Annotated in this window: 78 protein-coding genes (1 of these 78 cut by a window edge); 42 read left to right on the top strand and 36 right to left on the bottom strand. The window is 73.3% G+C overall.

Features of this window, described 5'->3' with window-relative positions; genetic code table 11:
* Positions 1-232 precede the first annotated feature (232 nt).
* Together ACZ5XZ_RS13930 and ACZ5XZ_RS13925 are read left to right on the top strand one after the other, a co-directional pair.
* A complete protein-coding gene (locus tag ACZ5XZ_RS13930; RefSeq protein WP_468977464.1) occupies positions 233-2338 on the top strand; it encodes a hypothetical protein in 2106 nt (701 codons plus the stop codon).
* The gene (locus ACZ5XZ_RS13925) at positions 2328-3662 is read left to right on the top strand and encodes a hypothetical protein (protein ID WP_468977462.1); all 1335 of its coding nucleotides are present in this window, start codon (positions 2328-2330) and stop codon (positions 3660-3662) included. Before ACZ5XZ_RS13930 ends, ACZ5XZ_RS13925 begins: the two co-directional genes overlap by 11 nt.
* A 287-nt stretch (positions 3663-3949) precedes the next feature.
* Here the strand turns inward: ACZ5XZ_RS13925 and ACZ5XZ_RS13920 are convergent, their stop codons facing one another.
* Positions 3950-4825 carry an alpha/beta fold hydrolase gene (locus tag ACZ5XZ_RS13920; protein ID WP_468977460.1) on the bottom strand — a complete coding sequence of 292 codons (876 nt, stop codon included), beginning with the start codon at positions 4823-4825 and terminating at the stop codon, positions 3950-3952.
* Between the two features lie 515 nt (positions 4826-5340).
* Entirely contained in the window at positions 5341-6033 is a 693-nt protein-coding gene (locus ACZ5XZ_RS13915; RefSeq protein WP_238574840.1) for a metal-dependent transcriptional regulator, read from the bottom strand.
* Between the two features lie 196 nt (positions 6034-6229).
* On the opposite strand from ACZ5XZ_RS13915, the gene ACZ5XZ_RS13910 reads away from it, so the two are divergent.
* Positions 6230-6997: an SIS domain-containing protein gene (locus ACZ5XZ_RS13910; protein WP_468977458.1), complete on the top strand. Its 768-nt coding sequence runs from the start codon at positions 6230-6232 to the stop codon at positions 6995-6997.
* A 550-nt stretch (positions 6998-7547) separates the two neighbouring features.
* Here the strand turns inward: ACZ5XZ_RS13910 and ACZ5XZ_RS13905 are convergent.
* Positions 7548-8978 carry a PAS domain-containing protein gene (locus ACZ5XZ_RS13905; protein WP_468977503.1) on the bottom strand — a complete coding sequence of 477 codons (1431 nt, stop codon included), beginning with the start codon at positions 8976-8978 and terminating at the stop codon, positions 7548-7550.
* 527 nt (positions 8979-9505) lie between these two features.
* Positions 9506-10183, bottom strand: coding sequence for a pyridoxamine 5'-phosphate oxidase (gene pdxH / locus ACZ5XZ_RS13900; RefSeq protein WP_468977501.1), 678 nt, complete (start codon positions 10181-10183; stop codon positions 9506-9508).
* 510 nt (positions 10184-10693) lie between these two features.
* Between pdxH and ACZ5XZ_RS13895 the strand changes: the two genes are divergently transcribed.
* Positions 10694-11794 (top strand): citrate synthase 2, encoded by a 1101-nt coding sequence (locus ACZ5XZ_RS13895; protein WP_468977456.1) that lies wholly within the window; start codon positions 10694-10696, stop codon positions 11792-11794.
* 542 nt (positions 11795-12336) lie between these two features.
* On the opposite strand, the gene ACZ5XZ_RS13890 is transcribed toward ACZ5XZ_RS13895, so the two are convergent.
* The 8 genes from ACZ5XZ_RS13890 to ACZ5XZ_RS13855 all read right to left on the bottom strand — a co-directional run bounded on the left by ACZ5XZ_RS13890 (position 12337) and on the right by ACZ5XZ_RS13855 (position 22431).
* Entirely contained in the window at positions 12337-12972 is a 636-nt protein-coding gene (locus ACZ5XZ_RS13890) for a TetR/AcrR family transcriptional regulator (RefSeq protein WP_468977454.1), read from the bottom strand.
* Positions 12960-13730 (bottom strand): enoyl-CoA hydratase family protein, encoded by a 771-nt coding sequence (locus tag ACZ5XZ_RS13885; protein ID WP_468977452.1) that lies wholly within the window; start codon positions 13728-13730, stop codon positions 12960-12962. Before ACZ5XZ_RS13885 ends, ACZ5XZ_RS13890 begins: the two co-directional genes overlap by 13 nt.
* A 167-nt stretch (positions 13731-13897) precedes the next feature.
* Positions 13898-15064 (bottom strand): acyl-CoA dehydrogenase family protein, encoded by a 1167-nt coding sequence (locus ACZ5XZ_RS13880; RefSeq protein WP_468977450.1) that lies wholly within the window; start codon positions 15062-15064, stop codon positions 13898-13900.
* A 118-nt stretch (positions 15065-15182) separates the two neighbouring features.
* Entirely contained in the window at positions 15183-17081 is a 1899-nt protein-coding gene (locus tag ACZ5XZ_RS13875) for an acetyl/propionyl/methylcrotonyl-CoA carboxylase subunit alpha (RefSeq protein WP_468977500.1), read from the bottom strand.
* 8 nt (positions 17082-17089) lie between these two features.
* A complete protein-coding gene (locus ACZ5XZ_RS13870) occupies positions 17090-18688 on the bottom strand; it encodes an acyl-CoA carboxylase subunit beta (RefSeq protein ID WP_468977448.1) in 1599 nt (532 codons plus the stop codon).
* Complete coding sequence (locus tag ACZ5XZ_RS13865) at positions 18685-20433, bottom strand: acyclic terpene utilization AtuA family protein (protein ID WP_468977446.1); 1749 nt, start codon at positions 20431-20433, stop codon at positions 18685-18687. Before ACZ5XZ_RS13865 ends, ACZ5XZ_RS13870 begins: the two co-directional genes overlap by 4 nt.
* A complete protein-coding gene (locus ACZ5XZ_RS13860; protein WP_468977443.1) occupies positions 20430-21233 on the bottom strand; it encodes a TIGR03084 family metal-binding protein in 804 nt (267 codons plus the stop codon). Before ACZ5XZ_RS13860 ends, ACZ5XZ_RS13865 begins: the two co-directional genes overlap by 4 nt.
* Positions 21234-21525: 292 nt before the next feature.
* Complete coding sequence (locus tag ACZ5XZ_RS13855; RefSeq protein WP_468977499.1) at positions 21526-22431, bottom strand: EamA family transporter; 906 nt, start codon at positions 22429-22431, stop codon at positions 21526-21528.
* A gap of 159 nt (positions 22432-22590) precedes the next feature.
* Here ACZ5XZ_RS13855 and ACZ5XZ_RS13850 point away from each other — a divergent pair, with 159 nt between their 5' ends.
* The gene (locus ACZ5XZ_RS13850) at positions 22591-23460 is read left to right on the top strand and encodes a LysR family transcriptional regulator (RefSeq protein WP_468977441.1); all 870 of its coding nucleotides are present in this window, start codon (positions 22591-22593) and stop codon (positions 23458-23460) included.
* Between the two features lie 61 nt (positions 23461-23521).
* Here ACZ5XZ_RS13850 and ACZ5XZ_RS13845 read toward each other — a convergent pair whose 3' ends face one another.
* Positions 23522-23938 (bottom strand): hypothetical protein, encoded by a 417-nt coding sequence (locus ACZ5XZ_RS13845; protein WP_468977439.1) that lies wholly within the window; start codon positions 23936-23938, stop codon positions 23522-23524.
* 414 nt (positions 23939-24352) lie between these two features.
* Positions 24353-24520: a hypothetical protein gene (locus tag ACZ5XZ_RS13840; protein ID WP_468977438.1), complete on the bottom strand. Its 168-nt coding sequence runs from the start codon at positions 24518-24520 to the stop codon at positions 24353-24355.
* A gap of 415 nt (positions 24521-24935) precedes the next feature.
* Here ACZ5XZ_RS13840 and ACZ5XZ_RS13835 point away from each other — a divergent pair, with 415 nt between their 5' ends.
* From ACZ5XZ_RS13835 to ACZ5XZ_RS13795, 9 genes are all read left to right on the top strand, one after another.
* Positions 24936-25457, top strand: coding sequence for a DUF6879 family protein (locus ACZ5XZ_RS13835; protein ID WP_468977496.1), 522 nt, complete (start codon positions 24936-24938; stop codon positions 25455-25457).
* Positions 25458-25513: 56 nt separating this feature from the next.
* Entirely contained in the window at positions 25514-25774 is a 261-nt protein-coding gene (locus ACZ5XZ_RS13830) for a hypothetical protein (RefSeq protein ID WP_468977436.1), read from the top strand.
* Positions 25746-26273 (top strand): DUF6879 family protein, encoded by a 528-nt coding sequence (locus ACZ5XZ_RS13825; RefSeq protein WP_468977433.1) that lies wholly within the window; start codon positions 25746-25748, stop codon positions 26271-26273. The genes ACZ5XZ_RS13830 and ACZ5XZ_RS13825 overlap by 29 nt, the downstream gene beginning before the upstream one ends.
* 24 nt (positions 26274-26297) lie before the next feature.
* Entirely contained in the window at positions 26298-27152 is an 855-nt protein-coding gene (locus tag ACZ5XZ_RS13820) for a helix-turn-helix domain-containing protein (protein WP_468977432.1), read from the top strand.
* A gap of 221 nt (positions 27153-27373) precedes the next feature.
* On the top strand, positions 27374-28606 hold the full coding sequence (locus tag ACZ5XZ_RS13815; RefSeq protein ID WP_468977494.1) for a helix-turn-helix domain-containing protein: 1233 nt from the start codon (positions 27374-27376) through the stop codon (positions 28604-28606).
* 304 nt (positions 28607-28910) lie between these two features.
* Positions 28911-29096 carry a hypothetical protein gene (locus ACZ5XZ_RS13810; RefSeq protein WP_468977430.1) on the top strand — a complete coding sequence of 62 codons (186 nt, stop codon included), beginning with the start codon at positions 28911-28913 and terminating at the stop codon, positions 29094-29096.
* Positions 29096-29293 carry a hypothetical protein gene (locus tag ACZ5XZ_RS13805; RefSeq protein WP_468977428.1) on the top strand — a complete coding sequence of 66 codons (198 nt, stop codon included), beginning with the start codon at positions 29096-29098 and terminating at the stop codon, positions 29291-29293. The genes ACZ5XZ_RS13810 and ACZ5XZ_RS13805 overlap by 1 nt, the downstream gene beginning before the upstream one ends.
* Before the next feature lie 71 nt (positions 29294-29364).
* The gene (locus ACZ5XZ_RS13800) at positions 29365-29535 is read left to right on the top strand and encodes a hypothetical protein (protein WP_468977425.1); all 171 of its coding nucleotides are present in this window, start codon (positions 29365-29367) and stop codon (positions 29533-29535) included.
* The gene (locus ACZ5XZ_RS13795) at positions 29532-29774 is read left to right on the top strand and encodes a DUF7848 domain-containing protein (protein ID WP_468977424.1); all 243 of its coding nucleotides are present in this window, start codon (positions 29532-29534) and stop codon (positions 29772-29774) included. Before ACZ5XZ_RS13800 ends, ACZ5XZ_RS13795 begins: the two co-directional genes overlap by 4 nt.
* A 444-nt stretch (positions 29775-30218) precedes the next feature.
* Here ACZ5XZ_RS13795 and ACZ5XZ_RS13790 read toward each other — a convergent pair whose 3' ends face one another.
* Both ACZ5XZ_RS13790 and ACZ5XZ_RS13785 read right to left on the bottom strand, forming a co-directional pair.
* Entirely contained in the window at positions 30219-30830 is a 612-nt protein-coding gene (locus tag ACZ5XZ_RS13790; RefSeq protein ID WP_468977422.1) for a GOLPH3/VPS74 family protein, read from the bottom strand.
* Positions 30831-30992: 162 nt separating this feature from the next.
* On the bottom strand, positions 30993-33920 hold the full coding sequence (locus tag ACZ5XZ_RS13785) for an FAD-binding and (Fe-S)-binding domain-containing protein (RefSeq protein WP_468977420.1): 2928 nt from the start codon (positions 33918-33920) through the stop codon (positions 30993-30995).
* Positions 33921-34240: 320 nt separating this feature from the next.
* Here ACZ5XZ_RS13785 and serC point away from each other — a divergent pair, with 320 nt between their 5' ends.
* Entirely contained in the window at positions 34241-35359 is a 1119-nt protein-coding gene (serC, locus tag ACZ5XZ_RS13780; RefSeq protein ID WP_468977417.1) for a phosphoserine transaminase, read from the top strand.
* A gap of 195 nt (positions 35360-35554) precedes the next feature.
* Positions 35555-36019, top strand: coding sequence for a PPOX class F420-dependent oxidoreductase (locus tag ACZ5XZ_RS13775; protein WP_468977415.1), 465 nt, complete (start codon positions 35555-35557; stop codon positions 36017-36019).
* Here the strand turns inward: ACZ5XZ_RS13775 and ACZ5XZ_RS13770 are convergent.
* Positions 36016-37032: a WD40 repeat domain-containing protein gene (locus ACZ5XZ_RS13770; protein ID WP_468977412.1), complete on the bottom strand. Its 1017-nt coding sequence runs from the start codon at positions 37030-37032 to the stop codon at positions 36016-36018. The two genes, ACZ5XZ_RS13775 and ACZ5XZ_RS13770, sit on opposite strands and share 4 nt — an antisense overlap.
* A gap of 114 nt (positions 37033-37146) precedes the next feature.
* On the opposite strand from ACZ5XZ_RS13770, the gene ACZ5XZ_RS13765 reads away from it, so the two are divergent.
* The gene (locus ACZ5XZ_RS13765) at positions 37147-37857 is read left to right on the top strand and encodes a GDSL-type esterase/lipase family protein (protein WP_468977411.1); all 711 of its coding nucleotides are present in this window, start codon (positions 37147-37149) and stop codon (positions 37855-37857) included.
* 75 nt (positions 37858-37932) lie between these two features.
* On the top strand, positions 37933-38931 hold the full coding sequence (locus ACZ5XZ_RS13760; RefSeq protein WP_468977408.1) for an aldo/keto reductase: 999 nt from the start codon (positions 37933-37935) through the stop codon (positions 38929-38931).
* A 236-nt stretch (positions 38932-39167) separates the two neighbouring features.
* On the opposite strand, the gene thpR is transcribed toward ACZ5XZ_RS13760, so the two are convergent.
* The 4 genes from thpR to ACZ5XZ_RS13740 form a co-directional block, all read right to left on the bottom strand.
* The gene (thpR, locus tag ACZ5XZ_RS13755; protein ID WP_468977406.1) at positions 39168-39737 is read right to left on the bottom strand and encodes an RNA 2',3'-cyclic phosphodiesterase; all 570 of its coding nucleotides are present in this window, start codon (positions 39735-39737) and stop codon (positions 39168-39170) included.
* Between the two features lie 111 nt (positions 39738-39848).
* Positions 39849-40238 (bottom strand): DUF2267 domain-containing protein, encoded by a 390-nt coding sequence (locus ACZ5XZ_RS13750; protein WP_468977404.1) that lies wholly within the window; start codon positions 40236-40238, stop codon positions 39849-39851.
* Between the two features lie 133 nt (positions 40239-40371).
* On the bottom strand, positions 40372-41760 hold the full coding sequence (locus ACZ5XZ_RS13745; RefSeq protein WP_468977402.1) for an MFS transporter: 1389 nt from the start codon (positions 41758-41760) through the stop codon (positions 40372-40374).
* 29 nt (positions 41761-41789) lie between these two features.
* Positions 41790-42254, bottom strand: coding sequence for a MarR family winged helix-turn-helix transcriptional regulator (locus tag ACZ5XZ_RS13740; protein ID WP_384425078.1), 465 nt, complete (start codon positions 42252-42254; stop codon positions 41790-41792).
* 130 nt (positions 42255-42384) lie between these two features.
* Between ACZ5XZ_RS13740 and ACZ5XZ_RS13735 the strand changes: the two genes are divergently transcribed.
* The gene (locus ACZ5XZ_RS13735) at positions 42385-42582 is read left to right on the top strand and encodes a hypothetical protein (protein ID WP_384425076.1); all 198 of its coding nucleotides are present in this window, start codon (positions 42385-42387) and stop codon (positions 42580-42582) included.
* On the opposite strand, the gene ACZ5XZ_RS13730 is transcribed toward ACZ5XZ_RS13735, so the two are convergent.
* On the bottom strand, positions 42575-44047 hold the full coding sequence (locus ACZ5XZ_RS13730) for an NCS2 family permease (protein WP_468977400.1): 1473 nt from the start codon (positions 44045-44047) through the stop codon (positions 42575-42577). The genes ACZ5XZ_RS13735 and ACZ5XZ_RS13730 overlap by 8 nt on opposite strands.
* 284 nt (positions 44048-44331) lie before the next feature.
* Between ACZ5XZ_RS13730 and ACZ5XZ_RS13725 the strand changes: the two genes are divergently transcribed.
* From ACZ5XZ_RS13725 to ACZ5XZ_RS13715, 3 genes are all read left to right on the top strand, one after another.
* A complete protein-coding gene (locus tag ACZ5XZ_RS13725; protein WP_468977398.1) occupies positions 44332-44592 on the top strand; it encodes a DUF2530 domain-containing protein in 261 nt (86 codons plus the stop codon).
* 75 nt (positions 44593-44667) lie between these two features.
* The gene (locus ACZ5XZ_RS13720; RefSeq protein ID WP_468977395.1) at positions 44668-47133 is read left to right on the top strand and encodes an HAD-IC family P-type ATPase; all 2466 of its coding nucleotides are present in this window, start codon (positions 44668-44670) and stop codon (positions 47131-47133) included.
* Between the two features lie 122 nt (positions 47134-47255).
* The gene (locus tag ACZ5XZ_RS13715; RefSeq protein ID WP_468977393.1) at positions 47256-47432 is read left to right on the top strand and encodes a hypothetical protein; all 177 of its coding nucleotides are present in this window, start codon (positions 47256-47258) and stop codon (positions 47430-47432) included.
* A gap of 94 nt (positions 47433-47526) precedes the next feature.
* Here the strand turns inward: ACZ5XZ_RS13715 and ACZ5XZ_RS13710 are convergent, their stop codons facing one another.
* Positions 47527-50751: a sacsin N-terminal ATP-binding-like domain-containing protein gene (locus ACZ5XZ_RS13710; protein WP_468977492.1), complete on the bottom strand. Its 3225-nt coding sequence runs from the start codon at positions 50749-50751 to the stop codon at positions 47527-47529.
* Between the two features lie 309 nt (positions 50752-51060).
* Positions 51061-51966 (bottom strand): DUF3027 domain-containing protein, encoded by a 906-nt coding sequence (locus tag ACZ5XZ_RS13705; RefSeq protein WP_468977391.1) that lies wholly within the window; start codon positions 51964-51966, stop codon positions 51061-51063.
* A 469-nt stretch (positions 51967-52435) separates the two neighbouring features.
* On the opposite strand from ACZ5XZ_RS13705, the gene ACZ5XZ_RS13700 reads away from it, so the two are divergent.
* The 4 genes from ACZ5XZ_RS13700 (at position 52436) to ACZ5XZ_RS13685 (ending at position 56070) form a co-directional block, all read left to right on the top strand.
* A complete protein-coding gene (locus ACZ5XZ_RS13700) occupies positions 52436-53803 on the top strand; it encodes an MFS transporter (protein ID WP_468977389.1) in 1368 nt (455 codons plus the stop codon).
* A gap of 103 nt (positions 53804-53906) precedes the next feature.
* Positions 53907-54410 (top strand): hypothetical protein, encoded by a 504-nt coding sequence (locus tag ACZ5XZ_RS13695; RefSeq protein WP_468977387.1) that lies wholly within the window; start codon positions 53907-53909, stop codon positions 54408-54410.
* Between the two features lie 40 nt (positions 54411-54450).
* Positions 54451-55206 (top strand): futalosine hydrolase, encoded by a 756-nt coding sequence (locus ACZ5XZ_RS13690; protein WP_468977385.1) that lies wholly within the window; start codon positions 54451-54453, stop codon positions 55204-55206.
* A gap of 12 nt (positions 55207-55218) precedes the next feature.
* A complete protein-coding gene (locus ACZ5XZ_RS13685; protein WP_468977489.1) occupies positions 55219-56070 on the top strand; it encodes a 1,4-dihydroxy-6-naphthoate synthase in 852 nt (283 codons plus the stop codon).
* 25 nt (positions 56071-56095) lie between these two features.
* On the opposite strand, the gene ACZ5XZ_RS13680 is transcribed toward ACZ5XZ_RS13685, so the two are convergent.
* Positions 56096-56479 (bottom strand): cold-shock protein, encoded by a 384-nt coding sequence (locus ACZ5XZ_RS13680; protein ID WP_069572471.1) that lies wholly within the window; start codon positions 56477-56479, stop codon positions 56096-56098.
* A 192-nt stretch (positions 56480-56671) separates the two neighbouring features.
* Here ACZ5XZ_RS13680 and ACZ5XZ_RS13675 point away from each other — a divergent pair, with 192 nt between their 5' ends.
* Positions 56672-56941 (top strand): hypothetical protein, encoded by a 270-nt coding sequence (locus ACZ5XZ_RS13675; RefSeq protein ID WP_384425059.1) that lies wholly within the window; start codon positions 56672-56674, stop codon positions 56939-56941.
* On the opposite strand, the gene ACZ5XZ_RS13670 is transcribed toward ACZ5XZ_RS13675, so the two are convergent.
* Positions 56887-57543: an HAD family hydrolase gene (locus ACZ5XZ_RS13670; RefSeq protein WP_468977381.1), complete on the bottom strand. Its 657-nt coding sequence runs from the start codon at positions 57541-57543 to the stop codon at positions 56887-56889. The two genes, ACZ5XZ_RS13675 and ACZ5XZ_RS13670, sit on opposite strands and share 55 nt — an antisense overlap.
* A gap of 103 nt (positions 57544-57646) precedes the next feature.
* Between ACZ5XZ_RS13670 and ACZ5XZ_RS13665 the strand changes: the two genes are divergently transcribed.
* The 5 genes from ACZ5XZ_RS13665 to ACZ5XZ_RS13645 all read left to right on the top strand — a co-directional run bounded on the left by ACZ5XZ_RS13665 (position 57647) and on the right by ACZ5XZ_RS13645 (position 63847).
* Entirely contained in the window at positions 57647-58654 is a 1008-nt protein-coding gene (locus ACZ5XZ_RS13665; protein WP_468977379.1) for a FecCD family ABC transporter permease, read from the top strand.
* Entirely contained in the window at positions 58651-59799 is a 1149-nt protein-coding gene (locus tag ACZ5XZ_RS13660; protein WP_468977378.1) for a FecCD family ABC transporter permease, read from the top strand. Before ACZ5XZ_RS13665 ends, ACZ5XZ_RS13660 begins: the two co-directional genes overlap by 4 nt.
* Before the next feature lie 86 nt (positions 59800-59885).
* Positions 59886-60686 carry an ABC transporter ATP-binding protein gene (locus tag ACZ5XZ_RS13655; protein WP_468977488.1) on the top strand — a complete coding sequence of 267 codons (801 nt, stop codon included), beginning with the start codon at positions 59886-59888 and terminating at the stop codon, positions 60684-60686.
* 99 nt (positions 60687-60785) lie between these two features.
* A complete protein-coding gene (locus tag ACZ5XZ_RS13650) occupies positions 60786-61844 on the top strand; it encodes an ABC transporter substrate-binding protein (RefSeq protein ID WP_468977376.1) in 1059 nt (352 codons plus the stop codon).
* Between the two features lie 308 nt (positions 61845-62152).
* Positions 62153-63847 carry a trypsin-like serine peptidase gene (locus tag ACZ5XZ_RS13645; RefSeq protein ID WP_468977374.1) on the top strand — a complete coding sequence of 565 codons (1695 nt, stop codon included), beginning with the start codon at positions 62153-62155 and terminating at the stop codon, positions 63845-63847.
* Between the two features lie 120 nt (positions 63848-63967).
* Here the strand turns inward: ACZ5XZ_RS13645 and ACZ5XZ_RS13640 are convergent, their stop codons facing one another.
* Positions 63968-65278 carry a hypothetical protein gene (locus ACZ5XZ_RS13640; protein ID WP_468977373.1) on the bottom strand — a complete coding sequence of 437 codons (1311 nt, stop codon included), beginning with the start codon at positions 65276-65278 and terminating at the stop codon, positions 63968-63970.
* 211 nt (positions 65279-65489) lie between these two features.
* Between ACZ5XZ_RS13640 and ACZ5XZ_RS13635 the strand changes: the two genes are divergently transcribed.
* The 3 genes from ACZ5XZ_RS13635 (at position 65490) to ACZ5XZ_RS13625 (ending at position 70688) form a co-directional block, all read left to right on the top strand.
* A complete protein-coding gene (locus tag ACZ5XZ_RS13635; protein WP_468977371.1) occupies positions 65490-68015 on the top strand; it encodes a helicase-associated domain-containing protein in 2526 nt (841 codons plus the stop codon).
* 375 nt (positions 68016-68390) lie between these two features.
* Positions 68391-68747 (top strand): helix-turn-helix domain-containing protein, encoded by a 357-nt coding sequence (locus ACZ5XZ_RS13630; RefSeq protein WP_468977370.1) that lies wholly within the window; start codon positions 68391-68393, stop codon positions 68745-68747.
* A gap of 291 nt (positions 68748-69038) precedes the next feature.
* Entirely contained in the window at positions 69039-70688 is a 1650-nt protein-coding gene (locus tag ACZ5XZ_RS13625) for a DNA repair helicase XPB (protein WP_468977368.1), read from the top strand.
* 198 nt (positions 70689-70886) lie between these two features.
* Here the strand turns inward: ACZ5XZ_RS13625 and ACZ5XZ_RS13620 are convergent, their stop codons facing one another.
* Complete coding sequence (locus ACZ5XZ_RS13620) at positions 70887-72137, bottom strand: glycosyltransferase 87 family protein (protein WP_468977365.1); 1251 nt, start codon at positions 72135-72137, stop codon at positions 70887-70889.
* Positions 72138-72458: 321 nt separating this feature from the next.
* Positions 72459-72668, bottom strand: coding sequence for a hypothetical protein (locus ACZ5XZ_RS13615; protein ID WP_468977363.1), 210 nt, complete (start codon positions 72666-72668; stop codon positions 72459-72461).
* Positions 72669-72961: 293 nt separating this feature from the next.
* Here ACZ5XZ_RS13615 and ACZ5XZ_RS13610 point away from each other — a divergent pair, with 293 nt between their 5' ends.
* Entirely contained in the window at positions 72962-75070 is a 2109-nt protein-coding gene (locus ACZ5XZ_RS13610; RefSeq protein ID WP_468977361.1) for a HelD family protein, read from the top strand.
* A gap of 32 nt (positions 75071-75102) precedes the next feature.
* On the opposite strand, the gene ACZ5XZ_RS13605 is transcribed toward ACZ5XZ_RS13610, so the two are convergent.
* Positions 75103-75474 carry an ArsR/SmtB family transcription factor gene (locus tag ACZ5XZ_RS13605; protein WP_468977360.1) on the bottom strand — a complete coding sequence of 124 codons (372 nt, stop codon included), beginning with the start codon at positions 75472-75474 and terminating at the stop codon, positions 75103-75105.
* A gap of 210 nt (positions 75475-75684) precedes the next feature.
* Between ACZ5XZ_RS13605 and ACZ5XZ_RS13600 the strand changes: the two genes are divergently transcribed.
* Positions 75685-76950: an MFS transporter gene (locus ACZ5XZ_RS13600; RefSeq protein ID WP_468977359.1), complete on the top strand. Its 1266-nt coding sequence runs from the start codon at positions 75685-75687 to the stop codon at positions 76948-76950.
* A gap of 34 nt (positions 76951-76984) precedes the next feature.
* Here the strand turns inward: ACZ5XZ_RS13600 and ACZ5XZ_RS13595 are convergent, their stop codons facing one another.
* Positions 76985-77713: a copper homeostasis protein CutC gene (locus ACZ5XZ_RS13595; RefSeq protein WP_468977356.1), complete on the bottom strand. Its 729-nt coding sequence runs from the start codon at positions 77711-77713 to the stop codon at positions 76985-76987.
* 127 nt (positions 77714-77840) lie between these two features.
* Between ACZ5XZ_RS13595 and ACZ5XZ_RS13590 the strand changes: the two genes are divergently transcribed.
* Both ACZ5XZ_RS13590 and ACZ5XZ_RS13585 read left to right on the top strand, forming a co-directional pair.
* Positions 77841-78542 carry an HD domain-containing protein gene (locus ACZ5XZ_RS13590; RefSeq protein ID WP_468977354.1) on the top strand — a complete coding sequence of 234 codons (702 nt, stop codon included), beginning with the start codon at positions 77841-77843 and terminating at the stop codon, positions 78540-78542.
* A 67-nt stretch (positions 78543-78609) separates the two neighbouring features.
* Positions 78610-79866, top strand: a complete 1257-nt coding sequence (locus ACZ5XZ_RS13585; protein WP_468977353.1) for a Cmx/CmrA family chloramphenicol efflux MFS transporter — start codon at positions 78610-78612, stop codon at positions 79864-79866.
* 136 nt (positions 79867-80002) lie between these two features.
* On the opposite strand, the gene ACZ5XZ_RS13580 is transcribed toward ACZ5XZ_RS13585, so the two are convergent.
* The 3 genes from ACZ5XZ_RS13580 to ACZ5XZ_RS13570 all read right to left on the bottom strand — a co-directional run bounded on the left by ACZ5XZ_RS13580 (position 80003) and on the right by ACZ5XZ_RS13570 (position 81459).
* On the bottom strand, positions 80003-80548 hold the full coding sequence (locus ACZ5XZ_RS13580) for a pyridoxamine 5'-phosphate oxidase family protein (protein WP_468977350.1): 546 nt from the start codon (positions 80546-80548) through the stop codon (positions 80003-80005).
* Between the two features lie 221 nt (positions 80549-80769).
* Positions 80770-81045, bottom strand: a complete 276-nt coding sequence (locus tag ACZ5XZ_RS13575) for a DUF4031 domain-containing protein (protein WP_468977349.1) — start codon at positions 81043-81045, stop codon at positions 80770-80772.
* A 51-nt stretch (positions 81046-81096) separates the two neighbouring features.
* Positions 81097-81459 (bottom strand): hypothetical protein, encoded by a 363-nt coding sequence (locus ACZ5XZ_RS13570; RefSeq protein ID WP_384425021.1) that lies wholly within the window; start codon positions 81457-81459, stop codon positions 81097-81099.
* 142 nt (positions 81460-81601) lie between these two features.
* Between ACZ5XZ_RS13570 and ACZ5XZ_RS13565 the strand changes: the two genes are divergently transcribed.
* From ACZ5XZ_RS13565 to ACZ5XZ_RS13555, 3 genes are all read left to right on the top strand, one after another.
* The gene (locus ACZ5XZ_RS13565) at positions 81602-82552 is read left to right on the top strand and encodes a MurR/RpiR family transcriptional regulator (RefSeq protein ID WP_468977347.1); all 951 of its coding nucleotides are present in this window, start codon (positions 81602-81604) and stop codon (positions 82550-82552) included.
* A gap of 48 nt (positions 82553-82600) precedes the next feature.
* Positions 82601-83542, top strand: coding sequence for an N-acetylmuramic acid 6-phosphate etherase (gene murQ, locus ACZ5XZ_RS13560; protein WP_468977345.1), 942 nt, complete (start codon positions 82601-82603; stop codon positions 83540-83542).
* 176 nt (positions 83543-83718) lie between these two features.
* The gene (locus ACZ5XZ_RS13555) at positions 83719-85491 is read left to right on the top strand and encodes a PTS transporter subunit EIIC (protein WP_468977343.1); all 1773 of its coding nucleotides are present in this window, start codon (positions 83719-83721) and stop codon (positions 85489-85491) included.
* Positions 85492-85832: 341 nt separating this feature from the next.
* Here ACZ5XZ_RS13555 and ACZ5XZ_RS13550 read toward each other — a convergent pair whose 3' ends face one another.
* A complete protein-coding gene (locus tag ACZ5XZ_RS13550; RefSeq protein ID WP_468977342.1) occupies positions 85833-86294 on the bottom strand; it encodes a hypothetical protein in 462 nt (153 codons plus the stop codon).
* Between the two features lie 100 nt (positions 86295-86394).
* A protein-coding gene (locus ACZ5XZ_RS13545) for a DUF998 domain-containing protein (RefSeq protein ID WP_468977339.1) crosses the window boundary here: on the bottom strand, positions 86395-86534 show its 3' portion. Its footprint extends 571 nt past the window's final position; the window shows 140 of its 711 coding nt (coding positions 572-711); the start codon falls outside the window, past its right edge — the gene reads right to left on this strand; it ends in the stop codon at positions 86395-86397.

Raw genomic sequence — 86534 nt, 5'->3', positions numbered from 1 at the left:
TCCTCGTAGTGGGTCTACGTGGACGATCCCGACAACGCAGCGAGCGTGCGTGCCAGGCGTCGCAGGCCAGGCGGGACTTTGCGGACACGACCTAGGCCCAACGGGCCGGTGCGGCCGCGCCGTGAGGTTGTCCACAGGCCGCGCCGGCCGATGCGCGCGGGGGGTAGCGTCGTGGCGACGACAGCGACGAGGTCGTGGCGACGACGGGGGACAAACGGGGGTGGGGGCGGTGATGCGCGCCGGAATCGTGCTGGTGACGGGCTGGCTGGCGGTGCTGCTGTGCGCCGGCGCCGTGCAGGCGGCGCCGGCCGGACCCGACCAGCCCACGCAGACCGCGTACCTCGCCGAACAGCTGCGGAAGAGCCCGGTCTACATCAGCGACCAGATCCCGCTCGCCGTCCCTCGCTCGTCCGCGCCCGAGTTCGCCCGCGAGGCCCGGCGGCTGGGCGTGCCCACGTACGTGATCGTGCTGCCGAGCTCCGCCTACGGCGCGAAGGCCGACGCCCTGCTCGCCGGTGTCCATGACCGGCTGGGGCGCAAGGGCCTGTATGTCGCCCTGACCGACTCCGGTCTGGACGCGGTGCAGACCTACGGTGTGAGCCTGCCGGGTGTCCAGGACGCGGACACCGCGACGCTGTACGAGCTGCCGTACGACGCCACCCCCCGCGAGGTCTTCCGGCACTTCGTCGAGGTGGCCACCTCCGGGCAGGCGCCTCAGCGCGCCGAGAAGGCGCGCGCCAAGTACGGGGACGGGTCGGACGAACCGCCCGCCCTGCACATCAGCCGCACCGACCGCGAGAACCAGAGCTTTGTGACCGGTGCCGCGGTCACCGGCATCCCGCTGACGGCTCTGCTGATCACGTGGTACGCGCTGCGCCGGCGGCGGGTGCGCCGCGCGGCGGCCGGGGGTGCACCGGCGGGGCGCGGCGGGACGAAGGCGGGCGGCGGGGCGAAGCCCGGCGGCGCGAAGGCGCGCCCGGGGAAGAAGGGTGGCGCCGGGAAGCAAGGGAGCCCCGGCAAGGGGTCGGCCGGCGGCCCCGGGCCGGTTCCGCGGGCGCGGTTGCTGTCCCTGCTGGCGGGGGCCGTGGTGCTGGCCGGCCTGATCGCCTTCACCGCGTCGCAGGTCTTCGACGGCACCACCAGCGGCGACGGCTCCCGCCCGACGGCCGCCGACCTGCGCGCGCGTCTCGACCGGGTCGCCGACGGGCTGCGCCGCGACCCGCTCTACCTCGACCCGGAGAGCACGCCCGCGCTGGACACCGCCGAACGCGACCGCCTCCGCAAGCGGCTGCGCGCGCTGGACCTTCCGGTGGTGATCGCCTCCGTGCCCAGCAGCACCGACGACGAGTCCGGTGGCGACAAGGAGCTGCTGGCCAAGTCGCTGCACGACCGGCTGCGCCGCGACCTGCTCATCGTGCTCGCCGAGCCGGTGTCCGGCGGCATCGAGGTCGTCAACTACGGCACCCGCGTGAACGACATGTACCTCCTCGACCGCCCGCGCGACCTGTCGTACCCCGAATCCACCGACCCCGAGCTCGGCCGCCGCCTGGACCGGCTGCTGACGTACCTCGCCAAGTCCCCCAAGGACAGCACGGGCAACGCCCCCTACGTCCCGCCGCCGGCCGCCGACCCCGCCGAGGAGCAGGCGCTGCCCGGCCTGTTCGCCGGGGACTTCGCACCCGGTCTGCTCGTCGGCGCCTTCGCCGCCGGCCTGCTCCTCGCACTGGTGGCCGCGGGGTGCGGCATCGCCCGCGCGACCACCCGCCGGGTGCGGGCGACGGACGGCGACCAGGGCCCGGCCCAGGCACCGCACCAGCCGTCGCTGTCGTGGCTGCGGCGCACCGCCCGGCAGGAACTCGACGCCCTCACCGCCGCCCTGGAGCCGGCCGCCGCCCTGCCCGAGGACGACCGGCGCCGGGCGTGGGAGTGCCTGGACGCCGCCGCCCTGCTGATCGACGGCGACAGCGACAGCCGGATCGACGCCGACGCCACCCCCACCGCGCTCGCCTGCGCCGTCGTGCTGGCCCGCGCCGGCCGCACCGCCATCGAGGAACCGTCCGCCGCACAGCACGCCTGCCATCGCAACCCGCTGCACGGCGCGGCCCGCAAGGGCGCACAGATACGGCCGGACGGCGGCGGCCGGGCCCGGTCGCTACCGGTGTGCGAGGCGTGCCGGGCGACGCCCGGCCCGGTGCTGCGGCTGCGCTCCTCGGGCAGCGCCGGGCGCGGATCGTCCGCCCCGTACCCCACCCTCCCCGGACCGCTGGCCGCGCTCGGCGACGGCGCCGGAATCGATCAACTCACCCGCGATGTACGGGAGTACTTCGGTGTGCACTGACCCCACCCACCGCCTCGGCCCCCGGCGCGCCGCGGCCCGCCGGCTGCGGACCGTCCTCGGCCTCGGCGCCTCGTCCGTGGCGCTGCTGTTCGCCGCGGCGGCGCCCGGTGCGGCCGCCGACGGGAGTCCGGGCGGAAAGAGCCCGGGGCAGAAGATCGCCGATGCGCTGCGCCGCTCGCCGGTCCATGTCGATCCGTCCCTCTCCACGGCCGTCGACGCCGACCAGCAGCGCAAGCTGGTCGACCAGATCGAGCGGACCGGCCTGCCGATCCGGGTCGCGCTGGTGCCGCTGGTCGAGGGCGACAGCTGGGGCGGCAAGCCGGACCGGCTCGCCGAGGTGGTCCACGACCGGATGGGCGGCGGCCCGTCGATCCTGATCACGCTCGGGGACCTCCCCGGCGACATCTCCGCCCGCGAATGGCCCGAGGGCGCCCATCAGGCATCGCACGCCGCCGACGCGGTCTTCTTCCAGGACGACATGAAGGGCGCGGGGCCGGCCCAGCGCATCGCCCGCGCGATCAGCATCATCAAGGCCGGCAACGGCGACGCGGTGTACGAGAAGGCCACCGCCCAGAGCCTGGGCACCCCGGCGCCCACACCGCACAAGACGGCCGGCGCGGACAAGGCGACGGCCCCGTCGGCCGCGCACGGGTCCCCGCTCCTACGGACCCTGTCCCTCGTCGTCGGGCCGGTGCTGCTACTGGCCGCGGCGGGGCTGCTGCTGCGGCGGCGGGCCCGACTGCGCGACCTCTCGACGCCGTTCGCGATGCCGCGTTCGGTCTTCGCCGCCGCGCGGAAGGCCGACGAGGCCGGGCTGCGCGACCGCGCGACGGAGGAAGTCGTCCGGCTGGGCGAGGAGGCGCGGGCCGCGCAGGGCGAACCGGCGGCCCTCGAACGGGCCCTGGACGCCTATGCCGCGGCCGGCACGGTCCTGGACCGGGCGCGCGGAACCGTCGATCTGGCGGGGGTGTTCGCCCTGATCGCCGAGGGCCGCGCGGCGCTTACCAAGGCCCCCGTCACGCTGCCCCTGTGCTTCTTCCACCCGCTGCACGGACCCGCCGTCCGCCGCATACCCTGGCGGCCCCTGGGCCGCCGTGAGCAACTGCGGGTGGCCGCCTGCGAGACCTGCCTGCGCGCCGTACGCACCCGACGCGCCCCGGAGGTGCTCACCGACCGGCGGGACGGCCGGCCCGTCCCGTACTTCGAGGTCCCCACCGAGGACAGCCTCTGGGCCGCCACCGGCTACGGCTCCCTGCTCAGCGGCGCGGACGACTCGCTCGCCGGCCGCGTCCAGCGCGGCGACTTCACCCGCACGCTGGACTGAGGGATTCACCCGGACGCTGGGCCAAGGGAGCTTGAGCCGCACGCTGCCCTCACGGCCAAGGCTCCGGCCGCGGCGGCCGAGTCGGCTCGGGCGCTCAGGCGGCCGAACCACTCGGTCGGCAGAAGCGTTCGGGCGGGCGGCGGAAGCGTTCAGGTGGCGGAGACAACCTCAGCCGACGTGTCGTCATATCGCCGGGCCGCGGCTGCCGAAGAGCCCGCGGCACGCCCGGCATCCGCCGCGCGCCGGCCCCGCCCCGCCCCGACCTGTCCCGCCCCGCTCCGCACCTCTCAGCTCGGCATCGTCGCCGTATGGAGGAACGGTTCGATGGCGTCGCACCAGGCGTCGGGCTGTTCCCAGGGGAGCAGATGGCCCGCCTCGGGGATTTCGGCGTAGGCGCCCCTGGGCAGGACACGGACCATCTCCTGGGCTTCGGCGCGGCCCAGTTCGGCATCGAGGCCGCGGATGACCAGGGCCGGGCACGGCACCTGGGCGAGCTCGTCCCAATGGGCGTCATGGACCCAGGTCTCACGAGCGGTGAGCATCTGCCGGCGGGAGAAGACCGGTCGCCACCCGTCGGCGCGCTCGGCCATCACCTCGGCGAAGAACTCACCACGGGCCGGCCGCGGCCGCTCCAGGGTCGGGTCGTCCTCGCCGAACCACTTGCGGACGTCCGCAAGCGTGGCGAACGGCACCGGCCAGGAACGGAACCACTCGGTCCACTCGCGCTGCGAGGCCGCCCCCAGCGCGGACGCCCGCATATCGCAGATGACCAGCGCACTGACCAGATCCGGGCGCCGGGCCGCTAACTGCCACGCCGTCAGGGCCCCCATGGCATGCCCGACCAGGGCGACCGGAGCGAGGCCCAGCTGCTCGACGGCCGCGATGGCGTCCTCGACATACGCCGCACGGTCGTACGGCCCGTCGGCGGGCTTCTCGCTGCGGCCGTGCCCACGCTGGTCCAGGGCGACCGGGCGGTGACGGGCGCTCAGCCGCCGGGCGGTGTCCGCCCAATGCGCGGCGCGCCCCATCAGGCCATGGAGCAGCAGCACGCCCGGACGGTGCTCGCCGCCTTCCAGCCCGCCACCGGTCTTGGGCGGGTCGGTGAATTCCCAGGCGGCGAGTCGTACGCCGCCGGTCCCCGTCACATCGATGCGCCGCACCATGTGCCCTGGCACCCCCAGTCGTCCCTTGGCCAGCTCCACACTATCGAACCCCTATTCGAACGCACCGCTCCCGCGCAGAACACCCCTCGTTCGAGTGACCTCGCTCAAGGATTGGCCGCGCTCACCACGGGGAGACATCTGCCGGGAGGCGGGCCCTACCGGGAAGGGGGCCCGTGGGGGAAGACCCTGAGAGCTCGGGGCTCCGGGTCTTGGGTGGGGGACATGGGGAGGCAGGGCCCCGGCTGCTCGCAGCGCCGGGGCCCTGACCGTCGCCCGATTCAGTGGATGCATCCGAGCCCCCTCCCTGGCAAGGACAGGCCGACGCATGGCCATGCGTCAGCGTGACACGAGAGCGGCCGTATCGCACGGATTCGCACAAGTCCGTTCAACGCGCAAGGACTTACCGAGCCCGCTCAGCGGCGCGTCGGCGCAGCTCAGCGGGCTCGTGAGGGGCACTCGGAGAGAGTGCGAAAAGAAAGAAAACGCTCGCGGCAAGCCGCGGTCAGCACACGGCTTCAGCGCTTGGCGACGAAGACGTGCGAGGCGATCTCGGAGTCCAGCTCGGCCGCCTCGCCGCTGCTGCCGACCAGCACACCGGCCGGCGACTCCGTCACGCTCACCACCGCGCCCGGCTGCACGCCGGCCCGCCGGAGGGTGTACATCAGCTGGGCGTCCGCCTGGATCGGCTCACCGATGCGGCGCACCACGGCCGTCTTGCCGTCGGCACCGGCGTCCAGATCCATCAGGCTCACCATGCCCGCGTCCAGGAACGGATCGGCCTCGGCCTTCTCACCCAGCTCCTCAAGGCCCGGGATGGGGTTGCCGTAGGGCGACTCCGTCGGATGCCGCAGCAGCTCCACGACGCGGCGCTCGACCGCCTCGCTCATCACATGCTCCCAGCGGCACGCCTCGGCGTGGACCTGCTCCCATTCGAGCCCGATGACGTCGACGAGCAGGCACTCGGCGAGGCGGTGCTTGCGCATCACCCGGGTCGCCAGCCGCCGGCCCTCCTCCGTCAGCTCCAGATGCCGGTCGCCCGCGACCGTCAGCAGCCCGTCTCGCTCCATGCGCGCGACCGTCTGGCTCACCGTCGGGCCGCTCTGTTCGAGCCGCTCCGCGATGCGGGCGCGCATGGGGACCACACCTTCCTCTTCGAGTTCGAGGATGGTGCGGAGATACATCTCCGTGGTGTCGATCAATCCGGACATGCGTGCCCCTTGATGTGTGGTGCGGTGGCCCTGGACTCAATTCTGACGCATCCCGCTGACAACGGTGCCTCGTCGTCCGCGGAGCGGACCCCGCCGGGCCGTATTGACAGGGCACTGGTCCAGACCGCAACGTGATCCGCGCCACTGATCAGATACGACGAGATCCGACGCGATCCGACGAGAGGGGCCCGCGGCAATGGCTGACAGCGACCGGAGCGACCGGCTGGCCGGACAGTACTTCGACGCCGCGATCGACCTGCTGCAACGGGTCCGCGACGAGGAGGGCGAGCGGATCGCCGCCGCCGGGCGGCTGATCGCGGACACCGTCGCGGCGGGCGGCCGCGTCTTCTCCTTCGGTGCCGGCCACTCCTCGCTCCCCGCACAGGACACGGTCTACCGCGCGGGCGGTCTGGCGGTCATGAATCTGCTGTCCGTGCCGGGCGTCGTCGGTGTCGACGTACGGCCCGCGACGCTCGGCAGCGCGCTGGAACGGGTCGACGGGCTGGCCGCGGCCGTCCTGGACACCAGCCCGCTGCGGCCGGGCGACGTACTGGTGATCATCTCGCTGTCCGGGCGCAACGCGCTGCCCGTCGAGATGGCGATGAACGCGCGGGCCCTGGGCATCAAGGTCATCGGCGTGACGTCGGTGGCGTACGCGGAGGCGACCAAGTCGCGGCACACCTCCGGCAGCTTCCTCAAGGACCACTGCGACCTCGTCCTGGACAGCCGGATCCCGGTCGGTGACGCGGAGCTGACGCTGCCCGGCATCGACGCGCCGTTCGCCCCCGCCTCCACGGTGGTCACCAGCGCGATCATGCAGGCCGTGGTGGCGACCGCCGCCGGCACCCTCACCGAGCGGGGCATCGACCCGCCGCTGCTGCGCTCCGGCAACGTCGACGGCGGGCACGACTGGAACGCCCGGGTGATGAGCGAGTACGCGGACCGGATCTTCTACCGGGAGTGAGGGGCGGGGGGCGGGGGGTGCGGCGTGTGGGGGGGGCGGGGACGCCTAGGGGGCGGGCGAACAGATCCCGTAGGGGACGCGAGGGCCCCCTGCGGGGCCACAACGTGGCGGGGCGGGGTGGCATTCCCGCGGAGGCGGGTGAGGGGCCGCAAAGCCAGGTGGTCGTCCCGCTGGCACGCTGCGGGACGAGCGCCACAGCCACCACAGCGGGACCGGCAGACCACAGCCGGACCGGCACCACAGCGGGCACCGGGAGCACAGCGGGACCGGCCCACAGCGGGCACCGGGAGACCACAGCGGGACCGGCGGGACCACTGCGTGACCAGCAGGCCACAGCAGAACCGGCAACCGCAGGGTGACCGGCAGACCACTGCGGGAGCGGCAGACCGTAGGGTGCTTGGCTGATCGCTGCGTGACCGGCAGGCCCCGGCGTGACGGGCAGCCCGCGGCGTCACCGGCAAGGCGACCACTGGCGGCGCGGCGCGGTCTCGCCTCGCCCGCCCCGTCTCGCCCCGTCTCGCCCAGCCTCGCCTCGTCTCATCTCGTCTCGTCAGGTTGACGCCGCGCCCGACAGGTCCAAGGAGGCGGCGATGCGGGCCGCGACCTCCTCCGCGTAGTCCGCGTCCGCGCGGTCGAAGGGGCGGCGGGCGGGCGAGCGCAGGAACGTCACGACGCCGAGTGTGCGACCGCGGCTGCGCAGCACAGCGCACAGGCCGTGCACGGTGCCGTCCGGCCAGTTACGGGCGGCCGCCCAGCCCTCCGCCGGAGCGGAGCCGGCGCTGCTGCGCACCGAGCCGCGGCGCTCGTACGCCTGGAACGCCGGGTGGCCCCGCACATACGGCACGGGGATGCCGGTCGCCGAGGACGCCTCCGAGGGGCCGGGCGAACCGGCCGGGGAGGACAGCGTCCGCACGAGAGCGCAGGCCGCGCCCGCCCCCTCGTAGCTTCCGTCCCCGTCGTCCGCCTCACGGGCCTCGTACGTGTCGTCCCCGGAGACCACCCCGTACGGCGCCGGAGCGGGCTTCGTGGCGAGGTCGACCAGGCCGTGGTCGGCGAAGCCCGCCAGGGCGAAGTCGAGGTGGACCGCGGCGGCCTCGGCCGGGTCCGGGCACTCCGCGGCCGCCCGGCCGGCGCGGTGGAGCTGATGGGCCCGGAAGCGCAGCAGGGAGTTCTCCTGTTCGGTGCGCTTGGCCTCCGTGATGTCCTGGAAGAGCCAGGCGACGCCCAGCGGCACCGGCTCCTCCGCGAGCGGCGAGGCCAGCCGGACGAAGCCGCTGCGCCAGCACCGGCGCGGCAGTTCTGCCTCCTCGGAGCGCAGCGTCACCCACAGCTCGGCGGCGGCCGGCGGCGCGCCCTCGGCGAGGACGTGCTGCAGGGCGCACTCCAGCTCCTCGACGCCCTGCGCCAGCAGCTCGGCCAGCGGGCGCCCCAGCAGGGCTGTTCGCCCCACGCCCAGGATGCGGGCGGCGTGCGCGTTGACGACGGCGGGCCGCAGATCGGCGTCGACCAGCACCACACCCCACGACGCGTCCTCGAAGAGCGCCTCGCTGAGCGCGATGGACCGCTCCAGGTCGATCTGCGTGTGCACCTCGCTGAAGGCGCAGTACGCGCCGGAGACCCGGCCGCCGGGGTCGCGGACGGCGGAGGACTGGGTGCGGACGAGAACGCGGTGGCCGTCCTTGGCCAGCAGGGCGAACTCATGGACCTGCCGGCCCGGGGAGCGCATCGCGGCCGTGAGCGCGGCGTCGACGCCGTCGGCGTCCTCCTTGCGGACGGCCCAGCCGGTCAGGCCCGTACGGCCGACGGCCTCCGCGGCGGTCCAGCCCAGGATGTGCTCGGCCTCGTGGTTCCAGTGGGTGACCGTGCCGTCCGCCGAGAAGGCGACCAGGGCGGCGTCCATGCCGTCCAGGAGCGCGGCGAGCAGGCCGGAGTCCTCGGTCTCGTCGGCGGCGCAGCGCGCCGAGGCCGAGGAGCCGGACAGACCGGAAGAAGCCGACGATGCAGACACTGGCACCCCTCACGAACGCGGCCGCACGTGCTCCACCTGGGAACATTCAACTGGAACGTGACACACCCCACAGCCGATTCGCGGAAATCGTTGCTCCCGGAAAAATTTGGTTGTGCCGTGCCGGAGCGCTTCCTAATGTGTGGAGCACACGAGAAGGGAGGTGGTTCGGCCAATGATTTCGCACCGGACGCGTGAGGTGGCTGCGGGCTAGCGGCCCGTCGCTTCACCGAAGTGCAGCGCCGGACCAGCGCATACTGCAGATGCGCAGCCGGCCAATTCCCAGCAGTCACCCGACCCGCGGGCTGTCGGTTCGTCCGACCGGCCCTTCGCGCCACCGAGCGCGGAGGAGCAGCCCGCGGGTCGCCTGCGTTTTTGCGCGGGTCACCCGCGTTTGTACCGGCGGGTGAGGGTGTGGCTGTACGGCCGGGTTCGGGTTCGGCTGTACGGCCGGGTTCGGTTCGGCTCAAGGGCCGGGGGCCCGCAAGGGTCCGAGCCCCGCCTTACGGCGCCAGGCGCTCCACCCTCCAGGTCACGCCGCCGGCCTCGGTTCCGGCCTCCGTCCCGGCCTCGGTCTCGGTCTCGATCTCGGCCTCGCGAACGTATCGGAGCCGGTCGTGGAGCCGGTTCAGCCGGCCCTGCCAGAATTCGATCGTTTCGGCCGCGATCCGGTAGCCGCCCCAATGCGGCGGCGCGGGCACCTGCTCGCCCTCGGGGTAGCGGGCCGCCAATTCCTCGTAGGCGCGCTCCAGTTCCTCGCGCGAGGCGACCGGGGCCGACTGGTCGCTGGCCCAGGCGCCCAGCTGGGAGCCGTGCGGGCGGGTGCGGAAGTAGGCGGCGGTCTCGTCCCGGCCGATGCGCTCCGCGGTGCCGGTCACCACGACCTGGCGGGAGAGCGGATGCCAGGGAAACACCAGGGAGATATGAGGGTTTTCGGCCAGCTCACGGCCTTTTCGGCTGTGATAGTTGGTGAAGAACACAAAGCCGCGGTCGTCGAACGCCTTGAGCAGCACGGTCCGCGAGCTCGGCCGGCCGGCGGCGTCCGCCGTCGAGACGACCATGGCGTTCGGCTCGTGCAGACCGGCCACCGTCGCGTCCTTGAACCAGCGCGCGAACTGGTCGTAAGGGCTGGCGGCGAGATCGGACTCGGCGAGTCCCTCGGCGCGGTAGTGCGCACGCATGGTGGAGGGATCGGGGGTGTCGGCGTGAGGCGCGTCGGCTGGGTGCACGGCCTCATCTTGCAGCATCGCCGCGGGCGCGGTCAGGTGGGAGGGGCGGAAGTCTGCCCCTCGTCGACCAGCCGTAACCCTCCCGTCGGCCAATCGACCGATGTGCCGGATCTCACGCTTCCCCGCAGGTGAGGGACCCGACAAAATCATGGCTCGGCGCACTGTGGCCCCCGGACAGGGGGAGCTATCGTGTTCCGTCCGGCCCGAGGGGACGCACCACACGCCCTGACCACACGGCCTGACCGCAAGAGCACCGCACCGACCCCGCCCGCCCGCGGCCCCGACCCACCGCGGGCAGGACCCTCGCGTGGCCCACGCCCTGGCGGGGCATCACCGGGGTGACCGGTACGGACCGCGAGCTGCCCGCGCAGCCGCGTAACCGCGCCGGCGCCGCACACCAGACTCGACCGCACGGCAGCCGGTCACAGGCCGTATGCCGTCCCCAGCTTGAGGAGCCGCCTGATGTCCGACTTCGTACCCGGACTCGAGGGAATCGTCGCGTTCGAGACGGAGATCGCCGAACCGGATAAGGAGGGCGGCGCGCTCCGCTACCGCGGGGTCGACATCGAAGACCTCGTCGGGCACGTGTCGTTCGGGAACGTCTGGGGACTGCTGGTCGACGGGGCGTTCAACCCCGGTCTGCCGCCCGCCGAGCCGTTTCCGATCCCGGTGCACTCCGGAGACATCCGGGTCGACGTGCAGTCGGCGCTCGCCATGCTCGCGCCCGTATGGGGCCTGAAACCGCTGCTGGACATCGACGAGGCGACCGCCCGCGACAACCTCGCCCGCGCGGCGGTCATGGCGCTGTCCTACGTCGCCCAGTCGGCGCGCGGGCAGGGCCTGCCGATGGTGCCGCAGAGGGAGATCGACAAGGCGGAGACCGTCGTGGAGCGCTTCATGAAGCGCTGGCGCGGTGAGCCCGACCCCAAGCACGTCAAGGCCGTCGACGCCTACTGGACCTCGGCCGCCGAACACGGCATGAACGCCTCCACCTTCACCGCCCGGGTCATCGCCTCCACCGGAGCGGATGTGGCGGCGGCGCTCTCCGGCGCGGTCGGCGCGATGTCCGGTCCGCTGCACGGCGGCGCGCCCTCCCGGGTCCTGGGCATGATCGAGGAGATCGAGCGGACCGGCGACGCCGGTGCCTACGTCCGCAAGGCGCTGGACAAGGGCGAGCGGCTGATGGGCTTCGGCCACCGCGTCTACCGCGCGGAGGACCCGCGTGCGCGGGTGCTGCGGCGCACCGCCAGGGAGCTGGCCGCGCCCCGCTTCGAGGTCGCCGAGGCGCTGGAGAAGGCCGCCCTGGAGGAGCTGCACAACCGCCGCCCGGATCGGGTGCTGGCCACCAACGTCGAGTTCTGGGCGGCCATCGTCCTGGACTTCGCCGAGGTCCCGGCGCACATGTTCACCTCCATGTTCACCTGCGCGCGGACGGCCGGCTGGAGCGCGCACATCCTGGAGCAGAAGCGGACCGGCCGGCTCGTCCGCCCCTCGGCCCGCTACGTCGGCCCCGGGGCGCGCGGGCCGCAGGAGATCTCGGGCTACGGCGACATCGCGCGCTGAAGTCCACTGCGTTTGGGCTGGCTTCCCACGTTGTCGGCTGTCCCGCCGTGGTGGTTTTTCGCCGTTGCGCCTGCGGCGGGCCCCTCCGCTGCGCTTTGCTGCCGCCGACTCGTCTGCTTTCGCGCCGTTGCGCCTGCGGCGGGCGTTTGCTTGTCGGCTGCGGTGACAGCCCTACGGACTCCGTCCTACGGTCTGTCCCCTCCCGTGGGTGGGTGGGAAGGCAGGCCGGTGGGGGCGGGCCCCGGCCGTCAACTACCGGCACACGAGGGCTGACGTTCACCCCCTCCGGTCTCCTTCCCCCCTCCCACGGGAGGGGGCGGACCGCAGGACGGAGTCCGGAGGGCCGCACCCGCTGCCGAAAACGCCCCGCGCAGCGGCAACCAGCCCGCCGCAGGCGCAACGGCGAGAAAGCCAGACAAGTCGGCCACAGCAAAGCGCAGCGGAGGGGCCCGCCGCAGGCGAAAAAAGCGAAACCCCCACGGCGGGACAGCCGACAACATGGGCCGCAGCAAGGCGCAGCCGACAACGTGGGAAGCAGCAAATCAAGTCGAGCGCAGCGGATTCAGGGCGGCGTCGATGATCTTCGCCCACTGCTCGACAACCCGGTCGCGCCGGGCCGAGTCGTCCGTCAGGAGGTTGGCCAGGCCCAGGCCCCGGGCCATGTCGAGCAGGCCCTGGACGGTCTCGCGTACGCCGGGCACGGCCTCGTCGGCGTCCAGCAGCGCCACCGCCGTGCGGTGCGCCTCGCGGCCGACCCGCGCCTCCAGGGCGGTGACCCGTTCGCGCAGCTGCTCCTCGTCGGAGGCGGCCACCCACAGATGCAGCGCGGCCTTGAACAGCGGCCCCGTGTACAGGCCGACCAGCTCCTCGACGATGATCCAGGTGCGGGCGATGGACCCGGCGGGCGGCAGGTTGTGGGCGACCGCCTTCAGGGCGCCCTGCCGCTTGTCCGCGACATGCTCGACGGCCGCCGTGAACAGGTCCTCGCGGGTACGGAAGTGGTGCTGGGCGGCGCCCCGGGAGACGCCCGCCCGCTCGGCGACCACCGAGACCGTACTGCCGCTCCAGCCGCGCTCGGCGAGGCACGAGACGGCCGCCTCCAGCAGCTTCTGGCGGGTCGCCCGGCTGCGTTCCTGCTGGGGCGGGCGGGCGCCGCGGGCCGGGGTCAGCGCGCCCATGCCGGGGCCCGTCGCTCCAGGAAGGCGGTCATGCCCTCGCGGGCCTCGGCGGAGCCGAAGAGGCGCGCGGACTGCTCGGCGAGCGCGTCGGTGTCGCGGTCGAAGGCGCCGAGCACCTCGGCGGTGACCAGCTTCTTCGACTCGGCCAGGCCCTGGGGCGAGCCCTTGCGCAGGCCCTCCAGTACGGGGGCGAGCCCGGCGTCTACGTCCTCGGCGGCGAGGGTGACCAGCCCGATCCTGGCCGCCTCCGCCGGGCCGAACTTCTCGCCGGTCAGGTAGTAGCGGCTCGCGGCGCGCGCGTCGAGCCGCGGCAGCAGCGGCAGGGAGATCACGGCGGGGGCGAGGCCGAGGCGGGCCTCGGTGAAGGCGAAGGTGGCGTCCTCGCCCGCCGCGGCGATGTCGCAGGCGCCGAGCAGTCCGAGGCCGCCGGCCCGTACGTGCCCGGTGACCCGGGCGACGACGGGCCGGGGCAGTTCCACGATGGCGCGCAGCAGCCCGGCCAGGCCCAGCGGGCCCGCCGTGGCCGCGCCCGAGGTGGCCTCGGACAGGTCGGCTCCGGCGCAGAACGTGCCGCCGGTGTGGGTCAGTACGACGGCGCGGGTGGCGTCGTCGGCCGCGGCGTCCGCCAGCGCCGTGTGCAGCTCGGCCATCAGCCGGGCGGAGAGCGCGTTGCGGTTGTGCGGGGAGTCCAGGGCGAGGGTGGTGATGCCGCGCTCGTGGGAGCGTGCCACCAGGGGTGTCGCGGGTGCGTCGGTCATCGGTGGGTCGGGCTCCTTTCCCTGGCGCGCGGTGCACGCCGCAGGATCGTGCACGGGCGGCCTGCCCGGCAACTCGCCGTCCGTGAAGGGGGCGCTGCTCAGGGGTGGGCGGGCGCCGGGCAGGCGGCTTGTCGGCCTCGGTTGGCCTCGGTTGGCCTCGATTGGCCTCAGTACGACTTGGGCAGGCCCAGGGTCTGGTGCGAGACGAAGTTGAGGATCATCTCGCGGCTGACCGGTGCGATCCGGGCGACCCGGGCGGCGGTGATCATCGAGGCGAGGCCGTACTCCTGGGTGAGGCCGTTGCCGCCGAGGGTGTGGACGGCCTGGTCGACGGCGTGCACCGCGGCCTCGGCCGCCGCGTACTTGGCCATGTTGGCCGCCTCCCCCGCGGCCATGTCGTCGCCCGCGTCGTAGAGGTGCGCCGCCTTCCGCGTCATCAGCCCGGCCAGTTCCAGTTCGATATGGGCCTGGGCGAGCGGGTGGGCGATGGCCTGGTGGGCGCCGATGGGCTCCTTCCACACCTGGCGGGTGCGGGCGTAGTCCACGGCCCGGTCCAGCGCGTAGCGGCCCATGCCGAGGGCGAACGCGGCGGTCATGATGCGCTCGGGGTTGAGCCCGGCGAAGAGCTGGAGGAGTCCGGCGTCCTCGTCGCCGACGAGGGCGTCGGCGGGCAGCCGCACCTCGTCCAGGGTCAGCTCGAACTGCTTCTCCGGGGCGGCCAGTTCCATCGGTATGGCGCTGCGGCCGAAGCCGGGGGCGTCGCGCGGGACGATGAACAGGCAGGGCTTGAGGCGGCCGGTCCGGGCGTCCTCCGTCCGACCGACGATCAGTGTCGCGTCGGCGATGTCCACGCCCGAGACGAACACCTTGCGGCCGCTGAGGATCCAGTCTCCCCCGCCGTCCCGGCGGGCGGTGGTGGTGATGCGGTGCGAGTTGGAGCCGGCGTCCGGCTCGGTGATGCCGAAGGCCATCGTGCGCGAGCCGTCGGCCAGGCCGGGCAGCCAGGCCCGCTTCTGCCGCTCGGTGCCGAAGCGGGCGATGACGGCGCCGCAGATGGCGGGGGAGACGATCATCATCAGCAGCGGGCAGCCGGCCGCCCCCAGCTCCTCCAGTACGAGGGAGAGTTCGGTGATGCCGCCGCCTCCGCCGCCGTACTCCTCGGGGAGGTTGACGCCCAGGTAGCCGAGCTTGGCGGCCTCCCGCCACAGGTCGTCGGTGTGCCGGCCCTCTGCGACGGCGGCGGCGAAGTACTCCCGGCCGTAGCGGCGGCCCAGCGCGGCCACGGCCTCGCGCAGGGCGCGGTGTTCCTCGGTCTCGATCACAGGGTTGCTCATGACGGCTCCTTGTGTGCGTGGGTGAGGTGTGTGCGGTCCGGGCGTGGCCCCGCTGGTCGATCCGTTGCGGTCCGGCGTGGCCCGCGGTTCGGTCCGTGCGGTTTCCATCCATGCGGTGTCAGTCCGCGACCACGGCGAGCAGCGCGCCCACCTCGACCTGCTGGCCGGTGCGGGCGGGCAGGGCGGTGAGCGTGCCGGCGGCCGGCGCGGTGATCCTGTGTTCCATCTTCATCGCCTCCAGCCACATCAGGGTCTGCCCCGGCTCGACCCGGGCTCCCTCGGCCAGCCCGTCGGCGATGCGGACGACCGTGCCGGGCATGGGGGCCAGCAGCGAGCCCGGCTCGGTACGGGCCGCGGGGTCGGGGAAGCGGGGCAGTGCGGTCAGGGCCCAGGAGCCCTGCGGGGCGTCGACGTGGACCCGCTCGCCGTAGCGGGTGACGGTGAACTCCCTGCGCAGGCCGTCCACTTCGAGCACCACCGCGGTGGCACTGGAGGACAGCAGCCGCACACCGGGGAGGTCCTCGGCGTGCAGCCGGCCGCGGGTGAGGCGGTAGCGGATCTCGTGCGTCGTGCCGTCGCAGTCGTAGGTCTTGGTCTGCGGTGCGGAGGGGACGTTGCGAAAGCCGCCGAAGCGGGACCGGCCGTGGGCGTCGGCGAGGGCCGCGGCCAGGGCCGCCACCCGTGCCGCCGCGGGGTCGCCGGGCCCGGTCAGCTCCGCCAGGTTGCGGTCGTAGAAGCCGGTGTCCAGGCCCGCCGGGTCGGTGAACTCCGGGTGGCGCAGGGAGCGGACGAGCAGTGCGCGGTTGGTGGCGGGGCCATGGATACGGGCGCGTTCCAGGGCGCCCGCCAGCTTGCGCACGGCCTCCTCGCGGGTCGGCGCCCAGGCGATGGCCTTGGCCAGCAGGGCGTCGTAGTGGACGGTGACGCGGTCGCCGCCGGTGACGCCGGAGTCCAGGCGGATGCCGTCGGGCAGGGTCAGGCGGTGCACGGTGCCGGTCTGCGGCTGCCAGCCGGCCGTCGGGTCCTCGGCGTACAGGCGGGCCTCCACGGCGTGCCCGGAGGGCTCGGGCGGGCGGGCGTCGAGCGGCCGGCCCTCGGCCACCCGGATCTGCAGGGCGACCAGGTCGAGGCGGTAGATCTCCTCGGTGACCGGGTGCTCGACCTGGAGGCGGGTGTTCGTCTCCAGGAAGTACGCCCGCCCGTCGGCCGACACCAGGAACTCCACGGTGCCCGCGCCGCGGTAGCCGATGGCGCGGGCGGCCCGCTCCGCGGCCCGGTGCAGGGTCTCGCGCAGCTCCTCGGGCAGCCCGGGGGCGGGCGCCTCCTCGATGACCTTCTGGTGGCGGCGCTGCAGGGAGCAGTCGCGGGTGCCGAGCGTCCATACGGTGCCGTGCGCGTCGGCGAGGATCTGCACCTCGACGTGGCGGCCGCCGACGACATACGGCTCGACGAAGACCTCGCCGTCCCCGAAGGCGGCGGCCGCCTCGGCTTCGGCGGCCTTCAACTCGCCCGGCAGGTCGGCAAGTTCGCGCACCACGCGCATACCGCGTCCGCCGCCGCCCGCGGCCGCCTTCACCAGCAGGGGCAGCTCGGCCGCAGTGGCGGCGGCCGGGTCCACGGGGGACAGCAGCGGCACCCCGGCCGCCGCCATCAGCTCCTTGGCGCGGGTCTTGGAGGCCATCGCCTCGAGGGCGGCGGGCGGCGGGCCGATCCAGGTCAGGCCCGCGTCGGCCACCGCCGCCGCGAAGGCGGCGTTCTCGGAGAGGAAGCCGTAGCCGGGGTGGATCGCGTCGGCGCCGGCGGCCAGCGCCGCCCGCACGATCAGCTCGCCGCGCAGGTAGGTGTCGGCCGGGGCGTCGCCGGGGAGCCGGACGGCGGTGTCGGCCTCCCGGACGTGGGGGGCGCCGGCGTCGGCGTCGGAGTGCACGGCGACGGTGGCGATGCCCAGCTCGCGGCAGGTGCGAAAGACCCGGCGGGCGATTTCGCCGCGGTTGGCTACGAGGACGGAACGGATCACTGTCTGCCTCACATCCGGAAGACGCCGAAGCCGCCCCGCGCGCCCTCGACGGGGGCGGTGTGCAGGGCGGACAGGCACAGGCCGAGGACGGTGCGGGTGTCGCGCGGGTCGATGACGCCGTCGTCGTAGAGCCGCCCGGACAGGAACATGGGCAGCGACTCCGACTCGATCTGCTGCTCGACCATGGCGCGCAGCCCGGCGTCGGCCTCCTCGTCGTACGGCTGCCCCTTCGCGGCGGCCGAGGCGCGGGCGACGATCGACAGCACGCCGGCCAGCTGCTGCGGGCCCATGACGGCGGACTTGGCGCTCGGCCAGGCGAACAGGAAACGGGGGTCGAAGGCGCGGCCGCACATGCCGTAGTGCCCCGCGCCGTAGGAGGCCCCCATCAGGACGGACAGGTGCGGGACCTTCGAGTTGGACACCGCGTTGATCATCATCGCGCCGTGCTTGATGATGCCGCCCTGCTCGTACTCCTTGCCGACCATGTAGCCGGTGGTGTTGTGGAGGAAGAGCAGGGGGATGTCGCGCTGGTTGGCCAGCTGGATGAACTGGGCGGCCTTCTGGGACTCCGCGCTGAACAGGACGCCCTGGGCGTTGGCGAGGATGCCGACGGGGTAGCCGTGCAGCTCGGCCCAGCCGGTGACCAGGCTCGGCCCGTACAGCGGTTTGAACTCGTCGAAGTCGGAGCCGTCCACGATCCGGGCGATGACCTCGCGCGGGTCGAAGGGCGCCTTGAGGTCGCCGGGGACGATGCCGAGCAGCTCCTCCTCGTCGTACTTCGGCGGTGCCGCGGGGCCCGGATCGGGGTGCGCCTTGCGCCAGTTCAGGCGGGCGACGACCCGCCGGGCCCGGCGCAGCGCATCCGGCTCGTCCAGCGCGAAGTGGTCGGCGAGGCCCGAGGTGCGGGCGTGCATCTCGGCGCCGCCCAGCGACTCGTCGTCGCTCTCCTCGCCGGTGGCCATCTTCACCAGCGGCGGCCCGCCCAGGAAGACCTTGGCGCGCTCCTTGACCATGATGACGTGGTCGGACATGCCGGGTACGTAGGCGCCCCCGGCGGTGGAGTTGCCGAAGACCACCGCCACGGTCGGGATGCCGGCCGCCGACAACCGGGTGAGGTCCTTGAACAGCGCCCCGCCCGGGATGAAGATCTCCTTCTGGCTGGGCAGGTCGGCGCCGCCGGACTCGACGAGGGAGACCACCGGCAGGCGGTTGGCGAAGGCGATCTCGTTCGCGCGCAGGGCCTTCTTCAGCGTCCAGGGGTTGGAGGCGCCGCCGCGCACGGTCGGGTCGTTGGCGGTGATCAGGCACTCCACGCCCTCGACGACGCCGATGCCGGTGACCAGCGAGGCGCCCACCTGGTAGTCGCTCCCCCAGGCGGCGAGCGGCGACAGTTCCAAAAACGGGGTGTCGGGGTCGACAAGCAGCTCGATCCGCTCCCGGGCGAGCAGCTTGCCGCGCCCCCGGTGCCGGGCGACGTACTTCTCGCCGCCGCCCGCGATCGCCTTGGCGTGCTCGGCCTCGACGTCCGCGAGCTTGGCGAGCATGGCAGTGCGCCGCTCGGTGTACTCGGCGCTCGTCGGGTCGAGCCCGGTTGCCGGCACGGTCAACACAACACCTCCGGTATGTCCATGTGCCGCGCGCGCAGCCACTCCCCCACGGCCTTGGCCTGCGGGTCGAAGCGGGCCTGCGCCGCGACGCCCTCGCCGAGCAGTCCCTCGACGACGAAGTTGAGCGCGCGCAGATTCGGCAGTACGTGCCGGTCGACCGGCAACTCGGCGGTCTCCGGGAGGAGTTGCCGCAGCCGCTCGACGGTCAGCGTGTGGGCCAGCCAGCGCCAGGCCTGGTCGCTGCGGGCCCAGACCCCGATGTTCGCGGAGCCGCCCTTGTCCCCGCTGCGGGCGCCGGCGACCAGGCCGAGCGGCGCCCGACGGGTGGCCCCGGCCGGCAGCGGCTCGGGCAGCGGCGGGTCCGGCAGCCGCACCAGTCGCCGTGTCCGCCCCGGAGGGCGGATGGGCGTACGGGTGCCGTCCGGCAGTACGGCGGTGTGCGCCACCTCCGCCGCGGGCACCGCCACCGCTTCGAAGACCCCGTAGGGGGAGCCCCTGCCGGGTGGGGCGGTGACGTGGAAGCCGGGGTAGCTGGCGAGCGCCAGCTCGATCGCGGCGCCGCTGACCGTCCGCCCCACCGCGTCCTGGTCGCCGTCGCGCACCACCAGCCGCAGCAGCGCGGCGGCCTCCTCCTGGACGTCGGCGTCGGCGTGGTCGGTGCGCGCCAGCGTCCAGCGCACCTCGGCCGGGCGGCGGCCGGCGGCCTCGAACGCCGCGTCCATCTGCGCTTTGACCAGCTCCGCCTTGTCCTCGACGGCCAGCCCGGTCAGGACGAAGGTGACCTCGTTGCGCCAGCCGCCGAGGCGGGTGAGCCCGGCCTTGAGGTCCGGCGGCGGCGCCTCGCCGCGCACCCCCTCGATCCGGACCCGGTCCGGGGCCTGCGCCACCACGCGCGCGGTGTCCAGCCGCGCGGTGACCTCCGGGCCGGCGTAGCGCGCACCGGAGGTCTCGTAGAGCAGTTGGGCGGTGACCGTGCCGACGTCGACCACCCCGCCCGTCCCCGGGTGCTTGGTGATCACCGACGAGCCGTCCCGGGCGATCTCGGCGAGCGGGAAGCCGGGCCGCAGCACGTCGTGGTCGCCGAAGAACGCGTAGTTCCCTCCGGTCGCCTGGGTTCCGCACTCCAGCACATGCCCGGCGACCACCGCGCCGGCCAGCTGGTCCAGGTCGTCGGGCCGCCAGCCGAAGTGGGCCTGGGCGGCGCCGCTGACCAGCGCGGCATCGGTGACCCGCCCGGTCACCACCACATCGGCGCCGGCCCGCAGGCACGCGGCGATCCCGCCGCCGCCCAGATAGGCGTTGGCGCTCAGCACGCCCTCACCCCAGCCCCCGCGGGCCAGCAGATCGTCGCCCTCGACGTGCGCCACCCGCACCGACACCCCGGCCTTGTCCGCCAACTCCCGTACGGCGTCGGCGAGTCCGGCCGGATTGAGCCCGCCCGCGTTGGCGACGATCCGCACCCCGCGCTCGACGGCCAGCCCGAGGCCCTCCTCCAACTGGCGCAGGAAGGTCCGGGCGTAGCCGCGGGCGGGGTCCTTCAGACGGTCGCGGCCGAGGATCAGCATGGTCAGCTCGGCGAGGTAGTCGCCGGTCAGCACGTCCAGGGGGCCGCCGGTGAGCATCTCGCGCAGCGCGTCGAAGCGGTCGCCGTAGAAGCCGGAGGCATTGCCGACGCGCAGAATGTCGGGGTCGGCCCCCAGGGGGTGTGCGGGGGCGGCAGCGGCCGGGGCGCCGTCGCCGCTCATGCGGCGCCGCCCTCCCCGGAGGGCCCGCGGCCCTTGCCCGGCGGCCCCGCGAAGGCCTGCGCGATCCCCAGCCACCGCTGCGCCTCGGCCCCCTCGGCCCGCAGGGAGGGCAGATCGTCGCGGTGCGCCCGCTGGGTCACCAGCAGGCAGAACTCCAGCGCGCCTCCGGTCACCCGCTGCCGGGCGTCGGCCGGGCCGTACGCCCACACACTTCCGTCCGGCGCCCGCAGCTCCACCCTGAACTCCTCCTCGGGCGGGGCGAGGTGATGCGTCGCGAAGGAGAAGTCGCGGGTGCGCACCCCGATCCGGGCGATATGCCGCAACCGGGCGGTGGGCAGGCGGGTGACGCCCAGCGTGTCGGCGACGTCCTGCCCGTGCGCCCAGGTCTCCATCAGCCGGGCGGTGGCCATCGACGCGACGCTCATCGGCGGGCCGTACCACGGCAGCTTCTCCCCCGCCGGGTGTGCGGCCAGCGCCCGGGACAGCTCGTGGCGGCCGGCGCGCCAGCCGGCGAGCAGCTCCGCGGGCGGCGTCTTCGCACCGGCCTCGGCGGCCTCGTCGACGAAGGTGAGCGGCGAGGCGAGCGCCTCCTGGGCGGCCCGGGCGAACGCCTCGGGGTCGGTGGCCGAGAGCAGCGCCTGGCGGTCGGTCCACGCCAGATGCGCGATCTGGTGGGCGAGGGTCCACCCCTCGGCGGGCGTGGGCAGCCGCCACCGCGCGGCCGGCAGCCCGGCGACCAGCGCGTCCAACTCCTCGCTCTCCGCCCTGAGATCCGCCAGTACGGGACCGGCATCCAACACGCGGCACTCCCCTCATCGGCCCATGTGCCGGGCGGCCAGGGCGGGTTGACAGGCGTCGTGGTGCGTTACGGGTTCCGCACCGAGGGTGGCAGCGCGCGGAGAAACAATCAAGCATGCATGCATGATTTTCGGGCCCGGGGCGGCGTCACGGGGCCGGCCGTGCGGGGTTACCGGGAAGCGCGCGTCACCCGGCCGGGGCGGGCGCTCACCTGGCCGGGGCGGGCGCCCACCAGGCCATGAGCGTCACCAGGCCCGCCCGCCATCAGGCCCGCCCGTGATCACGCCACAGGCGTCAGCGGCCGGCCGCCGCGGACCGCACCGCGCCCACACTCGCGACGACGACCAGCCCGATCGCGACGATCTCCGCCCAGCCCAGGGCCTGGCCCAGCACCAGGAAGCCGGCGGTGGCCGCCGCGGCCGGCTCCAGGCTCATCATCACCGCGAAACCGGAGGCCGGGAGCTTGCGCAGGGCGAGCAGCTCCAGGGTGTAGGGCAGCACGGACGACATCATGGCGACCGCGGCGCCCAGGCCCAGGGTGACCGGGTCGAGCAGTGCGGTCCCCGCGCTGAAAGCGCCGAGCGGCAGGCTGAGCAGCGCGGCGACGGTCATCGCCAGCGCCAGCCCATCGGCCTGCGGGAAGCGCGCTCCCGTACGGGCGGAGAGCAGGATGTAGGCGGCCCACAGGCCGCCGGCGGCCAGCGCGCACCCCGCGCCGACGAGGTTGAGCCCGTCGAACCCCTCGCGCCCCAGCAGCACCACTCCGCCCAGTGCCAGCGCCGCCCACACCAGGCTGAGCAGCCGGCGCGAGGTGGCCACCGACAGGATCAGCGGCCCGAGGAACTCCAGGGTGACCGCGGCGCCCAGCGGGATCCGGTCGATCGCCTGGTAGAAGAGCGAGTTCATCCCGACCAGGGCGACGCCGAAGGCCAGGACCGTGGCCCAGTCGCCGCGCGTGTAGCCGCGCACCCGGGGACGGCAGAAGAGCAGCAGGACCAGGGCGGCGACGACCAGCCGCAGGGTGACCACGCCCAGCGCACCGGCCCGCGGGAAGAGCAGCACCGCAACCGAGGAGCCGAACTGCAGCCCGACGATCCCGCCGATCACCAGCGCCACCGACCCCAGCCGCCCGCGCGCCCCCGGCGCCCCGGCCCGGGCGGCCCCGGCCTGTGCCGCGCACACCTCGGGCGAGGGCGGCACCGGGTGCGGGACCTCCCCGTCACCGGGGGCCCTGGTGGTGAGTTCTGTGGCGAGTATGCGTCCCTCGGGACCGGCAGGCGAAGCGTTCACCCCACCACGCTAAGGCCCGCCGTTCTCGTCCGTGAAATGCCTTTTCCCCTGTTGTTATGCTCCGCGCGCATGAGCATCGAGCTGCGTCACCTCCGCTGCTTTCTCGCCATCGCCGACACCCGCAGCGTGACCCGTGCCGCCGAGCGCCTGCACCTGACCCAGCCCGCCGTCTCCCGCACCCTGCGCCGGCTGGAGCAGGAGCTGGGCGTCCGCCTCGTCGACCGCTCCACCCACCACCTCGCGCTCACGCCCGACGGCGCGGCCTTCCGCGACCGGGCCGCGGTCGCCGTGGCCGCCTTCGACCGGGCCCTGGGCTTCGCCCACCACCCCGGCTGGCCGCTGCGCCTGGGGCACGCCTGGTCGGCCGCCGGTACGGACACCACCGCGCTGCTGCGCCGCTGGCACAAGGAGCACCCCGGCACACCGCTCGAACTCCTGCGCATCGACGACCGCACGGCCGGTCTGGCCCGCGGCGAGGTGGACGCCGCCCTGCTGCGCGGCGACGTCCACGCCCCGGGCCTGGTCACCGAGCAGCTCACCACCGAACCCCGGGTCGCCGGCCTGCCCGCCGACGACCCGCTGGCCCACCGCGCCACCCTCTGTCTGACCGAGCTGGCCGACCGCACCATCGCCCTCAACACGGTCTCCGGCACCACCACCCTCGACCTGTGGCCGGCCTCGGCCCGCCCCTCCTCGACGATCACCATCGGCAACACCGACGACTGGCTCGCCGCCGTCACCGGCGGCCGCGCGGTGGGCGTCACCACCTCCGCCACCGCCGAGATGCACCCACACCCGTCGATGGCGTACGTCCCCCTCACCGACGCCCCACCCGTCCCGGTGGTCATCGCCTGGCGCGACGGGCCGGGGCATCCACGCATCCCGGACCTGGTCCGCCTGGCCCATGAGGTCATGGGTCACCGCCGCAACGAGCCCTGATCGTCCGGCCGCCCCACACAGCCGCTACAGCTGCCCTTCACGGGTAGCCATAGCGGGTGATCTAGCGCAGCGGACACCGGTACTCCGGACGCACCCGGTGCGGGCTACAGGCGATCAGATTGAGAGAGAGAAACCGGTCGCCGACCACCCACCAACCGCCGACACGGTCCTCCCCCGCAGCCAGGATCCGTATGGTCTCCTCATACCGCTCACGCGAAAACTCCCCCGCACACGAGCCGGCGAAGAGCTCGGCGTACAGGTCCAGTTGCCCGGCAAACCAGTCGGCCCCCTCCCGCGGCTCGTGGAACGTCCCCTCGACCCGGGAGGCCGGTTTCAGCAGCCAGTCCGCACACTCCAGCGGCATCACCTGGGCGGACCGGAACTCCGCGTGCCCCGGCCGCCGGTGAGCGTCCCCCGGCTTCACGAGGACGTCACCGTGCCCGAGCCAGACATAGGCGTGGTGGTGGGGCGTGGTCATCTCTCTCCCTGCTCGACGGCTGCGAGCACTCGTTCGCGCCGTCGCCTTCTTCTCCGGCCCCGGTGCTTGTCACTTGTCACTCATCGCGGGAGAGCAGGCAGCCCACGCCCAGCGAAGGCACACGGGCCGCCCGCCTCCTTCATGGGCTACTGACGACCGCAGCCCTGCCCGTCGCCGCACCCTCCGCTGGGGTTGCCGTCCTGGCCGTCGTCCTCGTCGCCGTACTTGACCGGGTCGAGGCGGTATCGCATGGTGATCTCCTCGGTGCTCTGTCGGCGCACGGTCGGTCCGCGCGTCGTCGTGCACTAGCGAGGGCCCTTGGCGGGCCCCACCCGCTCCGGCCGTGTCCTGCCAGGGAATGCCGGCCGGGGCGGGAGTCTTCGCGGCTACACCGCGCTTGCCCTTGGACCGGCTCTACGGCCCCTTCGCGTGCACCATCCGATGCCGCACGATCAGCACGTTGAAGTCGCTCACCCGGCTGAAATCCCGCTCCGCCTCGGCCTGCTTCCTGCCTCGCTCCAGGGCTTTGCATTCGCTGCACTTCTGCATCGCGGACGCGGTTGGAGAGCCATAGGCGGACATGCGGATGCCTCCATCGGGCGCGGTTGAGACCAGGCGCGGCCGCCACATCCGGACGTGCGGCAGAGCTGCTCGGATGACGACGCTATGGACCTCGCGCACCCGCGCACCATCAATGTGCAGAGATGTGCATACAGCCACTCCTACAGGTGAGTTGGCTGCCTTACGGTCTTGCCCCGACCTCACATGCCCGCCATCGTGATGCACATCAACGCACAGCCACAGGACGGAAACCGGAGGACCGCTATGGCCTTACCACCCTTCACCCCTGACCCCGGCACGCGCCGGAAGGACGCATCGGCGTCTGCACTAGCCGCACCGCCCGCATACCGTCCGCGCTGAAGGAGATCAACCGATGCCGCAGAGCGTGCGACCCACGGGCTCGCAGAACACTGCGCAACCGTCGTGGAAGGCTGACATGGATCTAACGGAATTTGGCGAACTCATGGAGTCTGCTCAGCGCTCCGCCGTGTTCCTGCAAATGCGGGATGTATACAACGTGAGCGAAGAAGCCGAGGACTTCGCCATTTGGCAACGCACAGGCCAGCAAGACCTCGATCCCGATTCGAAATACTGGGCACCGTGGGTCAAAGTGATTTCCCGTGCCGTCGCGCGTGGCGTTGAGATCCGGAGAGCACGCATCGTATCCGAACCGGTGTCCGACTCCATTCGATACCTGCATCAGGCCGTCGTCGTCAACACCCATGCGGGCGAACAGGTTCGCTGGCTTCCACGCCGCCACGCCTCCGATATCGCCCTGCCAGGCAACGACTTCTGGCTCTTCGACGATCGCCTGATCCGGTGGAACCACTTCGATGGGAACGGCGCCGTGACCCTCCACGACGACTCCGACGATCCGGCTACCGCCAAACTCTGCGCCGCCGCCTTCGAAGCGGTCTGGGCAAGATCCATTCCGCACGCCCAGTACGAGCTCCGCTAACGGCACGGGCCAGAAGAAGAGCTACTCATCACGGCAACAATCACAGGGAGACCGACATGGCATTACAGTTCATCGGGATCGACCCCAACTCCGAGGAGGAAGAAAGTCCCACAGTGTGGGTCGACCAAGAAAAGCTGGAAATCGTCCTCCAAGGCTGGAAGCCGGACCACGAACTCGAAGCGGAATGCGCTGCGTTCGAGCTCCCTGGTCACGCGAAGGGGATCCCGGACCATGAAGCCGTGATCCGCATCCCCGCCAGGATGACGCAGATGATCCGAGAGGCGTGCGATGCCGTCGAGCGTCCCGAAGTTCCATGAGCTAATCTCCAAGTGCACGTGCTCAGCCGTGCACTTGGAGATGCGCGACTCCTACGCTGTCGACTACGAAAAGGGGCCATTCGCCGACTGGAAGAATGGATTCCGACGCGATCCCGCAGACCGGGCATCATGGTGGCGTCCATGGCACGACCTCATCCAAGAGACCGTGTCCAGCGGCGTCGTCGTGCGGCGGGCCCGTATCGTGTCGGAGCCGGTCAGCGAATACACCCGGTTCCTCTACGACGGCACCTTCACCAACGTCGCCGCCGGCGAACAGGTCCGCTGGCTCCCTCGCCGCCGGGCCTCCGACATTGCCCTCCCCGGGAACGACTTCTGGTTGTTCGACGAGCAACTGGTCCGCTGGAATCACTTCACCGGTGAGGGCACCTCAGGCGGCCCAGAGGTCACCGACGATCCTGCCGCGGCCAAACTGTGCGCAGACGCGTTCGAGGCCGTATGGTCGCGAGCGATTCCACACGACCAATACGAGATCCGCTAGCAAAGGCATCGGCTCAGCCAGCTCATGTCCGTCTCACCGTCCTCGTCTGCGCAAGCAGGTCGCGAAGCCGTTGCGCGTCGGCTACGCGACCTGCGCAAGGGCGCTGGCCTGACGGTCATCGAGCTGGCTGACCGGTGTGGCTGGCACCACGCCAAAACGTCCCGCGTCGAGAACGCCCGGACCGCACCCTCGACCAAGGACATCCGCCTATGGTGCCGAGCCTGCCAGGCGGATGACGAGGCAGAAGGCATCATCGCGCAATCCCTGCACGCTGAGTCGCTGTACACCGAGTGGCGCCACCAGGTGCGCAACGGCCTCAAGCAGTTGCAGAACCGTTCAGCCCAGTTCTTCCGCCAGACCACGTTGTTCCGGGTGTATTCATCAACCCTGATTCCGGGCCTTCTGCAAACCGAGGGCTATGCGGCTGCCGTGCTGCGGAGGGTCGCCGCATTCCGGGGGCTCCCCTTCGACGACAGCGCCGAGGCGGCGCAGGCTCGGATTGAGCGCTCCCACGTCATCCATGAGCCGGGACGCCGGTTTGTACTCCTCATCGAAGAAGCAGTGCTGCACTACCGCACCGGGGATGCCGACACGATGGCCGGGCAGCTGGGCTACCTGCTTACAGCTGGTGCCCTGCCGACCGTGTCGCTCGGCATCATCCCGATGGCAGCCCACAACCGAGTGCAGTCGCCGCGTGAGACTTTCCACGTATACGACGACAGCCTTGTATCGGTCGAGCTGGTGTCAGCACGCGTAAGGGTCACTCAGCCCTCCGAAATCTCCCTGTACCTCAAGGCATTCGAGCAACTACGCAGCATGGCCGTGTACGGCACGGAGGCGCGAACGCTGATCGTGAAGGCGCTTGAGGCGTTGCGCTGAGGAGGCGGTGTACGGCGGAGAACCCCGACCACCAGTTGGTGGCACAGCAGTTAGGCGCCCCATACGACCGAGTGGTACGGGGTCATGGCCGGGGGGCGGCCGGTCGCCGGCGGAGTGGTGCCGACACAGCATCGCCCCCGCCGGGCACGGGGGCCGATCACCGTTCCCCTGTGACTGCCCAGGAGTACCGTTCTGAGTGTCTGTTCAGAACGGAGTTCAGCATGCCACGAGGTAATGACACCCAGGCAGACCGCCTCCGGGACTTCCGCCGCAGCCGGGGCCTGACTCAGGAAAGTCTTGCTCAGCGCGCTGGGCTGAGCCTAGGCGTGATCAAGAAGATCGAGCGCGGCGGCACTGCTCGCATCGAGACCTATCATGCCCTTGCCCGCGCCTTGAAGGTTCGTACCTCCGCACTCTTCGAGCCGGGCAGCCCGCACTCCACGCCCCGGGATGACGGGGACAAGATGACCTTGATGCTGATGCGTCAGGCCGTCGCTCCACCCATAACTGTCTCTGGACGGCCCGGATTGGGCGACAGCATCGCGGTTGACCCGGACCTCCGTCACCTGCGCCGCACGGCCGATGCGCTGGCCAAGTCCTATTACCGCGATGACTACGGACAGGTCGCGGAGCTGCTGCCCGCCTTGGTGCGCTCGGCGCGTGTAGCACTCGACTATTTCGACGGCGGCCCGGAACACACCGAGGCGCTGAAGCTGCGAGCCGACGTGCTCCAGATGGCCGGGCGTTACCTGACTCAAGTGCGAGCATACGATTTGGCCCAACTCGCACTGCGGGATGCTGTGCAGGATGCAGCTGCGGCAGCCGACCGCACGGGGGCCGCGTCGGCTATCTACTTGCAGGGGTGGACGCTGGTGCGTCAGGGGCGGCTGGATGAAGCCGAACAGCTCGCGGTAGTCACCGCGGACGAGATCGAGCCACGCATCTCCCGCGCGTCGCAAAAGGAACTGGGAGTGTGGGGGCGGCTGCTGATTCGGGCAAGTAGCGCGGCGGCGCGGAACAACCGAGCCAGGGAAGCCCGGGAGGTGCTACGGCTGGCACGTACAGCTGGCGCCGCATTGGGAGGCAGCACCGCGACAGAGCTATGCAGTTGGGGCCGCTTCAACTGGTCTGCCGTGGCCTTCCAAGCGGTTGAGAACCAGCTGGTGGCGGAAAAGCCCGATCGGGTCCTTGGGCTTGCAGCGCGAATCCCGAAGTCGGCCACGGCTACCTCGAACACCTGGAACCGACACATGTTGGATGTGGCGCAGGCGCACGCGATGCTAAGGCACAGCGACGAGGCGACGGGCCTGCTTGCCGGACTTCATGAACAGGCACCGGAGTGGCTGCGGCACCAACGTCTGGCAACGGAGACCTTCCAGACTGTATTGCGCTCGAATAAGCGGCGATTGACGCGGCAGCAGCGAGACTTGGCGCGGTTCTTCGCGATCACATAAAGGGACACGAAGCGTGGCCCTTCCTGGTGAGGCATCCGGGAAGGGCCACTTTTCGTGTCTGTATACGCACAACTGGTGCCCATACCGTCGATCCCTGCCAAGCCACAGAAGACCCCCGCAACCGTGCGACCGGTCCGGGGGCGTGGCCACCAACCGCTAGGAGGTTGACGACATGGCGAAGACTATCGCCACGATCTTCGAAACGCTGCTGTGCTTGTTACTGCCCGCGCGAGGGCGCCACCGGTCCGCCGACGCACTGCCCGCCGCGAGGGGCTCGGACGCTGCGAGGCATGTGCTTCCCCGCGTGCCCGCTCGTGAGCAGGGGCTGTTGCGTGGTGAGGACGTTGCCCTGATCCGCCCGTACGTCCTCACCCCCGAGGAACGGCAGGAACGACGGCTGCAGCGCGGGCGGCGGCGCTCACTATGGCTGGCGGTGCACGGGTACGACTCGGGGCCGCGCTGGATCCACGGTGTGGAGGTGGTGGGCTGATGCCCAGTATGAACCGCCCTGTTCACCTGGGGAACCCGTTTCCGGTGGCGGAGATCGAGCCGGTTGCCGGGTGCGATGTGTGCATGGCCCTGGCCGCGCAGCGCGCGGCGGCGCGCGCCGTTGGGGACTCGTCGAAGGCGATCGATTGCCACATTGAAATCGGCCGCCACCCCCACGCGAAGGCGGCGCGGTCGTGAGCGCGGGCGCATGGTCGCGACTGTGCTGGTCGGTTGAGGAATCGTGGCACCGGCACATCAGGTACCGGGAGTTGTACCGGCAGCTTGACCGGATGCGGGCGGAGGTCAGGGCCCGTACCGCGTGGATGGATGAGCTGACCGAGGAGGAGACGGCGGCGATGCTGCGCGGTCTCGCCGAGTGCATCGACGCCATGGAGTCGGCAGGCGGAGATGCTCCGGAGCGTCCGGAGTGGCTGGTATGAGGGCGCGTTACCGGTTCGCCGAGTGGACGCTGGCGGCCGATTCGGAAGTGCGGTTCATCGGCGAGTGCCTGGACTGCGGGGAACGCTGCGTCGATACCGAGTCCGCCGATGAAGCCCAGGGGTGGTGCCTCCAGCACGCCGGGCTCACCGGGGACAGGCGCTTTGAGATGAAGGGGTTCCAGCTGTTCGCCGCCTACATGACCAATGCGGCGGCGGACGGTACTCCTCCCGCGACGTAGGCCGGGAAAGGGGGCCGAGTGGCACGTCCTCCAGCCGCCCTGCTCGACGACTGGCGGCGGGACCGCCAACCACCAGGGCCCGGGTTCCCCTCCCTGAGAGAGCCGGGCCGCACCACCGAAATGAAGTGATGAGGGAGGTGACCGTCCATGTGCCCCGTTGAAGGTTGTGGAGGCAGGCTGGTCCACGGCGGCAAGTCCGCCACGTGCGACACGTGCCACAACACGTTTGACACCTGACATCGCACCGGCCTGCGGCCCTGGCTCTCGCCCCCGAGAGAGCCGGGGCCGTTTCGGCCGTCTGCTCACCGAAGTCGGGTGGCGGGGGTGGGTGGCGGGCTGCGCTCCCCCGCAGCCCGCCACCTGCCGAGCGGGGCGCGCGCCTGCTGGCCGTATGTCTGCCGGCACCCGCCGTGCGCGGCCGGACGCCGGTCGTGCCCGCCCTCGTCAGCCGCCGTCGCCCCGCCAGACGTTGTCGAAGGCCGCCTCGTCGATGGCGCGCCGTTGCCGTTCGAACTGCAGGTGTCGGACCGCGTCGTCGACGGCGGCGAGCACGGTGGCCACCGCGTCGTCGGCCACGCCCGGGGAGTCCTCGGGGTGCTCCTCGCGGATGCCGACGGCCGCCGCGAGGGCGGCGAGGACGGGCTCCTGCTCGGTCCAGCGGCTCACCGCCCGGCGGCGGTCGGCGGAGTCGGCCAGCCCGACCCGGCCCGCGTCGAAGGGCTTCCAGCGGCGGCGCTCCCGGGTGAGCTGCCCCTCGGTCTCCAGTGCGGCCAGATAGGCCCCGTGCAGGCCGCGGCCCCTGCGCCACAGCCAGTCGTCGACCGTTTCGTACGGCGCCTGGCCGACGAGCGAGGACGCGGCCTGCTCCAGGAGGTCGTCGGCCAGTGCCGGCCGGTAGCCCGGGACGATGCGCTCGCCGTCCAGGGTGACGGCTCCGGCGCCGAGGAGGTCGATCACCTCGGCTCCCGCGAGCGCGAGCGACAGATCGCCGCGTTCCAGGGGGCGGGTGGACTCCACGTCCATCGACACGATCAGCAGGTCCCGCGGTGTGGTCATGAGCGGCTCCACGTCAGGGCCGGTGCCCCGCGCCGCGAAGGCGTGCGGTGCCGTGCGCCGGTGGGCCCCGGCCCGCCGGCGGGCACTCCCGTATCGGGCACTCCCGTATCGGGCACTCCCGTATATCGAGCTTACGGAGCGCCGAGGGCCGCTGCATCCCGGTCAGCCGCCGTCCACCTCCCCCAGCGCCTCGGCCAGCACCTCCGCCAGGTGGCGGCCCCGCCGGCCCGCCAGCTGGTCGAGCTGGGTGCGGCAGGAGAAGCCGTCCGCGAGGAGCTCCGCCTCGGGCGGCGACTGCCGCACCGCGGGCAGGAGTTGGTCCTCGGCGCAGGCCACGGACACCTCGTAGTGGCCCTTTTCGAAGCCGAAGTTGCCGGCCAGGCCACAGCAGCCGCCGCTCAACTCCCCGGTGAGTCCGGCGCGTTCACGCAGCCGGCGGTCGGCCGCGTCGCCGAGGACGGCGTGCTGGTGGCAGTGGGTCTGGCCGGCGACGGGGCGGTCCAGGCGCGGGGGTCGCCAGTCGGGGGCCAGTTCCTCCAGGGCCTCGGCGAAGGTGCGCACCTGGGAGGCGAGGTGGGCGGCGCGGGGGTCGTCGGCGAGCAGCTCGGGCAGGTCGGTGCGCAGGGCGGCGGCGCAGCTCGGTTCGAGGACGACCAGCGGCCGGCCGGGCCGGAGCAGGGGATGAAGGACGTCGACGGTGCGGCGCATCACCGCGCGGGCGTGGTCGAGCTGTCCGGTGGAGACATAGGTCAGGCCGCAGCACAGGGGGCGGTGGCGGCGCGGGAGGCGGACGGGCCCCGGCCCGTCGGACGCGGAGCGCGGCGGCGCGGTCGGCGGGAGGAGGGGGCGCAGGCCGGCCGCCTCCAGGACGCGTACCGCGGAGCGGCCTACCTGGGGGGAGAGGTGGTTGGTGAAGGTGTCGGGCCACAGCACGACCGTGCGGGCGGCGCCGGCGCCCGGCTCGCCGGTGGAGCGGTGGCGGCGCCACCACCAGCGGGTGAAGGTCTCGGCGGCCAGTTCCGGGACGGGCCGCTCGGGGGCGATGCCGGCGAGGCGCTTGCCGAGGGCGGCCAGGGGCGTGCGGGCGAGGGCGTTGAGGACGGGGGCCGCCGGTGCCGCGGCGTGCAGCCACTGGGGCAGCCGGCCCATGGAGTAGTGGGCGGCGGGGCGCAGCCGGCCCTCGTAGTGGTGGTGGAGGAACTCCGCCTTGTAGGTGGCCATGTCGACGCCGACCGGGCAGTCGCTGCGGCAGCCCTTGCAGGACAGGCACAGGTCGAGGGCGTCGCGCACCTCCGGCGACCGCCAGCCGTCGGTGATCACTTCGCCGGCGAGCATCTCGTGCAGCAGCCGGGCCCGGCCGCGGGTGGAGTGCTGCTCGGCGCCGGTGGCGCGGAAGGACGGGCACATCACGTCCGTCGAACCCGGCGCCGCGTGGGCGCCCCGGCATTTGGCGACGCCCACGCAGCGGCGTACGGCGGCCGAGAAGTCCCCGCCGTCGTGCGGGTAGCCGAAGGCGACCGGGACCGGTTCCTTGGGCAGGGACGCAAAGCGCAGGTTGTCGTCGAGGCGGGCGGGGCGCACGAGCATGCCGGGGTTGAGGCCGGCGGCCGGGTCCCACAGGTCCTTGAAGCGCTCGAAGAGGCCGACCAGCTCCGGGCCGTACATCTTCGGCAGCAGCTCGGCGCGGGCCTGACCGTCGCCGTGCTCCCCCGACAGCGACCCACCGTAGGAGACGACCAACTCGCCCAGGTCGTAGGAGAATTCCCGGAAGCGGCGGATGCCGGGGGCGCTTTGCAGGTCGAAGTCGATACGGACGTGGATGCAGCCGTCGCCGAAGTGGCCGTAGGGCGTGCCGCGCAGGCCGTACTGGGCGAGCAGGGCGCGGAAGTCCCGCAGGTAGGGGCCGAGCCGGGCGGGCGGTACGGCGCAGTCCTCCCAGCCGGGCCAGGCCTCCGTGCCGTCGGGCAGCCGGGTCGCGGTGCCGGAGGCGTCCTCGCGGATCCGCCACAGCGCCCGCTGGCCGGCCGGATCGGTGACCAGGGTGTGGTCGGTGGCGCCGTCCGCGGCCGCCGCCCGGCAGAGCGCTTCGGCGCGGGCGGCCGCCTCGGCGGGGCTCTCGCCGCCCATCTCGACGAACAGCCAGGCGCCGCCCTTGGGCAGCCCGGCCGCACTGCCCACCAGGTCGGCGGCCATCCCCTCGACGGTCATGGGCTTGTGCGGCAGGAGGGTGTGGGCGGCCTCGGCGGCCGCGCTCTCGTCGGGGTAGCCGAGGACGGCCAGCGCGCGGGCCGCGGGGGTCCTCACCAGCCCCACGGTCGCCTCGGTCAGCACGCCGAGGGTGCCCTCGCTGCCGGTGAGGGCGCGCGCCAGGTCGGTGCCCGCCTCCGGCAGCAGCGCGTCCAGGGCGTAGCCGGAGATACGGCGCGGGAGGTCGGGATAGCCGGTGCGCAGCAGCGCCAACTCCCCGTCGACCAGGGCCTTGACGCCGTCCCGCAGGCGCGGCGGCAGTCCGGTGGGGGCGCCGGTGGGGTCCGTGCCGCGGCCGGCGCGCACCCGCTCGCCGCCGTAGGTCAGCAGCCGCAGTTCGCGGACGCTGTCGGCGGTGGTGCCCCAGGCCACCGAGTGCGACCCGCAGGAGTTGTTGCCGATCATGCCGCCGAGGGTGCAGCGGCTGTGGGTGGAGGGGTCGGGCCCGAAGGTCAGCCGGTGGGGGGCCGCGGCCGCCCGCAGGTCGTCCAGCACCACGCCGGGCTGCACCACGGCCGTCCGGCTCTCGGCGTCCAGCGACACGATCCGCCGCATGTGGCGGGTGAAGTCCAGCACGACGCCGACGCCGGTCGCCTGGCCGGCGATGCTGGTCCCGCCGCCGCGCGGCACCACCGGCACGCCGTGCTCCCGGCACACCCGCAGCGCCGCCGCGACATCGTCGGCGTCCCGGGGCGCGACCACCGCCCGGGGCACCCGCCGGTAGTTGGACGCGTCCATCGTCACCAGCGCCCGGTCGGCCGCGGCGGACGAGACCTCCCCTCGTACCGCGGCCGCCAACTCCTTCACCAGGTTCCGCTGCTCCGTCACGTTGCGATCAGCCATGTCCCCAGCCTGCCCACTGAAACCGGTCCATGAGGCCTTCGGCGGGGCCGTTCCTTGCGGCGGGGCCGTAAGACGGCGCGGGATGCCGCCGCGGCCGCCGGTTCGCCCTGCTCCGCCGCGGCCGCGTTCGGGTGGAAGCGGAAGACGTCGTGCGGGTCGCTGACCGGGCCGCCCCGTACGGGTGACACCGAAGCCGGGGTGTACGACGCGGACGAGGCGCCGCCGTGAGCGCCGCCCGCCTGTCCACCGTACGATCGACGTTCATCTCACCCGCTGGACGTGCCGCCGGACCCCGCAGCGCGACGGATTAGGCTTCGCCCGTGGCTGATATCCAGATCCCCGCTGACATCAAGCCCGCCGACGGACGCTTCGGCGCGGGCCCCTCCAAGGTGCGTACGGAGGCGCTCGGCGCCCTGGCCGCCACCGGTAGCTCCCTTCTCGGCACGTCCCACCGCCAGGCCCCGGTCAAGAACCTGGTCGGCAAGGTGCGCGACGGCGTACGCGACCTCTTCCAGCTCCCCGAGGGCTACGAGGTCGTTCTCGGCAACGGCGGCTCCACCGCCTTCTGGGACATCGCGACGCACGGCCTGATCGAGCGCAAGTCCCAGCACCTGTCCTTCGGCGAGTTCTCCTCGAAGTTCGCCAAGGCCGCCAAGCTGGCGCCGTGGCTGGCGGAGCCCACCGTCATCTCCGCCGACCCGGGCAGCCACCCGGACCCGGAGGCCGAAGCGGGCGTGGACGTCTACGCGTTCACCCACAACGAGACCTCGACCGGCGTCGCCGCGCCCATCCGGCGCGTCGCGGGCGCCGACTCCGGCTCCCTGGTCCTGGTCGACGCCACGTCCGGCGCCGGCGGCCTGCCCGTCGACATCGCCGAGACCGACGTCTACTACTTCGCCCCGCAGAAGTCCTTCGCCGCCGACGGCGGTCTGTGGCTGGCGGTCTTCTCGCCCGCCGCCCTGGAGCGCGCCCGCGCCGTCCACGCGTCCGGCCGCCACATCCCGGAGTTCTTCTCGCTCCCCACGGCGATCGACAACTCCCTGAAGAACCAGACGTACAACACCCCGGCCCTGTCCACCCTCTTCCTGCTCAACGAGCAGCTGGAGTGGATCAACGGCCAGGGCGGCCTGGACTGGGCGGTCCGCCGCACCGCCACCTCCGCCCGCACCCTGTACGGCTGGGCCGAGGAGTCCAAGTACGCCACGCCGTTCGTCGTCGACCCGGCCAAGCGCTCGCAGGTCATCGGCACGATCGACTTCAACGACGACATCGACGCGGCGGCCGTCGCCAAGGCCCTGCGCGCCAACGGCATCGTCGACACCGAGCCCTACCGCAAGCTGGGCCGCAACCAGCTGCGCATCGCGATGTTCCCGGCGATCGACCCGTCGGACGTCGAGGCCCTGACGGCCTGCGTCGACTACGTGATCGGCCAGCTGTAACGGCCGGCCCGGCACCACAGCGCACCGCGGGCCCCGGCGACCTCCGCCGGGGCCCGCGGTGCGTCCGCGCCCCGGCCGGCGGCGTGCGGACCCGCCCGAGCACCGCCCGGAACCGGCCGAACGACAGCCCGAAGCGCCCCCCGAACGGACGCACCGCGAAGTGACGAAACGGGCCGGATATGCCTGTATGGGGGCATGACCACTCCCCCCAGCCCCGGCCTGACCCCCTTCGAGCGGCAAGGGGCGATTCTGCTGACCACGTACAAGCGGGACGGGACCGGTGTCGGCACACCGGTCAACATCGCCGTCGACGGCGACCACGCCTACATCCGCACGTACGGCAGCGCCTGGAAGGCCAAGCGGATGCGGAACTTCCCCGAGGTGGAGATCTGCGCGTCCACCTGGCGCGGCAAGCCCACCGGACCCGCCGTCAAGGCACGGGTGCGGCTGCTGGATCCGCAGACCCGGGAGTACCGGCGGGCCGAGCGGTCGCTGACCCGGAAGTACCCGCTGATCCACGGGCTGCTGGTGCCGATGGCGCACCGGCTGAAGAAGGAGCGGACGCTGCACTACGAGCTGCGGCTGACGGCCGAGGCGAACGCCCGGCCGCCGGAGCCCCCCGAGGGCCGGTCCGGTGACGCGGCGTCGGACGTCCCCTAGGACCGCCGCCGCAGCAGCCGCCGTACGGCCACGACCAGCGCCGTCGCCGCCGCGAGGACCAGCGCGCCCTTGACGACACCGGGCTTGAGCTCCGTGCCGGAACCCCCCTCCCCGCCAGGGCCGTCTGCCGACCCGCCACCGTTCGCCGGGTCGTCCGGGCCTCCGGTCTCCTGCGCCGACGCCGGCAGCTGCTCGCCGCTCAGCCCGACCGGCCGGACCTCGCTGCTTCGGCCCTCGGACCCGTACATCAGGGTGCGGCCGTCGGGGGTGAAGGTCACCGACTCGCCCTGCTGCTGGATCGGTACGCCCACACTGCCGATGTCCCGCGGCCGCCCGTCCTGCCACCGGTAGATCCGGGCCCCGAAGTAGCTGCGCATCACCAGCCGCGTACCGTCCGGCGAGAACGCGCCGTCGGTCACCCACAGATCGATCGGCGCGACCTTGCGGAAGGTGTTGGGGCCGGCGGTGGTGAGCCGCCGCGGGCCCTCGTAGAGCGCACCGCCGCCGCCCTGCTTCTTGCTGGCGATATAGACCCGACCGGTCCTGGGGTGCACCATCAGCGCCTCGGCGTCCCGCGGCCCGTCCGCGTACACCACGTCGAACTGGGTGGCGGTGACGGTGGCGTCGCGCAGCTTCGCCGGCTCCGGGAAGCGGTAGATCCACACGTGGTTCCACGTGCCGCCGAGGTTGTCGCCGATGTCGCCGACGTAGACGGCGCCGTCCGGGCCGACCGAGACCGCCTCGACGTCCCGCGGCGTTCCGATGCCGCGCAGCGTGATCCTGGCGACCGTACGGCCGGAGGCGCCGTCGACGGCGTAGACGTACGGGCCGTCGTCGCTGTCGTTGTGGGTCCAGTACACGCCGGGGTGCGCGCGGCTGGCGGCCAGCCCGCTGGACTCGGTGATCCGGGGATCGCCGATGGTGAAGCCGTCGGGCTCGTCGGCGGCGGCCGGCCCGGCCGCCGCCACCCACAAGACCCCCGCGGCACCGGCCGCGCACAGAAGCGAACGCATGGGCACAGACTGCCATCTCGGGCGGCGGCGCGCGGAGCGGGCGGTGGACCGCGGCCGGCGGGCGTGGTCAGCGTCACGTACCAGGTCGCAGGGGTTCTCGGCCATCATGGCCCGATGAGGATCATGTTCGTCGGTGACTCGATGACGATAGGGAGCACCGGCGATTTCACGTGGCGCCACCGGATGTGGCAGCACCTGAATGCGACCCACGACGGCCCCTACCGCATCGTCGGACCGCGCCACACCCTCCACGACCCCGCCGCCGACGCCGCCACCTCCCACGCGTACGGCGACCCCGGCTTCCCCCGGGAGGCCCGGCGCCATCTCGCCGGGTGGGGCGAGGGCTGGCTGCACATGGCGCCGCTGATCGGCGCGGCGATCGGCCGCCATGAGGCCGACACCCTGCTGGTCTCGCTCGGCCTGATAGACCTCGGTTTCTACACCAACGCCGAGCAGACCGCCGAGAACGTACGGGAGTTCGTGGCCCAGGCACGGGCGGCGGCGCCGCACGTCCGGGCCGTGCTGATGCCCGTCATCCCCAATGTGCGGGCGGCGGCGGACACCGCGTTCGCCGCCCAGTGCGAGCGCTTCAACGAGCTGCTGGCCAAGGCCGTCGGCGATCTGTCCACGCCCGCCTCGCCGTTGCTGCTGGCCTCCGAGCCGCCCGGCTGGGACATCGAGCACGCCACCTACGACGGCACCCACCCCTCCGCGTGGGGCGAGCACCTGCTGGCGGGGGCGTTCGCGGACGCGATGCACCAGGCGTGGGGGGTCGGCGGCCCGTACCGGCCGGACGAGCCGCACGGGGCCACCGCACCGCGGTGAGCCACGGCCGCCACGCCGCGGCCACTTTGTGACGTCCTTGCTTCGAGCGCACATCAAGGCGTTGGCTGATCCACCATGGAGTACACGCAGCTCGGACGCACCGGACTCAAGGTCAGCCGACTCGTCCTCGGGACGATGAACTTCGGCCCCCAGACGGACGAGACCGACAGCCACACCATCATGGACGCGGCGCTCGGCGCCGGCGTCAACTTCCTCGACACCGCCAACGTCTACGGCTGGGGCGCCAACAAGGGCCGCACGGAAGAGATCGTCGGCTCGTGGTTCGCCAAGGGCGGCGGCCGCCGCGACAAGACCGTGCTGGCCACCAAGGTCTACGCGAACATGGCGCCCGACGGCGACACGGTCTGGCCCAACCACGACAAGCTCTCCGCCCTCAACATCCGACGGGCGGTGGACGCCAGCCTCAAGCGGCTGGGCACCGACTACATCGACCTCTACCAGTTCCACCACGTCGACCGGGACACCCCCTGGGAAGAGATCTGGCAGGCCATCGACGTCCTCGTCCAGCAGGGCAAGATCCTCTACGCGGGCTCGTCCAACCACGCCGGCTGGCACATCGCCCGCGCCAACGAGACCGCCGCCCGGCGCGGCTCGTACGGCCTGGTCAGCGAGCAGTGCCTGTACAACCTGGCGGAGCGGCGCGCCGAGATGGAGGTCATCCCGGCCGCCGAGAGCTACGGCCTGGGCGTCATTCCCTGGTCCCCGCTGCACGGCGGGCTGCTGGGCGGCGCGATCCGCAAGGAGCGCGAGGGCGGCGCGGCCCGCTCGGTCTCCGGCCGCTCGGCCGACTCCCTGGCCAACTCCGCCATCCGCGCCCAGATCCAGTCCTACGAGGACCTGCTCGCCAAGCACGGCCTGGAGCCCGGCGAAGTGGCGCTGGCCTGGCTGCTGACCCGCCCGGGGGTCACCGGCCCCATCGTCGGCCCGCGCACCGCGGACCAGCTCGCCTCCGCGCTGCGCGCCGTCGAGCTGAAGCTGCCGGCCGAGCTGCTGGCGTCGCTGGACGAGATCTTCCCCGGGCCGGGGCCGTCACCGGAGGCGTTCGCCTGGTGACGAAGGCGGCGTGCTGACGGCCCCGGGCCCGGGCCGGGCGGCCGTCAGCGCAACGCCGCCGCCACGATCACGACGACGAGCAGCACGGCGAGCAGGCCGGACATGATCCGGTTACGGGTTTTCGGGTCCACCCTCTGAGCGTAACCGGGCTGGATCCGAACATTTCCACGACCCGGGTGCGCGGGCGCTCCACGCCCGCCCCCGCGCCCCTCGGCGGCCGGGGCTCCCCCGGCCGCTCAGCGGCCCAGCGGCCAGGAGGCGATCTCCTCATAGCGGGGCTGCGCGCCGGCCGGCCCCGGGACGGGCGGGTGGCTGCGGATCAGCGACAGCGCCCCGACGGTCCAGGCGGAGCCGTGGAAGTCCTTCAGGGCGGCCGCGTACGGGGCGAGGTTCAGGTTGGCGGTGCGGTTCCTGGCGAGGGTGAGGTGCGGGGTGTAGGGGCGGTGCTCGTCGGCCATGGCCACGCCGGCCCGGCGAGCCGCTGCCGCCGCCGAGTCGGCGAGCCGGCCCATGGCGGGGCGGTCGCCGTCGGCCCCGGCCCACACCACGCGGTCCGAGAAGCGGCCGCCGCCGGCGATCCGCAGTGCGTACGGGTCGCGGCGGTGGGCCGCGCGGGCCAGCCGCTCGTGCAGCTCGGGCAGGAGCTCGTCGGGCACCTCGCCGTAGAAGGCGAGGGTGAAGTGCCAGCCGTCCCGGCCGGTCCAGCGCAGCCGGTCGGCGGCCGGGAGTTTCTTCAACTGCGCCACCTCGACGGCCAGTTCCTCAAGGGCGGGGGCGGGCGGCAGGACCGCGGCGAAGAGTCTCATGCGGCCAGTCTGGCCCACGCCGTGCGGCGGACCGGGCGTACGCGGGCCCCTGCCGGACCGGTGCGGCGCGCCCCGACGGCCGCCCATGGCCCCGGGGTGGTGCGGCGGGGATCAGATCCGCCGGGGACGGCCGAAGAGGAGGTCGTAGCCCGGGGGCAGCTGGAGCAGGACGCGGCGCATCAGGTCGTCGCCGGCGGCGTCGGCGACCACGCTGAGCACGGCGCCGACGTCCCATGTGGCGGTCTCCTCGGTGGCCCCCTCGATCCAGGCCGCGGTGGCGCGGACGAACCGTTCGGGATCCAGCGGCTCGACGGCCGGCAGCGGGTTGAGCAGGATCAGCTCGAAGGTCTCCGGCAGGCAGCCGGCCAGCTCGGCCCGCTCCGCACCCACCAGATGCGCGCCCAGCAGCGCGAGCACGACCCGTGCCGCCCGCTCCGCCTCCTGCGCCGAGGCGTACTCACCGCGCTCCTGGACCTGCGCCAGGAACACCTCCCATCGCATGGGCACCACGGTTGTCCCCTTTCCGCGGTCCCCGCGGTACCGAGGTATCCGCGCACACCGCTCCGTGCCGTTGGGCCCATGGTGGCCCGGCGCGGCGCGCGCGGCGACCTCGCGCACGGCGGGTGCGGCGGTGCTACGCGGCCGGTGACAGCGCCTTCTCGCCCGGCGGGGCGGGGTGCGCGGCCCGCGGCACGAAGGCGACGTGCTGGTGGCCGCGGCGCAGGTCGATCTTGAGGCGGAGGCCGCCGGTCCGGGCGAGGACCAGGCCGATCAGGGTCGCGGCGGCCAGCGAGACCACGCCGCCGGCCAGGAATCCGACGCGGGCGCCGAAGGCGTCGGTGACCCAGCCGACGATGGGGGCGCCGAGCGGGGTGCCGCCCATGAAGACCATCATGAACAGGCTCATCACCCGGCCGCGCATCAGCGGGTCGGTGGCCAGCTGGACACTCGAATTGGCGGTGACGTTGACGGTCAGGCCGACCATGCCGATGGGCGCGAGCAGGGCCGCGAAGATCCAGAAGGAGGGCGCCAGCGCGGCGGTGATCTCCAGGACGCCGAAGAGCGCGGCGGCGCCGACCAGCAGGCGCAGCCGGGAGCCGGCGCGGCGCGCGGCGAGCAGCGCGCCGATCAGCGAGCCGGCCGCCATCAGGCCGTTGAACAGGGCGTAGGTGCCCGCGCCCTGGTGGAAGACGTGGTAGACGAACGCGGTCAGCCAGATCGGGAAGTTGAAGCCGAACGTGCCGATGAAGCCGACCAGGACGATCGGCCAGACCAGGTCGGGGCGGCCGGAGACATAGCGCAGGCCCTCGCGCAGCTGCCCCTTGCTGCGGGGCACCCGCTCGACCTTGTGGAGTTCGGCCGTCCGCATCATCAGCAGGCCGACGACCGGCGCCACGAAGGACAGGCCGTTGAGCAGGAAGGCCCAGCCGCTGCCGAACGCGGTGATCAGTACGCCGGCCACCGCGGGGCCGATCAGGCGCGCGGACTGGAAGTTGGCGGAGTTGAGGCTGACGGCGTTGCGGAGCTCGTCCTGACCGACCATCTCGGAGACGAACGCCTGCCGGGCGGGATTGTCGACGACGGTGGCCAGCCCGAGCACGAAGGCGACCAGGTAGACGTGCCAGACCTGCACCTGGCCGCTGAGCGTGAGCGCGGCGAGGGCGAGGCCGGTCAGGCCCATGGCGGACTGGGTGAGCAGCAGCAGCCTGCGCTTGGCGAAGCGGTCGGCGATGACGCCGCCGTAGAGGCCGAACAGCAGCATCGGCAGGAACTGCAGCGCGGTGGTGATGCCGACCGCGGCGGACGAGCCGGTGAGGCTGAGCACCAGCCAGTCCTGGGCGATGCGCTGCATCCAGGTGCCGGTGTTGGACACCATCTGGCCGGTGGCGAAGAGGCGGTAGTTGCGTATGCGCAGGGAGCTGAACGTGCCCTTGCGCGGGGCGGTCACGGTCGGGGCGCGGGGGACCGTGCCGTCTTGGGGGTTCGGTGCGGGGGCGGAGTCTGCTCCGGATCCCGTACTCAAATCGGGTTCGCCTCCTTGGCGTCGGGGTTCTACAGCTGTGCCAGCTTCTCCAGCACGGGCGCGGCGGCCCGGACCTTCGCCCACTCGTCCTCGTCCAGCCCGGAGGCCAGCTCGGCGAGCCAGGCGTTGCGCTTGCGGCGGCTCTCCTCGAGCATCGCCTCGGCCTCTTCGGTCTGGGTGACGACCTTCTGGCGGCGGTCGTCGGGGTGCGGTTCGAGCCGGACCAGCCCCTTGGCCTCGAGCATGGCCACGATGCGGGTCATCGACGGCGGCTGCACATGCTCCTTGCGGGCCAGCTCGCCGGGCGTGGCCCGGCCGCAGCGGGCCAGGGTGCCGAGCACCGACATCTCGGTGGGGCTGAGCGACTCGTCCACCCGCTGGTGCTTGAGCCGGCGGGACAGGCGCATCACGGCGGACCGCAGCGCGTTCACCGCGGCCGCGTCATCAGGGTGCACCGCCCGGCCGTCAGGCTGGGGGTGGGGCAGTTCCGGCATGGTCTTTAGCATAACTCATTACCCTCTCTAAGTAAAGCCGTGGGCGGGTGTCCGTCATGGATCACCCATATGAGTGAGGACGCGGCGGAAAGTGACACGCCTGACCGGGAGAGGACGGGACCGTGTCCGTATGGGATCGCGAGTGCTCAGCCTGCGCGTGGACGGGGAGCTGCTGGAGCGCATTCGGCAGCACGCCGCAAAACGCGGAATGAGCGTCCAGGACTATGTCGTCCGGACGCTCATCCGCGAGGACTTCGACGAACGGTTCCAATCGTCCGTCGACGAGACCGAGAAGCTCGGCGTGCGGTGGTCGGCTCCTTCTACTTGACCCCGAGGATCTGCTCGATCGGGTGGAGCAGGAAGTAGACCAGGAAGCACAGGCCGACGGCGTTCAGCAGCCAGGGGACCTGCCGGAAGCGGCCGGTGGCCGTGCGCAGCAGGATGAACGCCAGGACCCCGATGCCGATGCCGTTGGTGATGCTGTAGGTGAACGGCATCGAGACGATCGTCAGGAAGGCGGGGATGCCGACGGTGAAGTCGCCCCAGTCGATGCCCTTGACGTTCGAGGCCATGATCAGGAAGCCGACGACCACCAGCGCCGGCGTCGCCGCCTGGGAGGGGACCACGGTCGCCAGCGGCGTGAAGACCAGCGCGAGCAGGAACAGCCCGCCGGTCATCAGGTTCGCCAGGCCCGTGCGGGCGCCCTCGCCGACGCCGGCCGTGGACTCCACGAAGCAGGTGTTGGCGGAGGCGGAGCCGAAGCCGCCGCCCGCGACCGCGATGCCGTCCACCATCAGGATCCGACCCATGTTCGGCAGGTTGCCGGTCTCGTTGTCCAGCAGCCCGGCCTCCTCGCCGACGCCGATGATGGTGCCCATCGCGTCGAAGAAGCCGGAGAGCAGCACGGTGAAGACGAACAGACAGCCGGTCAGCAGGCCGACTTCCTTGAAGCCGCCGAAGAGGCTGATGTCGCCGATCAGACCGAAGTCCGGCGCGCCGACGATCTTCTCCGGGACGTTGGGGACCGCCAGGCCCCAGGCCGCGTCCGGGATGTCGGCGACGGCGTTGACGACGATCGCGACGACGGCCATGGCGACCATGCCGATCAGGATCGCGCCCCTGGTCTTCCGCACGATCAGCACGAACATCAGCATCAGGCCGAGGACGAACACCAGCACCGGCCAGCCCTTGAGCTGACCGCCCTGGCCCAGGCCCATCGGGACGGTGGTGTGCGCGGCGTCGGGGTTGCGGGACACGAAGCCGGCGTCGACCAGGCCGATCAGCGTGATGAACATGCCGATACCGATGGCGATGGCGCGCCGCAGGCCGCCCGGGATCGCGTCCATCACCCGCTGCCGCAGGCCCGAGGCGACCAGGATCATCAGCACCAGACCGGCGAGCACGACCATGCCCATCGCGTCCGGCCAGCTCATCTTGGGGGCGAGCTGGAGCGAGACCACGGCGTTGATGCCCAGGCCCGCGGCGACGGCGATCGGGACGTTGCCCATGACGCCCATCAGGACGGTGCACAGCCCGGCCATCAGCGCGGTCGCGGTGACCAGCTGGCCGTTATCGAGATGGTGGCCGAACTTGTCGACTCCGGAGCCGAGAATGATCGGGTTCAGCACGATGATGTAGGCCATCGCGAAGAACGTCGCCAGACCGCCGCGCAGTTCGCGGCTGACCGTCGACCCCCGCTCGGAGATCTTGAAGAAGCGGTCGAAACCGTTCTTGGGAGGCGTCGGCGCCGGGTTCTCAAGAGGGTCGACCGGCGTGGTGGCCGAGGGGGACATGCGGGGACCTCAGTCGGACGGGCCTGGGGAAGGCGCGGGGGCCCGTGGGCCCGGAACACGTACAGAGCATCAATAACCGGATCACGTTGGATGAATCGACGATCCGATCCGGTCAGATCCAGAAAGGTTCAGTATGAATAAACAATGCACTGATCGCTATCTCCGCGCGTAGACCCCTGTTGCGCTGGGCCGGAGGCACGCACTCCCGCCGCGGGACCACTCGGCCGCCACTCCCCGCCCGGCCCCCGTCCGGCGCCGTGTCCGGCCCCCGTAAGCTGAACACCATGTGGAAGAAGTCCGAACTGCGCCCGGCCCCGGCGCCCCTGGAGGGCCCCGTCGTCGGCACGATCACCGGCGGCACGATCATCTGGTTCGTGCTCTTCCTCGGCCAGCTGCCCTTCTACGGCTGGTACGCCGACAACGACCACGCCTGGTGGGTGTGGACCTGCCTGGCCGGCGGCGCCCTGGGCCTGCTGGGCATCTGGTACGTCCGCAGGCGCGACGCCGCGATCAAGCGCGCCGCGGCCGCCGCCGGCGACGCCTGACCGCGGCCCCTCCCCCGCCGCACCTCCCGCCCGGCCGGCGGGTGAAGTACGCGCCGCGCCCGTAACGTCGAGGGCATGACGGATCGGGCGAGGACCGAAGCCGGGCACCCCGAAGCGGGCGGCGAGCCGGCCGGAGCGACCGTCCACGCCCCGGCCCACCCCGGCCTGACCGCCGCCGAGGTCGCCCAGCGGGTGGCCAGGGGCGAGGTCAACGACGTCCCCGTACGGTCCTCCCGCTCCACCGCCGAGATCATCCGCGCCAACGTCTTCACCCGTTTCAACGCGATCATCGGCGTACTGTTCGTGATCATCCTGATCGTGGGGCCGATCCAGGACGGCCTCTTCGGGTTCGTCATCGTCGCCAACACCGGCATCGGCATCGTCCAGGAGCTGCGCGCCAAGAAGACCCTGGACAACCTGGCGGTCATCGGCGAGGCCCGGCCGACCGTCCGGCGCGACGGCGTCCCCGCCCCGATCCCCACCGCCGGCGTCGTCCTCGACGACGTCATCGAACTCGGTCCGGGCGACAAGGTCATCGTCGACGGCGAGGTCCTGGAGACCGACGGCCTGGAGATCGACGAATCGCTGCTGACCGGCGAGGCCGACCCGGTCGTCAAGAAGCCCGGGGAGCCGGTGATGTCCGGCAGCTTCGTCGTCGCGGGCGGCGGCTCCTTCACCGCGACCAAGGTCGGCCGCCAGGCGTACGCGGCCCAGCTCGCCGAGGAGGCCAGCCGCTTCACGCTGGTCCACTCCGAGCTGCGCTCCGGCATCAGCCAGATCCTCAAGTACGTGACCTGGATGATGATCCCCACCGCGCTCGGCCTGATCCTCAGCCATCTGCTCACCCTCGGCCTGCCGGGCGACGAGGCGATCCGCCGGATGGTCGCCGGCATCGTCCCGATGATCCCCGAGGGTCTGGTCCTGCTCACCTCCGTGGCCTTCGCCATCGGCGTCGTCCGGCTCGGCCGCCAGCAGTGCCTGGTCCAGGAACTGCCCGCCATCGAGGGCCTGGCCCGGGTCGACGTCGTCTGCCTGGACAAGACCGGCACGCTCACCGAGGGCGGTATGGACGTCAGCGCGCTGCGGGTCATCGGCTCCGCCTCTGACGGCCTTGAAGAGGGCGGAGACGAAGCGGAGCGTAGTGCGCGCGACCACACCTACCTGGAGCAGGTCCTGGGCGCGCTCGGCGCCTCCGACCCCCGCCCCAACGCCTCCCTCCAAGCCATCATCGACGCCTACCCCGCCGACGACGGCTGGCGCTGCACCCAGTCGCTGCCGTTCTCCTCCGCCCGCAAATACAGCGGGGCGTCCTTCAACGACGCCCACGGCGAGAGCACGACCTGGCTCCTGGGCGCCCCCGACGTCCTGCTGCCGGCCGGCGACCACCGCCTGAGGGACATCGACGACCTCAACGCCCGGGGCCTGCGGGTGCTCCTGCTGGCCCGCGCCGAACGGGAGCTGGACGACCCCGAGGTCGCCCGGGGCGTGCACCCCACCGCGCTGGTCGTCCTGGAGCAGCGGCTGCGCACCGAGGCCCCCGACACCCTGCGCTACTTCGCGGAGCAGGGCGTCCACGCCAAGGTCATCTCCGGCGACAACGCGGTGTCCGTCGGCGCGGTGGCCGGCAAGCTGGGCCTGCCGGGCGCGGACGCCCCCGTGGACGCGCGAAGCCTGCCCGCCCCTGCGGAGGCGATGGCCACCGCCCTCGACCGGGGCGCGGTGTTCGGCCGCGTCTCCCCGCAGCAGAAGCGGGACATGGTCGCGGCCCTGCAGTCCCGCGGCCACACCGTCGCCATGACCGGCGACGGCGTCAACGACGTCCTCGCCCTGAAGGACGCCGACATCGGCGTGGCGATGGGCTCCGGCTCCGAGGCCACCCGCGCGGTGGCCCAGATCGTCCTGCTGAACAACAGCTTCGCCACCCTGCCGTCCGTGGTCGCCGAGGGCCGCCGCGTCATCGGCAACATCACCCGCGTCGCGACCCTCTTCCTCACCAAGACGGTCTACTCCGTCCTGCTGGCCATCCTCGTGGCCTGCTGCCAGATCCCCTACCCCTACCTCCCGCGCCATCTGACGCTGCTGTCCACCCTGACCATCGGCGTCCCGGCGTTCTTCCTGGCGCTCGCCCCCAACAAGGAGCGCGCCCGCCCGCACTTCGTCCGCCGGGTCATGCGCTACGCGATCCCCTCCGGCCTCATCACGGGCCTGGCCGCCTTCGCCACCTACCTCCTCGCCCGCGCCCACTACACCGGCCCGGGCGCCCTCTCCGCCGAGACCAGCGCCGCGACCCTGACCCTCTTCCTCACCGCGATGTGGGTCCTGGCGATCATCGCCCGCCCCTACACCTGGTGGCGGATCGCCCTGGTGCTGGCCATGGGCCTGGGCTTCCTGATCGTCCTGGTCACCCCCTGGCTGCAGGACTTCTTCGATCTGCGCCTGGTCGGCAGCACGATGCCGTGGGCGGCGGTGGCCGTCGCCGCCGCGGCGGCGGTGCTCCTGGAGCTCGCCTGGCGCCGGGTGGACCGCCGCTTCCCGGCCTGAGCCGCCCCACACGCGGCCGGCCGCCACATCGCCCGGCGGCCGGGCAGCCCCGGCGCAACGTCGCGGTCAAGCCTTCCGCCGCGGCCTGGCCACGGTCCGCCCCCTGCCCTACCCTCCGCCCCATGACACTGATTCCGGGGGACCTCACCTACCGGGTGCTGGCCGGCTCCCACCGCCACCGCCACCACCACTCCCACTACGGGGGCGACGGCGTCATGGACTGGTGGGAGTGGCTGATCGTGGCCATCGGCGTGATCGTCGTGGTCTGGGCCCTGGTGAAGAAGTTCACCTCGAACTGACCGGGCCCGGCCGACCGGCCCGACCGAACCGAGCGCCGTCGTCCGGGCCGGGACGCCACCCGCCCCGGCCCGCGGTGCGCCGCGGCGCCGACGGTCAGTCGAACCAGCGCGCCCGCGCCAGCTCCTCGCCCCGGTCCGGGTCCTCCAGCAGCGCCGCGACCTCGAAGCGGCGCGGCCACTGGCCGGCCGCCCAGGCCAGGCCGGCCGCGACGCCCTCCAGGGTCGCGGCGTGCACGGTGCCGTCGGGACTCTGGCGCCAGTCCAGTTCGGCGGTGGCGTCCGGGCCGTCGCCGACGAGCAGCTCCTCGTGTTCCAGGTACGACTCGGGGGTGGCGGGGCCGAGCAGGACCCGTACGGCCTCCGGGACCTCGTGGCGGACGCCCTCGGAGCGCACCTGCGCACTCACCGCCTCGCTCAGCCTGCGCACCTGCAGCAGTTCGGCCAGGTCCGCGGCGCGCGCCGGGCGCACCGGCAGCAGGGGCAGCCCCGCCGCCAGCGGCATCAGATCCGGGGCGTCGGCGACCACGGCGTCCGCCGCGTCCACCACCCGCACCTCCCGGTCGAGCACGGCCCGCAGCTCGTCGGGGAGCGTCACCTGATCGGGGTCCAGGTCCGCCAGCAGGCCGTAGAGGCCGTGGAGTTGGGCCGCGTCCACGGTCAGGTCCGCATCGGCGAGGCGGGCCAGCAGTTCGGCCGCGCCGCCCGGCTCGTCCAGGAGGGCGGCGACGGAGGTGCGCACGCCGAGTGCGCGCAGCACCTGGGCGTCGACCTCGCCGGCGTCCGCGGACTCGTAGAGGCCGGCCAGCAGTGGGTCGCCGCCCGCCGAGCGCAGACCGGCGGGCCGCCGCCCGTCCAGCACCGGGTGGCCGCGCAGCCACCAGGCGGTGTAGGGGCGTACGGACTCGGTGGTGCCGTCGGGCAGCAGCACCCGGGCGGGTGCGGTGAGCGCGTCGCGCAGCGGCGGCCGGGAGAGCATCTCCAGTACCTGCGGCCAGGCGTCGTCGTCGACCAGATCGAGGTCGCGGACGGCCACCAGTTCGGTGAGCACCGGCGGGACCGGCGTGTCGGGCAGGGCGTCGAGGAGGTCCTCGCACCACACGTCGACGGCGTCCAGCAGCCCGGCGTCGTCCGGCTCGGCGAAGTCCCCGTCGCGGGGCTCCAGCTCGTCCGGGTCCAGGACGACATCGGCGGCCCGTACCAGCGCGAAGGCGGCCATGACGCCCACGGCGGTCAGCGGCCGCTCACCCCACCGCGCGGCCAACTCGGCGTCGCACGCGGCGAGTTCACCCTCCCGGATGACCCGCTCGAAGGCGCTGCCCGGGTACACCAGCTCACCCGCCGGCGCCAGCTCGCCGTCCTCGTCGGGCAGTGCGAGGGCGCCGAGCCAGGGCTCGTCACCGGGCGCGAGGTTGGCGTCGCGGACCAGCCCGAGCACCATCTCCGCCAGCTCCTGCGCACCCAGCGGAGCCCCCGGCCCGCCGCCGGCGAAGTCGTCGGCGAAGACGTCGTAGGCGTCCTCGTCCGCCTCCAGCGAGTTCTCCACGGCCGCCCGCACCTGGGGCGTGGTCAGTACGGCGCGGGGCGCGGCCGGGGTGGCGCCGAGCTTCTCCAGCAGCGGGTGCACCGCGTCGGGGTGGGCGACCTTCAGCCCGAGCCGGGCGAGCGTACGGTGCCGGGCGGCGTCCTCGCCGTCCCCCGCGGGGCCGCCGCCGGGCAGCGGCAGCAGCACCTGGCGCGGCCCGATGGTGGTGCGTGCGGTGCCACTCGCCCCGCCGGGGCCCTGGCCGCCGGTGCCCGCGAGCGGCACCGGCAGTCCGCTGAGCCGGTCCGGGTCGGTACCGGCCAGCGCGTCGTAGAGCCGCCACCACCAGTCGGGGGCCCGCTCGACGCCCGCCAGGCGGTCGACCATCTCCCCGAGCGGCACCCGGGCCACACCCAGCGCCCGCAGCTCCGTGCGCCGTTCGAGGCCGGCCGGCAGCAGGCTGGGGAACAGCTCGGCCAGCACCGCGACCGTCGCGCTGCCGGCGCCCTCGACCACCTCGGCCTCCACGGGCCGCAGGACATACCGCACCGCGTCCTCGCCGGAGTCCCACTCGTCCTCCGCCGGGGCCGCGGGCTCGGCCCGCTCCCCCGCGCCCGGCGCGGCCGCGCTCGGCAGGAACCGCACCCGCGGCAGCAGCGCGAGCACCTGCCGGCGCAGCTCACCGTCCAGCCCGCCCTTGCCCAGCGGGCCCGGTACCAGGTCCAGGGTGGCGACGGACACCGGCTGCCAGTCGCCGAGCAGCGCCGCGTAGGCGGCGGCCACCCGCTCCACCAGGAAGTCCGTCAGCGGGCCCGGGGCGACATGACGCCGGGTCGGCTCCAGCGGGAACGAGGCGATCAGCAGCCCGGGCAGCCCCAGCGGCTCGTCCGTCGGCGTCGGCGCGTGCACCACCGGCGCGGTTCCCGGGCGCGCCGGCGCGCCCTCGGAGTCCACCGGCACCGCCCAGGTCACCGACCACGACGGCCGCAGGCGCTCCTCGACGGGCCGGTCCGCGAGCAGCGCCGGGTCCAGCGGCCCGCCGTCGGTCGCCACCCGCCACCGGGTGGCGCCCCGCTCACTGTCCTCGATCAGGACGTACGGGCCGTCCTGACGCCGCCTCAACTCGCGTACGCCCTGCGGGGTCTCGACCACGACCTCGGCCAGTCCCGGCAGCGTCAGCAGCAGCGCCGCGTCGATGCCGTCCAGCAGCCGCTCGGCGAGGTCCTGCGCCGCGCCGTCCCGCAGCGGCAGCACGACGGCGGTGTCGTACCCGTCGGGCGCGGTGCCCTCCGCGGGCATCGGCAGCCGCAGCAGCGGTACGTGCCCCTCGCGGCGGCGCAGTTCGCCGCCCAGGCCGGGGCTGTGCGCGGCCACCTCCTGCGCCAGCGTGCGGGCCTCGGCCAGCGACCACCGCACCCCGCCGGTGCGTCCCACCAGGGCCGGCTCGTCGCTCACGGACAGCACCGCGGCGAAGCCGACGCCGAACCGGCCGACCGCGCCGACCGCCACACTGGGCTCCCGTTTGGCGGAGGCGCGCAGCGTCGACAGCGACTCCACGCCGGTGGCGTCGAGGGGGGCGCCGGTGTTGGAGGCGACGAGTACGGCGGGGGCGTCGTCGTCGGCCGGGTGCAGGGTCAGCCGCAGCCGCCCGGGGACCCCGGCGCGGGCCGCCGCGTCCGCCGCGTTCTGCGCCAGCTCCACGGCGAGCCGGTCGCGGTAGCCGCCGAGCGCGAGGTCCTCCTCGGCGTTGGCGTCCTCCCGGAACCGGGCCGGTGACGCGGCCCAAGCGTCCAGCACGCCGCGGCGCAGTCGAGCCGTCCCGAACGGATCTCCGGCTGCGCCTCGCACCCACGACGTTGCGGTCACGTCTCTCGTCTCCCTCGCTGAGTCTGTGTCCAGACGGTATCGCCCCACGTTGCCGCCCGGCCCGTCGTGGGGGCTTCTGCTTCCCGCCTTCGGAAGAAGTCACGGACCAGCAGAAGCCCGGCTGCGCCACGACGCGGCCGAGCTTCTGGCTCCTATCCTTCACCCCCACAGGGCGGGGGCGCCTCACCGGGCGGGAGGACCGTCCCCGGCACCCACCGGGCGCCCCCGCCCGCACAAACCTCAGCTGTGGCCCAGCTCCTCCGCGGGCCCGGCCTCCTCGACCGAGCCCCCGTCCCGCTCCGGCCGCAGGGACAGCGGCTCCACCACCGTCTCGTCGACCACCGGCGGGGCCGGCCGCGGCGTCTTGGGCATCACGGCGGCCTCGGAGTGCGCGCCGCAGCCGTACGACAGGGAGACCACCCGGCCGTCCGCCGGGGCGAACTCGTTGGCGCACACACCGAAGGCCTGGCGCAGGGAGCCGGTGAGCGGGGTGAGGAAGCCACAGGTCAGGCAAGTGGCGGGGGCCGCCTGGGCCATCGGGGTCTTCGCGCCGTACGCCTCTTCCCAGCGGTCGGCGGCGGCGTGCAGGCCGTAGCGGGACAGCACCCGGGCGCGGCGCATGCCGAGCTCCTCGGCGAGGGCCGCGATGCCGCCGCGCGCGGGCGCGGGCTGGATCGCCGGCGAGCCCGCGACGACGTCCGCCTCCTCGGTGTCGGCGACCTCGGCGGCCATGCCCTCGGCGACGGCGGAGTTCGGCGGCGGGCCGTCCTCGCCGGAGAAGCCCGGCTCCAGCCGCAGGTCCTCGGCCTCCGTGGGCAGCAGATCCCCGGGGCCCATGTCGCCGGGGCGCAGCCGCTCGCTCCAGGGCACCCACTCCGGCGCGAGCAGCGCGTCGGGGCCGGGCAGCAGCACCGCCTCGTCGAGCGTGACGACCTTGGCACGGGAGGCCCGGGCGACCGTCACCGCCCAGCGCCAGCCGCGGTAGCCGGGCTCATTGGAGGCGAAGAGGTGGGTGACGACGCGGTCCGCGTCGGCGACGGCCTCGATGTACTCGCCGACCATGCCGGGAAGGGCGACTTCCTCCGCCGCCGCCCGGGCAAGGTCGACCGCCTCGGCGCACAGGCGGTCAGGGGTACGGCTTCGCATCGCAGCACTCACAAGAATCGATTCTCTCTTCCACGCCGTCTCACGAGTGCGCCAGCCGGAGCTGTCCTTGTCCTGTCCGGACGACCGGCGGGCCGGGGGCGGGCGGAGCGGACCTGGGGACCGCGTCGACGTCCGCGCCCGATCGGTTCGGTCGAGCGCACCTCATAGACCCATTCTGCGGGATCGCGGAACGCAATGAGACACGCGGCCAAAACCGACCGCCGGTGGCGCGCTACACACGCTACCCCTTCAGCGGTGTACGACTCCTCGGCGGGAGCGCAAATGTCCGCGGCGCCGACCGCGCGCCGGGGCGCCTCGCGCGGCAGTGTGGAGAAAGTGCCCTCTCCTGGGCGAGTTGGGGCACTATGGCCGAGTGGCTGCTGCCGCAAGGGCGTCGAGGGTGTCGAAGGTGGCGAAGGCATCGCGGAAGTCGTCGAGAGTGTCCTCGCGCGAGCCGTCCGGAGGCGGCTTGGGGGACGGCCCTGCCCGGCGGGCGGGCCGGGCGGTCGGCCGTGCGCTGCGCCGGCCGTTCACCGGCGCGGCGCGCCGGGTGCGGCGGGCGACGCACGCGCACGGCGCGGGCGAGTCGGGACTGGGCAAGCTGATCGAGCTGCACGCGGTGAACTCGGCCGGCGACATGCTGATCACGGTCGCGCTGGCCTCGACGGTGTTCTTCTCGGTGCCGACGCAGGAGGCACGGGGCCGGGTGGCCCTGTATCTGGCGGTCACGATGGCGCCGTTCGCGCTGCTCGCGCCGGTGATCGGACCGCTGCTGGACCGGGTGCCGCACGGCCGCCGGGCGGCGATGGCGGGCGCGATGCTGGCCCGGGCGCTGCTGGCGGTGTCGATGTCGGGCGCGGTGGCGACCGGCGGGCTGGAGCTGTATCCGGCGGCCCTGGGAGTGCTGGTGGCGTCGAAGGCGTACGGCGTGGTGCGCAGTGCGGTGGTGCCGCGACTGCTGCCCCCGCGGATCTCGCTGGTGCGGGCCAACTCCCGGGTGACACTCGCGGGGCTGCTGGCCACGGGGGTGGCGGCGCCGGCCGGAGCCGGGCTGCATCTGATCGGGCCGGGCTGGCCGCTGTACGGGGCGTTCGCGGTGTTCGCGGCCGGCACGGCCCTGTCGTTCTCGCTGCCGCACAAGGTCGACTCGGACAAGGGCGAGGCGCGGGCGCGCCTGGCGTCCCGTGAGGCGGCAGCGGAGGCGTCGGCGGGCGGCCGGCCGGCGAAGCCGGGGCTGCGCACCGTCGGGCCGTCGGTGCTGCACGGGCTCCAGGCCAACCTCTGTCTGCGGGCGCTCTCCGGCTTTCTGACGTTCTTCCTGGCCTTCCTGCTGCGCGAGCATCCGCTGGGCGGACTGGGGCCGGCCGCCTCGCTGGGGCTGGTGGCGGTGGCGGCCGGGGCGGGCAACGCGCTGGGGACGGCCGTCGGGGCGTGGCTCAAGGCCCGCGGGCCGGAGCAGATCATCGCGGCGGTGCTGGGGCTGGCGCTGGGTACGACGGTGCTCGCGGCGGTGTTCTACACCGCGGCCGCGGTGGTCGTGGTCACCGCGGCCGCGGCCTGCGCGGGGCTGTGCCAGGCACTGGCGAAGCTGTCACTGGACGCGATGATCCAGCGCGATGTGCCGGAGGCGGTGCGCACCTCGGCGTTCGCCCGCTCCGAGACGGCGCTGCAGATGTCGTGGGTGGTGGGCGGCGCGATCGGGATCTCGCTGCCGCTGGTCGGGGTGGTGGGGATGTCGGTGGCCGCGGCGCTGGTGGCGCTGGGCGTGGCGCTGGCCGTACGGGGGCTGCTGAGCGCGGCGCGGCGCGGCGGCGGGCCGACACCCCGGGTGGCCTGAAACGACCGGTGGACCGGCCCTTAGGGGGCATGGCTTCGCACCGGCGGCGCGGCACGCCGCACCCGCGCGTGGCGTGAGCTGGGGCGCCCGATAGCCTGCCCGTATGACCGCTGCGTTGATCTCCTGGGGCAAGGGCCGCCGCGCCGCTGCCGCCATCGGTGCCGTGTCCCTGGGTCTTGTCACCCTCTCCGCCTGCGAGAAGCCGACCGCGCTCGCGACCGTGACCGTCGGTTCGTCGACGGTGACGGCCGAGGCCACCCCCGGCTGCGACGGCAAGGGCGAGGACCTGTCCCGGAAGGCCGTGGCCGCCTGCATCACCAAGAAGGGCGGCAAGACGATCACCGTGCATCCGGGTGAGCAGGTGCGCGTCGGCGTCGACCCGGAGGTCGCCAAGTCCGGGTGGATCGTCATCGGTGCGGGCCCCGTCATGCGCGAGCCCAGCAAGCAGACCTACCGCAGCTTCGACGCGGACACCCTCTTCATGCAGCAGAACCCGCAGACCGGCCAGACGTCGTACACCAAGGACGTCACCCTCCAGGTCGCGGAGATCGGCACCGGCCAGGGCCCCAAGACGATGTGGCACTTCACGCTGAAGCAGAAGGACTGAGCGCGCTGAGCGCGCGGCGGCCGCACAGGGTGCGGGCTTCGTGAGGCGGGTCCTGGTCGTCACGGCGGTGGCGGCCGAGCGCGATGCGGTCCTGGCCGGCAGCGGCGGGGCCGACGGCCCGGGCGAGGCGGAGTCCCGGTCGCTGCCCGGCGGTTACGAGGTGCGGCGCGTGGCCGGACCGGCGGTGGCGCTCGATGCGCTCGCCGCCGGTGTCGGCCCGGCCGCCGCGGCCGCCGGCACGGCCACCGCGCTGACCACCGCCGCGCTCGCCGGCACGCCGTACGACCTGGTGGTCTCGGCAGGGATCGGCGGCGGCTTCCCCTCCGCCGGCGTCTCCCTGGGGTCGGTGGTCGTCGCCGACGCGATCGTCGCCGCCGACCTGGGCGCCCAGACCCCCGACGGCTTCGTACCGGTCACCGAACTCGGCTTCGGCACGGTGGCGCACCGCCCCGACAAGGCGCTGGCCGACGCCGTGGCGCAGGCGTCCGGCGGGGCCGTCGGCACCGTCGTCACCGTCTCCACGGTCACCGGCAGCGCGGCACGCGCCGCGGAGCTGGCACGGCGTCACCCCGGCGTGCTGGCCGAGGCGATGGAGGGCTTCGGGGTCGCCGAGGCGGCCGCCGCGCACGGCGTGGCGGTGCTGGAGCTGCGCACCGTCTCCAACGCCGTCGGCCCCCGCGACCGCGCCGCCTGGCGCATCGGCGACGCGCTCGCCGCCCTGACCGGCGCCTTTCGAACGTTCCCCGAAGCCCTGGCCGCCGCCCGCGGGCCGGCCGGGGAACCGCACCGTCCCTAAGTGGAGGACACCGTGACCCGGCCGCTGCACATCGCGTACTCGCCGTGCCCGAACGACACCTTCGTCTTCGACGCCCTGGCGCACGGCCGCGTCCCGCACGCGCCGGACCTCGCGGTCACCTTCGCCGACATCGACCTCACCAACGGCATGGCCGAGCGCGGCGAGTTCGACGTGCTGAAGGTGTCGTACGCGGTGCTGCCGTGGGTGCTCAAGGAGTATGCGCTGCTGCCCTGCGGCGGGGCGCTGGGCCGCGGCTGCGGGCCGCTGGTGCTGACCAGGCAGCAGGGCACGGCCTCGGATCTGGCGGGCAGGACGATCGCGGTGCCCAGCGAGCGGTCCACCGCGTATCTGCTGTTCCGGCTGTGGGCGGCGGCCGAGGTGCCCGGCGGCGTCGGCGAGATCGTGGTGCTGCCGTTCCACGAGATCATGCCGGCGGTCCGGGACGGCAAGGTCGACGCGGGCCTGGTCATCCACGAGGCCCGCTTCACGTACCAGAACTACGGCCTGGTCTGCCTGGCGGACATGGGCGAGCACTGGGAGCACACCACCGGCCTGCCGATCCCGCTCGGCGCGATCATCGCCAAGCGGTCGCTGGGCGAGCGGACGCTGCGCGACCTCGCGGCCGCCGTCCGCACCTCCGTGCTGATGGCCTGGGACGACCCGGAGGCCTCCCGTCCCTACGTCCTGGAGCACGCCCAGGAGATGGACCCCAAGGTCGCCGACCAGCACATCGGGCTGTACGTCAACGAGTTCACCGCCGACCTCGGCGAGGACGGCTATGCCGCGGTGCGCGGGCTGCTCACCCGCGCCGCGGCCGAGGGGCTCGTACCGCCCCTCGGCCGCGATGCGCTGCGCTTCGTGTGAGGTGGGTCGTCCTGGCCGGGCCCGCTCAGACGTCCAGCTGGTCGGCGACCGCCCGCAGCATGCCGGCGATCTTCGAGCCGTGCGCCTTGTCGGGGTAGCGGCCGCGCTCCAGCTGCTGGGTGACGTTCTCCAGCAGCGTGGTGAGGTCCTGCACGATCGAGGCGAGTTCGTCGGGCTTGCGGCGCTGGGCCGCGGCTACCGAGGGGGCGGGGTCGAGGAGCGTCACGGTCAGCGCCTGGTCGCCGCGCTGGCCCGCGACGACGCCGAATTCGACGCGCTGGCCAGGCTTGAGCGCGGCCACGCCGTCGGGCAGCACCGACGAGTGCACGAAGACGTCACCGCCGTCATCGCGGGAGAGAAAGCCGAAGCCCTTCTCACTGTTGAACCACTTGACCTTGCCGGTAGGCACGTCTGTCCTCGTCCTCGTACTCGTTGGAAAAACTGGGCCGCATCCACCGCGAAGCAGCGGCGGAATCGGGTCTGGATAGCAATGCAGCGGGCCGCAGGACCCGCCACCACCAAGGCTAATGGTCCCCGGGCCGGTGACAAGACGCCGCCGGGTGGATCCTCAGCGCTTCTGGCCCGGACTTACCCTGGTCAGGTGTCTGACGAAACTCCCCAGGCCGGGGATCTGCTGGTCCGAATCGGCGCGATCATGTTCCTAGTTGGCGCAGCGGCCACTCTCGCCACGGTGACGCCGCTGTTCCTCGGGACCCACCCGCTGCCGTCCGCCTTCTACTGGGTGTGCATGCTGATGGGCCTCGGCTTCCTGATCGCCGCGACCGGAGTGGTCCGCTCCGCCGCCGCGCAGCGCCGTCAGGCCGAGGCGGCCTCCGAGGGATCCGCCCCTTCTGCCCCTTCCGCGACGTAGCGATCCAGCCACGCCGGGAACTCGGTGAGGTCGTCGAGCAGCACCTCGGCGCCGGCCGCCAGCAGCTCGCCGCCCTCGCACGGCCCGGTGGCCACGGCGACCGACAGCGCGCCCGCGGCGTGCGCGCCCCGGACGTCACCGGTGTGGTCGCCGACGTAGATCCGCGCACCGTGCTCCCGCAGCGCCTCGGCCTTGGCCTCCGCCCACAGCGAGCCGATGACGGCGTCCGGTTCGATCCCCAGGTGCGCCAGGTGCAGCTTGGCGTTCGGCTCGAACTTGGCGGTCACCACGATCGTCCGGCCGCCCGCCGCCGCGACCGCGGCGAGGGCCTCCCGGGCGCCGGGCATGGCCGGCGTCGGCGCGATCGCGAACTGCGGGTACAGCGACCGGTAGAGGTCGCTGATCTCCGCGACCCGCTCCTGGGGGAACCAGCGGCGGATCTCCTGCTCCAGCGGCGGCCCCAGCCGGGTCACCGCGGCCTCGGCGTCGACGAAGGTGCCGGTCCTGGCGGACAGCTCCTGGTACGCGGCCTTGATTCCGGGGCGGGAGTCGATCAGCGTCATATCGAGGTCGAAGCCGACCGTCAGGGGGTACGCAGCCATGCCGGCCATTGTGCAGGCGACCGCGAGCGGCCGGACGGCCAGGCCGTACTCTTAGCCCTGCCTTACCTAACTTCCGGCCGCCTCTCCGCAAAGTGACCTGCCTATGACGCCCCGGACACCCGGCCGCCGCCTCGGCCTCGTGGCGGCGGCGCTGCTCGTCCTGCTGCTGGCGGCGGTTTTCTCGCTGGCCGTCGGCAGCCGCCCGTTCGCCCCGTCCGAGGTGCTGGGCGCCCTCGTCCACGGCGGGGACGGCGACGCCGCGCAGGTGGTCCGGTACCTGCGGCTGCCGCGCACGCTCATCGGCGTGCTGGTCGGCGCCGCGCTGGCGATGGCCGGCACGGTCATGCAGGGCATCACCCGCAATCCGATCGCCGACCCCGGCATCCTCGGCATCAGCCAGGGCGCCGCGGCCGCCGTGGTGATCGCCATCGCCTTCGCCGGGGTCCACAGCCTGACCGGCTATGTCGCCTTCGCCTTCGCCGGCGCCGGGATCGCCGCCGTCGTGGTCTACGCCGTCGCCACCCGCGGCCGTGGCGGAGCCACCCCGGTCAAGCTCGCGCTGTCCGGGGCCGCCATCAACGCCCTGCTGGTGTCGGTGACGATGGCGATCCTGACGACCAGGGCCGCCGCCCTGGACGAGTTCCGGTTCTGGCAGGTCGGCTCGCTCACCGGCCGGGACGCCGAGGTGGCCGCACAGATCTGGCCGTTTTTGCTGGCGGGTGCGGTGCTCGTGCTGTCCGCCGCGCGCGGCCTGGACGCGCTGGCGCTCGGCGAGGACGTCGCGCGGGGCCTGGGGCAGAACGTCGCCGCCGTACGGATCGTGGGCGGGCTGGGCGCGACGGTGCTGACCGGCGCGGGCGTCGCCGCGGCCGGCCCGATCGCCTTCGTGGGCCTGGCCGTCCCGCACCTCGCCCGCGCGATGGTGGGCGCCGGCCACCGCTGGGTGCTGCCGATGGCCGCGCTGCTCGGCCCGGTCGTCGTACTGGTCTCCGACACCGTCGGCCGGATCCTGTTCCCGCCGTCGGAGGTTCCGGCGGGTGTGATGACCGCGCTGATCGGGGTGCCGTTCCTGGTTGCTCTGGTGAGGCGAAAGGCGGTTGTGGCGGCATGACGGGCCCTGAGAGGTCGACGGGGACGCCGCTCCCGGGCGGCACGGCCGATTTCGCGGGCACCGTCGCTCCCGGCCGCCGTGCCGCGCTGCGGCCGGCCGGGTACGCGCTGGTACGGGCCGGGCGCGGCTCGTTCCTGCTGCACCGCCGCGCGGCCGTGGCCGCGACCGTACTGACCGCCTTGCTGGCGCTGGCGTGCGTGGGCTACCTCTGCGTCGGCGAGAGCTTCGTGGCCCCGTCCGAGGTCGTCGACGTCCTCCTCGGCCGGCCGTCCGCCCAGGAGGTGGTCGTCGGCACCCTGCGGCTGCCGCGGATGACCGTCGGCCTGATGGTCGGCGCGGCCTTCGGGGTCGCCGGCGCGCTGATCCAGACGGTGGCCCGCAATCCGCTCGCCAGCCCCGACATCATCGGCATCAGCCAGGGCGCGAGCGCGCTGACGGTCGGTGCGATGACCTTCGGCGTCACCTCGTACGCCGCCCTGCCGTATCTGTCCGTCGCCGGCGGCGTCCTGGCCGCCGCACTGGTCTATCTCTTCGCCTGGCGCGGCGGACTGCACGCCACCCGCTTCGTCCTGATCGGCATCGGCTGCGCGGTCGCCCTCCGCTCCGTCACCCATCTGTTCCTGACCAAGGGCGACTACCTCGTCGCCCAGCAGGCCCAGGTGTGGATGACCGGGTCGCTCAACGGGCGCGGCTGGGCCGAGGCGGCGCCGCTGGGCTGGGCGCTGCTGGTGCTGCTGCCGGGCGTGCTGTGGGCGGCCCGCGCCCAGCGGACCGTCTCGCTGGACGACGCCACCGCGACGGCACTGGGCGTCCGGCTGGGCCGCACCCGGCTCGGCCTGGTCGCGGTCGGCGTGGTCCTGGCCTCGCTGGCGACCGGGGCGGCCGGCCCCGTGGACTTCGTGGCGCTGCTGGCCCCGCAGATCGCCCGCCGGCTGACGCGCGGCGCCCAGATACCGCTGCTGTGCTCGGCTCTCCTGGGCGCCTTCATCGTCGTCGTGGGCGATCTGCTCGCCCGCAAGCTCTTCGCGCCGACGGAGCTGCCGGTGGGTGTGCTGACCGCCGCCGTCGGCGCCCCGTATCTGATCTGGCTCATCGTCAGGGGCCGTCAGGCCCGTGGCCGGGCCGCGGCAGGAGGAACAGCGTGAACGGGACCGGGCAGACGGGCGAGCGGGGCGAGGGCGTCGCGACCGGCGAGCGGGGCGGGGGCGGCGACGGCGCCGGGCCGGGCGCCGTGAGCCGGCTGACGGCCCGTGCGCTCACCCTCGCCTACGAGGACCGCATCGTCGTCGACGGCCTGGACCTGGACGTGCCGCCCGGCGCGGTCACCGTCGTCGTCGGCCCCAACGCCTGCGGCAAGTCGACGCTGCTGCGCGCCCTCGGGCGGCTGCTGAGGCCCCGTCACGGTGCGGTCCTCCTGGACGGCACGGACCTCGCGCGCCTCCCCACCAAGAAGATCGCCCAGTGTCTGGGGCTGCTGCCGCAGACCCCCGTCGCCCCCGAGGCGATCACCGTCGCCGATCTGGTCGCCCGCGGCCGCCAGCCGCATCAGCGCTGGTGGCAGCAGTGGTCGGCGGACGACGAGCGCGCGGTCGGCGAGGCGATGGCGCGGACGGACGTGGCGCAGCTGGCCGACCGCGCGGTGGACGAACTCTCCGGCGGCCAGCGCCAGCGGGTCTGGATCGCCATGGCCCTGGCCCAGGAGACCGATCTGCTGCTCCTCGACGAGCCGACGACGTACCTGGACATCGCCCACCAGGTCGAGGTGCTCGACCTGGTGCGGCAGCTGAACCACGACCGCGGCCGCACCGTCGTCGCCGTGCTGCACGACCTCAACCAGGCCGCCCGCTACGCCGACCACCTGGTGGCGATGAAGGGCGGCCGGATCGTCGCCCAGGGCCACCCCGGCGAGGTCGTCACCGCCGAACTGGTCCGCGAGGTCTTCGGGCTGGAGTCGGTGGTCGTACCGGATCCGGTGACCGCCTCGCCGCTGGTCGTCCCCGGCCGCCCCTGGCAGCCGCCCCGCCGGGAGTAGCGGCCCGCCGGCAGCAGCCGGCGGCGCCCGTCCCCTCCCCGCCGCCGACCCTCGCCCCCCTCCCCGCTCTGTCCTCCCTCCGAGCCGAAAGGACATGTCATGTTCCGTCCCACCGCCGCGCGCCGCGCCGCCGTCTCCCCCACCGGCGTCCTCGCCGCCGCCGGCGCGCTCGTGGCCTCCCTCGCCCTGACGGGCTGCGGTTCCGGCCACGACGCGTCCTCCGACGGCTCCTCGGGTTCCTTCAAGGCCGCCGACTGCCCCGCGCAGCCGGCCACGGCCTGGGCCGAGCCGGCCACCGGCGGCGGCACCCACCCGGTGCGGACGGCCATGGGCGAGGTGCGGGTGCCGAACTCCCCGAAGCGGGTGGTCGTCCTGGACACCGCCGAGCTGGACTCCGCGATCACCCTGGGCGTCAAGCCGGTCGGCGCCACCCGCTCCGACGTGGCCTCGGGCTTCCTCGACTACCTCGCCAAGGACCAGGTCGCCGGCATCAGGGACGTCGGCAAGATCGGCGCCCCGAACCTGGAGGCGGTCGCCGCCCTCAAGCCCGATCTGATCCTGACCAGCAAGGTCCGCGACGGCCAGCGCTACGACCAGCTGACGAAGATCGCGCCGACCGTGATGACCGAGACCACCGGCTACCCCTGGAAGCAGAACTTCGCCACGCACGCCGACGCGCTGGGCAGGATCCCCCAGGCGCGGCGCGCGGTCGCCGCGTACGAGGCCCACGCCGACCGCGTCACCAAGGCCCTCGGCGGCCCGGCGGCGGCCCGCAGGCTCCGCACCAACATCGTCCGCTTCGTCGAGGGCGCCGACACCCGCATCTACGGCTGCCGGAGCTACATCGGCACCGTCCTCGCCGACATCGGCACCGGCCCGACCGACGTCGTCGACGGCGCCAAGGACGGCCTGATGGTCGAGGTCAGCCCCGAGCAGGTCAACAAGGCCGACGCCGGCGCCGTCTTCTACGCCTCCTACGGCACCCCGGAGAAGTCCAAGGAGGCCCAGATCACCACCGGCGGCCTGTGGAAGCACATGCGGGCCGTCACCGGCGGCCGGTCCTTCCGCGTCGACGACCAGCTCTGGATCCAGGGCATCGGCTACACGGCCGCCGGCAAGATCCTGGACGAGGTGCAGCAGCGGCTGGTCAGGAGGTAGACGGCAACCACGGCGGCGCTCCGCCCTACCCGGGTGCGGGCGCCGCCAGGGCACCCGGCAAGATCGAGCAGACCGGCCGAGCCGGAACTGCACTGCCCGGTGTCCCGGCTGATGAGCCGTCAACGGAAGACCTGATGAGACACATACGTTTGCCCAGACCCGCACTCTGGACGCGCGCCCTCGCCGTGGCCGTGTGCGCCGCGATCGCCGGCGGCGCCACGGCGACGGCGACCGCGGCCAGTTCCCCGGGGCCCTCACCCTCCCCTTCCGCCGGTTCCTCCGCCCGGCCGGAGGAGCGGTCCAAGGGCGTGAGCGACAGCGACATCCGGCCGGCCCGGGAGGCGGAGCGCTACTGGACCCCGGAGCGGATCCGTGCGGCCGTCCCGGTGGACGACGCCGCAAAGGCGCCGGCCGCCCCCGGGGAGCGGCCAAAGCGCTCGCTGCGGGTGCCGAGCGCCCCGGTGGAACAGGGCGTCGCCACCGTCGGCGTCTTCCTCATCCGCGCCGGCGACGGATCGGCGACCGCCGACCAGTTCTGCACCGCCAACTCCGTGACCTCCCCGACGAAGAGCCTGGTCATCACGGCCGCGCACTGCCTCAAGGGCGACAAGCCGTACCGCAGTGTCGCCTTCGTGCCCGGCTACCGCGCCGGCGCGACGAAGCCGGGCCAGCCCGGTGAGACGCCGTACGGGATCTTCCCGATGCTGCCGGGGAAGGTCTGGATCGACGGTCGCTATCTGCAGTCCAAGCCCGACGACGACGTGGACTTCGCGCTGCTGCGCGTCGGCCCGAACGCGCAGGGGCAGCTGCTGGAGGACGCCACCGGCCGCGGCAACGAACTCACCGCCGTCCCTGCCTCGCAGCTGGCGCGCGACAACGTGACCGTCGTCGGCTACCCCGGGGGCCAGAAGACGCCGCTGCAGTGCACCAACAACACCAGGGCCTTCCAGGGCCGGTTCCTGGAGATCGAGTGCGCCGGGTTCCGGTCGGGCGTCAGCGGGGGCCCGTTCCTGACGGACTTCGACGGCCGGCGCGGCAAGCTCATCGGCGCGATCGGCGGCTACCAGACCGGCGGGCGCTACGACCACATCTCCTACAGCTCGCAGTTCGACGAGGATGTCTTCCGGCTCTACCGCCAGGCGGTCGACGGGGCACAGCCGGACACCCCCAGCCCCCTGGGGGACGCCACGACCTGGCAGCACACCAAGGTGATGGCCGGCGGCCGCTTCCACAGCTCCTCGGTACGCAACGGCACCGGCGACCTGATCGTGGGCTGGTCCGACGGCGAGGTGACGCTGTACCCGGGCAACGGCGCGTACGGGTTCGGCAAGGGCATCCGGCTGGCAGCCGCCAACTCCACCTTCAAGCACGCCGCGTTCATGACGGCGGGCGACTTCACCGGCTCCGGCACCGCTGACCTCGTCGTCCGGTGGTCGGACGGGGAAGTGACGCTCTACAAGGACGTCGACGAGACCACCAAGCTCGGCAACGAGATCCGGCTGCGCCCCCGCGGCAGCTTCTGGACCCGGGTGCACGGCCTCGCCGCGGGCCGCTTCGGCGGCGGCAACCAGCGCGCCGACGATCTCCTCGTGCGCTGGTCCGACGGCCATGTGAGCGTCTACACCAACGTCGACGACAAGGGACTGCACGCCGAGAAGCGGCTCGTCGGCCCCAACAAGACCTGGACCTACGCCCGGGACATCGCCGCCGGCGACTTCGCCACCTCGTCGGCCGGCCAGGATCTCTTCGTCCGCTGGGCCGACGGGGAGGTGTCGGTCTTCGAGGACGCCGCCGGAACGCAGCTCACCAAGGAGCGGCGGCTGCGGGCGCCGAAGTCCCCGTGGCGCAACGTCACCATGGCGGCCGTCGGGGCCTTCGGCGGCGACGGCCGGGCCGACGACGTCGTGGCCCGCTGGCCGGACGGAAAGCTCACCCTCAACCCCGACTCCAGCACCCGGTCCCTGGGCCGGGAGCGCACGCTGATCCCGAAGCCGGGCAGCTGAGCGGGGCGGCGGGGGGGCGCCCACCCGGTGCCCGCCCGCCGCGTCCGCCCCGCCCGTACGCCGGTCCCGGGCGGCCCCGCCCGTACGCTCCGGCGCACCGCGTCGCCGGCACGGCGGTCCTCAGCGCGCCGCCCGTCGCATCCGCCACACCAGGAACAGTGCCGAGGCGACGGCCGCCGTCCGGGCCATGGCCGGCAGGCCGGCGAGGAGTTCCGGTCCCAGGTGGCCCCGGGCGATCGGGTCGCCCCAGCGGCCGTCGAAGCGGCCCCACAGCCACACCACCAGGCCTGCGGCGACCAGGCCCGGCAGGCCGAGCGCCGCGAACTTGGTCTCGGCGGGCGTCAGCCGCCGGGACAGGTAGGCCAGCGCCCAGCCGCCCGCCAGCGCCGGCCACGATCCCAGGACCGCGCCGGCCACCAGCAGGAGTACGGCCAGCGTCGGCACCGGGCTGAGCCAGGCCCGCAACGGGACCGGCTCGCCGGCCGCCGCCTGCTCGCCCCCGGTCTCGTCGGCCGCGGTCTTTGCACCGGCCGCCGCGCCGCGCCGCCGGGCGAGCACGCGGCGCAGCAGCCCGGGCAGCGCCCGCCTCCCGTCCGGCGCGGTCTCCTCGTCGGCGCTGCGCGGCCGGTCACCGCCGGCCCCGGCTTTGCCGCCCTTCTTCAGCGACAGCGGACCGCCGTCACCGCCACCCCGACCGTCCCCCTCGCCGTCACCTTCGTTGTCGCCGTCGGCGCCGCTCTTCGGCCGGTCCCAGATCTCGGGGATCTCGATCCCACCGACGAAACCGGGCACGGTCTCGCCCGGGCCGAACGGCGCCGGCTCCACGCGCCACCAGTCGGGCGCGTCCTCCGCGTCGCCCAGCTCGTCCGCACCGGCGAGGTGCGGGGGCAGACCCACGGTCGGCGCGGAGGACAGGGCGGACGAGCGGGACGTGCCGGTCGCGGAGCGGTCCGCCGCGCCGTCGCGCGGGGACGGCAGCGGGCCACCGGCCGTGTCATGGCCGGCCGTGGGCGCCTTGCCCGTCAGCCCGCCGCGCGCGGCCAGATCGCTGAGCCTGTCGCGCGCGCCGGACCACAGCCGCGACGCACCGGCGGGCCGCGGCGGCTCCGCGGGCCGCGTACCGATCGGCACGGCGGGCCCGTCCGGGGCGGGGCCGCCTGCCGGGGCCTGCCGCGGGCCCGTGCCACCCCCGAAAGCCCCCGGCGGCCGGTCGTCCGCGCCCTGCGCCGCCGCGACCACCGCCTCCGGCGTCCCCAGGCGCGCCAGCAGGCGCCGGACACCGGACGCCGAACCGCTGTGCTGGCTGTCTATCTCGGCCCTGAGCCCGCTCACCAGGCGCATCCGTGTGGCGCTGGGCAGGCCCCGCTGCTGGGCCAGGTCGCCCACCCGGCTCAGGTAGTCAAAGACGAGCTGATCGCTCTCGATCCCCACGAAATCCCCTGCGGCGTCCGCTGGTTGCTGCCTCGACGGTACCCCGTCGGCCGGCTGCCGGACCGGAGGGCGGGTGCGCCGCGCACGCGCGCCGTACGGAAGGCCGAGTGCGCCGCGCAGGGGTGCCGCACCGCAGGCCGGGTGCGCCGCGCACCGGCGCCGTACCGCCGCTGACTGCCCCCGCATCCCCGGCCCCGCTAACGTAGGACGAATGACCGACACGCCGCGCACCCTGGCCGAGGAGCTCCGGACCCGCACCGACAGCGGGCTCATCGGGCTGCTGCGGGCGCGGCCCGACCTGCTCAATCCGGTGCCGGGCGATGTCACCCAGCTGGCGACCCGGGCCGGGACGCGGGCGTCGGTGGTCCGCGCGGTGGAGCGGCTCGACCGGTTCGCGCTGCAGACCGCCGAGGCGCTGGCGGTGGCGCCCGACCCGTGTCCGTACGGCACGCTGGGCGCGCTGATGGGCGGGGACGCCGGGGACGAGGCGGTCGCGGCCGAGCTGCCCCGGGCGGTGGCCGAGCTGCGCGCACAGGCGCTGGTGTGGGGGCCGGACGACCGGCTGCGGCTGGTGCGTACGGCGCGTGAACTGCTCACGCCGAGCCCCGCGCACCCCTCGCCGACCGGCCTGGGCCCGACCGTCGCCGAGGCCACCGCCGGGATGTCGCCGGGCCGGCTCCAGGAGATCATCGCCGCGGCCGGCCTGCCCGCCACCCACGATCCGGTCTCCGCGGTGGCCGCGCTCACCTCGCTCTTTTCCGACCGCGCCGGTATGGCGGCGCTGCTGGACACCGCGCCCGCCGAGTCCGTCGCCGTCCTCGACAAGCTGCTGTGGGGCCCTCCCTACGGCGGTGTCACCGACCGGCCGGCCCCCCATCTGCAGTGGCTGCTCGACCGGGGCCTGCTGATCCCGGCGGGCGGCCGCAACGTCGTGCTGCCCAGGGAGGCGGCACTGCATCTGCGCGGCGGACGCGCGCACCGCGCCCCGGAGCCGGTGCCGCCGGCGCTGACGCCGACGACGGAGCGCGATCCACAGCTTGTGGACAGCGCCGCCGCCAGCCAGGCGTTCACGGCGCTGGCGACCGTCGAGGAGCTGCTCAAGGAGTGGGACCTGGGCGGACCGCCCGTCCTGCGCGCCGGGGGCCTGAGCGTGCGCGACCTCAAGCGGACCGCCGTCGCCCTGGACACCACCGAGCAGCTCGCCGCCTTCTGGCTCGAACTCGCCTACGCGGCCGGGCTGATCGCCTCCGACGGCGAGGCCGACGAGCGGTACGCGGCGACCCCGGCGGCCGAGGAGTGGCTGGAGCTGCCCGATCACGAGCGCTGGGCGGTGCTGGCGGCCGGCTGGCTGCCGGCGACCCGCGCCCCGGGCGTGGTCGGCACCGCCGACGCCAAGGGCCGGGCGCTCGCCGCCCTCGGCCCGAACCTGGACCGCTCCGCGGCGCCCGAGGTCCGCCGCCGCGCGCTCGGGCTCCTGGCCGGCCTGCCGGCGGGCACCTCCGCACCGGCGACGGCGGTGCTGTCCCGGCTGCGGTGGGAGCGTCCCCTGCGGGGCGCGGGAGCCGCCGCGGGCCAGGACGCGGCGGCCGCGTCCGGCGACGGGTCCCCCGCCGCGCCCTCCCCCGGAGACGACCTCCGCACGCGTCTGGCCCAATGGGCCCTGTCCGAGGCCGAGTTGCTCGGCGTGACGGGACGGGGCGCGCTCGCCACCCACGGGCGGGCGCTGATCGGCGCCGCGGGCGGCGGCCCCCAGGAAGCCGCCGTCCCGCCCTCCCCGGCCGAGACCGGCGCCGCCGCGTCCCGCGCCGCGGCCCTGCTCGCCCCCCTCCTGCCCGAGCCGCTCGACCACGTCCTGCTGCAGGCGGACCTGACCGCCGTCGCCCCCGGCCCGCTGCGCCGCCCGCTCGCCGAGGCGCTCGGCGTACTGGCCGACATCGAGTCCAAGGGCGGTGCGACGGTCTACCGCTTCACTCCCGGCTCGGTACGCCGCGCCCTGGACGCCGGCCGCTCCGCCGCCGAACTCCAGGAGTTCCTGCACGCCCACTCCCGGACACCGGTCCCCCAGCCGCTCGCCTACCTCATCGACGATGTGGCCCGCAGGCACGGCCAGTTGCGGATCGGCGCGGCCGCCGCGTACGTGCGCTGCGACGACGACGCGCTGCTGTCGGAGATCCTCGCCGACCGCCGCGCCGCCCCGCTGCGGCTGCGCCGCCTCGCCCCGACCGTGCTCGCCGCCCAGACCGCCCCCGACCAACTCCTGGACGGACTGCGGGCGATGGGCTACGCGCCGGCCGCCGAGTCCGCGGCCGGCGACGTCCTGATCGCCCGCGCCGACTCCTACCGCACCGCACCGCGCAGCGCCCCCGCACCGGTCCCCGACGGCCCGCCGTCCCCCGACCACACCCTCCTCGAGGCGGCGGTACGCGCCATCCGCGCCGGCGATCTGGCCGCCACCGCGGAACGCAAGCCGGTACGCGCACCGGCCCCGACCCCCGGCGCCCTCCCCCGCACCACGTCCGCCGAGACCCTGGCCACCATGCAGGCCGCGGTGCTGACCAACTCGGCCCTGTGGATCGGCTACGTCAACGCCGACGGCGCCGCCAGCCAGCGGGTGATCGCCCCCGTACGGGTGGAGGGCGGCTTCGTGACGGCCTACGACCACACCTCCGACGAGGTCCGCACGTATCCGCTGCACCGGATCACGGGCGTGGCGGAGCTGGCGGACGACGCGGTCTGACAGCCGGCCGGCGGGCACCGGCCGGAGGCCACCGAACCGTACACACCCGAACACACCCGAACGGATGAATATGCCAGAGGCATATTCATTCCCCTCGTTCTCCTTGCCGCACGGGCCTGTTGGACGCCCCGGCCGCCGATCCGCGCAGGCCGGAGCAGCCCTTGGCCAGGGCTCGCGGCGTGGAGGGGAAGGCGCGGCGCCCGACCGGCCGCGCCCCTCAACCACGCGGCGACGGCAGGGGACTTCCCCACGACCTGCCAGGCTCAGGCGCAGGTACAGGCTCAGACGCAGGTGCAGGTATCGGCGCAGGCGCAGATGCAGGTGCATGCGCAGGTACAGACTCAAGCGCAGACTTCAAAAGCCCCGGGGGGACGCATGACGGGACCAACCAGCTCGGACCGGGAGGCGGGACGGGCGCTGGCCGAACTGCTCAGGACATGGTGGGAGTCATCGGCCCGCGACGGCCGCCCCAAGCCCACCCAGCAGTCCCTCGCCGGGCGGCTGGGCATCGACCAGACCACCCTCTCCCGCTACCTCAACCCCCACCACCCCTCTACCGCCCCCCTCAAGACCGTCGAACTGCTCCACGCGGTCCTGCGCGCGCCGGACGCCGCCCTCTCCCGGGCCCGCGCCCTGGCCGGCGCGGCCGCAGCCACACCGGCCTCCTCCCCGCACAGGGCCCTGCCCTCCCTCGCCGATGGCCCCCCTTCGACAGGGCACGCGAAGCTGTGAGGTAACTCTCAGCCCGACGGGCCGCACAAGATCGCGTCAGCTGCCGAGGCCCGCCGCGCCCGGCCGCCCTCGCCATCGCGCCGCGCGCAGTACCGCACGGGCGGCCGCTGCCACTTCGCGGGCAAGCGCCTTCCCCGGTCCGCCGCGATAGGCGAGGATGGAGGGCTGCGCGCATGCCCGGCGCGCCGGCCGGGACGCCCTTCCGGTGCCAGGTCCGGGGCAGATCCCGGGCCGGAACGGACGCCCGGGGTGTTTCACTTGTCACCAGGCGACCTATCCGTGGAGGTATGTGTGTCCTGCCTGATCGTCCAGAGCGACAAGACGCTGCTTCTGGAGGTGGACCATGAGCTGGCCGACGCCTGCCGGCGGGCCATCGCGCCGTTCGCCGAGCTGGAGCGGGCGCCGGAGCACATCCATACCTACCGGGTGACGCCGCTGGGACTGTGGAACGCGCGGGCCGCCGGGCACGACGCCGAGCAGGTCGTGGACGCACTGGTGCAGTTCTCGCGGTACCCGGTGCCGCATGCGCTGCTCGTCGACATCGCGGAGACGATGTCGCGCTACGGGCGGCTGACGCTGGTCAAGCACCCGGCTCACGGGCTGGTGCTGACCTGCACCGACCGCCCGGTGCTGGAGGAGATCCTGCGGTCGAAGAAGGTGCAGCCGCTGGTGGGGGCGCGGATCGACCCGGACAGTGTGGTGGTGCACCCCTCCGAGCGCGGGCAGATCAAGCAGACGCTGCTCAAGCTCGGCTGGCCGGCCGAGGACCTGGCCGGCTACGTCGACGGTGAGGCGCATCCGATCGAGCTGCGCGAGGACGGCTGGGCGCTGCGGCCGTATCAGCAGCACGCCGTCGAGGGCTTCTGGCACGGTGGCTCGGGCGTGGTCGTCCTGCCGTGCGGCGCGGGTAAGACGCTGGTGGGCGCCGGTGCGATGGCGCAGGCGAAGGCCACCACGCTGATCCTGGTGACGAACACGGTCTCGGCCCGGCAGTGGAAGCACGAGCTGGTCAAGCGGACCTCGCTGACCGAGGACGAGATCGGCGAGTACAGCGGGACGCGGAAGGAGATCCGGCCGGTCACCATCGCGACGTACCAGGTGCTGACCACCAAGCGGAAGGGCGTCTACCCGCATCTGGAGCTGTTCGACTCCCGCGACTGGGGTCTGATCGTCTACGACGAGGTGCACCTGCTGCCCGCGCCGGTCTTCAAGTTCACCGCCGACCTCCAGGCGCGGCGGCGGCTGGGCCTGACCGCGACGCTCGTACGGGAGGACGGCCGGGAGTCGGATGTCTTCTCGCTCATCGGGCCGAAGCGGTTCGACGCGCCGTGGAAGGAGATCGAGGCGCAGGGCTATATCGCCCCGGCCGACTGCGTCGAGGTGCGGGTCAATCTGACCGAGTCGGAGCGGCTGGCGTATGCGACCGCCGAGACCGAGGAGAAGTACCGCTTCTGTGCGACCACCGCCAGCAAGCAGTTCGTGACCGAGTCGCTGGTCCGCCGGCACCAGGGCGAGCAGACCCTGGTCATCGGGCAGTACATCGACCAGCTGGACGAGCTGGGCGAGCATCTGGACGCGCCCGTGATCAAGGGCGAGACCAGCAACGCGCAGCGCGAGAAGCTCTTCGACGCGTTCCGGCAGGGCGAGATCTCGGTGCTCGTCGTCTCGAAGGTCGCGAACTTCTCCATCGACCTTCCCGAGGCGACGGTGGCGATCCAGGTGTCGGGCACCTTCGGCTCACGCCAGGAGGAGGCCCAGCGACTGGGCCGGGTGCTGCGCCCCAAGGCGGACGGGCACGAGGCGCGGTTCTACTCGGTCGTCGCACGCGACACCATCGACCAGGACTTCGCGGCGCACCGCCAGCGCTTCCTGGCCGAGCAGGGGTACGCGTACCGGATCGTCGACGCGGACGAGCTGCTGGCGGCCGACGAGGACGTGTGACGGTGAGGTAGGGGGCCGCCCCTGTACGGGGGCGCGCCTGCGGGGGCGGATGCCACGCCCCCGCGCTGAGCGAAATAAAGCCCCGCCCCGCCACGTTGTGGCCCCGCAGGGGGCCCTCGCATCCCCTACGGGATCTGTTCCCCCACCCCCTAGATGCCGCCCCTAGGTACCCCCCGTAGGTACCACCGGCACGCCGCATCACCTCCGGGTCCGGGTCGGCAGTTCCTGGCCGGTCCCGGCGGTCCCGACGGTCCTCGGTACGGGGATGTCGCCGCCGGGAGCGCCCGGGGTGCCGGCCGCGTCGGCCGGCTGCCGTGTCCACCAGACGACCGTCGCCAGCAGCGCGAGACCCAGCAGCGGGTAGGGGGCCGCCAGCGGCTGATGCCACCAGGGCAGGCGCAGGTCGAGGTCGCCGGTGTGCGGCACGATCCACATCGTGCGGACGGTGAAGGCGAGCGTGACGGCGGCCAGCAGCGCACGGCGCGGGCGACTGCGCCGGGTGTGGGCGGCGAGCGCGATGAGCAGGGGCACGCACCAGACCCAGTGGTGGGACCAGCTGATCGGCGACACCAGCAGCGCCGTGACGGACGTACACAGCACGCCCCAGGCGTCAAGGCCGCGCCGCCGGTGGACGCGGCGGGCCACCGCGAGCCCGGCCGCCGCGGTCAGCACCGCCGGCACCGCCCACAGCAGGCCCGGCTCGGGATCGTGCAGCACGCGGCTGATCAGCCCCTGGAGCGACTGGTTGTCGACGATCCACACCTTGCCGACCCGCCCGGTCTCGAACATCCGCCGCGTCCAGAACTCGACGCTGGCGTCGGGCAGCACCAGCCAGCCCAGCAGCGCCGAGAGCAGGAAACCGGTGAGGGCGGTGCAGGCGGCCTTCACCCGGCCGGTGATCAGGAGGTAGACCGCGAAGATCGCGGGGGTGAGCTTGATGCCCGCCGCGAGGCCGGTGGCCAAGCCCTTGAAGCGCGCGCCGTCCGGGCGGGAGAGGTCCCACAGCACCAGGCAGGCCAGGGCGAGGTTGACCTGGCCGAAGACGAAGGTCTGGAAGACCGGCTCCAGCCAGAGGCCCAGTGCGGTGACGGTCAGGAGGGTGGGCGCGCTGTGCGCGGCCTTGCGCAGGCCGGCGGCCTTGCAGGAGAGGTGGATCAGCAGGGCGAGCAGCGCCGCGTTGACGACCACGGCTGCGATCTTGAGGGTGCCCAGGGAGAGCCAGGTCGTGGGGATGAAGAGCAGGGCGGCGAAGGGCGGGTAGGTGGCGGGCAGATCCCACTGGGTGACCGTGAAGCCGTAGAGATCACCGCCGGTCGCGGCGGCCTCCCCCTCGGCGCGGTAGACGGCGATGTCGGACATCGGCATCGGCTGGAGTTGGTAGAGCACCCACAGTCCGGCGAACGACACCACGAACAGCGCGGCCGCGGGTATCAGCCGGCGGGGGCTCATGGTGCCCAGGGCCCAAGTCCGTCTCCAGGTGCGTCTCCACGTCCGTGTCCCGTCGGCGGAAGACACCCTGTGACCCCCTCGTCGTCGCCCTGAGCGCGCGCTCTGTCGCCCTGAGCACGCCCTGCGGCGACGCTAGTGGATCGAGGCCGACCTTCTGTAACGGTTTCCGGTCATCTGGGTGGCCGGGCGGAGTCGACGCGGAGTCGGCCCGGAGTCGGCCCCGTAGACGAGTCGATACGCGCTCGCTCTGTGCACGGCGGCGCACTTGGCGTCCCCGCCGCACTGGGCGTCCCCGGCACACGGGGCGGCGGCCGGGGCGGGTCAGTCGTCCGCGTACTCGCCCAGGACGGCGACGCTGAAGGCCGCTGCGGCGAAGACCTTGATCGCGCGGAGGGCGTTGCCGACGAGATGGCGATGGCCGGGGGCGACCGCCGCGCCGGCGGCGGAGCCGATGCCGAGGGCTGTCGCGCCTCTGGCGGGCTGGAGTGCGGTGGGTGGGACGGCGGCTGGTGGAATCGCTGCGCTGCTCATGCCTCCATGATGGGATTCACCCGATTGCAGCACATCGGTCCATAGGCCCATCCCGCACGGGTTTTCCGTCAGCCTCCAGGCCCATCCCACCCCCTACGGCAGACCGATGTCCGTCAGGGTCGTCCCCCACGGGTACGGCCGCCGCGGTACCGGAGAAAATCCGTTGGCACCGTCCGCGGAGGCTGAACTACACTCCCGCGTCTGCCTGCCTCCCGCCGAGGAGTGCCGCCGTCCGGTCGGAAACCGGCCGGCCCTTCGCTTCACGCCGCTGACCCGCCCCCGGAGGCAACGCCGTGCCCTCGCACGCCCCCCAATCCTCACCCCAAGACCCCCTGCAGCGCGAAAAGGACCACCTCGCCGCCTCCCGGGACGCACTGCGCGCCATGCGCGCGGACGCCGAGGCGCTGAACATCGCCGACGTCACCGCGAACTGGGTCAACGCCGAGGTGCTCCAGGGGGAGATCGACGCCCGTATCAAGGCGCTCGCCGACCTCTCCCACACTTCACTGTTCTTCGGCCGCCTGGACTACCTCCACGCACCGGGCCTCGACCTCGCCGAGGGCGCCGCGGGGGAGAACTTCTACATCGGCCGGCGGCACGTCCACGACGCCGACGGCGACCCGATGGTCATCGACTGGCGCGCCCCCGTCTCCCAGCCGTTCTACCGGGCCTCCAAGAAGGACCCGATGGACCTGGAACTGCGCCGCCGATTCGGTTACACGGGCGGCGAGTTGACCGCGTACGAGGACGAGCACCTCACCGACCCGGAGGAGGCGGCCCGGACCAGCCGGCTTCTGCAGTCGGAGATCGAGCGTCCGCGCGTCGGCCCGATGCGGGACATCGTCGCCACGATCCAGCCCGAGCAGGACGAGATCGTGCGCGCCGGCATCGGCGGCTCGGTCTGCGTCCAGGGCGCGCCGGGCACCGGAAAGACCGCCGTCGGCCTGCACCGTGTCGCCTACCTGCTGTACGCGCACCGCGAGCGGCTGGCCCGCTCCGGCACCCTCGTCATCGGCCCCAACCGCTCCTTCCTGCACTACATCGAGCAGGTCCTGCCGGCGCTGGGCGAGCTGGAGGTCGCGCAGGCCACGGTCGACGACCTGGTGGGGCATGTGGAGGTGCGCGGCACCGACGAGGCGGCCGCCGCGACGGTCAAGGGCGACGCGCGGATGGCCGAGGTCCTGCGGCGGGCCCTCCGTTCGCACATCACGATGCCCGAGGAGCCCTGCGTGGTCGTGCGCGGCTCCCGCCGCTGGCGCGTACCGGCGTACGAACTGGAAGAGATCGTACGGGAGTTGACGGAGCGTGACATCCGCTACGGCGCGGCCCGCGAGGCGCTGCCCCAGCGGATCGCGCACGCCGTCCTGGTCCGTATGGAGCAGGCCGGCGAGGCCCCGGACGACCGGGTGCAGGACGCGGTGGCCCGCAACGCCGCCGTGAAGGCCACGGTCAAGGCGGTCTGGCCGCCGGTCGATCCGGCGAAGCTGGTGCTGCGGCTGCTGGGTGACGCCGAGTTCCTCGCCGAGCAGGCCGAGGGGATCCTCTCGCCGGAGGAGCAGAAGACGATCCTGTGGGCCAAGCCGGCCCGGAGCGTGAAGGGCGCCCGGTGGTCCGCCGCGGACGCGGTGCTGATCGACGAGGCGAGGGATCTGATCACGCGCACCCCCTCGCTCGGCCATGTCGTCCTGGACGAGGCGCAGGACCTCTCCCCCATGCAGTACCGCGCGGTCGGCCGCCGCTGCACGACGGGCTCGGCGACCGTCCTCGGCGACATCGCCCAGGGGACCACCCCGTGGGCCACCGACACCTGGGAGGAGGCCCTGTTCCATCTGGGCAAGCCCGGCGCGGCCGTCGAGGAGCTCACCCAGGGCTTCCGCGTACCGCGCGAGGTCATCGGGTACGCGTCCCGGCTGCTGCCCGCCATCGCCCCCGACCTGACGGAGGCCACCTCGATCCGCGAGTCGGCGGGCGACTTCGAGATCCGCCGGGTCGAGGCGGCGGACCTGGTCGCCGCGACCCTCGCGGCCTGCGAGGACGCCCTGGCCAAGGAGGGCTCGATCGGCCTGATCGCCGCGGAGGCGCGTATCCCGCCGCTCCGCGCGGCCCTGGAGGCGGCGGGGGTGACGTGCCTGTCCCCCGGTCAGGAGACCTCGGCCGCCGCCCGGCTGACGCTGGTGCCCGCCACGCTCGCCAAGGGCCTGGAGTACGACTACGTGGTGCTGGACGAGCCGGCCGCGATCGTCGACGGCGAACCGGACGAGCGGACCGGTCTGCGCCGCCTGTACGTGTGCCTGACCCGGCCGGTGTCCGGCCTGACGGTGGTCCACGCGGCCCCGCTTCCGGAGCAACTGGCCGACGACGAAGCGGCGTCGGGCACGGCTCGGGGCGCGTCCGAGGCCTAGGGCCTGTCCGATGGGTCGCGGTCGGAAAGGCCCTAGGGAATGGTCACACCCTGGATCTCCTCCCCCTGGAGGGACGTCAGCAGTCCCTCCAGGAAGCCGGGGAACCGCGCGTCGAGGTCGGCTCGGCGCAGCTGCACATAGCGGTTGCGCCCCACGACCCGCGTACTGGTCAGCCCGGCCTCGCGCATGATCCGCATGTGGTGCGAGACGGTCGACTTGTGCAGGTGCGCGAGCCCCAGCCGCTCCGACGAGCAGTCGTACTGCCGCCCGCTCGCGTAGATCCGCAGCAGATGCAGCCGCGTCGGGTCCCCGAGCGCGTGCAGCACCTTCACCAGCTGGATGTCGGCGGTCTCCGGCTGCTCCAGCAGCGTGCCCTCGCCGTCATCCGCATCGACGTCACTCACCACGGCGCCGCGCCTTCCTTCCGCCACTTCCCCGGTCCCATCCGGCCTCGGTTCCACCCGGTCCCGGTCTCACCCGGTCTCACCCGGCCCACTCTATTTCCCGATCCGTTTCCCGAAGTTGTTTGACATACATCCAACAATCTCTATTGTTTGACGCACATCAAACTTACTCGTCCGCCTGCCCCGCCACCCGTACCGGGAAGGACACCCGTGCGTCTGCGTCTGCTTCTGCTCGCCCTCGGCACCTTCGCCGTCGGCACCGATTCCATGGTGACCGCCGGCATCCTCGGCCTCGTCGCCCACGACCTGGACATCTCCGTCCCCGCGGCCGGCCAGATGGTCACCGTCTTCGCGCTGTCCTACGCCGTGCTCGCCCCGGTCCTCGCGACCGCCGCCGCCCGGTGGCCGCGCCGCCGGGTGCTGCTGACCGCGCTCACCGTCTTCACCCTCGCCAACGCGCTCAGCGCCCTCGCGCCCAACTACCCGGTCCTGCTCGCCACCCGGGTGCTCGCCGCGGCCGGCGCCGCGCTCTACACCCCGACCGCGAACGCCGTCGCCACCACCCTGGTGCCGCCGGAGCGCCGCGGCCGCGCGCTGGCCACCGTCCTCGGCGGCATGACCGTGGCCACCGCGCTCGGCGTCCCGCTGGGCACCTACCTCGGCCGTACGGACTGGCGGCTGACCATGTGGCTGGTGGTCGCCCTGGGTGCCGCGGCGTTCCTCGGCCTCGCCCTCCTGCTGCGCGGCCTCCCGGCCCCGACCGCGGCCCCCGACCTGCGCACCCGCCTCGCCCCGCTGCGCAACCGCCGCGTCCTGGAGGCCGCGGCCACCACCCTGGTGTTCTTCCTCGCCCTCAACGTGGTCTACATCTACCTCGGTGCGGCGGTGAGCTCCGCCACCGGCGGCGACGCGGGCCGGCTCAGCCTGATCATGCTGGTCGCCGGCGTCGCCTCGGTCGCGGGCAACTGGCTGGGCGGCCGGGCCGTCGACCGGCTGGGCACCCGCGCGGTGCTGCTGACCGGCGGCGGCGCGGTCGCGGCGGCCTTCCTCGCGCTGCCCTGGCTCTCCGGCACGATGCCCGGCGCGCTGCTCTACTCCGCCGTCTCCCCGCTCGCCGCCTGGGCCGTCGCGGTCGCACTGCCGCACCGCCTGGCCTCCATCGACCCGCCCAACACGCCGCTGCTGATCTCCCTCAACAGCAGCGCCCTCTACCTGGGCATAGCCGCCGCGGGCGGCGTCGGCAGCCTCGCCCTCACCGTCCTCGGCGCCCGCTGGTTCCCGCTCGCCTCGACGGCGCTGACCCTGGTCGTCGTGGTCCTGTCGGCCGTCACGACGCGACGGTCGGCAAAGGGGGCAAAGGGGACGGACGAGGGCGACGGCCCACGGGCCGCGACACTCAAGGGCACCTCCGCCGACGGCGACACCGCCGCCCCGCAGAGCGACACCGCCGCCGTCCAGGGCGCCGGCCGCCGCTGACCCGTAAGGCCGGCGCCGCCCCCAGGGACACGTCCTAGAGGCCGCCGCCCGGCACCACCACCCGGTCCAGCGCCTCCCGCCACCGCCGTACCGCCGCCGCGTCCACCGGCGCGGACCAGCCGGCGGGCCGGGCGGCGCCCCCGATGTGGAACGCGTCCAGGCCGGCCGCGCGCAGCGCCGGCAGATGGCCGAGCCCGAGCCCGCCGCCGACCAGGATCCGCGGCGCGTACCCGGGCTCGCCCGCCGCCGTACGCGCCTGCTCCGCCAGCAGCACCGGCAGCCCCGTCTCGACGCCGCCGGCGTCACCGGCCGTCAGATACGTGTCGAGCCCGGCGGCACCCGCCGTGCCCGCCAGCTCCTTGCGCAGCGCGTCCCGGTCGGCGGCCCGGTCCAGGGCCCGGTGGAAGGTCCAGCGGCAGCCGTCGACGACCTCGGCCAGCGCCGCCACCGCGTCGAGATCCACCCGCCCGTCCGGCGTGAGGAACCCCAGGACGAACTCCCGCGCACCCTCGGCCCGCAGCGCCGCCGCCCGCTCGCACAGCGCCTCAAGGTCACCGGCCGCGAACCCGTCGGCGGCCCGCAGCATCACCCGCAGCGGGATGTCGACGGCCGCCCGGACCGCCGCGAAGGTGGCCAGGGAGGGCGTGAGCCCGTCGGCCGCCATGTCGGCGACGAGTTCCAGCCGGTCGGCACCGCCGGCCTGGGCGGCGACCGCGTCCTGCGGCCCGAGGGCGATCACCTCCAGGAGCGCGCGCTTGCTCATATGACCCCATTCCTTCGATGACGGCGCGGCGGGCGGGGCCCGGCGCCGGGGAAGCCCACATCGGACAACAGGTCTAGTCCAATATCCCAGCGTACGGCCTGACCGGCGCTCCGGCACAATGATTCCCATGACCCCCGCGCCCCGTACGGCCGACACCACCGCCCTGCTGGAGGAACTGCGCCGGCGCTGGGCCACCACCGTCACCGCGGCCCGCGACGGCCGGAAGTCCGCGGCGCCCGCCGACACACCGGCCCCGGACCCCGGCCCGTACGCGGACAACCTCCTTGCCCGGTGGAGCGAACCGCAGCGCCACTACCACACCGTCGAGCACCTGGCCGCGGTCCTGAAGCGCATCGACGAACTGGCCTCACACGCCGACGACCTGCCCGTCGTCCAGCTGGCGGCGTGGTTCCACGACGCGGTCTACCGGCCGGACCGCTCCGAGAACGAGGAGCGCAGCGCCGCCCTCGCCGAACGCGCACTGCCCGAGCTGGGCATCGGCGCGGCCCGCACCGCGGAGGTCGCCCGCCTGGTGCGGCTCACCACCACCCACGACCCGGCACCCGACGACCCCGACGGCGAGGTGCTGTGCGACGCCGATCTCGCGGTGCTCGGCGGCTCACCCGACGCCTACGCGGCCTACGCCGCGGCGGTCCGCGCCGAGTACGCCTTCGTGCCCGACCCCGACTTCGCCGCCGGGCGCTCCGCCGTACTGCGCCAACTCCTCGCCCTGCCCGTCCTGTTCCGCACCCCGCAGGGCTACGACCGCTTCGAGCACCTGGCGCGTCGCAACCTGGCCACCGAACTGGACCTCCTGGGCGCCGGGTGAGCGACCTCTCACGCCCCTTACGCCACCGCCGGGAATGCCCGCCGTCCTACCCCTGTTAGTAGCTGACATGCCAGCACCACCATCCGACCGCGCCCGCCTGCCCATCGCCGTGTACGTCCTCGGCCTGTCCGTCTTCGCGCTCGGCACGTCCGAGTTCATGCTCTCCGGCATCCTCCAGCCGCTCGCCCGCGACCTGGACGTCTCCATCCCGCAGGCCGGACTGCTGGTCTCCGCCTTCGCGATCGGCATGGTGGTCGGCGCCCCGGTGCTCGCCGCGGCCACACTCCGCCTGCCCCGCCGCACGACGCTGATCGCGCTGCTGGCGGTCTTCGGCCTCGGCCAGGTGGCCGGCGCGCTGGCACCGTCCTACGGAATCCTCTTCGCCTCGCGCGTCGTCAGCGCGCTGGCCTGCGCCGGCTTCTGGGCGGTCGGCGCGGCCGTCGCCGTGTCACTGGTGCCGGTGACCGCGCGGGCCCGCGCGATGGCCGTGATGGTCGGCGGCCTGAGCATCGCCAACATCGCCGGCGTCCCGGCCGGCGCGCTCCTGGGCCAGCACGCCGGATGGCGCGCCGCGTTCTGGGCGGTGGCCGTACTCGCCGCGATCGGCCTGGTCGGGGTGGTGGCGCTGGTACCGCGTACGGCCGTGCCCACCGGCGACGACCGCCCGCAGCTGCGCCGCGAGCTGACCATCTACAAGGACAAGCAGGTGTGGCTGGCGCTGATCGCCACGGCCATGAACGGCGCCGCGGTCTTCGCGCTCTTCTCCTACCTCTCACCGCTGCTGACCGACACCGCCGGCCTCGCCGAGAGCTGGGTGCCCACGGTGCTCGCCCTCTTCGGCGTCGGCGCGCTGATCGGTACGTTCATCGGCGGCCGGATCGCCGACGCGCATCTGTTCGGCACGATCTTCGGCGGCATCTCCGCCTCCACCGTCGTACTCGCCCTCCTGGCACTGACCGCGCACAGCCCGTTCGCCGCCGTCGCGCTCTCCCTGATGCTCGGGGTGACCGCGTTCACCACGGCCCCGGCCCTCAACGCCCGGATGTTCAACGTGGCGAACGCCGCACCGACGCTGGCCGGCGCGACCACCACCGCCGCGTTCAACATCGGCAACACCCTCGGCCCCTGGCTCGGCGGCCTGGCCATCAGCGCCCACTGGGGCTACCCGTCCGTGGCCTGGACCGGCGCGGCGCTGGCGGCGGTCGCCGTCGTCACCACCGCCCTCGCCTTCCGCCTGCACCGCTCGACCAGCCGCTCCCGGCTCGTCGTCGCCGGATCGCCGAAGGCGGCGGCTCCCCTGCCGGAGGCCGCCGAACAGCGCTGATCCGGAGCCGGGGCGAACGGCGCTGAGCCGGGCCGGGGCGAGCATTACCGCTGGTCCGGGCCGGGCCGGCCAGCGCCGATCCGGGCCGGGGGGGGGCGCCCCCATGGCCCCCGCCCGGCCCGCCGCGCCCCTTCGTTCACCCCCCGCCGTCGAACGTCCACCGCGTCTGGCTGAACTCCGCCTCGCCCCGCCCGAAGCCGAAGGCCCGGCGGGGCTCGACGCGGAAGACGACGGCGCGTCCGCCCCGGTGGTCGAACGCCCCGTCGCGGACGTCGAACTGCCAGTCGCTGCCGTACTTCTCGACGTACAGCTCCGCCAGGCGGCGCAGCGTCGACTCGTCCTCGACGCGCTCCGCATCGCCCTCGACGACCACATCGAGGCCCACATGCAGGTCGTTTCCGCCGGCGGTGGAGGTGGTCAGCGCACAGTGCGGGTTGGCCGCGAGGTTCTTGGCCTTGCGTTCGCCGGGGCCGGTGGTGAAGTGCAGGGCGTCGTCGGCCCAGACGGCGAGCAGCGGGGTGACATGGGGACGGCCGTCGGGCCGGACGGTCGCCAGCCAGAAGATCTCCGCCTCGGACATGCCGCCGACGGCCGCGGACCATGCGGTCGCATGGGCGTCCTGGCTGCTGTAGGCCGGATCGAGCTCGGTGACCGGTTCTCTGCCCGGTGCGCTGACTGACATCGCTTCCCCTCTCGGTACGCCGCTGTCGGTGCGGTGCGCTCGGCACGGCGCACGGCCAGGGCCCATCGTGCGGGGAGGCGGCATCCGCCCGCCGCTGCGACGCACCGCAGCGGCCGTACGGGTGCGGGCCGTGCGGGCGACCGCACCGGTACGGAGAGGGGCCTCGCGGGCCTCGCGGGTACGGAGAGGCCTTGGCGGCCTTGCGGGTACGAAGCGGCGCCTTACGGCTCCGGCGGCGGCCGGCGCTTGGGCCGGCGCAGGCCCGCGGCCGTCAACCGGCGCAGCAGCTCCTTGCTGCCGACCTGGACCGCTCCGGCCCGCACCGCGTCGTCATAGCGCTCCGCCGGCAGGTCGTAGTGATCACGCTCGAACGCCCGCCGGGGCACACCGAGGCGCGCGGCGAAGGCGTGCAACTCGTCGAAGGACTCGTCACTGACCAGATGCGACCACATACGACCGTGCCCCGGCCAGATGGGCCGGTCGATATAGACCGCCACGTCACCCCTCCGGCCGGATCACGCTGTCAGTCCCGCGCACGGGCAGCCACCTCAGCCTTCCGCCTGGGCGCGCAGCCGGCCGACCCTGGCCACCGCGACCGCCGTCTTGGGACAGACCCAGTGCGGGTCGGGCCCCAACTCCGGTTCGACATCGAGGGCATGGGGATCGCCCGACTCCGTGCACACCGGGCATAGCGGCCAACGGCCGTACCGCTCCAGGAGGGCGTCCTGGACGTCCTGCGCTATCAGTCCCGCGACGAATTCCGCGCCTTCAGGCCATTGCTCCACCCACCACCGGCGGTGAACGACCGCGTCCTCCACGAGCGAGACGATGTCGGCGTCGGCCACCTCGTCCGCCATCAGGTCGGCGAGCACCAGCGCCCGCGCGGCATGCAATGCCTGTTCCAGCTCCATGCCCCCCATTGTCTCCCGACCACGGACCGGCGCCCGGCGTTGTCCACAGCCCCGCCGCGGGTCATGACCGCTATCCACAGCCCTCACGGAGGGTATTGACGCGAGGAGCGGATGAAATTACTTTTCAAGGGTGAGTAGCAGCGTGAAGGAAACTTTCAAGAAGGAATCTTTCAAGGAAGCGCCGGCCGACACCCGCCCGGCCCCGACCCCACCCGCCCCCGCGGCACTCGCCGCCAAGGTCCGCACGCTCGCCCCGACGATGACCCGCTCCATGCAGCGGGTCGCCGAGACCGTCGCGAGCGACCCGGCCGGCTGCGCCGCGCTCACCGTCACCGGCCTGGCCGAACGCACCGGCACCAGCGAAGCCACCGTCGTACGCACCTCCCGCCTGCTGGGCTACCCGGGCTACCGCGACCTGCGCCTCGCGCTCGCCGCGCTCGCCGCGCAGCAGGCGGCCGGCGGCGCACCCGCCGTGACCGCCGACATAGCGGTCGACGACTCCCTCGTCGACGTCGTCGCGAAGCTGGCACAGGAAGAGCAGCAGTGCCTGGCCGACACCGCGGCCGGACTGGACGTCACCCAGCTCGAAGCGGCCGTCGCCGCGCTCTGCGCAGCCCGCCGCATCGACGTCTACGGCGTCGGCGCCTCCCATCTCGTCGGCCAGGACCTGGCACAAAAGCTCCTGCGCATCGGCCTGATCGCCCACGCCCATGCGGACCCGCACCTCGCCGTCACCAACGCCGTGCAGATGCGCACCGGCGACGTCGCCGTCGCCATCACCCACTCCGGCCGCACCACCGACGTCATAGAGCCCCTCCGCGTCGCCTTCGACCACGGCGCCACGACCATCGCCCTCACCGGCCGCCCCGACGGCGAGATCGCCGCCTACGCCGACCACATCCTGACCACCTCCACGGCCCGCGAAAGCGAACTCCGCCCCGCCGCGATGTCCTCCAGGACCAGCCAACTACTCGTCGTGGACTGCCTGTTCATAGGAGTGGCCCAACGCACCTACGAGACCGCCGCGCCCGCCCTCTCGGCGTCCTACGAGGCCCTGGCCCACCGCCACTCCCCCCGCAACAACCGGCACTGACCCCCGCCCCCCGCCCGCCGCCCGCCGCTGGAAAGAGCCGTCAAGCCCATGACCTCCACCGCCGACCACCACACCGGCCTACGGGCCCAGCTCGACACCCTGACCACCGAGGCCTTCCGCCCCGACCTGGCCGACATCGACCGCCGCCCCACCCTCGACATCGCCCGCACGATGAACGACGAGGACGCCACCGTCCCCGCCGCCGTCGCCGCACGCCTCCCCGAGATCGCCGCCGCGATCGACGCCACGGCCGCCCGGATGGCCCGCGGCGGACGCCTGATCTACGCCGGCGCCGGCACCGCCGGCCGCCTCGGGGTGCTGGACGCCAGCGAATGCCCCCCGACCTTCAACACCGACCCGTCCGAGGTCCTCGGCCTCATCGCGGGCGGCCCGTCCGCGCTGCTCACCGCCGTCGAGGGCGCCGAGGACAGCAAGGAACTCGCGGCCGGGGACCTGACCGCGACCGGCCTGACCGAGCTCGACACCGTCGTCGGCATCTCGGCCTCCGGCCGCACGCCGTACGCGATCGGCGCCGTCGAGCACGCCCGCGCCCTCGGCGCACTGACCATCGGCCTGTCCTGCAACGCCGGTTCGGCCCTGGCCGCGGCCGCCGATCACGGCATCGAAATAGTGGTCGGCCCCGAGCTGCTGACCGGCTCCACCCGCCTCAAGGCGGGCACCGCGCAAAAGCTCGTGCTCAACATGCTCTCGACCATCACCATGATCCGCCTCGGCAAGACCTACGGGAATCTGATGGTCGACGTCCGCGCCTCCAACGACAAGCTGCGGGCCCGCTCGCGGCGCATCGTCGCACTCGCCACCGGCGCCACGGACCCGGAGATCGAGAAGGCCCTCAGCAACACCGGCGGCGAGGTGAAGAACGCCGTCCTCACCCTCCTCGGCAACGTCGACGGACCGACCGCCGCCCGCCTCCTCGACGCCTCCGACGGCCATCTCCGAGCAGCCCTCGAAGCAGCCCAAAACCACTGACCACCCGACAGGCGCTGCCCCCCACACCGCCTGCCGCCTGCCGCCTGCCGCCACCCCACACACCCGGCGCGCACCCGGCGTACACACGGTGCGCCCTCACATCACCCTCAGCCCTCACACCACCCGCAACGCCCACCACCCACAGCACCGGTGTTCCCCACAGCAAGGCACCCCACATGCCCGAACCCAAGCGCCGCGCCACCGCCGCCGCGATCCTCCCCCTCGTCGGCGGCGCCGAGAACCTCACCTCCATCGCCCACTGCATGACCCGGCTCCGACTCGGCATCCAGGACCGCACACGAGTCCAGGACGAGGCCCTCAAGGCACTACCGGCCGTCATGGGCGTGGTCGAGGACGACACCTACCAGATCGTGCTGGGCCCCGGAACGGTCGCCCGCGTCACCCCCGAACTCGAACGCCTGGTGGACCAATCCCGCACGGCAACCACCCCACCACCCCACCAAACCCCACGGGAAACCACCCCCCACCAGGAACCAAAGGAACCAATCTGCAAGGAACCAATTACTCTCCGTAATCGTTGCCGCAATAAGAAGGAGGCCACCAAGGCAAACAGCGACGCGAACAGGAACAAGCCACCCACGGCGAAGACGAGAAAGCAGACGCCCAGCAAGACGCACAAGAAGGAGACCCTCCAGGCCCAGCCACCGCCCAGCCCACCCACGCCACCCGCCCCACCCACCACAACAACCCATACGGCGGACACCCCGCAACAGCCCACCACCACCCCTGCCCCCACCACCGCCGCCACCGCCACCGCCACCGCAGAGCAACTCGCCGCCCAAGGCGCCGCCATCAAAGCCCGTCAGAAGGCCAGAAACGCCACCCCGGTCAAGCTCTTCCTCCGCCGGATCGCGAACATCTTCGTCCCGCTGATCCCGGCGCTCATCGGCTGCGGCATCGTCGCCGGCATCAACGGGCTGCTCGCCAACCTCGGCTGGCTGCCGTCCGTCGTCCCCGCCCTCGCCGCCATCGCCTCCGGTTTCCTGTCACTGATCGCCGTCTTCGTCGGCTTCAACACCGCCAAGGAGTTCGGCGGTACGCCCGTCCTCGGCGGCGCCGTCGCCGCCATCACGGTCTTCCCCGGCGTCGCGCACCTCACCGCGTTCGGCCGGCAGCTCTCCCCGGGCCAGGGCGGCGTACTCGGCGCGCTGGCCGCGGCGCTGCTCGCCGTCCAGGTGGAGAAGGCCTGCCGCAAAGCAGTCCCCGAAGCGCTCGACGTCCTCGTCACCCCCACCCTTACGGTCCTGATCACCGGCCTGGTCACGCTCTTCGGCCTGATGTACGCGGCGGGCGAGGTCTCCACCGCCGTCGGGACTCTCGCCAACTGGCTGCTCGCCCACGGCGGAGCGCTCGCCGGCTTCGTCCTCGGCGGCCTCTTCCTCCCCCTCGTCATGCTGGGCCTCCACCAGGCCTTGATCCCCCTGCACACCACCCTCATCCAGCAGCAGGGCTACACGACCCTGCTCCCGATCCTCGCCATGGCCGGCGCGGGCCAGGTCGGCGCCGCCCTCGCCGTCTACCTCCGCCTCCCGGGCAACCGCTCGATCCGCACGACCATCAAGTCCGCCCTCCCCGCGGGCTTCCTGGGCGTCGGCGAGCCGCTGATCTACGGCGTCTCACTGCCGCTGGGCCGTCCCTTCATCACGGCGGGCATCGGCGGCGCGTTCGGCGGCGGCTTCATCGGCCTGTTCCACCAACTCGGCGACACGGTCGGCGCCACCGCCATCGGCCCCTCCGGCTGGGCCTTGTTCCCCCTGGTCAAGGGCAACCAGGGCCTCGCCACCACGGTCGTCATCTACGCCCTGGGCCTCGCCGTCGGCTATGTCACCGGCTTCCTCGCCACCTACTTCTTCGGCATCAGCAAGCAGCTGCGGACGGACCTGAACACGGAGCGGGAAGCGGGCACCCCGGCCGAGGCAGGCATCTGAGGGCGCGCCCTCCATCTTGAGAGCGCGCCCTCCACCTCCGAGGCGACGGCGGGCGGGACATGAGACACATGAGCCCCGTCCGCACCTGAGGCCACGTCAGGGAGGACCGGCAACCCCTCCACACCAGCGCACTCGAGGCCACGCCAGGACCCAGCCCCCGCCCCCTCTGCCCCGAGACAACTCCAGGATCAGCCGGCGTTCCTCCGCCCTCCGCCCTCCGCCCTCCGCCCTCCGCCCGGGACCACGGCAGACCCCGAGGTTTCTCCCCCCCCGCCCGGGGCAGTCGGGGTACGACCACCGATCCCGTCCAACCCCGGGACCCCGGCAAGCCCCCGGGGCCCTCAGCGCCCGCCCCCCGCCTCGCGTTTCGGCTCGCGCAGGGTCAGGGCGTGATCGAGGAGGCCAAGTGCCCTCTGCCGCCCCCGTTCACGGGATTCGATCTCCTGGGCGCTCTCGCCCGTCGCCGCGACCCGGGGGCACTCGGGGCACGACCACCGATCCGTCCAGCCCCGGGCGGGCGGCCGCATCGCCACCTCGCAGTGCGGGCAGCGCACCGTCACGCCCTCGACATGGCCGCAGAACGCGCAGACCCAGACCGGCCCTTCGCTGTCCCGCTGCTGCCACATGGTCCGCCGGCACAGCGGACAGCCGGTCGTACCGATTCCCAGCGACCCCATGATCGGTGGTTCCGGCGTCGCGTCGGCGTAGGCGACGATCTGCTTGCGCAGCCGATCGTCCGTGGTGTTGGCCATCCTCAGCAGCCGCACGACACGGGAACGGACTTCTTCGACAAACTCGGTCATCGTCGCAGCAGCGTACGCCGCTCCCCGACGGGCAACGCCAGCTTCGGTCAATCCCGCGGCGCAGCTCCGCCCGCCTTTGCCCGCCGCGGGTGACGTACCGTCACACGATTGACGTCACACGAGGGACGTCACAGAGGGACGGCCGCCGGGGCGCCCTGGCCAGCTCCACGGCCAGCAGGGCGAACCACACCCCCACCAGCACCAGATGCGCCCGCTGCGAGACGCCGTGCCAGCCGGGCC

The organism is Streptomyces sp. NPDC033270 (genome assembly GCF_055576575.1).
Note: the sequence above shows the minus strand (reverse complement) of the source record. Positions and strands in the feature narration are given on the sequence as shown.

Bases quoted from the DNA above. Each gene is read 5' to 3' on its own strand.
- ACZ5XZ_RS13930 (WP_468977464.1), top strand. From the start codon at position 233: ATGCGCGCCGGAATCGTGCTGGTGACGGGCTGGCTGGCGGTGCTGCTG.
- ACZ5XZ_RS13920 (WP_468977460.1), bottom strand. From the start codon at position 4,825: ATGGTGCGGCGCATCGATGTGACGGGGACCGGCGGCGTACGACTCGCC.
- ACZ5XZ_RS13915 (WP_238574840.1), bottom strand. From the start codon at position 6,033: ATGTCCGGATTGATCGACACCACGGAGATGTATCTCCGCACCATCCTC.
- ACZ5XZ_RS13910 (WP_468977458.1), top strand. From the start codon at position 6,230: ATGGCTGACAGCGACCGGAGCGACCGGCTGGCCGGACAGTACTTCGAC.
- pdxH (WP_468977501.1), bottom strand. From the start codon at position 10,183: ATGCGTGCGCACTACCGCGCCGAGGGACTCGCCGAGTCCGATCTCGCC.
- ACZ5XZ_RS13895 (WP_468977456.1), top strand. From the start codon at position 10,694: ATGTCCGACTTCGTACCCGGACTCGAGGGAATCGTCGCGTTCGAGACG.
- ACZ5XZ_RS13890 (WP_468977454.1), bottom strand. From the start codon at position 12,972: ATGGGCGCGCTGACCCCGGCCCGCGGCGCCCGCCCGCCCCAGCAGGAA.
- ACZ5XZ_RS13885 (WP_468977452.1), bottom strand. From the start codon at position 13,730: ATGACCGACGCACCCGCGACACCCCTGGTGGCACGCTCCCACGAGCGC.
- ACZ5XZ_RS13880 (WP_468977450.1), bottom strand. From the start codon at position 15,064: ATGAGCAACCCTGTGATCGAGACCGAGGAACACCGCGCCCTGCGCGAG.
- ACZ5XZ_RS13865 (WP_468977446.1), bottom strand. From the start codon at position 20,433: ATGAGCGGCGACGGCGCCCCGGCCGCTGCCGCCCCCGCACACCCCCTG.
- ACZ5XZ_RS13850 (WP_468977441.1), top strand. From the start codon at position 22,591: ATGAGCATCGAGCTGCGTCACCTCCGCTGCTTTCTCGCCATCGCCGAC.
- ACZ5XZ_RS13845 (WP_468977439.1), bottom strand. From the start codon at position 23,938: ATGACCACGCCCCACCACCACGCCTATGTCTGGCTCGGGCACGGTGAC.
- ACZ5XZ_RS13840 (WP_468977438.1), bottom strand. From the start codon at position 24,520: ATGTCCGCCTATGGCTCTCCAACCGCGTCCGCGATGCAGAAGTGCAGC.
- ACZ5XZ_RS13835 (WP_468977496.1), top strand. From the start codon at position 24,936: ATGGATCTAACGGAATTTGGCGAACTCATGGAGTCTGCTCAGCGCTCC.
- ACZ5XZ_RS13830 (WP_468977436.1), top strand. From the start codon at position 25,514: ATGGCATTACAGTTCATCGGGATCGACCCCAACTCCGAGGAGGAAGAA.
- ACZ5XZ_RS13825 (WP_468977433.1), top strand. From the start codon at position 25,746: ATGCCGTCGAGCGTCCCGAAGTTCCATGAGCTAATCTCCAAGTGCACG.
- ACZ5XZ_RS13820 (WP_468977432.1), top strand. From the start codon at position 26,298: ATGTCCGTCTCACCGTCCTCGTCTGCGCAAGCAGGTCGCGAAGCCGTT.
- ACZ5XZ_RS13815 (WP_468977494.1), top strand. From the start codon at position 27,374: ATGCCACGAGGTAATGACACCCAGGCAGACCGCCTCCGGGACTTCCGC.
- ACZ5XZ_RS13805 (WP_468977428.1), top strand. From the start codon at position 29,096: ATGCCCAGTATGAACCGCCCTGTTCACCTGGGGAACCCGTTTCCGGTG.
- ACZ5XZ_RS13795 (WP_468977424.1), top strand. From the start codon at position 29,532: ATGAGGGCGCGTTACCGGTTCGCCGAGTGGACGCTGGCGGCCGATTCG.
- ACZ5XZ_RS13790 (WP_468977422.1), bottom strand. From the start codon at position 30,830: ATGACCACACCGCGGGACCTGCTGATCGTGTCGATGGACGTGGAGTCC.
- ACZ5XZ_RS13785 (WP_468977420.1), bottom strand. From the start codon at position 33,920: ATGGCTGATCGCAACGTGACGGAGCAGCGGAACCTGGTGAAGGAGTTG.
- ACZ5XZ_RS13775 (WP_468977415.1), top strand. From the start codon at position 35,555: ATGACCACTCCCCCCAGCCCCGGCCTGACCCCCTTCGAGCGGCAAGGG.
- ACZ5XZ_RS13770 (WP_468977412.1), bottom strand. From the start codon at position 37,032: ATGCGTTCGCTTCTGTGCGCGGCCGGTGCCGCGGGGGTCTTGTGGGTG.
- ACZ5XZ_RS13765 (WP_468977411.1), top strand. From the start codon at position 37,147: ATGAGGATCATGTTCGTCGGTGACTCGATGACGATAGGGAGCACCGGC.
- ACZ5XZ_RS13760 (WP_468977408.1), top strand. From the start codon at position 37,933: ATGGAGTACACGCAGCTCGGACGCACCGGACTCAAGGTCAGCCGACTC.
- thpR (WP_468977406.1), bottom strand. From the start codon at position 39,737: ATGAGACTCTTCGCCGCGGTCCTGCCGCCCGCCCCCGCCCTTGAGGAA.
- ACZ5XZ_RS13750 (WP_468977404.1), bottom strand. From the start codon at position 40,238: ATGCGATGGGAGGTGTTCCTGGCGCAGGTCCAGGAGCGCGGTGAGTAC.
- ACZ5XZ_RS13740 (WP_384425078.1), bottom strand. From the start codon at position 42,254: ATGCCGGAACTGCCCCACCCCCAGCCTGACGGCCGGGCGGTGCACCCT.
- ACZ5XZ_RS13735 (WP_384425076.1), top strand. From the start codon at position 42,385: ATGGGATCGCGAGTGCTCAGCCTGCGCGTGGACGGGGAGCTGCTGGAG.
- ACZ5XZ_RS13730 (WP_468977400.1), bottom strand. From the start codon at position 44,047: ATGTCCCCCTCGGCCACCACGCCGGTCGACCCTCTTGAGAACCCGGCG.
- ACZ5XZ_RS13725 (WP_468977398.1), top strand. From the start codon at position 44,332: ATGTGGAAGAAGTCCGAACTGCGCCCGGCCCCGGCGCCCCTGGAGGGC.
- ACZ5XZ_RS13720 (WP_468977395.1), top strand. From the start codon at position 44,668: ATGACGGATCGGGCGAGGACCGAAGCCGGGCACCCCGAAGCGGGCGGC.
- ACZ5XZ_RS13715 (WP_468977393.1), top strand. From the start codon at position 47,256: ATGACACTGATTCCGGGGGACCTCACCTACCGGGTGCTGGCCGGCTCC.
- ACZ5XZ_RS13705 (WP_468977391.1), bottom strand. From the start codon at position 51,966: ATGCGAAGCCGTACCCCTGACCGCCTGTGCGCCGAGGCGGTCGACCTT.
- ACZ5XZ_RS13695 (WP_468977387.1), top strand. From the start codon at position 53,907: ATGACCGCTGCGTTGATCTCCTGGGGCAAGGGCCGCCGCGCCGCTGCC.
- ACZ5XZ_RS13670 (WP_468977381.1), bottom strand. From the start codon at position 57,543: ATGGCTGCGTACCCCCTGACGGTCGGCTTCGACCTCGATATGACGCTG.
- ACZ5XZ_RS13665 (WP_468977379.1), top strand. From the start codon at position 57,647: ATGACGCCCCGGACACCCGGCCGCCGCCTCGGCCTCGTGGCGGCGGCG.
- ACZ5XZ_RS13660 (WP_468977378.1), top strand. From the start codon at position 58,651: ATGACGGGCCCTGAGAGGTCGACGGGGACGCCGCTCCCGGGCGGCACG.
- ACZ5XZ_RS13650 (WP_468977376.1), top strand. From the start codon at position 60,786: ATGTTCCGTCCCACCGCCGCGCGCCGCGCCGCCGTCTCCCCCACCGGC.
- ACZ5XZ_RS13635 (WP_468977371.1), top strand. From the start codon at position 65,490: ATGACCGACACGCCGCGCACCCTGGCCGAGGAGCTCCGGACCCGCACC.
- ACZ5XZ_RS13630 (WP_468977370.1), top strand. From the start codon at position 68,391: ATGACGGGACCAACCAGCTCGGACCGGGAGGCGGGACGGGCGCTGGCC.
- ACZ5XZ_RS13620 (WP_468977365.1), bottom strand. From the start codon at position 72,137: ATGAGCCCCCGCCGGCTGATACCCGCGGCCGCGCTGTTCGTGGTGTCG.
- ACZ5XZ_RS13615 (WP_468977363.1), bottom strand. From the start codon at position 72,668: ATGAGCAGCGCAGCGATTCCACCAGCCGCCGTCCCACCCACCGCACTC.
- ACZ5XZ_RS13595 (WP_468977356.1), bottom strand. From the start codon at position 77,713: ATGAGCAAGCGCGCGCTCCTGGAGGTGATCGCCCTCGGGCCGCAGGAC.
- ACZ5XZ_RS13590 (WP_468977354.1), top strand. From the start codon at position 77,841: ATGACCCCCGCGCCCCGTACGGCCGACACCACCGCCCTGCTGGAGGAA.
- ACZ5XZ_RS13585 (WP_468977353.1), top strand. From the start codon at position 78,610: ATGCCAGCACCACCATCCGACCGCGCCCGCCTGCCCATCGCCGTGTAC.
- ACZ5XZ_RS13580 (WP_468977350.1), bottom strand. From the start codon at position 80,548: ATGTCAGTCAGCGCACCGGGCAGAGAACCGGTCACCGAGCTCGATCCG.
- ACZ5XZ_RS13570 (WP_384425021.1), bottom strand. From the start codon at position 81,459: ATGGAGCTGGAACAGGCATTGCATGCCGCGCGGGCGCTGGTGCTCGCC.
- murQ (WP_468977345.1), top strand. From the start codon at position 82,601: ATGACCTCCACCGCCGACCACCACACCGGCCTACGGGCCCAGCTCGAC.
- ACZ5XZ_RS13555 (WP_468977343.1), top strand. From the start codon at position 83,719: ATGCCCGAACCCAAGCGCCGCGCCACCGCCGCCGCGATCCTCCCCCTC.
- ACZ5XZ_RS13550 (WP_468977342.1), bottom strand. From the start codon at position 86,294: ATGACCGAGTTTGTCGAAGAAGTCCGTTCCCGTGTCGTGCGGCTGCTG.